Here is a 113,137-nt window from a genome sequence, read left to right on the forward strand (position 1 = left end):
CCCGCATCGATGCCCTGCACCGCCATGCGCCGCGCCAGCAGCGCGCGTAATGGTGGCGAGCCGCGCGGCGAGGCATAGCCGGCCAGCATGCCGTCGTCGCCGGCCCGCGCCGTCGCGCGCAGCGCCTTGCGAAGCGCATCGCCGGCCAGCCAGGCGTCGGGCAGCCAGCCACAGCCCGGCATCAGGTCATGCCGCCGCTCGCCAAGCGACTGGCGCAACATCCACAATGGATCGACCTCGCGTTCGGGCGGCGCCACCAGCCGGTCGAGCGTCAGCGGCGCAAGCGGCGCGGCGACATAGAAGCCCGATCCGGGCCGGGCGCGGATCACCCCCTCCGCTGCCAGCCGATCATACGCATCGACCACGGTCGAGCGCGCCACGCCGCTCGTCGACGCCATCGCGCGGATCGACGGCAGCCGCGCGCCCGGCGTCAGCGTACGCGCAACGATCCGGTCGCGGATCGTCCGAACCACCATGCCCGTGCGCGTCTTCTCGCCAGGATCGGTCATCGTATCGTTGTTCTCACCAGTACAGTTTGCTGCAATCGTACTGCACCGTATCTTTCGACGCCATCACCCTCGCGCTAGGTCGCGCCATCATCAGCAGGAGACGCCCGTGACCCGCCCTTTCCACCTCGTCGACGTGTTCGGCACCGATCCGCTGACCGGCAACCCGCTCGCCGTGATCGCCGACGCCGAAGGGCTGGATACCGCGGGGATGCAGGCGATCGCCGGGTGGCTCAACTTCTCGGAGACCACCTTTCTGCTGCCGCCGACCGATCCTGCCGCTGACTACCGGGTTCGCATCTTCACCATGGCGCACGAATTGCCGTTCGCCGGTCATCCGACGCTGGGGAGCGCGCATGCATGGCTCGAGGCGGGCGGCCGGCCGCGCCGGGACGGCGTCATCGTGCAGGAATGCGGCGTCGGCCGGGTGACGATCCGCCGTGACGCCGACCGGCTCGCTTTCGCCGCTCCGCCGCTGCTGCGCGGCGGCACGCCGAGCGAGGCGGAGATCGCCGCGGTTGCCGCAGTGCTACGGATCGAACGCGCGGCGATCATCGACGCGGCCTGGGCGGATAACGGCCCGGGCTGGATCGCGGTCATGCTGGAATCGGCGGAAGCGGTGCTTGCGGTCGAACCTGCGCGGCATCATCCCGGCCGGATCGATATCGGCATCGTCGGCGCGCACGCACCGGGCGGCTCGGTGGCGTTCGAGCTGCGCGCGCTCTTCACCGATGCGCATGGTGGATTGATCGAGGATCCGGTGACCGGCAGCCTCAACGCGTCGGTAGGACAATGGCTATTCGCGACCGGTCGGGCGAGCGGCAGCTATGTCGCCGCGCAGGGCACACGGCTGGGGCGCAGCGGCCGCATCCATATCAGGCAGGATGGCGATGGACAGACATGGGTCGGCGGCGCGACACGGACGCTGTTCACTGGCCGGACGGACGCGTGATGCAGATCGCGATCCTGACCTTCGACGGTTTCAACGAACTCGATTCGTTCGTCGCTGCGGCGATCCTCAACCGGCTACGTCCGCACGGCTGGCACGCGCATATCACCGCCCCGACCCATACCGTGACGTCACTGAACGGCGTCACCGTGCATCGCCAGCGCCCGCTATCGTTCGTGGCGGAGGCCGATGCGGTGCTGATCGGCAGCGGCGTCCGCACGCGTGAGATTGCCGCCGACACGGCGCTGCTCGCCCGCCTGCGGCTCGATCCGGCGCGCCAGTTGATCGCCGCGCAATGCTCGGGGACACTGCTGCTGGCAAAGCTCGGGCTGCTCGGCACCCTGCCCGCCTGCACCGACCTCACCAGCAAGCCGTGGGTGATCGAGGCGGGCGCGACCGTCATCGAGGCGCCGTTCGCCGCACATGGTAACGTCGCCACCGCCGGTGGCTGCCTCGCGGCGCCCTATCTCGCCGCCTGGCTGATCGCGCGCGGCGGCGGCATCGGACTGGCGCGCGAGGCACTGCATTATGTCGCACCCGTCGGCGAGAAGACGCGCTTCGTGGACCATGCGATGGCGATCGTCACCGCGGAACTGACGATCGCCTGAGCGACGGTGCCGCGCCGGTCGTGTAGCGCGGCATCGCCCTGCGTTCCGTCGATCAGAATTGCAGCCGCGCTTCGGCGTAGAGCACCCGGCCCCTGATGTCGTACCGCGACGCGTCGAACGGGCGGCTGTCGATCAGCGCGAACGGCGGCCGGGCGTTGAAGATGTTGCGTCCGCCGATGCTCGCCGAAAGGCTGCGCACCGGCTGCCAGCGGACGTTCAGGTCATAGGTGGCGAGGCTGTGGATCGGGAACGGCCGGTCCGGCACGCCGTCGAAGTCCGAGTCCTCCGCCTTCCCCTCGTCGTAGGAGACGCCATAGGTATTGTCATAGGCCGGTATGAACCGCCTCGCGAGACGCGCGGACAGCGTCGGGGTCATCACCGTCAGCCCGAGTTCGTAGCGATAACGATCGAGCCCCAGCGACGTGCCGAGCATATTGCTGATGACATGGCCCTGATAGTCGAATTGCTGACGCAGGTTGCGGCTATAGTTGACGAACGGCGTGACCGTTGCCGTCCCGAGCTGGAAAGCATAGCTGGCGGCGACATCGATCGACTCGCTCAGCACCGAGCCGACGTTGATCGGACGGATCTCCTTGCGGACGATGTAGCCGTCGGCATCGCGGATCCAGACGTTCTTCAGGCCCATATAATCTCGCCTGGGCATCAGAATGGCGAGGTCATCGGTCGAACCGATACGATCGTGGACGACGGTGTTGTAGTAATCCACCAGAACACTGAGGCCTTGAAATACATGATGCGGCTCGAACAAGGTGCCGAAATGGTAGCTGCTCGACGTCGATGGCCGCAGCCTGGGGTTGGCCAGATAGATGTATTGGTATTCCGTGCCCTGCAGCTCATTTCCGTCCGGTGCATAGGGGTCCCAGACCAAGATGTCGGTGAACGTCTGTCCGGCACGAACGTTGTAGAGATCGGTGAAGCTGGGCGGTGAGAAGGACGACGACCATGAGCCGCGGAACAGCAGCCCTGGCGTCGGCGACCAGGATGCGCCGACATCCGGGCTGATCCGCGAGAAGCTCGCTTTTCCGCGGACGATCTTGCCCCCGTCTTCGTAAGGCACGTTATCGACCGTGGCGACCGGGCCGCGCGTGACATAGCTGTTGAACCGGCCCTTCAGCGACAGGTCGAACGCGTTGATTAGCGGTACGTGCATCGCCGCGTTGACCAGCGGGACGCGTGCCTCGGCATAACCGGCCGCCGTGACTTCGTGAACGTCCTCCTCCGTCTTTTCGCGAATACGCTCACCGGTGGTGCCGAACGAGAAGCTCTCCGTTCCGATTGCCACCTTCACCTTGCCGGCCGGCAGCTTGAGCGGGGCGAACGTCAGCAGGATGTCCTTGCTGCGGTTGAAGGCCTTGTTCGACAGGTTCTGAATATGGACGAAGAAGATATCCGCCGGTGCCCCAACCCTGCTTGAGCCGTCGTTGAGCACGTTGAAGGCGACCGCCGGGTCGCTGCTGGTCAGGGCAGCGCATTGCCTCGCGACCACCTGTTCGAGGTTCCGCACCCCTTTCTTCGGCTTTTCTCCCACGCCGCACAGGCCGGTATGCCGGTCGATCTCGTAAACGGCCTGGAGACCTTCTTCGGTCGCAAGGGCCTGATTCTCGGAATAGGAGTAATTGGCACGCAGCTCCGCATCCGGACCGAACCGGTATTGCAGCCCCGTGGTCACGCTGGTCGACCAGATCGTCGAGTCCTGGAATCCCGGCTTCAGTCGCCCGTCCGCATACTCGCGGCGCGGATCGTAGTAGACGTCGAAGAACGGCTTGAGCGCGTTCGAGGGCAGATCGCTTGCCTTGAACGGGCTGTAGGCCTGCGTCAGCGGCACCTCCGAAAGCCGGATGATGTCGTGGGACTCGCGGAGATACATATGGTTGCGCGAACCGAAATAATCGATCGTCAGATGGAGGCGGTCAGTGATCTTCTGGTCCAAGCTCACTGACACGCCGAGGCTGCGCTGGTGTTCGCCCGCATCCGGGGGAATGCCCATTGACAGCGTATCCAGATTGACCGGCCCCAGATCGCCGATGCCCGGTTGGGCGACCGCGTTGCCGCCATGGTATTGATAAAAGAAGCGCTTTGGATCTTCCGGCCCATCCGGCCGCGTCGGCGGCAGCGCGTAACCAAGCACGAGCGCGGCCGGTTGCCCACCCGAGAGCGGTGATCGCTGATCGCGGTGGAATTTGGATCGGCCGGCGGCGATGATCTGCGCCGCGCTGATATACTCCCGGTAATCGTGCGTCACATAGCCGAGCCTGGCATTGGAGACCGGCTCGAGCATCGTATAGGACAGGGTCGCCGTCACCGACCCGCTTCGCCAGCCGGTGGCAGCGGTCATCGTCGACTGGCGGGTGTCGGCGCCCGTACTCGACAATTCCTGCCGCGCCGTGGCCGAGAAACCACGATAGTTCTTCTTGAGAACGAAGTTGATCACGCCGCCCAGCGCGTCCGCGCCATAGACCGCGCTGTTTCCGCTCAGGCTGATCTCGACCCGCTCCACCGCGGCGAGCGGAATGGTGTTGATGTTGGCAAACCCTTCCTCGACGCCCGCCGCCCCGGCGATGCGTCGGCCGTTGACCAGCACCAGCGTGTTCCTCGTCCCCAGCCCGCGCAGATTGACCCCGGCGACGCCCAGCCCGCCCAGCCCGCCGCCGTCGAACTTCACCTCGGTCTTTTGCCGGTTGTTGAGGCCATAGCCGACCGATGCCTGGTTGAGCGGCAGGCTGCGGATGAAGTCCTGCACGTTGGACACGCCGAGCGACTTGATGTCTTCGGCGGTATAGATCTTGAGGTCAGAGGTCGGATCGCTGCCACGGATCTGGGAGCCGGTGACGACGATATCACTGGCGGCCTCCTCGCGGGCCGGCTTTTTCGCCCCTGCCGCAACCGGCATGTGCTCGTCGTTCGCGATCCGCGCCGCGTCGCTCTCCGCCGGCGTCACCGGTTCATCGGCCACCACCTGAGTCGCATCGGCCCCGGCGGCAGGTGCGGGTGACGTATCCGCCGGCGTATCCTCGCCGGGCACCGGCTTTTGTTCCTGCTGCTCCTGCGTCGAAGTCTGCTGCTGCAGTTGCGCATGGGCCGGCTGGCTGGCGAAGCACGGAAACACTGCCACACTCGCAAGTAAAAGGAACCGATGCTGCCTGGATAACGACACTAAACCCCCCATTACCACGATATTCGCTCAACCAGATAGAAACACCACCCCTCGGTGTCTGGCAATCGAGCAAGACGACGTTATAGGACGAGCCAAGCAAGATACCGCAAGAGGACTACCCCAAACTTGTTTTTATGATCCCGATAGATCATCTTGTGACCTATAATGGTGATCCTGGACCCGGTACAGCTTGTTGCTTAGAATATCCGTCTTCTACAGATGCGGGACGACGCCTTGGGAATGACGTTCATCATGAAGTATCGTTTTCTGAAATCTTGCACTATTACAGCGTTTTGCTTGCTCGCCGGCGAGGCCCTTGGCGCCTCCCACCCGGCGCATCGTTCCACGACTGGCGGCGCTTCGGCCTCGCCGCGTTCGATCCCGACGGCCAGGAAAGGCGTCGGTGCGACGGACGAGGCGTCGGCGCTCGTCGAGAAGACGAAGCTGAACTTCGACAAGTTCACGCTGCCCAACGGACTGACGGTCATCGTCTATCCCGATCACTCGGTCCCGAAGGTGCTGGTCTCGCTGACCTACCGGGTCGGGTCGAAGGATGAACCCGAGGGTAAGTCGGGCTTCGCGCATCTCTTCGAACACATGATGTTTCAGGAGACCGAGAATCGTAAGGGCGAGTATTTCAAGCCGCTGATCGAAAACGGCGCGATCGACATCAACGGCAACACGACCACCGACCGCACGCGCTATTTCGAAACCGTCCCCACTCGCGAACTCGATCTCGCCTTGTGGATGGAGAGCGACCGGATGCAGTATCTGCCCGGTGCGATCGACGCCAAGGCGCTGGATAACCAGCGTGCGGTGGTGAAGAACGAGAAACGCCAGCGCTCGACGCCGGAGAGCGAGGCGCGTGACACGGCCTATACCGCGGCCTTCTACCCGAAAGGACACCCCTACGACCATCCCGTGATCGGCTCGATGCACGATCTCGACAATGCCAGCGTCGAGGATGTGCGCAGCTGGTTCGACAGCTATTATGGCGCGTCGAACGCGATCCTGCTGCTCGCCGGCGATGTCGATCCGGCCACGGCACGCGAGAAGGTCGCGCGCTACTTCAAGGACGTTCGTCCTGGCAGCCGCACGCAGCAGATCACCCGCTGGATCCCGACGATCGAGGAAACGAAGCGGCTGCGTCTGTTCAGCAAGAACTCGAACGTGACGATCAGCCGGTCATGGCCGGTGCCGACCGAGGAAGATCGCGACGGCGTCTTCCTGCAAAGCTTCGCCGCCGCGATCGCGGGAGACCCGCAATTGCCGCTGAACCAGGCGCTGGTCGAGAACAAGGGGCCGGCGCTCTGGGTCACCGCCGGCTATAGCGATGCGGCGGTCAACGGCGTCTTCAGTATCAATGCGGAAGTGCGCCCCGGCGTCGACCCGGCGGAGGTCGAGCGGCGGATCGACGCAGTGCTGGCCAGGCTGTTCGAGCAAGGCCCCGACGCGGCGGTGCTACGCCGTAACCTGCACGCGCGTGACAAGGGCTGGCTTTCGATGCTGGAGGATCCCGAGTCCGTCGGCGGGATGCTGGAATCCGGCCAATTGTCGGCGGGCGACCCCTATCTCTACAAGTTGATGCGGCGGTGGGAGCGAGAGGTCACGCCGGCATCGCTGGCGGCGGTTGCGCGTAAATGGCTGGGCCGGCCGTATGTGGATGTCCGCACCGATCCGGAGGCCAAGACCAGCCCGGCGGAAACCGGATCGGTCGATCGCAAGACCCCGCCCCCGGCGCCGCCGATCGCGGCCGACAGCGCGCCCAAATTTCCGCCGATCGAGCGCGCCACGCTTGCCAATGGCACCAAGCTGGTGGTCGTGCGCCGACCGCAATTCCCGCTGGTCTCGGTCGGGTTCGAGTTCGAGACCGGACGCTTCCTCCAGCGTCCCTATGCCGATTATCTCCCCGGCTTCACCTTCGGCAGCCTGTTCGACGGTAGCAAGCGCTACCCGAACGAGGTCATCAAAACGCGGATGAACGAGCTTGCGGTCTATCCGGGGGTCGGCTCCGATCATCGGCGCAGCACGGTCAGTTTCTCGTCGGACAGCGCCGGGCTGGCCGATGCCGTCGACTTCATCGCCGAGGTGCTGCGCGAACCGACCTTCCCGCAGAAGAAGATCGACGAATATATCGAGCAGGTCGACGCCAGCTTCGACAGCTACGAGAAGAACCCCGCCGGCTCGCAGGGCCAGTTGTTCAACGTCGCACTCTGGGGGAAGGATCATCCGTTCGCCCGGATCGAAACGCGCGCGCAGGCGAAACACAAGTCGCGCGACGAGATGCTGCAATTCTACAATAACGAGATCGCGCCGGCGAACATGACCGCCTATTTCGTCGGCGACATCACGCTGGACAAGGCGCGGGCGTTGGTCGAGCACAGTTTTGCTGCCTGGCACCAGGGGATCAGGCCGTCACCGACCGCCGACACGCCACCGGCCAGGCCGACGGGCGTGCGCGTGGTGCTGATCGACGTGCCCGGCGCGCGGCAATCGCGGATCCACGCCGGGCGGCTGATCGAGCCATGGGAGCAGCGGCGCGCGATGATCGAGCAGCTCGCCAACGGTGTGCTCGGGGGCAGCTTCACCAGCCGCATCAACCTCAATCTTCGCGAGGACAAGGGATGGAGCTATGGCGTTCATTCCAGCCTCGGCCCGTCGCTGCACTCGCCGCGCACCTTCTACGTCAGCGGCTCGGTCCAGACCGATCGTACCGCGGCGTCGATCCAGGAGATCATCAAGGAGTTGCAGGCATTCCGCTCGGCCCGCCCGATCACGCAGACCGAGCTGGACGAGCAGAAGACGACGACGCTCAATCGCCTCGAAAGCGCGCTGAATTCCAACACGGCCTATCTGACGTTCATGCTGGACGCCGACAATCGCGGCATCCCGCTGGACTATGCGACCGCCTTGCCGGCCATGGTGCGCAGCATCTCGCTCGATGAGACACGGCAGGTGGTGCAGCAGGCGTTCAGGCCCGACGACTTCGTCTGGTCGATCGCGGGCGATCTGCGCAAGATCGAGGCCGATGTCCGCGCACTGAACCTCGGGCCGGTCGAGGTGCAGGACGTCTACGGCAACCGAATCCGCTAGAAGCGAAGGGCTGCTCCGGTCGCCACGACCGAGCAGCCGTTCGTATCAGCCGATGATCGGTAGCCAGCGGCCACATCGGGCGAGATGATCGCCCGACCGGCGCTGACGGACGACCGGCCGACGACCGACGCGCGCGCTCAGATCACGCCGGCCTTCATCTGCTTGACCGCGTGATCGGCGGCCCGCGCGGTCATCGCCATGAAGGTAAGCGAGGGGTTCACACACGACACCGACGCCATCTGCGCACCGTCGGTGACGAACAGATTCGCCGCGTCATGCGCCTGATTCCAGCCGTTGAGGACCGAGGTGTTCGGGTCACGCCCCATCCGCGCCCCGCCCATCTCGTGGATCGCCTCGCCGGGCACGTGCTTCCCACGCGCACCCTTGACGTTGGTCAGCCCGGCGCGGCGCAGCATCAGCTGCCCCTGCTCCAGCGCGTCGTCCATCATCCTGATCTCGTTGTCGCGGAACGTCACGTCGAAGCGAAGCAGCGGCGTGCCGAAGCGATCGGTCTTGTTGAAGTTCAGCATGACGCGATTGTCGTCATAGGGCAGACATTCGCCGAACGCGCCCATCGAGAACCGCCACGGTCCGTATTCACGCATCCCGTGCTTCATGTCGGCGCCGAAGCCCTCGACCATCGCCGGCTGGCGGAACGCCTGCCCCTGATAGCCATAGCCGCGCCGGAACGGCAGTTCCTCGGACACGAGGTTGCGGAAGCGGGGCACATACACCCCGCCCGGCCGGCGCCCGTATTCGATCAGGTCGGTCATGCCGGGGATGTCGCCGGAGACGCCGACGCGGAAGATATGGTCCATCACCGCGCTGCCCAGCGCGCCGTTCGAGTGGAACCAGCTGCGTTCGCTGTTGGCCGGCCGCGAGTTGAGCAGCACGTGGAGCGAGCTCATCGCCGAGGCACACAGGAACACCATCCGCGCCTGCACCACCTCGGCCCGGCCGGTCTTGGCATCGACCATCCGCACGCCGGTAACGCGCTTCTTCGCCGGATCATATTCGAGGTTGGTCACCCAGGTGTCGGACCGCAGCGTCAGTCGCCCGGTCGCGCGCGCTGCCGGCAAGGTCACTGCCTGGGTCGAGAAATAGGCGCCGAAGCTACACCCATGGCTGCATTGCGAGCGCTTCTGGCAGCGGGTGCGATTCTGCTCCGGCTTGTCCTCGGTGATGTTGCTTAGCCGTGCGTTGATGAGCTTGCGGCCGGGAAACTCGCCTTCCAGCCGGCCCTTCAGCCACTTCTCGGCAACGTTCATCTCGAACGGCGGCATGAACTCGCTGTCGGGAAGATAGTCGAGCCCCTCCTTGCCCCCCGACACGCCGATGTACTTCTCGACATAGCTGTACCACGGCACGACGTCCTCATAGCGGATCGGCCAGTCGACCCCGACGCCCTCGCGCTTGTTCGCCTCATAGTCGGCCGGTGCCCATCGGAAGCTCCACCGTCCCCAGGTCAGCGACTTACCGCCGACCACCGAGGGACGCACCCAGTTGAACTTGTTGGGCGCGTCGTAATCATACGGGTTGAGCCGGTCGTTGATGAAGAACGGCTGCGTGCTGGGCGATACCCAGCCGTTAAGCGCGAAATAGTCGCGCTTGGCGAGCGCCGCCGGCATCTTGTCACGCGCCGGAATTTCGTAGGCGGGCTTGCCGTCGAACGGATAATCCTCGCCGTGTTCGACCATCCGGCCACGATCGACCATCAGGACACGCAGCCCCTTCTCGGTAAGCTCCTTCGCCGCCCAGCCGCCGCTGATGCCGGAGCCGATGACGATTGCGTCGAAACGATCTGTAGCTGCCATGATCTGATATGCCCGCCAGAAGGAGGTTCGGGAGAAAGTGCGGCCACCGATGGCGGCCGGGCCGGTCAGGCCGAGAAGATGCGCTTGACCTTCGCATAGGGGTAAGCGCCGTCGTAATTGCCGGGGACCGGCAGATACTCGCGTTCCTGCGTGATCCCGACCTCGGACGTGTAATAACCGGTGAGCACCAGCTGCTTGAACGCCGGGAAGAACGCAGTCGCGCCCGGCAGCTTGTCGTTCATCGCCAGCGTGAGCAGCGCATCCTGCTGCGCGGCGGTCGCCTTCACAGCGGCGACGCGGTAATCGGCAATGCTCCGCGCGTCGATCGCGGCGAGGCCGCCGAAAATCGTCGCGCGCTCGTCGTCGATCGCCCAGTCACCGAGCATATGCTCGATATACTCAGGCACGCCGGCGGTGATCGCGCCCGGCGTGTCGGTGGTCGGCATGACCCGTTCGCTGAGCGCGGCGACCAGCGCGCGCTGGGCGGCGGTGAACACCGGCGCGGGCGGCCCGGTGTTGATAACGGGGTTCGGCTGATAGGCGACCGCACGCGCGAGCGGCGCGAACGCGCTTGCGCCGAACGCCGCCACCATGGCGGCCAGCGTCTCGCGACGACCGATCATCGCGACGCCTCGCGTCCACGACCTGCGTGAGCCTGGCCCATATCTCTCCCCACCCGCAATTTTTGTTAGCGCAATCTTTCACGCCACGCCGACACAGTCAATGCAGCGAAGGTCTGAGCCAGATCAGGATCGCCCGCCGCCGTTAACCTTATCTCAGCAAGCATTTGTCATTGACCAGCTACACCCGGCGCGCCGAAGCTTGCTACATCACTCCATGCCGGTCGATCGCGACCGGATGGCACTCGATCCGGGAAGGAGGTTCTTGATGACGGCACGCGGCCTATCGGCATGGTTCGGACTGGGATCCAGCCTCCTGGCCATTCTCGTCTCGGTCGAGCGACCGCATTGGTTCGGGCTGGCGGCCAGCGCCCCTGCCAGGGACGCGACCACGGCGGCGGCGGCTCCCGATCCGCGCACCGCCCCGTGGCTCATCAAGCGCGACGTCGCCCGGGCGCGCTGACGCGGCCGGTCGTCACCCGGCTGCGCGCTGCTGGGCGGCGCGTTCGGTCAGTGTCTTGAGCGTTTCGTCAAAACGCCCCTCCCGCTCCGCCTGCCGCAGGAACTGGACCTCGTCGACGAGGATCTCGTGAGGGGTCGGCTGCTGCAGGAACTGCGCGGCGACGGCATCGGCGAAGGCCGCCAGCGGCATATAGCCCGGCCGGTGCGCCTGTCCCGGCGTCAGGTCGGTCTGCACCCCCGGCGGCGCCAGCTCGATGACCTCGACCTTGCCTTGCAGCTGCGTGCGCAGCGATACGGTATAGGAGTGGATCGCCGCCTTGCTCGCCGAATAGGTCGGCGCGACGACCAGCGGAACATAGGCGAGTCCCGAAGTGACGGTGACGACGACGGCGTCGGGCTGCGTCACCAGATGATCGATCAGCGCGTTGGTCAGCCGGATCGGTCCGAGGACGTTGATTTCCACCGTCGCCTCGGCATCGCCCAGGTCCCGCCGCCCGCTCAGATCCTCGTACTTCATGATCCCCGCGTTGTTGAACAGCACGTTCAGCGCCGGAAAATCGGCAACGATCGCCGCGGCGAACGCCGCCACGTCCGTCGCGTCCTCGACGTCGAGCGTGCGGATGTGGATGCGCTCGCGTCCGGCGGCGGCCTTTTCGAGCGCCTCACGCCGCCGACCGGCGATGATCACCGTGTCACCACGATCGTGGAAGCGATGCGCGAGCGCCTCGCCGATCCCGCTGCCGCCGCCCGTCATCAGGATCGTGTTGCCGCTCGTCTTCATCGCTGATCGCTCCGCCTGTGCCGGGGTGCGAAAAGCATCCGGGCCGCGCTGCACAACGTGATGAACCCGCGACGGGTTTCGGCGCGACATGCGACTGGTCGTGCCGGGCGCTCCGGTCGCCGGGCGCAGCGGAGCAGGACAATGGTTGTGCACCTTCCTTGATGGGGATCATCAAGCTAGGTGGCTCGTTATCCGCCCGTCTTTGCATCCGGGACTCATGACCGACCATCTCGCGACCACCGCCGATCATCTTCCGCCGGCGCTTGGCTTTCTGGCCGGCGGTGGTGCGGCGACGCAGCTGATCCTCGCCCGCCAGTGGCACGATCATCCGCTCGGCCCGCCGGAAGGCTGGCCACCCCCGTTCAAGACGGCGCTCAGCCTGATGCTCAACTCGCCCGAATCGATGATCCTGTGCTGGGATCCCGACGAGCTGTTCTTCTTCTTCAACGAAACCTATTTTCCGTTGCTCGGCCCGCGGCTCGACCGGGCGATGGGCACGCCGATGCGCGAGGTCTGGGCCGACGCCTGGGAGCAGGCGCGGCCGATCGTCGATGACGCGTTCGCGGGGCGCAGCCGGCGGTTCGTCGACCTGCCATGGAAGCTCGCCACCGATCGCGGCGCCGCGGAGACATGGTGGAGCTTCTCCTATTCGCGCGTGCTCGACGCCCACGGCGGCAAGGCAGGCCTGTTCATCTTCACCAACGAAACGACGCAGCGCGTGCTCGCCGACCGCGCTCTCACCGAAAGTCGCGCCGAGTTGGTGACGCTCAACGCCGATCTCGCGCGACAGGTGGCGCAGCGTACCGCCGAGCGCGACCGGATGTGGAACGCCTCGCCCGACCTGATGGTGGTGGTCGCGCCCGACGGCCGCTATCTGGCGGTCAACCCGGCGTGGACCGAGATCCTCGGTTACCGCGCCGACGAGCTGATCGGGATCGACGCGCTCGCGCTTGTTCACCCCGACGATCTGCCCGCGGCGGTCGAGGCGCTGGCGGCGGCGCAGACCGGGACGATGCCGACCTTCGAAACGCGCTTTCGGCACCAGGACGGAAGCTATCGGTGGCTGCAATGGGTCGCCGCCCCCGGCGAGACCGAGGTGTTCGCGGTCGGCCGCCACATCACCGACGCCAAGGAGGCCTCGGAACAGCTGAAGCGCACCAGCGAGCAGCTGAGCCAGGCGCAGAAGATGGAGGCGATCGGGCAGCTGACCGGCGGGGTCGCGCATGACTTCAACAACCTGCTCACGATCATCCGTGGCTCGGTCGAGCTGCTGCGCCGGCCCGACCTGCCGCCCGAAAAGCGCGACCGGTATGTCGAGGCGATCAGCGAGACCGCGACGCGTGCCGCCAGGCTGACCGGCCAGTTGCTCGCCTTCGCGCGCCGGCAGGCGCTGACCCCCGAGTTGATCGACATCGGCGTGGCGGTCGGCGAAATCGGCGAGATGGTGCAGACGCTGATCGGCACGCGTGTCGCGCTTCATGTCGACGCGCCGGCAACGCCGTGCTTCGCCGAGGTCGACCGCAGCCAGTTCGAAACCGCGCTGGTCAATCTGGCGATCAACGCCCGTGATGCGATGGACGGTCAGGGCACGCTGCGCATCGCGGTCGCGCCGGTTGCCGAGATCCCGTCGCTGCGCGGGCACCACGGGATCAATGGCGACTTCCTGTCGGTGGCAGTGACCGACGACGGCGCGGGGATCGCGGCCGAGGCGCTGCCGCATATCTTCGAGCCGTTTTTCACCACCAAGGAGGTCGGCAAGGGTACCGGGCTGGGGCTGAGCCAGGTGATCGGCTTCGCTAAGCAATCCGGCGGCGACATCAGCGTTACCAGCGAGGCGGGCCATGGCACCACCTTCACCCTGTACCTGCCGCGCGTCAGCCAGGGCCGCGCCGCCGAGGAGCCGATCGCCGACGATGGCCCCGCGGATGGCCAGGGCGCCTGCGTGCTGCTGGTCGAGGACAATGAGGAGGTCGGCCGCTTCGCCACCACCGCGCTCGACGAGCTCGGCTATCGCAGCGTGCTGGCGACCAACGCGCAGGATGCGCTGGCGATGCTCGAGACCGATGCCGCACGCTTCGACATCGTGTTTTCCGACGTGGTGATGCCCGGGATGAACGGCGTCGAATGCGCGACCCGCATCCGCCAGAACCATCCCGCGCTGCCGATCGTGCTGACCAGCGGCTATGCCCATGTGCTCGCGGAGAACTGGCAGCACGGGTTCGAGCTGCTTCACAAGCCGTATTCGATCGAGCAATTGTCACGCGTTCTTCGCCGCGCGGTGGTGCGCAGCGCGCGCTGGAACGGGCGGGGGCGGCGCGACTGAAGGAACCCTTGGCGTCACCTCGCGTCTCGCTCCTCAGCGAAGGAGACGGCGTGGGCGAAACGAAGACAAAGAGCTGGCGCGATAACATCGTGCTGTTCGGCGCACTGGCCGCCAACCTTGGGATCGCGGTCGCCAAGTTCATCGCAGCGGCGATTACCGGATCGTCGTCGATGCTGACCGAGGGCGTCCATTCGGTGGTCGACAGCGGCAATCAGGTGTTGCTGCTGTACGGCCAGCGCCGCGCGCGCCGCCCTGCCGATGCCGCGCATCCGTTCGGTTATGGCCGCGAGCTGTATTTCTGGGCGTTCGTGGTCGCGATCCTGATCTTCGCGATCGGCGCCGGTGTGTCGATCTACGAGGGATATCTCCACATCATCGAGCCCGAACCGCTCGCCGATCCGCTCGTCAACTACATCGTGCTCGGCATCGCTGCGCTGATGGAGGGAGCATCCTGGACGATCGCGATGCGCGAGTTCAACCAGACCCGCGGCGAGCTGGGCTGGTGGCAGGCGATTCACGAGTCGAAGGACCCGGCCGGGTTCATGGTGCTGTTCGAGGACAGCGCCGCGCTCATCGGACTCGTCGTGGCGGCGATCGGTGTGTGGTGCAGCCATTATTTCAATGATCCGCGGCTGGACGGCGTCGCCTCGGTCGTGATCGGCGTGCTGCTCGCCGCGGTGGCGGTGCTGCTGGCGCGCGAGGCGAAGGGGCTGCTGATCGGCGAGCGTGCCGATCCGGCGGTGATCGCCCGCGCGCGCGCGATCGTCGCGGCGCATCCGGAGATCGTCGCGGTCAACCATGTCCGCACGGTGCATACCGCGCCGGAGATGGTGTTCGCGGCGATCAGCGCCGACTTCGCCGACGATCTGTCGATGGGTGCTGCCGAGACGCTGATCGAGACGATCGAGACCGAACTGCGCACCGCGCTGCCGCAGCTGAAGTCGATCTACATCAGACCCGAGAAAAGCACGGACGCGATCACGTTCTGACCCCGGATCACGCGCCGTTCCGCGCCGCCGTGAACAGTCGCGCGAACGCCGGCGCGTCGATCGCGCCGACCGCGAGCAGCGATCCGGCGAGATAGCCCGGCGTGCCCGGCAATGCGATCGACGCCGCCTCCGCAGCGTGACGCCGGAGGCGCATATCGATCCGCCCGCCCTCTCGCGCCAGATCGGCCCGCAGGCGCGACCAGTCGCCCCCCGCCGCCGCGACCGCCGCGTGCAACTGCCGGTCATCGAGGAGCCCCGGCGCGGTCATCAGCCGGCGGTGCACCGCGGGATAGATGCCTTGCGAGACGCTGGCGAGCGCAACGCGCGCCGCCCGGATCGAGGATGCGCCGAAGATCGGCCAGTCCTTGAACAGCAGCCGCACGTCTCCGTCGTCAGCGACCGCCTCGGTCAGCGCCGGGAAGCCATGCCGGCACGCCGGACAGCGATAGTCGCTGAACACCGCGAGCCGCAGCGTGGCGGTCGCCGGGCCGATCGCGGGCGCGTCCGGATCGTCGAGGATCGTCGCCACCGCGCCCGACGCGCGCACGTCGCGCCCGACCGGTGCGGTGCGTGACAACACCCTGCCGACCGCCCAGCCAGCCGCTCCCGCCGCGCCGAGCGTCAGCAGCGCGCGGCGGTCGACACGACGGCGATCGGGGCGGGCACGCTCCATATGCGCAAGGGTCGCGCAAGCAGCGGCGACAGGCAAGTCCCGCGCTGTTCCTCGTCGGCCCGAACTTGATCCGGAGCTCCGCTTCCTCTTGTCGACCCCGACCATTGTGACGTGAGATCGGACATACCGCTCGTGATTGCGAGCGTAGCGAAGCAATCCAGAGCGTTCTGGTCCGGCTCTGGATTGCTTCGCTGTACTCGCAATGGCGGATCGAATTGATGTCATCACGCTCCAAATCCGCTCGGCATTCAAATTCCAATGGCAGATCGGCCTGTTTGTCGGTCGACCGCCACCCTGGTTTTTCGCCCTGGACATGATCCGGAGCACCGCTTTTCTTGTCAATTTAGAACGGATCGACATTCAAGAAGGGGTGGATAACGCGGAGGCGCGGAGGACACGGAGATGTATCGTGTGGGGCACACGGTCAGTCCAGATCGTGAAGAATGAGCGCCGGATGCGGCGAGCGCAACATCTCTGCGTCTCCCCGCCTCCGCGTGAAAAGCCCGTTCAGCCACGCCTTCCCACGAGGCTGCATCTCGATCGTTCATGGCAAGAAGAAGCGCGCTCCCGGATCAAGCACTTCCGGGAAGGTGGAAGCGGCGGGTGCTCGCTGAATGTCGATCGCGCCTAACCGTCGTAGCGCGCCGCCAGCGCACGGAGCTGCGGCATGGCTGGCACCCGCCCCGCCCCCTCATCCACCCAGCACACGAACGCGCCGATCCGCTTTCCCACCTTCTGCGCGTGATGCGCATGGATGTCGCTCAACAGATGGTCGAGATACGGATTGGCGAAGCGCTCGATCGTGGTGGCCGCATAACGTTTCGCTTCTTCCTCCAGCCCGCGCGTTGCGAAGCCGGGGATGACCTCCTGCGCCAGCACGTCGTCCAGCGCCGCCCCGGTGACCGGATCGGACAGCGCTTCTCGCACCGTCGCGCCCGCTCTTGCCCCCGCCGCCTCCCAGCGCTCCGCCAGCCAGCTGTGCCCGAGATTGAGGATGTGCAGCTTGAGCCGCTCGAACGGCGCCAGATCGTCGGTCAGCACGATCGCGGGATGCGTGAACGGCAGCGTCAGGCCTGGCTGCCGCTCGATCGCCCATAAGGCATAAGGCTCGGCCACCGCACCCGCGGGTTCGAGCGGCGCGCTGACGATCCGGTCGACCAGGGTGTTGGCCCAGCGACATTCCTCGCTAAGCCACGCCATGAACGCTGGCTCGTGCCCCTGCGCCGCCGCGATCACCGCGGTGCGCAGCGCATCCCCGTTGCGCGACACCAGCTCGCACGGCAGCAGCGTCAGCCCCGCCCCGCCCCGCCCGCCTGCCAGCGCGCATATAGTCCCGTCAGCAGGATCGTGACGAACGATCCGCCCTGAAAGCCGATATCGCCGGTGTTCGAGACGATATGCGTCGCGGGTCGGATCAGCAGCGCGCGCAGTGCGTCGGCATCGGCGTGCGCCTGCAAGCCCCCCGTGACGCTGCGCACCCGCACCTCTCGCTCGACCGCCACGCCATCCTCCAGCCCCCGCACGATCACCGGAAAGCCGGCCGGGTCGGCGAACGCCGCCAGCCGGCGCGCGCGGACCGGATCGTCGGTGGTCTGGACGATCGTGATCCCCGGGACGGGCTGTCCGGCGTCGCGCGCCTCGGAGGCGAACAGGTCGACATGCGCCTGCAGGAAACGGCTGGTACCGAACTGGACGATCATCGCGGGTCCACCCCGTAGAAGGCAAGCGCATGGCCGCCGAAGATGCCGTCGGCCGCCGCGGGGCAGTGGCGCGCAACATAGCTGGCGATGACGTCATGCACGGTGCCGTAATCGGCGGCGAGCAGGCACACCGGCCAGTCCGAGCCCCACATCAGCCGCTCCGGACCGAACGATGCGAAGACATGGTCGAGGTAGCGCTCCAGATCGTCCGCGGTCCAGCGCGCATGATCGGCCTCGGTGACCAGCCCCGACACCTTGCACATCACCCCCGGACACGCCGCCACCGCCGCCACGCGTTCCGCCCAAGGTTGCCATCCGCCCGCCGCGATCGCCGGCTTGGCGGCATGGTCGAGCACGAAGCGCCCTGCCCCGACCCGGTCGAGGAACGCCGGCACCGTCGCGAGCTGCCGATGATCGACCAGCAGATCGTAGCGCAGCCCCTGCGCGGCAACCGCCCGCACCCCGCGCACGAATGCGTCGCCGAGCAGGAAATCGGCGTCCGGCTCGTCCTGCACGACGTGGCGGTAGCCGACCAGCAACGGCGCAGCGTCCGCCAGCAGCCGCTCGACGATATCGGGGGCACGCAGATCGATCCAGCCAACCACGCCGCAAATCGCCGCACAACCCGCCCCCGCATCGAGCAGCATCCGCGTTTCGTCGGGCACCTGCCGCGCCTGCACCGCGATTGTGCCTGCTATTTTGCGCGTCGCCAGCGCACCGGCGAGCGCATCGATGTCATAATCGCGCGCAATCGCGCTCGCGGGATCGATCCAGCCGAACGCCGCCGGATCGTACCGCCACAGATGATGATGCGCGTCGATGCGCGGCGTCTGGGTCATCGCTTGTCCTTCAGGCCGCGGGATGATGCCCCAGCGTCAATGAGATGCGGGCCGCCGCCGCCTGGAGCAGCCCGTCGACCGCATCCAGCTTTACGCGCTGCGACCCGTCGATCAGTTCGAGGTACGGCACCGTCAGCGCCCCGACGATCTCGCCGCTAAACGCGAACACCGGATAGCTGACGTCGGTAACGCCTTGAGTCACAGGGCTTTGTCGCCGGTCGAAGCCTTGTTGGCGCACGATTTTCAGGCGTTCCTCCAGCCAGTCCATGTCGACCGGCTTGCCCTGCGCCGCGGCTGCCTGCGCGACGATCCGCTTCACGCGCTGCGCCGAGGAGAAGGCGAGCAGCACCTGCCCCGAACAACTGCGGATCATGTCGATCGCCGCGCCCAGCCGCAGCGAAAAACCCCGCATTCCAGGATTTTCCTCGCGTGCGATCACCAATCCAAAGGCACCGTTGGGCACGACGAAATGACAGGATTGCTCGGTCTCGGCGGCGAGCTGCTGCATCTCGGGCGTCGCTGCGCGGGTCAAATTCTGTGCCGGCGTGGCGCGATAGGCGAGATCGAGGATCTTGTACGACACGGTATAGCGGTCGTTGACGGGCGAGCGTTGCAGATAGCCGATCTGCTCCATCACCACGACGATCCGGAACAGCTCGCCCACCGAGCGGCCGAGCGCCGCCGCCATGTCGGTGACCAGCGCGCCCTGCGGATAGGCGGAGAGCAGGTCAAGGATTTCGAACGCCTTTTCCAGCGCCGGCGCGGCATAGGTGGTCTGTTTCGGCTTGGTCTCGCCATCCGGGTCCGCCTGCTTGCGTGTGCGCGCCATTGCCGTCACGCTCGCGCACGGAAGCGGACCGCATAGGTCAGCACCACAAGGAAGCAGGCCGCCGGCACCAGCATCGCCGCGGCGATCCCGGCGCGATCCGAGACGAAGCCGATCACCCCGGTCAGCACCGCGCCGCCGATAATCGCCATGATGATGAGCGACGAGCCGAGCCGCCGCAGTGGCCCGAGTGTCTCCACCCCGAGCGCGAAGATCGTCGGAAACTGGATCGACATGAAGAAACTGGTCGCCACCAAGGCATAGAGCCCTACCGTCCCGCCGACCAGCGCCGCCGTGCCCGCGAGCAGCGCGGACACGCCCGCGAAGATCGCCAGCAACCGCGCCGGCGCGATCCACGTCATCAGCGTCGTGCCGACGAACCGCCCGCCCGCGAACAGCAGCAGCGAGACGAACAGCATGTCAGCGCCCTGCCGCTCGTTCCAGCCGAGCGCGCCCTGCGCATAGCGGATCGTATAGCTCCACAGCCCAACCTGCGCCCCGACATAGAAGAATTGCGCGATCACTGCACCGATCAGCCGCGGATGGCGCAGCAGCTCGGCGAAGCGCTGCGTCTTCACCGCTTCCGGCACATTGCGCACTGCGGTGTTGCGCGGGAAGGCGGTCAGCGCGGCGGCGCAGGCGAACAGCAGCACGATCGCCGCGATCGCCAGATACGGGGTCGCGACCGCCTGCACCTCGTTGCGGTAAAAGGCAGCACGCGCGGCGGCGTTCATGCCGGCCAGCGTTGCCTCGTCATGCTCGATCCCCGACAGGATGAAGTTGCGCCCGATCAGGATGCCGGTGATCGCGCCGAACGGATTGGCTGCCTGCGCCCAGTTGAGCCGCCGCGTCGCGGTCGCGGGATCACCCAGCTCGGTCATCAGCGGATTGGCGGATGTCTCGAGGAACGCCAGCCCGGCGGCGATCACGAACAGGGCGAACAGGAAAAGCTGGTAGGCGCTGATCGCCGCCGCCGGATAGAAGAGCAGCGCGCCGAGACCATAGAGCAGCAGGCCGGTGATGATCGCCGCCTTGTACCCAAAACGTCGCAGCACGATCGACGCCGGGATCGCGAACACGAAATAACCGAGGTAGAACACCTGCTGCACGAAGCTGGTGCCGAAGTCCGACAGCGTGAAGGCCTTCTTGAACTGCGCGATCAGGATATCGTTGAGATTGTTCGCCATCCCCCACAGGAAGAACAGCGAGGTGGTGATGACGAGCGCCGGCACCCAACGCGCTGCCCCGCCCGGCGCCTGCGCGCTTTCCGCGCGGGGATGATCCTCCAGCGGAGGGGAGCCTTGCCACGCCATTGCCGTCATCCTCTTTTTCTTCGCCGAGCCGGGTCGTCGCGCCCGCGCTTCCTCAGAACGTCACGATTGCCTTCAGAACATGGTCCGCCTCGGCGATCAACCGCGGCATGCGCTCGGGCAAGTCGTCGGCGTCGACGCTGTGCGTGTGGAGCGCGTCGGTCGGAATGTCGCCGCTGCGGATCGCGGCGAGCACGCGCGCGAAGTCGCTCGACAGCGCGTTGCGGCTGGCGATCAACGTCGTTTCACGGCGGTGGAATTCGGGATCGGCGAAGATCAGATCGTCGGGTACGACGCTGACCAGCACATAGCTGCCGCCATTCGCGACATAGCTCAACCCGGCGCGCATCGCATGGATGTTGCCGGTCGCGTCGAACACACAGTCGAAGAAATCGCCGTCGGTGCGCACCGTCAGCGCGTCGCGGACCGTGTCGTCGACCGTCACAACCTCCTCGAACCCCAACCGGGTGCGCGCATAGTCGAGCCGCGATGCGCGCGTGTCGATGATCGTCACCTGGGCGCCGTCGAGCCGTGCGAACAGCGACACCGCGATCCCGATCGGCCCCGCGCCGGCGACCAGCACGCGATCGCCGGCCGACAGCCCCGCGCGCGCCACCGCATGCGCGCCGATCGCGAGAAACTCAACCATCGCCGCCTGTTCGAGCGTCAGGTCGTCGGCGGGGATCACCGCGCATTCGGGGACCGCAATCACGTCCTGCATGCCGCCGTCGGTATGGACGCCGAGCACCGCAATCCGCGCGCAGCAATTGGGCTTGCCCTTGCGGCACGCGACGCAGGTGCCGCACGCCAGATACGGGTTGATCGTAATCCGCTGCCCGACGCGCAGCGCCGATCCCTCCGGCACCGCCGCGATCTCGCCGGCCAGTTCGTGCCCCATCACGCGCGGATAGGAGAGAAACGGCTGATTACCCGCAAAGATGTGGTAATCGGTGCCGCACAGCCCGACGCGGCGCATCCGCACGAGGACCTCGCCTGATGCAGCGGTCGGCTCGGCACGCTCGACCCGTTCGAGCGCAAACGGCTCACGGCACAATATGGCGCGCATGGCTGGGATCCCCTCCTGTGTCTCGCTTTCATATATGAGACCTGATTGACCAGTGAGCAACCCACCGGCTGATGTAATCCACATTAGTGGCAGAGTAACTTTCATTAACGCATTGGATTTTCACTCTTCCATCACTGTGGAACTTGCGTCACTATCGCCGGCAGAGAACGAATTTCATATAAGCAAACGGAGATGGGGATGGCGGCCGATCTGACCCGACGCGGGGTGCTGGGTGCCGGCGCGGCCGCGCTCTCTGCCGGGGGTCTGGCTAGCCTGCCGCTCCGCGCGCAGCCGGTCGCGCCCGACGATGCGCATCGCCTCTGGTTCGACTCGCCCGCCACCCGCTGGGTCGAGGGATTGCCGATCGGCAACGGCCGGCTCGGCGCGATGGTACGCGGCGGCACCGAGCGCGAGATCGTCTCGCTCAACGAGGATACGCTCTGGTCGGGCTTCCCCGCCGCGAACGCGAACGCGGGGTCGGAGGCCGCGCTGCCGGGGGTGCGTGCGGCGGCGTTGGCCGGCGACTATCATGCCGCCGATGATCGCGCGAAGCGGATGCAGGGGCCGTATTCGAACAGCTACGCCCCGCTCGGCGATCTGACGATCGCGATGACTGGCGGCAATGCGGTCGCCGACTACCAGCGCGAGTTGGACCTCGATCAGGCACTCGTCGGTATTTCCTATCGTCGCGGCGCGACCCGGCACCGGCGCGAGATGTTCGTCTCGCATCCCGCGCAGTTGGTGGTGATCCATCTGATCGCCGAGGGCGGAACGATCGACGCCGAACTGTCGCTGTCGACCTTGTTGCGCGGCACCGTCACCGCCGCGGGTAACCGGCTGGTGCTCCACGGCAAGGCCCCCGCCTATGCCGCGCCCAATTACCAGAGGGTCGCCGACCCGATCCGCTATGACGATGCTGTCGGCAAGGGGATGATGTTTGCCGCGGTTGCCGAGATCGCGGTCGATGGCGGTAGTGCTACGCCGACCGGCGACAAGATCGTCGTTCGCGGCGCGCGCGGGGTCGAGATCCGCATCGCCGCCGCGACCGGTTTCCGCCGCTTCGATCAGGCCCCCGACCTGCCGATCGCCGCGATCAAGGCCAAGGCAGTCGCCGTGCTGACGGCCGAGCGCGGGCGCAGCTACGCCGCCTTGCGCGCTGCGCACATCGCCGACCATCAGTCGCTTTACCGCCGCGCCGAGTTGAAGCTGTCCGGCCCGACCGGCACCACCGCGCAGCGCCGCGCCGGCAACGAACGCGCCAGCGATCCCGGCCTCGCCGCGCTGCTCTTCCATTTTGGCCGCTACCTGCTGATCGCCAGCTCGCGCGCGGGGTCGCAGCCCGCCAACCTGCAAGGCATCTGGAACGCCGAGGTGCGCCCGCCGTGGAGCAGCAACCACACCACCAACATCAATACCGAAATGAACTACTGGCCGGCGGAAGTCGCCAACCTCGCCGATTGCCACACCGCCCTGTTCGACTGGCTCGACCGTGTCGCGGTGCGCGGGCGGGCGGTGGCCAGCGGCTATTACGGGATGCCCGGCTGGTGCCTGCACCATAACAGCGATGTCTGGGCAATGGCCAACCCGGTCGGCGAAGGCGAGGCCACCCCAGTGTGGGCGAATTGGCCGATGGGCGGGCCGTGGCTGATGCAGCATCTGTGGCAGCATTATACGTTCAGCGGCGACCTTGCCTTCCTGCGCACGCGCGCCTGGCCGCTGATGCGCGGCGCCGCCGAATTCTGCGCCGCGTGGCTGGTCGCCGATCCGGCGAGCAACCGGCTGACCACCGCGCCGTCGATCTCGCCCGAGAACGAATTCCTCGCGCCCGACGGCAAGAAGGCGTCGATCAGCGCCGGCTGCACGATGGACCTCGCGCTGATCCGCGAATTATTCACCAATTGCATCGCCGCCGCCGCGCTGCTGAAGACCGATGCTGCCTTCGCTGCGAAGCTGCGCGGGCTGATCGAGCAACTGGAGCCCTATCGCATCGGCAGCCACGGCGAGTTGCTCGAATGGTCGCGCGAGTTCGCGGAGAACGAGCCCGGCCACCGCCATATATCGCACCTTTATCCACTCTACCCCGGCGACGAATTCACCCCGCGTCGTACCCCGAAATGGGCGCAGGCGGTCGCGACATCGATGCAGCGCCGCGAGGATAATGGCGGCGCGCAGACCGGCTGGAGCCGCGCCTGGGCGACCTGCATCTGGGCGCGGATGGGCGACGCCGCGCGCTCCGGGCGTTCGATCGACGCATTCTTCAGATCGAGCACGCTCGACAATCTGTTCGACACGCATCCGTCCGAAAAGGGCCCGATCTTTCAGATCGACGGCAATTTCGGGATCACCGCCGCGATCGCCGAGATGCTGGTGCAGAGCCATGACGAGGCGATTGCCCTGCTCCCCGCGCTGCCCCCGGCATGGCGCGACGGCAGCGTCCGCGGGCTCCGTGCGCGCGGCGGGGTGACCGTCGACCAGCGCTGGAGCGGCGGCGGGCTTGATGCCGCCACGTTGCTCTTCTCACGCGACGGCGAGGTGCTGGTGCGGCTGCCTGCCGGGCGACGGGTACGCGCAGCGCGCAACGGGCAAACCGCAGTGTCACTGCGCAGCGAGGCGGCCGGACTGCGGCTGCGCGCACGCGCCGGGGACCGGATCATTCTGCAAATCGGCGCCGGCTGAGCGCGGCGATCATCACCGCCGACTGCGCACCACAGGCGCAGCGGCCGACAAGGGAGAGGAAGAAATGTCCAAGCGTCTTTTCGCGGGGGCAGCGTCGCTGCTCGCGCTCACAATCGCCACCGGCTCGGTGGCGCAGACCGCCGCCCCGGCCGCCTCCGATCAGCCGGTTGCGGCCGGCAGCGAGGGCGAGGATATCGTCGTCACCGGCATCCGCCGCAGCCTCGCCGACGCCACTGCGCTGAAGCGCAACAACATCGGCATCGTCGATGCGATCTCGTCCGAGGATATCGGGCGCTTCCCCGACCAGAACCTCGCCGAATCATTGCAACGCGTCACCGGCGTACAGATCACCCGCAACAAGGGCGAGGGCAGCCGCGTCGCGTTGCGCGGGCTCGGCCCGAACTTTACCCAGACGCAATATAACGGCCGCCAGATCGCGACGCCCGGCGGCGGGCGCAGCTTCTCGTTCACGTCGCTGTCGTCGGACTTCGTCAGCGCGGTCGAGGTCATCAAGTCGCCGAGCGCGGAGCAGGTCGAGGGCGGCCTCGCGGGGAGCGTCAACGTCCGGGTCGCACGTCCGCTCGACGCCGGGCGCGACGTGGTCGCGATCACCGCCGAGGGGATCTACGAAGAGAATCCGAACCGCGTGACCCCGCACGCCTCGCTGTTCGTCAACAAGGTCATCAACGATCGCTTCGGCGCCAGCTTCGGCTTCAATTACGAGAAGCGGCGGGTGCTGTCGGCGGGCTATCTCGGCTACGGTGCGGAGAATGGCGTCGAGGCGCGGCGCAACCCGCCACTTGACTATAATCTCGATGGCGACTTCGCCGACCAGTATCGCTTCATCCACACCACCAACCTCGTTGCGCAGGACGGCAAGTTCGAGCGTGCGACGATGATCGGCGGGTTGCAGTTCAAGCCGACCGACACGCTCAATTTATACGCCGACGGCTTCTTCTCGGACTTCAAGGATTATTCGATCTACAACGAACATCAGGTTCGTTTCACCAACATCCAGGGCGCGAACGCCGGGGTCGTCGGCAGCACAGTGGCGGGCGATTACCTCACCGCGCTCGACGCGAACGGCGTCGACCACCGCGCCGACACCCGCCCGATCGACACGCACGACCAATTGTTCAGCGGCGCGGTCGGCGGCATCTGGACGGTCGACCGGCTGAAGGTGTCGACCGAATTCACTTTCTCCAAGGCGCGCCGCACCTCGACCAATTACGGCTTCGCGATCAACTCGCGCGCGCGCGTCGGCTATGACACCGGCGGCAACCTCGGGCGTGAGCCGACCGTCACCTTCAACCGCGGCTACGATCCGCTCGATCCGTCGAGCTACAATCTGCTCGCGGTCGGCGGCACCTATCGTGCGCCGAGCATCGACCGCAATTACGACGGCCGCCTCGACATCGCGCGCGACCTCGACCTCGCGGACGCATCGCTGGTGCTCAAGGCCGGTGCGATGTTCGCCAATCGCAAGAGCGAGTTCAGCTCGCGCACCTTCAACCTGACCTCGCAGCAATTCGCCACCGCGCTGGGACAGGCCTATAACCAGACCATAGAGGGCGGCAGCACGTCGGCGGCGCCGATCCTGTCGCAGGTCGATTATTCGAAGTTCGTCCAGTCGTCGCTCGGCACCTATCTCGCGCCGAGCCTCGACGCCTTCTTCGATCGCCTGCCGCTCTCGGAGATGCTGGCGCTCGCCCCGCCGCAGGCGCAGCTCGCCAACGACTTTCAGGTCACCGAGCGTTCCTATGCCGCTTACGGGCAGGTCGACATCCGCGCGCTCGACGAACGGTTCAACGGCAACATCGGGCTGCGCTACGTCCGCACCGACCAGACTTCGGACGGCAATGCGGCGGACCTGTCGACGCTGCTCGTGCGGCGCGGCGGGATCATCACCGTCGTGCAGGGCACCACGCCGGTGTCGATCGACAACAGCTATGCCGAATGGCTGCCAAGCGCGAATCTGTCCTATGACCTCACCCCGCAGCTGAAGGTGCGCGGCGCGGTCGCGCGGACGCTGACGCGCCCCGACATCGGGCTGCTCTCCCCGACGCTCAGCGTCGATGCGAACACCAGCACGATCAGCGCGCGCAACCCGAACCTGCGGCCTTATGTGTCGAACCAGATCGACCTGTCGCTCGAATATTATTTCGCGGGCTCGGGGCTGCTGTCGGCGGCGGTGTTCTACAAGGACGTGAAGAATTTCATCGTCAACACCGCGACCTCGGTAACCCAGACCGTCCAGCTGGAGGAAGGCGGCAGCCGCGAGCAGGTGTTCCTGCTGCGTCAGCCTCGCAATGGCGCGAGCAGCAAGATCAAGGGCTTCGAGCTGGGAGCGCAGGTGCCGTTCACCTTCTTGCCCGGCGCGCTGGACGGGTTCGGAATGCTCGGCAACTTCACCTATCTCGATCTCGGCGACGTGGTGGTGACGCAGGGCGAGCCGGCGATCCCGATCTCGGGGGCGTCGACGCGCAGCTACAATATCGCGGGCTATTACGAGAAGGCAGGCTTCGGCATCCGCGCCTCGTACAATTACCGTAACGGCTTCGTGAACGATCCGATCAGCACTTTCGGCGACGGCGACTATCAGCGGTCCTATGGTCAACTCGACATTTCGGCGAGCTATGACATCAACCGCATGATCACGCTCAACGCGGATGTCACCAACGCGACCAACGCGAAGATCTACAACGACACCGCGGTCGGCCTGCTGCGCGGCGTGGTCGATAACGGCCGCCGCGTAACCGCAGGCGTACGCGTGCGGTTCTGACGCGCAACAGCCGAACTGGATTGCTCGTCATTGCGAGCGTAGCGAAGCAATCCAGGGCGTCCTGATCCGGCCCTGCATTGCTTCGCTACGCTCGCAATGACGAAACAGGTTGGTTTCGGGAAGGAGGATTACCCGATCCGCTCGCGCACCACCTGCTCGAGCACCGTCAGCGGCATCGCGCCGAGCGTCAGCACGCGGTGAAATTCCTTCGGGTCCCACTTCGCCCCCGCCTTGCGCCTCGCCTCGTCGCGCAACCGCGTCCAGACGGTGTGGCCGATCTTGTAGCTGCACGCCTGCCCCGGCCAGACGGTGTAGCGGTCGATCTCGCCCTGGCTGCGCCCGCGCGCGATCCCGGTGGTGGCGATCAGGTAATCGGTCGCCTTCTCGCGGCTCCAGCGCTTGGCGTGCATGCCTGCGTCGACCACCAGCCGCGTCGCGCGGAACAGCAAGGATTGCAGATAGCCCACCTGCCCGAGCGGATCGCCGTCGTACATCCCCATCTCGTCGGCGAGCTGCTCCGAATAAAGCGCCCAGCCCTCCGAATAGCCCGAATAGAAGCCGCGCCGCCTGATCAGCGGAATGTCCTGGCTCTCCAGCGCCGACATCACCTGCAGATGATGCCCCGGCACCCCCTCGTGATAGCTGAGCGTCGCCAGCCCGAACTTCGGCCGGTCGAACGTGTCGCGCAGATTGATGAAGTAGATCGCCGGCCGCGATCCGTCGAGCGACGCCGACTGGTAATAGCCTCCGGGCGCGCCGGCCTGAATGGCTTCGGGCACCCGGCGTACCTCGACGGGCGCGCGCGGCAGGATCGCGAATTGCTCGGGCAGCCGCTCGGTCATCGCCGCGACCTGCGCGCGGAGTTGTTCGAGCAGCGCCTCGCGCCCCGGATCGGTGTTGGGATAGAGCTGGTCGGGACGCTTGTTGAGCGCGACCAGCCGCTCGCCGACCGTCCCCTGCGTCATCCCCTGTTTCCGCAAAATGCCGTCGATCCGCGCACCGATCTCTGCGACCTGCGCGAGCCCGAGCCGGTGGATCTGGTCACCAGTCATGTCGGTGGTGGTCGCCGCGCTCGCCGCAGCGGCGTAATAGGCCTCGCCATCGGGAAGACGCCACACGCCGGCATCGTGCACCGCGCGGCCTCGCAACTCGGTCACCAAAGCCCGCTGGCTGTCGAGCGCCGGGAAGACGCGCTCTGTCATCAGCTTCACCACCGCCGCCGCGCGATCCGCGGGCAGGTTCGCGGCTTTCAGCTTGGCGGCGAAGTCGGTGGCCGGGCCGGTCGCATCGGCTGCCTTGTCGCGCACCGCCGCGAGTTGCTTGAGCGTGGTGTCGAGGATGTAGTCGGGGGCGAACACGCCCTTGCCCGCATCCGCGCGCTGACGTTCGGTCTCGGCATCGATCACGGGCCCCCAGGCGGCGACACGGGCGACATAGGCATCAGCGTCGGCGGCGTCGCGCACCCGGTGCTGGTTGGCGAGGAAATCCGGCACGTCGCGATACGCACCGGTCAATTGCGTCAGCACATAGGGTGCGTACCGTCCCGCGCTCGCGCCATAATCATAGCGTTCGCCCGCCAGCATCCGGTCAAGGCCATAGGCAACGATGTCATAGTCGAGCCGCGCCGCATCGCCGAGCGCCTCGCGCGGGATCGCCTGTAACGCCGCACGCTCGGCGCGGGCGCTGGCGAAGTCGCGCAATTCTCCGGCACGGCTGGCATCCGACAGTCGCGACTTGAGCGGCGCACGCGCGCCGGTGTCGAGCCCCAGCGAAGTCGCCTGCTCAGGGCTCTCGTCGAGCCGCGTATAAAAGAAGCGGTCGAGCAAGGCGCGCAGCTCGGTGTCGCGCGGGCCGGTCTTTGCGGCAGCAGCGGCGGCGCGCGGCAGAGCGGCCAGCGCGGCGGTGGCGCTGGCGGAGACAAGGAACTGGCGACGACGCATGCGAACTCCCGGTGTGGTTATGGCAGGCAGACTGACGTTCACCGACACCTTTGTCGAGCGCGGGCAATCACTTGGTCGGCAATCCGCATTTTTCGGGTCACGAAGGGCGACAAAGTCCGTCACGCCTGCGTACAGTCTCGGGTATGGCGATCGGACTGCACAACGAAGGCTTCTCGGACGCGTTGGTGGTGCTGGGCGCCGCCGGTCTGGTGATCCCGGCGTTCGCGCGCTTCCGGATCAGCCCGGTGATCGGGTTCATTCTCGTCGGTGCGCTGGTCGGTCCTGCCGGGCTCGGCGCGCTCGTGCCGCGCGCGCCGTGGCTGTATTATTTCACGATCTCCGACCCGGAATCGATCGAGCCATTCGCCGAGTTCGGGATCGTGCTGCTGCTGTTCTCGATCGGGCTGGAGCTGTCGTTCCGGCGCTTATGGGCGATGCGCCAACTGGTGTTCGGCACCGGGCCGGCGGCGTTGGTCGGCTGTGCCGCGTTCATCGGGATCGCCCTGCACCTGATTGGGCAGAGCTGGGGCGGATCGGCAGGACTCGGCCTCGCGCTCGCGCTGTCATCGACCGCGCTGGTGCTCCCGATGGTGGGCACGACCAGCCCGGTCGGGCGCGGCGCGTTCGCGATCCTGCTGTTCCAGGACCTCGCGCTTGTCCCGATCATCTTCGCATTGGGCGCGATGGCGCCGACCGCCAGCGACGATGGGTGGGTTGGGATCGCCGGGGTCGCGTTGCGCGGCGGGCTGACGGTGGTGGCGATGTATGTCGGCGGACGGCTGGTGCTGCCGCGCCTCTTCGCGCAGGCGGCGCGCACCAAGAGCCCTGAGCTGTTCCTTGCCGCCTCGCTGCTGGTCGTGATCGTCGCCAGCGTCGCGACCACCGCCGCCGGCCTGTCACCGATCGTCGGCGCGTTGCTCGCCGGGCTATTGATCGCCGAGACGGAGTATCACACCGAGGTTGAGGTAATGACCGCGCCGTTCAAGGGCCTCGCGCTCGGCGTGTTCCTCATCACGGTCGGCATGAGCCTCGATCTCGCCGCGATCGCGCGCAACTGGATGCCGCTGCTCACCGCGGTACTCGGCGTCGTCGCGGTCAAGGCGGTGGTGACGTATCTGCTGCTACGCGTTGCCAATGCGCGCCCCGGCATCGCCGCGGAGACCGGGATGCTGATGGGCAGCCCGTCGGAGACGACGCTGATCGTGCTCGCCACCGCCGCGCAGGCGCAACTCATCACCGCCGCCACTGCCAGCTTCTGGCAGACCGTCACCGCCATCGGACTGACGATCACCCCGCTGCTCGCGCTGCTCGGCCGCGTGATCGCGCGGCGGATCGAGAAGCGTGACGGTGCCCGACCCGACACGCTCGACCATGCCGAGGGACAGCGCGCGGTGGTGTTCGGCTTCGGACGCGTCGGGCGGCTGGTCGCGGACATGCTGGCGCGCCACGACCAGCCCTATGTCGCGGTCGAGGCCGACATCGACGCGGTGACGCAGGCGCGCGCGGGCGGCTATCCGATCATCTTCGGCGATGTCGCGCGCGCCGAACTGCTTGAGCGGCTCGATCTGACCAGCGCGCGCGCGCTGATCCTCACGATGGACGATCCGGTGCTGACGGTGCGGCTGACCAAGCGGCTGCGCGCCGCCTTCCCGGCGTTGCCGATCATCGCCCGTGCGCGCGACACCGCGCATGCGGCCGAACTCTACAAGGCGGGGGTGACCGACGCGGTACCGGAAACGCTGGAAAGCTCGCTGCAATTGTCCGAGGCGGTGCTGGTCGATCTCGGCGTCGCGATGGGGCCGGTGATCGCCTCGATCCACGACAAGCGCGAGGAATTGCGCGAGACGATCCGTCGCACCGCGATGCTCGATCGACAGCCGCGCATCCGGCGCATCCGGCGGACCGATGAAATCCGACCTGCTTGAGCCGGGACGGTCGCGATTTTGCCGCACATCGTGGCTAGCGGGCGGAGCATGAACCCGTCCGAGCTGCGCGTCGCCTTCTTCAGCGGCAACTACAATTATGTGCGCGACGGCGCCAATCAGGCGCAGAACCTGCTGGTCGGCTATCTTCTCGATCAGGGCGTGCAGGTGCGCGTCTATTCGCCGACCACGCCGACCCCGGCGTTCGAGGCGCGCGGCACGGTGGTCGACGTGCCGGCGATCCCGATGCCGGGCGGGCGCGGCGAATATAAGCTCGGGCGCGGGCTACCGGCGCAGCCGCGCCGCGACCTGGAGGCGTTCGACCCGCACCTCGTGCACGTCTCCGCGCCCGAATTCCTCGGCCATGCGGCGATCACCTGGGCGCGCCGCCGCGGCATACCGGTGGTCGCAACCGTCCACACCCGCTTCGAGACCTATTTCCAATATTACGGCCTGTCACTGGTTCAGCCGCTGATCGTCGCGATCCTGCGCCGCTTCTACAATCGCGCCGACCGCGTGCTGGTGCCGACTCCCTCGATGGCGAAAGTGATCCGCGATTTCGGGGTCACGACGCCGATCTCGCTATGGGGGCGCGGGGTGAACCATCGTCGCTTCCACCCCAATGCGCGCAGTCTGCAATGGCGGCGCTCGCTCGGAATCGCCGATGACGAGGTGACGATCGGCTTCCTCGGCCGGCTCGTGCTCGAAAAGGGGCTGGGCGTGTTCGCCGACGTGCTGGCGCGGCTCGATGCGCTGGGCGTCCGCCACCGCGTGCTGGTGGTCGGCAAGGGGCCGGCGCGCGACTGGTTTGCCGAGCGCGTACTCCAAGCGGCGTTCGCGGGCTTTCAGAGCGGTGACGATCTCGGCCGCGCGGTCGCATCAATGGATCTATTGTTCAACCCCAGCGTCACCGAGACGTGGGGACAGGTGACGTCGGAAGCGATGGCGGCGGGCGTCCCCGTCGTGGCGGCGCGCGCCACCGGTGCGGTCGACCTGCTGGAAGACGGGCGCACCGGCTTCCTCGTGCCGCCGGAGGATCTTGACGGCTACGCCGCGGCGATTGCGCGGCTCATCTCGGACCCGGCGCTGCGCGTGGCGATGGGACAGGCCGCGCACGAACGCGCGCAGGAGTTCCGCTGGGACAGCGCTAATGGCGCGGTATTGCAGGCGTACCGGGAAGTGCTCTCGTCACCGCGAACCTGACTCCTCTCGACCGTTCGTGCTGAGCTTGTCGAAGCACGTGCCCGGCAACACGCCCTTCGATAGGCTCAGGGCGAACGGTCGGGAGGCGCGCCTGACGTCACACCGTCCGCCAGTCGAAGGTCAGCGGCGCCTCGCGGAACGCGAAGCGGTCGAGGTGGCTCGCCACCACCTCCTCCATCCGCGCCACGTCGCCGTCCTCCGGCACCGCCAGCCGCACGTCGAGCGTCTCGCTGTCCGCCCGCAGCTCGACCTTGGCCCCGTTCGGAAACGCGATCATCGCCTCCTGCTCCGAAAAACTGACCTCCATCTTGTGGCTCCAGTGCTTGGCGAGCTGCTGGAGATAGCGGCTCGCCGAATGCGTCGGCACGCGCGCCACCCGCACCGTCACTTCAGCCGCTCCACCTTCTGCGCCACTTCATCGATCAACGCGGCAATCTCGTGGAGCAGCTCCGGCGAGGCATCGGCGCGCTTCACGCGATCCATGACCGCGTGGCGCAGGTTGTGCATCGCGCGGCGGACCGGCGCCCCCTCACCCTCACCCTGCGCGCGCTGCGCGGCCAGCGCCTCCAGCCGCGCCATCAGCGTCGCAACCGTCTCTGCCTGTTCGTCCAGATGCGCGCGCCCGGCGTCGGTCACCGCAAAGCGCTTGCGCGAGCCCTCGCTGGCCTGTTCCGCGATCAGCTCCATTTCGTCGAGCAAGGTGAGCGTGGGATAGACCACCCCCGGGCTCGGCGCATAGGCGCCGCCGGTCAGCGTCTCGATCGTCTTGATGAGTTCATAGCCGTGGCGTGGGGTGTCCGCGATCAGCTTGAGCAGCACCAGCCGCAGCTCCGATCCGTCGAACATCCGCCGGCTGCGTCCGCCACCGCCGCCGCCGCGACGATGCTCCCCGTCGTTGAGCCGCTCGATCCAGTGGAAGAACCGCTCGGGGTCGAACCCGCCACCCCCGCCGCGCTGCCCTGAATGATGATGATGGCCGCGGCCACCGTGTGAAAAACCGAACATCCGGTCGACTCCATTTCCTATCATGATGCAGCAGGATATATCTTGAATAGAATGGCGCAAGAGCTTTCAAGATATATTTTAGCTTCTCGCATGACGCGGCTCGCGTCTCGCCTTACATGAGAGCGCATGGCCGACCTGTTTGCCGGGTTCGATCCCGTCGATCCCCCCAGCCCTGCTCCTTCCGATGCTCAGGCCCCGCTCGCCGACCAGCTGCGCCCGCGCGCGCTCGCCGACGTGATCGGGCAGCGGCACCTGCTCGGCCCCGACGCGCCGCTGGCGATGATGATCCGCTCACGCCGGCTGTCGTCGTTCGTGCTGTGGGGTCCCCCCGGCGTCGGCAAGACGACGATCGCACGGCTGATCGCGGCCGAGGCGGGCTATGTCTTCGTTCAGCTCTCTGCGGTGTCAACCGGGATCGCCGACCTGCGGCGCACGCTTGCCACCGCGCGCGACCTGCGCGCTGCCGGCAAGCCAACCGCCTTGTTCATCGACGAGCTGCACCGCTTCTCGCGCCCGGTGCAGGATGCGTTGCTGCCCGCGGTCGAGGACGGCACGATCGTGCTGATCGGCGCGACTACCGAGAATCCGAGCTTCAGCCTTGTCGCCGCGTTGCTGTCGCGCGCCAAGGTGTTCACGCTCGACCGGCTGTCCGCCGCCGAACTCGACACCGTCCTCGCGCGCGCCGAGGCGCAGCAAGGGCGCACGCTGCCGCTCGACGCGGACGCGCGCGCCGCGCTGATCGCGATGGCCGATGGCGACGCGCGCTATCTGCTCGGGCTGTGCGAGACGCTGTTCCTGATCGAGTCCGACGCGCCGATCGACACCGCGGCGCTGGCGGCGATCGTCCAGAAGCGCGCGCCGCTCTACGATCGGGGGCAGGAAGAGCATTTCAACCTGCTCAGCTGCTTCCACAAGAGCCTGCGCGGCAGCGATGCCGATGCCGCACTCTACTGGGCGGCGCGGATGGTGCGCGGCGGCGAGGACGCCGCGGTGATCTTCCGCCGCCTGTGCTGCGCGGCGTCGGAGGATGTCGGCATGGCCGATCCGCAGGCGCTGGTGCAGGTGATGACCGCATGGCACGCGTTCGAACGCGTCGGGATGCCCGAGGGCCGGCTGTTCCTCGCGCAAGCAATCAATTATGTCGCCACCGCGCCCAAATCGAACGCGTCTTATGTCGCGTTCGACCGCGCGAGCGCATTGGCGCGCGACACCGGCTCGCTGCCGCCGCCCAGGCATATCCTCAATGCGCCGACGAAGCTGATGAAGGAACTCGGCTATCACGAGGGCTATCGCTACGATCACGATTACCCCGACGCGCATGCCGCGCAGGATTTCTTCCCCACCGAGATCGGCGACGATCATTTGTTCTATGAACCGAACGAACGCGGATATGAGCGCGAGATCCGCAAGCGGCTCGCCTTCTGGACCGCGGGACGCGAACGACGCGAGGGATAAGCGAGCCGGATTGCCTAATGTGGATAAGTAGATAAGCCGTCGCAAGTGAGTCGCCTACGCTTCGTCCCCGCTGCCCTGCCAACGCAGGGCCGAAATCCGCTCACACGCGTTCAGGACACGTAATGCGTGTCACTCCCCACATCGCGGCGATCGGCACCGCGGTTCCCGCCCATGACATTCACGTCGCGTTCGTCGACTGGGCGGAACGGCGGCTGCCCGAGCGTGAGGCACGCCTCTTTCACCGGATGGCGGGTCGCGCCGGGATAACCCATCGCTGGTCGGTGCTCCCTGCCGAGCATGGCTCGCCGGTCGGCGCGACGGGCTTCTACGCCGCCGAGCCGCATCCCGGCACCGCCGCGCGGATGGCGCTCTATGCGGACGCGGCACCGGCGCTCGCACTTGCGGCGATCGCCGACCTGCGCGCACAGGTCGAACTCGACGGCATCACCCACCTCGTCGTTGCGAGCTGCACCGGCTTCGTCGCGCCCGGCGTCGACCAGATCCTGGCGCGTGTGCTTGACCTGCCGGGCAGCGTCGAGCGCACGCTGATCGGCTTCATGGGCTGCTATGCTGCGGTCGCGGCGCTGCGTACCGCGCGACACATCGTCCGGTCCGAACCGGCGGCGCGCGTGCTGGTCGTCACCGTCGAACTCTCGACGCTTCACCTTCAACCCGCCACGTCGCTCGAGCCGCTGCTCGCGATGCTGCAATTCGGTGATGGCGCCGCAGCGGCGCTGGTTACCGCCGCGCCGCAGGGGCTGGCGATCGGCCAGCCGTTCAGCGCCACGCTGCCCGAAGCCGCCGCGCTGATCCGCTGGGACATCACCGATTACGGCTTCGCGATGCATCTTTCGGGCGAGGTGCCGGGGCGGATCAGCGCGGCGCTGCGCGATCCGGCGCTGGTCGCGACGCTGACCGGCGGACGCGCGGTCGATCGCTGGGCGGTCCACGCCGGCGGACGCTCGATCCTCGACGCCGTCGAACACGCGCTGGCGCTGCCCACCGACGCACTCGATGATTCGCGTGCGGTGCTCGCCGCCAACGGCAACATGTCGTCGGCGACGCTGATGTTCGTGCTGACGCGGGTGCTGGCAGGTCCACCGGTCGAGCATGGCATCGCGCTCGCCTTCGGCCCCGGACTGGCCGCCGAAGGGCTGGCGTTCGCGAGCGCGACGTGATGCTCGGGCAGCGCGCCACCGCCGATGAGCTGATGGACGCCGACGACCTGCCCGCGGACGTCTATGCCGCGGTGGTCGCGGATCTGGCGCGGGTCAATGTCGTGACGATGGCGGCGCGCCCGACGCTGGCGTTCCTCGCGCGCCTCACGAAGCCGGGGCAACGCTATCGTCTGTTCGACGTCGGCTATGGTGACGGCGACATGCTGCGGCGGATCGCGCATTGGGGCGAAAAGCGCGGCGTCGGTTTCGATCTGGTCGGTATCGATCTCAACCCACGCAGCGAAGCCGCGGCGCGTGCGCACACGTCCGCCGATCTCGCGATCGACTGGCGCACCGGCGACTATGCCGATCTGACCGGCGAAGGCTGGGACTTCGTGATCTCCAGCCTCGTCGCACACCACATGACGCAGCCACAGCTAATCGCCTTCCTGCGCTTCATGGCGCGCGAGGCGCGGGTCGGCTGGCTGGTCAACGACCTGCATCGGCACGGTTTCGCCTATTACGGCTGGCCGCTGCTCGCCGGGCTGTTCCGGTGGCACCATATCGTGCGGCATGACGGGCGACTGTCGATCGCGCGCAGCTACCGCCCCGGTGAGTGGTCGCCGTTGCTCGGCGAGGCCGGGGTCAGCGACGCACGCGTATTCCGCGCCTTCCCGTTCCGGCTATGCGTCGCGAGCCGCTGATCCTCGGCGGCGGTCCCGCGGGCAGCGCCGCGGCGATCACCTTGGCAAGGGGTGGCGCGCGACCGTTGGTGATCGAGCGTACGCGCGAGACCGGCGACGCGCTGTGCGGCGGGTTCCTGAGCTGGCGGACGCTGGAGACGCTTGCGTCGCTCGGCATTGCGGCCGATGCGCTCAACCCGGCGCGGGTGGTGCGCGTCCGCATCTTCGCGCGCGGTCGAAGGGTCGAAGCCGCGCTTCCCGCCCCGGCGATCGGCGTCTCGCGAACCCGGCTTGATACGTTGCTGCTCGATCGAGCGGTCCAGAACGGCGCGGCGGTCGAGCGCGGGGTCGTCGCGCGTGCGATCGAGGACGGTGCGATTCGCACCGGCGACGGCGCGCTGCTGGCGAGCGATGCGCTGTTCCTCGCCAGCGGCAAGCATGACGTGCGCGGTGCGGCCCGCCCGTCGGCGGCGCGCGGCGTCGACCCGACCCTCGGCCTGCGCACCCGCCGCCGCGGTGTCGATCTGGCGCGCCGCGTCGGCGACGCGATCGAGCTCCATCTGTTCGACCGCGGCTATGCCGGCGTCGTGTTGCAGGAGGACGGCAGCGCCAACGTATGCCTGGCGATCCGCCGCTCGCGCCTTACCGAGGCGGGCAGCCCTGACGCCTTGCTCGCCGCGCTGGCCGACGAACTACCGGTCTTCGCCGATCGGCTCGTGGGGGACGCGACGCCGGTCGAGGCGATCGCCAATGTGCCCTACGGCTGGCGCGCACGCCACGGGACGGACGGCTGCTACCGGCTGGGCGATCAGGCGGCAGTCATTCCGTCGCTTGCGGGCGAAGGCATGGGGATCGCACTGGCGAGCGGGGTGTCGGCGGCAAAGGCGTGGCTGGCGGGTGAGCCGTCTGCGACATGGCAATCGCGCTTCGCCCGCCAGACCGCCCGCCCAGTTCTGCTCGCCAGCACAATCCGCGCGATGGCCGAACGCCCACCAATGATAGCGCCGCTGCTCCCGATCGCGGCGCGTCTCGGCCTGATCGACGCCGTCGCCGCCGCAACGCGGATCACACCGGGCTAGATCGGATCGACCAGCACCAGCCGTCATCCCCGACCTGATCCGGGATTTCCCTTTCTGCTTCTGCCGCCAGGAAGGGCGCTGCGGATCAAATCCCGGTCGGCAATGGCAGAGCACGCCGCGGCCCAAACGAAAAGAGGCGCGGCGGTCGCCCGCCACGCCTCCTCGCAAAGCCCCGACGGGGCCGCGCCGATTACTCGGCCGCGGCGGCCGGGCGCGTGTCGCGACGCTCGGCGATACGCGCCGACTTGCCGGTGCGGCCACGCAGGTAATACAGCTTGGCACGACGCACCGCGCCCTTGCGCACCACCTCGATCGAATCGACGTTGGGCGAGTACAGCGGGAAGACGCGCTCCACGCCCTCGCCGAAGCTCATCTTGCGGACGGTGAACGACGAGCCCATGCCCTTGTTCGAGCGCGCGATGCACACGCCCTCGTAGTTCTGGACGCGGGTGCGCTCACCCTCGACCACCTTCACGCCGACCTTCAGCGTATCGCCGGGGCGGAATTCCGGGATCTTCTTGGTTTCGTTGAACTTGGCGATCTGCTCGGCTTCGAGCGTCTGGATCAGGTTCATTGTTCGTCCTCAGTCCGTTGCCGCGCGCCAGAGGGCGGGCCGACCCGAGCGCCCTCATGACGCTCCCAAAGGTCTGGCCGCCGTAGCCGTGTGTCGATCTCCGCCTGCCGTTGCCGCCAGGCCGCGATCTTCGCATGATCCCCCGATCGCAGCACTTCGGGGATCGTGCGCCCCTCCCATTCGACCGGTCGGGTGTAGTGCGGATATTCGAGGAGGCCGCTTTCGAAGCTTTCCTCGACTCCGCTTGAAGCCGCGCCCATTACGCCGGGAAGGAGCCGAACGCAAGCATCGAGCAGCACCAGCGTCGCCATCTCGCCCCCCGACAGGATGTAGTCACCGATCGAGATTTGCTCGACCCCGCGGGCCTCCAGCAGCCGCTCGTCGAACCCCTCGAACCGCCCGCACAGGATCACCGCCCCCGGTCCCGCGGCCAGCTTGCGCACGCGTGCCTGCCGGAGCGGCGCACCACGCGGCGTCATCGCAAGCAGCGGCCGGCCATCAGCCTGCGCATCGACCGCGCGCGCGAGAATATCGGCGCGCAGCACCATCCCCGCGCCGCCGCCCGCGGGCGTATCGTCGACGGTCCGATGCCGGTCGGTGGTGAAGTCGCGGATGTTGACCGCGTCGAGCGACCATTTCCCCTCCGCCAGCGCTCGCCCGGCGAGCGAGGTGCCGAGCGGACCGGGAAACATCTCCGGATAGAGGGTCAGGATCGTGGCGCGGAAAATCATTGTCGTCCCAATGAATAGACGATGCCGGCCGCCGCCGCCGCACCGAGGAGAAAGGCGCCGGCGGCATAGGCCAGCCCGGACGTCGCGAACATCATCGCCATCCCGCAAGCGTCGACCCCGCATCGCTCCGCGGGCGTCAGCACTGCACGGGCGAACACGGCCACGCACACCAGCGCGCCGAGCGACGGCAGCGGCATCGATGCGGTGAGGATGAGGCGACGCCGCGACCATCGCCGGCCACGCACAGCCACCGACACGACGGACAGCACGGCGGCGAAGATCGCCGGAAAGCCGACCAGCCACAGCAGGTCGCTCGCGGTCGTCACGCCCGTGTCCAATTCTCGATCTTGAGATCGGGAATATCGGCAAAGTCACGTTCGTTGTTCGTGACGAGCGTCAGCCCGCCGACGATCGCCTGTGCCGCGATCAGACGGTCGTAGCTTCCTCGCCGCATTCCGATGGCGCGGACCATGCGCGCATAAGCGGAGGCCGCCTCACCATCGAACGCCAGCACCGCGAGCGCCGCCAGAAAGGTGTCGATCCGCTTGGCGTCCTTCTCGGGCTCGCGCGACGTACGATGGCCGACCCGAAGTTCGCCTGCGGTAATTGCCGAAACATGCAATTGCCCGAACGCCTCGCCCATCCGGCGTGCAAGCGGATCGCTCCGCCCGAGCAGGAAATCGATACAGGCATTGGTATCGAGCAGGTAGCCCTTCATGCCGCCGCCGCACCGGGCCGGGGGCTCCAGTCGCGCACGTCGGCACGCGTGTCCCCGCGTCCGTCCGCCATGAAGCCTTCCGAGACGCTGCCGTACAGGCTCATCAACACCTGCGCGCCGTCACTTTCGCGCCACAGGCTGAACGAGCCGTCGTCGTGCGGAGCGATCACCACATCGTCGCCCTCGCCAAACCCCAGACCCTTCGGCAGCCGCAACGCTACCGAATTGCCGGACTTGAACACCTTGGCGCGATATTCGTTACCCATCGCCGGCCTCCTGTATGTACAGCATGTATATACAGGCAGCAGGGCTCGCAAGGCGGAGGGTTCGTGGACGATTGCATCATCATCGGCGCCGGGCCGGCCGGGCTGACCGCCGCCATCTATCTGGCACGCTACCATCTCGACATCCGCCTGTTCGACAGCGGATCGAGCCGCGCGGCGATGATCCCGTGCACGCACAATCATGCCGGTTACCCGGACGGGATCGCCGGCAAGGACCTGCTCGCGCTGATGCAGGCACAAGCCGAGAAATATGGCGCGCTGCGCGAGCAGGTCAAAGTCACCGGCCTCGCCCGCGATGGCGCCGACTTCATCGTCCGCACGGATCATGGCACGCACCGCGCCCGCACCGTGCTGCTCGCCACGGGAGTCGTAAACCATCGGCCGGCGCACCTGCTGCCCGAGGTGCATGATCCGGCGCTGGCGCGCGGGCTGTTTCGCTATTGTCCGGTGTGCGACGGATACGAAGTCACCGACCGGCGCGTCGCCGTCATCGGCACCGGCGATCACGGCATGCGCGAGGCGTTATTCCTGCGCGGCTTCACCCGCGACGTGACCCTCGTCTCACCCGAGGCCGAACATGCGCTCGACCCCGCGTGTGCGCAGGCGCTCGATGACGCCGGGATCGTCCGGGTCGAGGGGCCATGCGGCGGCTATGCGATCGAGGGCAATCATCTCGCGTTCGACACGGCACGCGGGCGGCTGGCGTTCGACAGCGTCTATCCCGCACTCGGCTCGCGCATCCGTTCCCGGCTGGCGGTCGAGGCCGGCGCGCGCGCCAGTGACGAAGGCTGCCTTGAGGTCGACGACCATCAGCGCACCAGCGTGCCCGGCCTGTTCGCGGCCGGTGATGTCGTGAAGGGGCTGGACCAGATCAGCCATGCGATGGGCGAAGCCGGCGTGGCGGCGACGGCGATCCGCAACCTGCTGGCGGAGCGACGTCCGCTGCGGCGGTAAGTTCCCGCCATTGCGAGCGTAGCGAAGCAATCCAGGGCGGCTAGCGTCTGGCTCTGGATTGCTTCGCTACGCTCGCAGTGACGATGTCTATGGCTCTACGAAATCGGCCTCGATCACCAGCCGTTCGCTATTCCATTCCGGCACCGCCGAAATCGGCACCATGAAGGTCTTGCCGCTCATGCGTCGGACTTCGACCACGTCGCCGGCACCGAAATTCTCGACCGCCGCGACCACGCCCAGTTTCTCGCCGGTCGTGGAAATCGCAGCAAGCCCGAGGAGATCGGCTCGATAATATTCGCCATCGTCCAGCGGCGGCAGAGCGTCGCGCGGCACGGTCAGCACCGTCCCGCGCAACGCCTCCGCCGCGGTGCGATCCGCGACCTCGGCGAAGCGCGCGATCGTGCCGTCACGCAGCTTCACCAGATTCAGCGCCCCGTCGTTGAACGAGCGGTGCGCCGCCAGATCATCGGCGAAGACCTTGAGCCGCACCTCGCCTGCGACACCATGCGCGCCCGTTACCGCGGCCAGCACGATCGCGCCGGGCGGCACCTCACTCGCTGTCGGGCGAGTCGCCGTCGCCATCGGGGGCGTCGTCGCGCCCTTCGGCGGGGTCGTTGGCGGAGACGCCTTGGTTGGTCGCGTCTTCATGGTCCTCGGGTGCGGTGCGCGGATCGGGATCGGCGGTCATCATGCGCTCTCCTGTTCGAGTGAACGGGAGCAACGCACGACGGCCGCGATCGGATGCTTATTCGGCGGTCGCTTCGGCCTCGGCCGCAGGCGCTTCTGCCTCAGCCGCAGGTGCGTTCGCCTTCTCGGCGGCGGCTTCCTCGGCTGCCTTCTGCTTCTCGGCACGCTCCTCGGCGCGCTCCTTGGCCTTCTCGCCCGGCTCGGCCTTCTTCGGGTTGCTGCGCACGGTGCGCTCCTTCACGCCGGCCGCATCGAGGAAGCGGGCCACGCGGTCGGTCGGCTGTGCGCCCATCGCCAGCCAGTGCTTGGCGCGCTCACCGTCGAGCACGATGCGCTTCTCGTCGTCCTTGGCGAGCAGCGGATTGTAGTTGCCGAGCTTCTCGATGAACTTGCCGTCACGCGGGCTGCGTGCGTCGGCAACGACGATGCGGTAATACGGACGCTTCTTCGAGCCGCCACGCGACAGGCGAATGCTGAGTGCCATCTGGTAACTTCCTTGCTTCTTCGTTTCGTCGGCCCTGCGGAGGCAGGGACCTGTTTCGGTTTCAACGACCGGCGCCCCTCGTCAGGGAGAGACCTCAAGCCCCTGCCTCCGCAAGGGCGACGATCGCTATCTCTTGAACTTGAACCCGCCGGGGCCACCCGGAATGTTGCCGGGCAGACCGGGAAGCCCCGGACCACCGCCCGGCCCGCCCAGCTTGCCCATCATGTCGCCCATGTCGGCGCCACCGATGGCATTGCCGAGCCCGCCGAGCCCGCCCTTGCCGAGCATCGCCATCATGCCCTTCAGGCCGCCCATCTTCTTGATCTTCTTCATGGCGGTCGACATCTCCTGATGCATTTTAAGGAGCTTGTTGACCTCCTGCACCGTGGTGCCGGAACCCTTGGCGATGCGGATCTTGCGCTTGGCGTTGATCAGCTCGGGCTTGGCGCGCTCCTTGACGGTCATCGAACCGATCATCGCATCGAGATGCACCAGCATCTTGTCGCTGCCCGGCGTCGCATCCATCGCGGCCTGCGCCTTCTTCATCCCCGGCAGCATCCCCGCCAGCGCACCAAGCCCGCCCATGCGCTTCATCTGCGCGAGCTGGCTGCGCAGGTCGTTCATGTCGAACTGGCCCTTGGCGAGCCGGTTCGCCATCCGCTCGGCGTCTTCCTGCTGGATCGACTCCGCGGCGCGCTCGACCAGCGAGACCACGTCGCCCATCCCCAGGATGCGCCCGGCGACGCGGCTCGGGTGGAACGCCTCCAGCGCGTCGAGCTTCTCGCCGACGCCCGCGAACTTGATCGGCTTGCCGGTGACGGCGCGCATCGACAGCGCCGCGCCGCCACGCGCATCGCCGTCCATGCGGGTCAGCACGACGCCGGTCAGCGGCACCTGCTCGGAGAAGTTGGTCGCGACGTTGACCGCGTCCTGACCGGTCAGCGAGTCGACGACCAGCAGGATTTCCTGCGGTTGCGCCACGTCGGCTACCGCCTTCATCTCGTCCATCAGCGCCTGATCGACGTGCAGGCGACCCGCCGTGTCGAGCATCAGCACGTCGAAGCCCTGCAGCTTCGCGGCCTGCACCGCGCGGCGTGCGATCTCGACCGGTTGCTGCCCGGCGATGATCGGCAGCGTCGCGACCTCGACCTGCGTGCCGAGCGTCGCCAATTGCTCCTGCGCCGCCGGGCGATTGACGTCGAGCGACGCCATCAGCACCTTCTTGGCAGTGCGCCCGGTCATCGATCCGGTCGACAGCCGTTTGGCGATCTTGGCGGTGGTGGTGGTCTTGCCCGAGCCTTGCAGCCCGACCATCATCACGATCGCGGGCGGCGTGACGTTCAGGTTCAGCTCGGCGCCCTCGGGATCATCGCCGCCCAGCATCCGCACGAGCGCGTCGTTGACGATCTTGACGACCTGCTGCCCCGGCGTGACCGAGCGGAGCACGTTCTGCCCGATCGCTTCCTCGGTGACCTCGTCGACGAACTGCCGCGCGACGGGCAGCGCCACGTCCGCCTCGAGCAGCGCGACGCGCACCTCGCGCATCGCCTGACGCACGTCGGCTTCGGTGAGCGCACCACGCCCCCGCAGCCGGTCGAAGACGCCGCCAAGACGATCGCTAAGGCTATCGAACATCGAAACTCCTTCCACCCGCCGAAAACGCAAAATACGCCGGCGGGCGAAACCTCGCCGGCCAGCGTGCGCCACAGGAGCGCTTGATCCTTGCGTTCCTCAACGGAACTTGGATGGGCAGTTAGCCGAAAGCGATGGGCGAGGCAAGTTTGTTCGGGTCTTGCTCCCCGCCCCTTCCCGTCATCCCCGCGAAGGCGGGGATCCAGAACCTCTGACGTTTGTGACTCTTGCAAAGACCTGCGCGTCTGGATTCCCGCCTGCGCGGGAATGACGGATAGTTATCTACCAACCCCCACCCGCCGCCAGATACGCCCGTTCCGCCTCGGTCGTCTCGCGCCCCAGCGCCGCATTGCGCGACGGAAACCGCCCGAACCGCGCAAACACCTCCGCATGGTCGCGCGCGAACTTCGCATTCTCCTCGATGCCCAGCGCCTCGAACGCCGCGACGCTCGTCGCCTGCCCTTCCGCATCCTCCGCATGCATCAGCGGCATGTAGAGGAACACCCGCTCCTCCTTAGACAATTCCGCATCCCACCCGCGCGCAATCGCCAGCTCCGTCAGCTCACGCGCCAGCGGATCGGCTGCGAACGCCTCCGCCTTCCCCCGAAACAGGTTGCGCGAAAACTGGTCGAGCACGATGACGATCGCCAGCAGCGTCTGCGGATCATCGCGCCACCCCGCGGCATCACTCGCCAGCACCCGTTCACGCAGAGCCCCAAACCGCTCCCGGATCGCCGCATCCAGCGCATCGTCCTTCGCGAACTGCTGCTGGGAGGTCAGCCCGAACCAGAAGTCGCGCACATCCTGCGCGCCGGAGTCGACTTCATCCCTCGTCATAACTAGATCGCCCGCCATGTCCTTCTCCCCCCAGCCAGAGGTCGTGACGCTCGGCTGCCGCCTCAACATCGCCGAAAGCGCGGCGATCCGCCAGATGGCGGGTCGCGGGCAGGTGGTGGTGAACGGCTGCGGGGTCACGCATCAAGCGGTCAAGGACACGCGCGCCGCGATCCGCCGGCTGCGCCGCGCCCGCCCCGACGCGGAACTGATCGTCACCGGCTGCGCCTCCGAGATGGACCGCGACGGCTTCGCGGCGATGCCCGAGGTCGACCGCGTGATCGGCAATGCCTCGAAGCTGCTCCCCGCCACCTGGGGCGCGCGCCCGAACGCGCCGCGCCCGATCCCGCAGACCCGCGCCTTCGTCGGGGTGCAGAACGGCTGCGATCATCACTGCACCTTCTGCGCGATCCCGCAGGGCCGCGGCCGCAACCGCGCCGAGCCGATCGCGGCGGTAATCCCGCAGATCGCCGCGCTGGTCGAGGGTGGGCAGCGCGAGGTGGTGCTGAGCGGGGTCGATCTCGCCAGCTACGACGATCGCGGCGCGCGGCTGGGTGCCCTGGTCGAGCGCCTGCTCGCCGAGGTGCCGACGCTCGAACGCCTGCGCCTCTCCTCGCTAGACCCCGCCGCGATCGACGACCATCTGCTCGCGCTGCTCACGCAGGAGCCGCGCGTGATGCCGCACGTTCACCTCTCCGTGCAGGCCGGCGATGACATGATCCTCAAGCGGATGCGCCGCCGCCATACGCGCGGCGACGTGCTGCGGCTGGTCGAGCGGCTCAGGGCGGCGCGCGACGTCGCGATCGGCGCCGACCTGATCGCCGGCTTCCCGACCGAGGATGACGCGATGTTCGCCAACACGCTCGCGCTGATCGACGAAGCCGATATTACCCACGCGCACGTCTTCCCCTATTCGCCCCGCAGCGGCACCCCGGCGGCACGGATGCCGCAGGTCGCGCCCGCCGTCGCGCGCGACCGTGCCGCGCGGCTGCGCGCCGCCGCTGCCGCCCGGCTCGCCCGCCGCCTCGCCGCGCAGGTCGGCACCGTCCAGCCGGTGCTGGTCGAAAAGCCCGGCGATCGCGGCCACGCGCCCGATTTCACCGCGGTGCGCCTGCCCACCCCTTCTCCCATCGGCGGCATCGTCGCGGTGACGATCACCGCCGCCGCCCCCGACCATCTGACCGGAAGCATCGCATGAGCACGAGCTGGCACGACAAGCTGCTGGGCGGTTTCCGCCGCACCTCCGACCGGCTGGTCGGCAACCTCGCCGGGCTGGGCGGCGCGCGGCTCGACGAGGAAACGCTCGACACCGTCGAGGAAGCGTTGATCGCCTCCGACCTCGGCCCCGCCACCGCCGCGAAGGTCCGCGACCGGCTGGCCGAGGGCACGTTCGAGCGCAACATGGAGGAACTCGGCATCCGGCTCGTCGTCGCCGAGGAGGTCGAGAAGGTGCTGCGCGACGTCGCCAAGCCGATCGGCATTGATGCCTTCCCGCGCCCGCAGGTGATCCTCGTCATCGGCGTCAACGGCTCGGGCAAGACCACCACGATCGCCAAGCTGGCGCATCTGTTCCTCGAACAGGATTATGCGGTGATGCTGGCGGCGGGCGACACGTTCCGCGCCGCCGCGATCGGCCAGCTCAAGACCTGGGCGGAGCGGATCGGGGTGCCGATCGTCACCGGGCCGGAGGGCGGCGACGCCGCCGGGATCGTCTGGGACGCGGTCAAGCAAGCGACCGCGATCGGCACCGACGTGCTGATCGTCGACACCGCCGGCCGCCTCCAGAACAAGCGCGAATTGATGGACGAGCTGGCGAAAATCCGCCGCGTGCTCGGCCGCCTCAACCCCGCCGCGCCGCATGACGTGCTGCTGGTGCTCGACGCCACTACCGGGCAGAATGCGCTGAGCCAGATCGAGGTCTTCAAGGAAGTCGCGGGCGTCACCGGGCTGGTAATGACCAAGCTCGACGGCACCGCGCGCGGAGGCGTGCTGGTTGCCGCAGCCGAGCGCTACGGCCTGCCAATACACGCGATCGGGGTCGGCGAGCAGATGGACGACCTGCGGCCGTTTGACGCACGTGAGGTCAGCCGGATCATCGCCGGGATCGACGGGGGCAAGCAACGATGAGCACGCAGCAGAACGAAGGCCATGGCGGCGTCCGCGCCCTGGTCGATTACGGCCCGCTCGCGCTGTTCTTCGCCGCCAACTTCCTCGTCCCCGCTGAGACGGCGCGCGCAATCGTCGCGCATTTCACCCCGATGCTCTCGACGCTCAAGCAGGTCGAGGCGCTGCTGCTCGCACGCGTGATCCTCGCCACCGCGGTGTTCGTGCTCGCCAGCGTCGTCGCGCTGGTGATCGCGAAGGCGAAGCTCGGGCGCGTGCCGCCGATGCTGCTGATCTCGGCCGGGCTGGTGATCGTGTTCGGCGGACTGACGATGTATTTCCGCGACCCGCGCTTCATCCAGATGAAGCCGACGATCGTCTACGCGCTGCTTGCGGCAGTTCTCGGCTTCGGGGTCGTGACCGGACGCCCGTTGCTTCAGCAAATGATGGGCAGCAGCTATCCTGGTCTCCGCGAGAGCGGCTGGCGGCGGCTGACGCTCAACTGGGTGTGGTTCTTCGTCGTGATGGCGTTTCTCAACGAAGCGGTGTGGCGCGGCGCGGCGGTCGCGGTCGGTCCGCAGCGCGGCTGGGACCTGTGGGCGATCTACAAGGTCTGGATCGTCATTCCCGCGACGATGCTGTTCGCGATCGCCAACGTCCCGATGCTGATGCGCCACGGCCTGACGCTCGGCGACGACACCCCGCCGGTACCGCCGGAGGGTTAACGTCATTGCGAGCGTAGCGACGCAATCCAGGGCGTTTTGATGCGGCACTGGATCGCGTCGCTGCGCTCGCAATGACGGATTACCCGCGCGGTCGGACACGCCCCACCGCCGCCGTCGACACCGCCGGCGTCACCCGCCAGACCGTATTCGACAGATCATCGGCGATGAACAACGCCCGGCGCGGCGCATCGTAGAGCACCCCGACCGGCCGCCCGCGCGCCTTCCCGTCGGCGCCGATGAACCCGGTAACCAGATCGCGTGGCTCACCCGCCGGGCGTCCACCCGCGAACGGCACCCATACCACCTTGTAGCCCGCCAGATCCTGCCGGTTCCAGCTACCATGTTCGCCGACGAACGCACCCTCGCTGAACGCCCCGCCCCAGCCGCCGCCGGATGCGAAGGACACACCCAGCGCCGCGACGTGCGAGCCGAGCGCATAGTCCGGCGCCACCGCGGTCGCGACCAGATCCGGGCGCTGTGGATGCGCGCGCGGATCGACGTTGCGTCCATAATAACTGTACGGCCAGCCGTAGAACGCGCCGTCGCGCACCTGCGTCAGATAATCGGGTACCAGCCGTGGCCCGAGTTCGTCGCGCTCGTTGACGACGCTCCACAGCGCATTGGTGGTTGGGTCGATCGCCAGCGCGGTCGGGTTGCGGATGCCCGTCGCAATCGCACGATGCGCGCCGGTCTGGCGATCGATCTCCCATACGACGGCTCGGTCCTGCTCGACCTCCATCCCGCGCTCGCCAATATTGCTGTTCGACCCGATCCCGACATACAGCTTCGACCCGTCGGCGCTCGCCGCCAGCGACTTGGTCCAGTGATGGTTGATCCGCGACGGCAGCTTGGTCACTTCCCATGCCGGGGTGGTGATACTCGTGGCACCCGGCACATAGGCGAAGCGCTTGAGCGCGCCCTGCTCCGCGACGAACAACTCGTTGCCGACCAGTGCCATGCCGTATGGTGCATCAAGCTTGTCGATAAAGGTCGTGCGCAGCTCCGGCCGCCCGTCGCCATCGGCGTCGCGCAGCAGCGTGATCCGGTCACCACCTTTGACGCTCGTCGTACCAAGGCTCTTGATATAGCCGGCGATCACGTCCTTCGGCCGCAGCTTGGGCGCGTGCCCGCCCTTGCCTTCGGCCACCAGCAGGTCGCCGTTAGGCAGCACCAGCATCTGCCGCGGCACCTTCAGATCAGTCGCGATCGCGGTGATCGCAAAGCCTTTCGGCACCGTCGGGCGCGTCTCGCCCCAACCGGTCGGCCTGGCGATCTTCATCGCCGGGATCAGTGACGGTTGCTGGTCGGGCAGTTGCGGGTTGGGTCCGGTCTGGCGCACGTCGCTCGGCTGGCTCCCGCACGCGCCCAGCAGCGTCAGCGTAGCGACGGTGGCAGCAACGCGGATCATCGCACCGCCTCCCGCACCACGACACTCCGCGCGCCGAGTGCCAGCCAGCCCGCCGCCAGCGCCGCACCGGTCGACACCAGCGACAGCAACAGCCCGCCGACCCCGACCGAAGCCCAGGCGTCCTGACTATGCTGAAACGCGTTGACCAGCCCCGCGACCCACGCCAGCGCGAGCAGCAACGGATACGCCCATGTCGCGCGCCGCCGCAGCGCCGCCCAAACGCTCCACACCAGCGCCGGGGCACCGAACACCAGCGCGCCGGTGATCGCCCACGCCGCCATGTTCGACCATTGCATCTCGGCGCTGCCCAGATAGGTCAGGTCCGCCGCCAGCGCCGCCGGGAACAACGCTACCGGGAAGGCGAGCAACAATCCGTGGAGCGGATGGATGCGCCATGGCGCGGCGGTGGGTGCGAGCATGATGACCTCCGCGCGCCCGACACGGACGCTCGTTACCTCAATGATTTGAGGGCCGCATAGTTGCCCGGGAAACAGGTCGTCCGGATGACGCGGCTTGTTACCGCCCGACCTTCATCCGCCACTTTCGTCATCCCTGACCTGATCCGGAATCCCGCTTGTCTCTCCGATCGCCACGACGCAGGACTCCGGATGAAGTTCGGAGCGACGAGCGAACGAAGTGTCCAGGTCGATCTGGCCGGGGCTTCAACTTCAATGAACTACCCGCTCAGAGCCGCGCACGCACCCCGATCGTCGCAGTGCGCGGCGCGCCCGGCTGCACCCACACTGGCGCATAGCTGTTGGCATACCACTGCGCGTCGAACAGGTTCGTCACCGAACCGAACAAGGTCGTCTCCGGGGTGAGATCGACCTCGCCGAACACCCGTGCCAGCGTATGCGCGGGCAAGGTGAAGCGAGTGCCGGTCTCGCCGCTGCGCTCACTGACATATTGCACCCCCGCGCCCAGCAGCGCCTCGCGCATGCCGAAGGTCATATGCCTGGCGAGCTGCACATTGGCATTGTGGTCGGGAATGTTGATCAGCGGATCGCCGGGCTGGATCTGGAACGAGAAATTGGGATCGCGCACCCGCGACCGTGCCTCGGCGTCGGTGTAGGCGTAGCTCAGCAGCACGTCGACGCGCCCCGGCAATTGCCCGGTCACGTCCAGCTCGACCCCGCGGCTGCGCGCCTTGCCGATCGCCACCGAAAATCCCGGATTGATGGTGTCGGTGGCCAGGACGTTCGCCTTGTCGAGTTCGTAGACCGCCAGCGTTCCGTTGAGCCGCCCGCCGAACGCCGTTAGCTTGACGCCCGCCTCCATCGATTGGCTCGTCTCGGGTTCGAAAACATTGCCACGCGCATCGGTGCCGATGTTGGCACGATAGCCCTCGCCATAAGCCGCATAGAGCGACAGCGGGGTCGCGAGCTGGTAAACGACACCCGCTTGCGGGCTGAACCGCGCGCGGCTGCGGCGCCCCTCGGTGTTCAGCAAGCGATTGTCGACGCGGAGCAGGAAACTGTCGACGCGTCCGCCGATGCGTAGCTCGAGCCGGTCGGTCAGGCTGATCTGGTCCTGCACATACCCGCCCAGCGTCCGCTGCACGTCGAGCCGGTTGGTGGTCGGCACCCCGGTCGGCACCGGCCAGCGGCCATAGACCGGGTTCTGGATGTCGATGGCATAACTCTGGCGGTCAGTCGCCGCCGCGGTGACGACCGGGCCACGGAAACGCGTGAAGTACTGATCGGTATCGAAATAGTCGATGTCGCCCCCGATCAGCACGCGATGCTTCAGCCCGCCGGTCATGAACTCGCCCGCCAGCTCGGCGCGGAATACGCTGTGCGCGGAAGCGTAGCTGCGCGTCCGCCGCTGCCGCGACAGGGTGCGGCCATCGACGAACAACTTCTGCCGCGCGGCCGCGGTCTCGGCGTCGGAGGAAGCGCCGGTCAGCTTCGTGTCGCGATGGCTGGCGCCGAGCAACAGGCTCCACCCGCTTCCGAAATCATGCTGGAGCCGCAGCTGGTGGCCGAAGGCGCGCGCGATTGTGTCGCCGTCGCCCGGCTCACCCAGGAAACGCGATCGCGGCACGGTGCGAAAATCACCGTTGTGGACGACGATCCCGCGATCGAACGGCACCGCGGTGCGCGTCCATTCCATGTCGTAGATCAGCCGCGTGCTGTCGCCGAGCGCCAGCGCCACCGACGGCAGGAACCCCCAGCGCCGCTGGCTGATCGTATCACGGAACGTGTCTCCGGATTCGGCATAGCCGATCAGCCGCGCGGTGAGATTGCCGGTGAGCGCGACGTTAGCGTCCCCCTCGGCGCGCACCGTGTCGAAGCTTCGATACTGCAGCGACGCACTGCCGAAACTGCGCCCGATCTCGGCCTGCTTCGTCACCAAGTTGATTGATCCGCCTGGCTCGCCTCGCCCCAGCACCGCCGCCGCCGGTCCTTTGAGAACCTCGACGCGCTCGATCCCTGCGACGTCACGCTGTCCGCTGAACCCGCGGCCGGCATTGAAGCCGTTGACCAGATAGCCGCTCGGCAGATTTTCGTCCCCTGCGAACCCGCGCACCGCGAAACTGTCCCACAGTCCGCCCAGCGTGTTCTGCCGCACCACCGACGCGTTCAGATCCAGCGCATCAGTCAGGCGCAGAATATTGTTCTCCTGCAATGTGCCCGCATCAATCGTGGTGATCGCCTGCGGGATTTCGCGCAGGGTGAAATTGCCACGATACGATTGCCGCACGCCCTCGACGGTGACCTCGTCATGATCCGCGGACGGATCGTCCTCGGCCGCGACCGGCGTCGGCGCGATCGACAGCGCGAGTGCGATCGGCAAGCCTGCGAGCAAAGCGGCGGGGCGCTTGGAACGACGCACGATCTTCTTCCCCTTCTGACGACGGCAATGCATGTCAGTCCTGTGCATGCAACAATGTATCACGGCAAATGATATGGTGTCACACGTGCGACTCTAATCGTGTTGGCGTCAAAAGATCGTTAACGCCGCATCCACCATGATCCCGCCGATGCCGAGCCATGAAAAAGGCCCGGGGAATCGCCCCGGGCCTCGTTCGTCTTCGCTATGCGGAGGTTCAGCCGACTGCGGCGTCGTAACGGCGCCCGGCCTCGTCCCAGTTCACCACATCCCACCACGCCTTCAGATATCCGGGACGGTCATTCATGTACGTCAGGTAATAAGCGTGTTCCCATACGTCGTTGCCGAGGATCGGCGTGCCCTTTTCCTTGGCGTCGTCCATCAGCGGATTGTCCTGGTTGGGGGTCGAGGTGACCTTCAGCGCGCCCGACGAATCCGCGATCACCCACGCCCAGCCCGAACCGAATTGCCCCGCGCCCTTTCCGTTGAAATCTTCCTTGAGCTTGTCGAGCCCGCCATAGGCGTCGATCGCCTCGGCCAGCTTGCCCGACGGCTGGGTCGAACCCTTCGGCCCCATGATCTTCCAGAAGAAATCGTGGTTCCAATAACCGCCGCCGTTGTTGCGGATCAGCGGCGGCAGCGACGAGACGCGTGCCAGAATGTCCTCGATTGACAGCCCCTCAAGCGACGGATCGGCAGCCACGCCCTCGTTCAGCTTGTTGGTGTACGCCGCATGGTGCTTGTCGTGGTGGAAGGTCATCGTCTCTTTGGAAATGACCGGCTCCAGCGCGTCATAGGCGTAGGGCAGCGGCGGCAGTTCGAAAGCCATAAATCCTCCTCAAGGTTCGCGTCGGCAACGCGATGGCCTCCAAATGGCTCCCTCGCACTCGTTACGCAACCGCTCCGATCAGATCGTGGCGACGCAACGCGTGGCGCAACTGGTCGTAGCTGAGCCCCAAAGCCTCGGCGGTCGCACGCTGGTTGAAGCGATGCTCGGCAAGCGATTTGGTCAGCAGCTCGCGCTCGAACAGCGCCACGCGGCTCTTGAAGTCGGACGGCCCGACCTCGCACGCCGCGACTTCCTCGTCGTCCTGCGCGCCCGGGGGCGGTGCGGCAGGCGCGGGCGTCAAGGCCGGCGTGGTGCGCTTCCCGTTGGCGCCGGCGGGTCGATACGGCGAGTCGAACGGATCGAACTCGATCGCCCCGACCGGCCCCGCGCGCTCCCAGCGATAGACCGCGCGCTCGACCACGTTGCGCAACTCGCGGACGTTGCCCGGCCAGCGATAGTCGCGCATCGCCTCTTCGATCTCCGCCGAGAAGCCCGCCCATTCGTCGCGTCCCAGCTCCGACGACATCCGCCGTCCGAAGAAGTCGGCCAGCACCGGGATATCGCTCTTGCGCGCGCGCAGCGGCGGCAGCGTCACGACCTCGAAGCACAGCCGGTCGAGCAGATCGGCACGAAACGTATGGTCCTCGACGCGATCCGGGAGATGCTCGTTCGTCGCCGCGACGATCCGCACGTCGACGCGCAACGGGCGCGACGCCCCGATCCGCGTCACCTCGCCATATTCGACCGCGCGCAGCAACCGCTCCTGCGCACCCATCGACAGCGTGCCGAGCTCGTCAAGGAACAGCGTCCCGCCATCGGCTTCCTCAAACCGGCCGACGCGCGCCTTGGACGCGCCGGTGAACGCCCCCGCCTCGTGCCCAAACAACTCCGCCTCGATCAGCGTTTCGGGAAGCGCGGCACAATTCATCGTCACCAGCGGCTGGTCCCAGCGCGGGCTGAGATGGTGGAGCCGTTCGGCGACCAGCTCCTTGCCGGTGCCGCGCTCGCCGATCACCAACACCGGACGGTCGAGCGCAGCGGCGCGGCTCGCGCGCTCCAGCGCGTCGAGGAAGACGCCTGATTGTCCGATGACCTGCGTGCTACGCTTCATGCACCAACGATTGGCGCAAATTACCAGACGATAGCAACCGTCAGTTTTTGCAATTTGCTCCTAGGTACAAGAAAACCCAGCATTTCCGCCACAAAGGCGAGTTGGCACGCCTCCTGCAATGCTTCTGGCAACTACGCATTCAGGGAGTTTTCACCATGACCGCCACCTTCACCAGCAAGCTCGCCGCCCTCGCCCTCACCGTTCTCGTCAGCGCCACGATGGTGCTCGGCGCGGTCGGCCCGGCGACGGCGCTGGCGAACACCCCCACCAGTTCCGCCCGCGCGACGGCGTGAGCGGAGGGCGGGGTGCGGGAACAGACCCTCCCCGTACCCCGTCCAATCCGCTAAGAAGGCGCGAATACCCAAGGAGTCCGTATCGAATGGGCATTTTCTCCCGCACTCGCGACATCGTCGCCGCCAACATGGCCGAGTTGCTCGACCGTGCGGACGATCCCGCCAAGATGGTCCGCATCATCATCGCGGAGATGGAAGACACGCTGGTCGAGGTTCGCGCCTCCGCCGCCCGCACCATCGCCGACCAGAAGGAGATGCGCCGCCATATCGCCAAGCTGGCGGAACTGGAGGCGAGCTGGACCGAAAAGGCCGAGCTGGCGCTCTCCAAGAGCCGTGAGGATCTCGCCAAGGCGGCGCTGATCGAACGCCGCAAGGCCGCCGACATGGGCGCGCAACTCCGCGAGGAAGTGACCGGCCTCGACGAGGCGCTGCGCTCCTCGGAAGAGGATATCGCCAAGCTTCAGAACAAATTACGCGAGGCACGCGCCAAGCAGAATGCGATCGCGACGCGGCTGGAAAGCGCCAACACCAAGGCGCGGCTGCGCGAGATGTGGAACGGCCCCAAGACGCACGAGGCATTCAGCCGCTTCGAGATCCTGGAGCGCCGCGCCGACGAGGCGGAGGGACGCGCCGAGGCGATGGGCCTCACGCCCCGTTCGCTGGAGGATGAATTCAACGAGTTGCGATCGAACGACAAGATCGACGCCGAGCTCGAAGCGCTCAAGAAGCGCCTGAACAAGGAGGATTGAGATGGATTTGACCGGCGTCATCGCCATTCTGGCATTCATGATCGGGCTTCCGTGGCTGATCCTGCACTATGTGACCAAATGGAAGACCGCCCCCAAGATGACCGGCGAGGACGAGCAATTGCTCGACGAGATGTACAATCTCGCCCGCCGGCTCGAGGACCGCGTCAACACGGTCGAACGGATCGTCGCCGCCGACAATCCCGATTTCCGCCCCGGCGTCGCCGACTATCGCTCGGCACCCGACTATCGTCTCGATCACCCCACGTCGCAGCGGAGGAACTGATGTCCGACAGCCGCACCCAATTCTACCTCGATCCGCAGAACGGCAAGTGGAAGGGCGTCTGCTCGGGGATCTCCGATTACGTGGGGATCGACGTCCTCTGGGTTCGTCTCGGCATCGCCGGGCTGACGATCGTCGCCCAGCAATGGTGGATCCTGCTCGCTTACATGGTCGTCGCCTGGATCGTCGATCCCAAGCCGACCGGGCTCTATCAGGACCATGACGACCAGAAATTCTGGCAGGGCGTCCGCGCCAATCCGAAACGGTCGACCGCCGAGGTCCGCGCCAAGTTCCGCGACATCGACCGCCGGCTCGCCGATATCGAGCTGCATTACACCAGCCGCAATTCGTCGCTGGCCAAGGAAATCGACAGCCTGCGCTGAGCGCGGCGTCAGCAAAGGGGTTTGGTCATGCACATCAGTCCGCTTCTCATCCCGATCTTCGCGCTGCTGATCCCGATCATCGCGATCATCGCCTCGACGGTTGTCCGGCCGTGGCTGGAAATCCAGCGCCGACGCCTCGAAATCGATGCCGAGCGTACCGCCGAAAAGGCCGCGCAATATGCCGCGCAGACCGAGCGGCTCGAAGCCCGCGTCCGCGTCCTCGAACGGATCGCCACCGACAAGGGCGTCGCGCTGGCCGACGAAATAGACGCGCTCCGCACCATCCCCGATCAGCGCCCGCTGAACTGAACATCCTAGAGAGACGGAGAAAATATAGTGCCGTGGTCCGTAGCGATAATGGTGGTCCTGATCGTGATGATCGTCACCATCGGGCGCATCAGCCGGGAAAAGTATCGCACCGAGCGTGTGCAGTCGCGGCTGCCCGAAACGGGTGCCGACCCGCGCGCCTATGATGAAATCCGCCAGCTCAAGGAACGCATCGCGGTTCTGGAGCGCGTCATCACCGATCAACACGGCCGCAGCGATCTGGAACGCCAGATCGAAGAGCTGCGCGACCGCTGACCGCAACACCAGCACAGGAGAAGGCAGCCATGTCCGATCCCCAGATCACCCTCACCCTCACGCTTGCCGTCGCATCGCTCGCCGGGCTGGCGATGCTGATCCTCGCTGCGCTGAACGGCTGGCGCGGCTGGCTCCAGCTCAAGAGCCAGCAGATGCGACTCGCCAGCGCGCCGGTTGCCACGCCCAATACCGGCGCGCGGATCGAGATTGCCGACCTGAAGGAACGCATCCGCAAGCTGGAGGCGATCGCGGCGGGTGTCGACCTCTGAACGGTTGCGGGCAGCGCGCCGGGGCGGTAGCGCGCCCGGCATGACCGAAGCCGCTGCCACGCTCGACGACGTCCGCGACGAATATGCCTTTCTCGAAGGCGACGACCGCTACCGCCTCCTCGTCGATCTCGGCCGCGCGCTGGAGCCGATGCCGGAGGCGCTAAAGACCGATGCGACATTGGTGCGCGGCTGCTCCGCCTCGGTCTGGGTCTATCCCGCGGTCCGCGACGATGGCCGGCTTCACTTCCTCGCCGACAGCAACGCGCACATTACCAAGGGCATCATCGCACTGGTCCTGCTGACGGTGCAGGACCGCACCCCTGCGGAAATCCTCTCGGCCGACATCGAGGGTGAGCTGGCCTCGTTCGACCTCAAGGCGCAACTCAGCTCGAACCGCACGCAGGGCATCCCGAACATGATCGCCCTGATCCGCGAAACTGCGGCGCGCTACGCCGGCTGATCTCGTCATTCCCGCGACTGCGGGAATCCAGAGGCGCAGGTCCGTCGATAGAAGCGTAAGGCCAGAGGTTTCGGACTCCCCCTTCGCTGGATGACGTTGGTGCATGCGCCTTCCAAAGACCGTAGTCCCGGCGAAGGCCGGGACCCAGTTGGGAAGGCGCTCGTGAAAAGAACGCTTCCCGCCGTCACGATCGCTGCGTAGCTGAACCGCCGCCTCCTCCGGGCTGACGGGAATGACGAAGCGGACGCCCCCTCACGCAGCCATCGGCAGCCTTAACCGCACCAGCAACCCGCCGAGGTCCTCGCTCTCCTCCAGCGCCACCGTCCCGTCGTAGATTTCCGCGACATCGCGCACGATAGCCAGCCCCAGCCCGGTGCCGGGCTTGCCGGTATCCAGCCGCACCCCGCGATCGAAAATACGGACGCGGTCCGCCTCCGGGATCCCCATCCCGTCGTCCTCGACCAGTATCTCCACGAACCCCGCTTGCGCGCCGACGGTCACGAACACGCTGCCGCCGCCGTATTTGGCGGCATTCTCGACCAGATTGCCCATAATCTCGTCCAGGTCCTGCCGCTCGATATGCGCGACCAGATCCTTCGGCCCGCTCATGTCGATCCGCACATGCGGGTAGAGCCGCTGCACCGCGCGCTCGACCGACTCGACGCTCGGCCATACCTGCGCGCGGCTATGCGCCGAACCGCGCCGCCCGACCGCGCGCGCGCGCGCCAGATGGTGGTCGACCTGCCGCCGCATCGTCCGTGCCTCGCGGATCACCGTATCGGCCAGATCGTCGGACTGCGCGGTCGCGGCGTTCATGATGACGGTCAGCGGCGTCTTGAGCGCGTGCGCGAGATTGCCTGCGTGGCGACGCGCTTCCTCGGCCTGCGTCTCGTTGTGCGCGACCAGCGCGTTCAGCTCCTCAACCATCGGCAGCAGTTCGAGCGGCATCGCCCCGTCAATCCGGTTCGAGCGTCCCGCGCGCATCTTTGCGATCTCCAGCCGCAGCCGGCGCAGCGGCAGCAACCCGTAGAAGGTCTGCAGCGTCGCCAGCACCGCCAGCCCGACCCCGAGCAGCACGAAGCTGCGCACCAAAGTCCGGCGCAACACCGCGATCTGCGCTTCCAGCGCGTCGCCGCGGCTCGCGACCTGGAACCGCCAGCGGACGTTCGATCCGGGCAGCGTCACGTCGCGCTCGATCACGCGCAATTTCTCGTCGGGGAACTGGTTGCTGTCGTATTTGCGCACCTCCGAACCGCTGTGCGGCTTCCCGTACGCCAGCTCGCGATCCCACAGCGACCGCGACGGAAAGGTCTCGTGGCCCGGCGCCGACACCTGCCAATATTGCCCCGAATAGGGTTCGAGGAAACTCTGATCGGCGGGCTGGCGGTTGAAGCGCACCTCGCCGATCGGGTCGATCTCGGCCGACGCCAGCAACGAGCGCAGCACATATTGCAGCTGATCGTCAGCGTTGGCGGTCACCGCGCCGACCAGCACGCGGTCGAGCGCAAACCCGCCGCCGACCAGCAGCGCCGAAATCCACGCAAACGCGATCAGGATCATCCGCCGCGAGAGCGACCCGCTCGCCCGCGGCTTGCCGGGTTCGCCCTCGGTCACGGCGTCAGGCGTCCGGGTCTTCCAGACTGTAGCCGAGCCCGCGGATCGTCGTGATCACGTCCTGGCCCAGCTTCTTGCGGATCCGCGTCACGAACACCTCGATCGTATTCGAATCGCGGTCGAAATCCTGATCGTAGATATGTTCGATCAACTCGGTGCGGCTGACCACCTTGCCCTTGTGGTGGAGCAGATAGCTGAGCAGCTTGTATTCCTGCGCGGTCAGCTTCACCGGCTCGCCGGCCCGCGTGACCTTGCCCGAGCGCGTATCCAGCCGCACGTCGCCCGCGATCAGCTCCGACGAGGCATTGCCCGAGGCGCGCCGGATCAGCGCGCGCAGCCGGGCAATCAGCTCCTCGGTCTGGAACGGCTTGGCGACATAATCGTCCGCGCCCGCGTCGAGCCCGGCGACCTTGTCGGACCAGCTGTCGCGCGCGGTTAACACCAGCACCGGCGTGACCTTGCCTTCCTTGCGCCAGCGATCGAGCACGGTCAGCCCGTCGATCTCCGGCAGCCCGAGGTCGAGCACGATCGCATCGTAGTTTTCAGTCGAGCCAAGGAAATGCCCTTCCTCGCCATCGGTTGCCAGATCGATGGCGTAACCCGCGCCTTCGAGCGTTGATTTCAGCTGCTGCCCCAGATTGGGCTCATCCTCGACGATCAGCACGCGCATCTTTGGTGGGGCTCCCTTGGAAAACGAAGTATCTAGCGGTGGCGCTAGCACGAAAGCCGCGCGCTATGGAATTGCGGCTTTCCGCGCGCTGAACACGCTCAGCGGCCGGTGCGTCCCAAAATTTGCCCGGTGCGCCCGTCGACATCGACCCAGATCACCGCGCCCTTCTTCAGGAACTTGAGCGTGTAGATGCCGCTCGGCATCTCGAGATCGAAGCCGATATATTGCGCGTCGCGCATCGTCGGCACCACGCGCCGCTCGATCTCCGGCAACGGCAGCAGCCGCCCCTGCCGGCGGGCCTGCAACGCCACCGACCCGTCGCGCACCTGATCCGGCGGCGCTGGCGGTGGCTGGGCGATCGCCGGGGCGGCCAGCCCGCACAGAAAGAGCGAAGGAAGCATTCTCACCGGTGCTGGCATAGGCAAAGCGGCTTGAACAGCCTGTGAATGAGGAAAGCGGCGCATGTGTCCTCCGCGCAACTTGCTCCTTGGCCTGGGGTTCCCTAGGTCGCTGCACATGGCCGCACCAATATTGTCGTACGAAGACCTCGGGCTCGTTCAGGGGGCGGGATGGCTGTTCCGTCATCTGAACCTCTACGTCGGCGAACGCGACCGGCTGGCGCTGATCGGGCGCAACGGCGCAGGCAAGTCGACGCTGCTCAGGCTGATCGCGGGCGTCATCGACGCCGACGAGGGCCGTCGGACGATCGTGCCGGGCACCAGGGTGGTGATGCTGGAGCAGGATCCGGACGTCAGCGGCTTCGCGACCCTGCGCGATTATGCGCTGGCCGGCAACGACGCGCCCGAACATTATCAGGCCGATGCGATCGCCGACCAGCTCGGCATCGACCTGTCGCGCGAAGCCTCGTCCGCCTCGGGTGGTGAGCGCCGCCGCGCCGCGATCGTCCGCGCGCTCGCGATGGAGCCCGACGTGCTGCTGCTCGACGAGCCCACCAACCATCTCGACATTGCCGCGATCGAATGGCTCGAGGACTGGCTCAAGCGCTTTACCGGCGCGTTCGTCGTTATCAGCCATGACCGGACCTTCCTGACGCGGCTGACCCGGCAGACCTTGTGGCTGGACCGCGGCGAGCTGCGCCGCGCGGAGGTCGGGTTCGGCGGCTTCGACGCCTGGACCGAACAGGTCTATGCCGAGGAAGAGCGCAACGCGCAGCGCCTCGACGCCAAGCTGAAGATCGAGGAGCATTGGCTGCAACGCGGCGTCACCGGTCGCCGCCGCCGCAACCAGGGGCGGCTGTCGAAGCTCAAGGAGATGCGTGCCGAGCGCGCCGCGATGATGGGGCCGCAGGGCGCCGCGGCGCTTCAGATGGCGAGCGACGACAACAAGACCAAGGTCGTGATCGACGTCGATCATGCCTCGAAGAGCTTCGGAGACCGCCCGATCATTCGCGACCTCAACCTGCGCATCGCGCGCGGCGACCGGATCGGCGTTGTCGGGCGCAATGGCGCGGGCAAGACGACCCTGCTCAAGCTGCTGACCGGCGAACTGGAACCCGACACCGGCACCGTCAAGCGCGCCAAGACGCTCGACGGCATCTTCATCGACCAGCAGCGCAGCCTGATGGCGCCGCAGAAGACGGTGCGCGAGGTGTTGGCCGATGGCGGCGAGTGGATCGACGTGCTGGGATCACGCAAGCACATCCACGGCTATCTCAAGGAATTCCTGTTCGATCCCTCGCTGACCGAGGCGAAGGTCGGCACGCTGTCGGGCGGCGAGCGCTCGCGCCTGCTGCTCGCGCGCGAATTTGCGCGCGAGTCGAACCTGTTGATCCTTGACGAGCCGACCAACGATCTCGATCTGGAAACGCTCGATCTGTTGCAGGAGGTGATCGCCGATTATGGCGGCACCGTGCTGATCGTCAGCCACGACCGTGATTTTCTCGACCGGACCGTCACGATCACGCTCGGGCTCGACGGAAGCGGCCATGTCGATGTCGTCGCGGGCGGCTATGAGGACTGGGAGCGGCAACGACGCCCGCGCGTCGAGCCGACGAAAAAGGCCGCGACAACGCCCGCCGTCGCGCCCCCGCCTGCCCCGACGCGGGTCAAGCTGACCTACAGGGACCAGCGCGACTATGACCTGCTGCCCAAGCGGATCGAGGAACTCGACGCACGGATCGCGGCCGACGAGGCGGCGATGGCCGATCAGGGGCTCTACGCACGCGATCCCGCTGCCTTCGACCGGCTGAGCCGCAACATCGCTGGCTTGCGCGGAGAAAAGGATGCGGCTGAAATGCGTTGGCTGGAATTAGCCGAGATCATCGAGAATGCTTCCTGATCCAGCCCGCTAACTTACGCGGCCTTAACCGTTTCCGCTTATTGCTGCCTTTACGGAGGATGTGCTGTGAGCGGATCGGAACCTATCGACTTCGAGCAACGGCTGGCCGCGTTCGGCTATAACGAACGCAGCTACGCGACGTTTCCCATGGTGCGCCGCGCGATCGAGCGCCACGCCCCGACCGCGCTGGTGTCGCTGTACAAGCACATCGCCAGCACGCCGGCGATCAGCCGGATGTTCGCGTCGCAGGCGCGAATGGACCATGCCCGCGACAAGCAGCTGGAGCATTGGCGCAAGCTCTTCTCGGGGCCGATCGACCGCAATTACGCCGCGGCCGCCTCGCACATCGGCCAGATCCACGCGCGCATCGGGCTGGCGCCGACCTGGTACATCAGCGGCTATGCGCGGATGCTGGAGCATGTGCTCCCCAAGGTCATGCTCGGCCGGCTGCTCTGGCCGTTCAGCGCCCGCCGCCGGGCACGCGCCGCGACCGCGCTGGTCAAGGCGTCGCTGATCGACATGGACATCGCGCTCGCCGCCTATTTCGAGGCCGAGCAGGCCGGGCGCCGCGCCGTGATCGAGCGCTGCGGGCAGGTGTTCGAGCGGATGGCACAGGGCGACCTGACCGAGACGCTTGATGGCCTCCCGTCCGAATATCAGGCGCTTGCCGACAGTTTCGAGGCGATGCGCACGCAGATGTCGACCACACTCGGCGTCGTCACCCGCTCCAGCCAGCAAATCCGCACCGGCTCGGGCGACATCCGGCAGGCGTCCGACGACCTGTCGCAGCGCACCGAGCAGCAGGCGGCCTCGCTCGAGGAAACCGCCGCGGCGATGGATGAGATCACCGCGACGGTCCGCCAGACCGCCGACGGCGCCACGCAGGCCAACCGCATCGTCGGCGAGGCGCGCGGCGAGGCGGAGGAATCGGGTCAGATCGTCCGCCGCGCGGTCGAGGCGATGGGCGGCATCGAACGCTCGTCGGCAGAGATCAGCGAGATCATCACCGTCATCGACGGCATCTCCTTCCAGACCAACCTGCTGGCGCTGAACGCCGGCGTCGAGGCGGCGCGCGCCGGCGAAGCGGGCAAGGGCTTCGCGGTCGTCGCCTCCGAGGTCCGCGCGCTGGCGCAGCGTTCGGCCGACGCGGCGAAGGACGTCAAGACGCGCATTCTGGCCTCTTCCGAGCAGGTCGGCGTCGGCGTCGATCTCGTCAACGAGGCGGGTCAGGCCTTGCAGCGCATCATCGGCCGCATCGGCGAGATCAGCGATCTCGTTTCGCGGATTGCCACTTCGGCCAGCCAGCAGTCGGTCGGCCTCGGGCAGGTGAATACGGCGGTGTCGGAGATGGACAACGTCACGCAGCGCAACGCCGCGATGGTCGAACAGGCCACCGCCGCCGCGCGCACGCTCGCCGCCGAAGCCGAGGTCCTGTCGCGCGAAGTGGCACGCTTCCGGCTCGGCGAGGCCGATGGCAACCCGGTGCACCGGATGCAGCAGCGACTGGCAGCGGCTTGATCCGGCACCCTGAAGTGAACGTACATTCGCCGGCCGCCCCTCAGGGGCGCCACCATGGCTTACTGACGTTTCGATCCGGATCACTCCCTGGCTCGTCGCCCCGGACCTGATCCGGGATCGCGCTTCTTGCGACAGTAGTAAGGAGCGGGACCCTCGATCAAGTCGGGATGACGAAAGAAAAAGGGGCGCGATGGCGGTCGATCTGCTCTGCGACAGGCAAGGCACGCGGCGTTCTGTCGTCGGAAAGCATCGCCGAACTGACGAATATATTTACAATGACTCGATGCTTTCTCGACTCGTCTTCTGAAAGATCGTAATCTCCCGGTCTCGGGGGACCGATCATGAAGAGACGGCGATGGCTGGTCGTTGCTGGCGTAGTGGTGGCCGGCGCCGTGCTCTGGTTCGCCGGCCCGATCGCCTACATGTTGTGGATGGTATATTGGCACGGCCCACCGGCACTTGAACGGCTGCCGGTCAGCAAGCCCGTTGCGACGCTCCATTACGGACCCGCCCCGCAACAAGTCGAGGAATTGCGCTTGCCGACGGGTGCCGGTCCCTTCCCGGTTGCGGTCGTCGTGCACGGCGGCTGCTGGGACGCGTCGATCGGCGGCACAGCGCGCGGCATCGCCGCGCTGGCGGACGCGCTGACGCACCACGGCGTCGCGTCGCTGAATGTCGAATATCGGCAGCTTGGTCAGCCCGGCGGCGGCTGGCCCGGCACCTTCCGCGACGCGGGTGCGGCGATCGATACGCTTCGTCCACTCGCCACGCGCTACCCGCTGGACCTGTCGCGCGTAATTGTGGTCGGCCACTCGGCGGGCGCGCTGCTGGCGACATGGAGTGCGGTGCGTCCGCGTCTCGCTCCGACGAGCGACATCTACGCACGCGCGCCGATCAAGCCCGCCGCGGTGGTAGCGATCGACGGGCCGAGCAGCCTCGCTGAGTTCATCGGCAAGGATAAAGAAATTTGCGACAAGCCGGTCATCGTGCCGCTGATGGGCGGAACGCCGGCGCAGGTGCCGCAGCGCTATCGTGACGCCTCGGCGCAGGACCACCTCCCGCTCGGCGTGCCGCAGGCGATTGCCGTCGGCGCATTCGGCGACCTGATGACGCCCTATATCGCCCGCGTCCGCGGTGCCGGCGATCCGCTTCACGTCTACCGGACAAAGCGTCCTTCGCACTTCCGCATCATCAACCCGACCGAGGCGGAAGGCGCGGGGACGGTCGCATTGATCGTCCGCACGGCCGCGGCAATGAAGCGCTGAGCGTCAGCGGTCACTCCAGCCGCTTCCCCGCACGCCCGGCAAGCTCGACCACATATTGCCACGCCACGCGTCCCGAGCGGCTCCCGCGCCGCGTCGCCCATTGCACCGCGTCCGCCGCATCGAACGGCAGCGCGTATCGCTCGGCATAGCCGCGCACGATCGCCAAGTAACCGTCCTGATCGACGACATGGAAGCCGAGGCTCAGCCCGAAGCGGTCCGCCAGCGCCATCTGATCGTCGACCGAATCGCGCGGGTTGATCGCGCTTTCCTGTTCCTTGATGTCGCGCGTCACGATATGGCGGCGGTTGGAGGTGACGATCAGCCGCGCGTTCGCCGGTCGCGCCTCCGCCCCGCCTTCGAGCAGCGAGCGCAGCACCCGCGCCTCCGCCGCGACATCGAAACCGAGATCGTCGAGAAAGATCGCGAACGCGCGCTGTTGCCCCGCGACCACGTCGAACAGCCGCGGCAGCGTCTCCAGCCGGTCCGCCGCGACCTCGACCAGCGCGAGCGCGCCCCCGGCCGCTTGCACCGCGCCGGCCGTCGCCTTGACCAGCGCCGACTTGCCGGTGCCGCGCGCGCCCCACAGCAGCGCGTCCTGCGCCGGCAGCCCGTCGGCCAGTCGCGTAAAATTGGCTAACAACGCCGCTTTCTGCGTCTCAGCACCCTGCAGCAATGTCAGCGGCAACGGTGCGAAGGCACGTGCCGCCACCAGCGCACCGTCGCGCCAGACATAGGCAGGATGGGCCAGCGGATCGGCGCTGGCGGGCGGCGAAGGCGCAAGCCGCTCCAGCGCGGCGGCGATCCGTTCGAGAGCGTCGGTCATGCGCGTTGCGCTAATCCGGTCGTCACGTTGCCGCAACGGAAGATCGTGCATAAGGAAACCTTGCACGATCAAGCGTGTTGAAGCGTCCGGGGCGTAGTTGCGCTCTACGGGGGAACAGGAGCAGCAATTGACCGAAATCGTGCCGGTGATCCTTTCAGGCGGATCAGGTACTCGCTTGTGGCCGATGTCGCGGCCGGAAAAGCCCAAACAGATGCTTGCGTTGACGGCAAGCGAGACGATGTTGCAGCTCACGGCGGCGCGCGCGCACGGCGATGCCTTCGCGGCGCCGATCGTGGTCGCCAACGCCGCACACGCCGATGCGGTCGAGGAGCAGCTCGGCGCGATCGGCACCGCGCCGAGCGCGCTGATCCTCGAACCGGCAGGGCGCAACACCGCGCCCGCGATCGCGCTCGCTGCGCTGAGCGCCGCGGCCGACCAGGCGCTGCTGGTGATGCCGTCCGATCACGTCATCGCCGACCGCGAGGCGTTTCACGCCGCGATCCACGCCGCGCTGCCGCTGGTCGAGCAGGGCTGGCTCGTCACCTTCGGGATCACGCCCGACGCGCCCGAGACCGGCTACGGCTATATCAAGGTCGGTGAGGAGATCGCCGCGGGGGTCCACCGCGTGGCGCGCTTCGTGGAAAAGCCGAAGCGCGACGTGGCCGAAGCGATGATCGCCTCCGGCGACCATGCGTGGAACGGCGGAATTTTCCTGTTCCGCGCCGACGCCTATCTGGCCGCGCTGGAGCAATTCGCACCCGAGATCGTCGGCTCGGTGCGTAAGGCCTGCGTCGGCGCACGGCGGGAGGGCGTGCGCGTCTATCCCGATGCCGACGCCTTTGCCGCCTCGCCATCGGACTCGATCGATTATGCGGTGATGGAGAAAGCCGATCGTGTCGCCGTGGTGCCCGTGGCGATGGGGTGGAGCGACGTTGGCAGCTGGGACGCGCTGCACGCGATCAGCGAAGGCGACGCTCGCGGCAACGTCGTCACCGGCGCGGTCATCATGCTCGACAGCAGCAACTGCCTGGCGCGCAGTGACGGCGTGCGCGTCGCGATGGTCGGGATCGAGGACCTGATCGTCGTCGCCAGCGGCAACGACGTGCTGATCCTGCCGCGCGGGCGCAGTCAGGACGTCAAGCTGTTGCTCGAGGCGATGAAGGGCTGAATAGGTGCGTCACCCCGGACGTGATCCGGGGTGACAGGATTGCCCTACCCTAACATCACCCACGCCCAGCATGCCGCCAGCCCCGCGCACCCCAGTAACAGCTGCGGCGGGCGGAGCCGGGCGAAGTGCGCCGGCGCATTCCCGGCGAGCGCCGCGCGCCGGTCGAGCAGCGCCGCCAGCGCATAGCCCGCCGCCAGCAACGCCAGCGAGGTGCTGACGAACGGCACCACCAACGCCAGCCCCGCGATGGTGACATACCCGACCGCCGCAACGATCTCGACCGGTGTCGAGGCGGTCGGCGTCGCGAACCCGAACCCGCGCCGCACGCCCCCGATGAACGACAGGATCAGCGCGCCCCAGACGATCGCCAGCCGCACCGCGATCGATCCCCATCCGGGGGCGAGCACCCATGCGCCGACCGCGGCGGCGACGAGCGGGAGCATCGGGCCATAGCCAAACACGATGCTGTCATTAGGAATGCGGCCACGCTGGTTCATGAGCGCCGAACGCACGGCCGGCGCATCAGTCGCGTGCAAAGACTTCTTCGTGCGGGATGGTGAGATTCAGCGTGGGGAGGACAACGTCGTGCGGTTGCGCGAACAGGTCGTCGCGCCACGACTCCGGACCAAGCCGCTGCACGACCCGGGTCAGCTCGTTGTCGGGGTCGACGAGCACGATCGTACTGACGGATGGCAGGTTGCGATAGGCCGCCAGCTTGCTGCCTGCGTCGATCTTGGCGGTCGATGCCGACAGCACCTCGAAGATCACGACGGGATCGCTGTAGACACGCTGCTCCTCACGCTCGCGCGTCGCCGGATTGCCGCAGAAGACGCTCACATCCGGGTATCTGACCATATCGTCAGCCAACCGAATGCCCATGTCGGAATTATACGCCCGGCATCCGGTGCCGCGCAGCCGCGGTCCAAGATAGCTCAGGATGTTCGTCGCCACACGCGAATGCGCAGGGGTGCCGCCGGTCATCATGTGGATGACCCCATCGACCAATTCGAACTTGCGGTCGCTCCCGAAATCGATGGCGAGGAACTGCTCCACCGTGATCGGCTCATAGAAGGGGTCGTGCCGCATGCCAGCAATATAGCGTTTTGCCCGAGGCAAACAAAGGGCCGGCGGATCGCTCCGCCGGCCCTTCGCCGTACGCTAGGAGGACAGCGGCAAAGCCGCTGCCTGGACGTCAGACCGGATCGGCGCTGCCGACCGGCTGTCCGCGCCGTGGCGAGTCCTGCGCCAGCCACGCTGGCGCAGGCCGCCTTCGGCTTAGAAGTCCATGCCGCCCATGCCGCCCATGCCGCCGCCGGCCGGCATCGCCGGGCCCTTGTCGTCGGGCAGCTCGGACACGGTCGCTTCCGTGGTGATCAGCAGACCCGCCACCGAGGCCGCGTTCTGAAGCGCGGTGCGCACGACCTTGGTCGGGTCGATCACGCCGGCCGCCACCAGGTTCTCGTAGGTGTCGGTCGCGGCGTTGAAGCCGAGCGAGGTGTCGTTGCCGTCGAGCAGCTTGCCCGAGACCACCGCACCGTCGTGACCGGCGTTCTGCGCGATCTGGCGGACCAGCGAGGTCAGCGACTTGCGGACGATGTCGACGCCGCGCGTCTGGTCGTCGTTCTCGCCGGTCAGGCCGTCGAGCGCCTTCGACGCGTACAGCAGCGCCGTGCCGCCGCCCGGGACGATACCCTCTTCGACGGCGGCGCGGGTCGCATGCAGCGCGTCATCGACGCGATCCTTGCGCTCCTTCACCTCGACCTCGGTCGAGCCGCCGACCTTGATGACCGCAACGCCGCCCGCAAGCTTCGCCAGACGCTCCTGGAGCTTCTCGCGGTCGTAGTCGGAGGTGGTCACCTCGATCTGCTGGCGGATCGCCTCGGTGCGGCCCTTGATCGAGTCAGCGTCACCGGCACCATCGACGATGATGGTGTTGTCCTTGTCGATCGTCACGCGCTTGGCGGTGCCGAGCATGCCGAGCGTGACGCTCTCGAGCTTGATGCCGAGATCCTCGCTGACGACTTCGCCCTTGGTGAGGATCGCGATGTCTTCCAGCATCGCCTTGCGACGATCGCCGAAGCCCGGCGCCTTGACCGCTGCGACCTTCAGGCCACCGCGCAGCTTGTTGACCACCAAAGTGGCGAGCGCCTCGCCCTCGATGTCCTCGGCGATGATCAGCAGCGGACGACCCGACTGCACCACGGCCTCGAGGATCGGCAGCATCGCCTGCAGCGACGACAGCTTCTTCTCGTGGATCAGGATGTAGGGGTCGTTGAGCTCGACCTGCATCTTCTCGGGGTTGGTGATGAAGTACGGCGACAGATAGCCGCGATCGAACTGCATACCCTCGACGACGTCCAGCTCGAACTCGAGACCCTTGGCCTCCTCGACGGTGATGACGCCTTCCTTGCCGACCTTCTCCATCGCTTCCGCGATCTTCTCGCCGACTTCACGGTCGCCGTTGGCCGAGATGATGCCGACCTGTGCGACTTCCTGCGAGCCCGAGACGGGCTTGGAGCGCGCCTGGATGTCGGCGACGACCTTGATCACCGCGAGGTCGATGCCGCGCTTCAGGTCCATCGGGTTCATGCCGGCCGCGACCGACTTCATGCCTTCGCGGACGATCGCCTGCGCCAGCACGGTGGCGGTGGTGGTGCCGTCACCCGCGATATCGTTGGTCTTCGAGGCCACTTCGCGCACCATCTGCGCACCCATATTCTCGAACTTGTCCTTGAGCTCGATTTCCTTGGCGACCGACACACCGTCCTTGGTGATGCGGGGCGCGCCGAAGCTCTTGTCGATCACGACGTTGCGGCCCTTCGGCCCCAAAGTGACCTTCACCGCGTCGGCGAGGATGTCGACGCCGCGCAGGATGCGCTCGCGCGCGTCGCGGCCGAATTTCACGTCCTTGGCTGCCATGTGGCTACCCTTTCAGATGACGAATGTTGAGAAAGTTGAGGCGGTCGAACGCTCAGGCGATGATGCCGAGGATGTCCGATTCCTTCATGATGAGCAGGTCTTCACCGTCGACCTTGACCTCGGTGCCCGACCACTTGCCGAACAGGATGCGATCACCGGCCTTGACGTCGAGCGGGGCGACCTCGCCCTTGTCGTTCTTGGCGCCGGCCCCGGCGGCGACGACTTCGCCTTCCTGCGGCTTTTCCTTGGCGGTGTCGGGGATGATGATCCCGCCGGCCGTCTTCTCTTCCGCCTCGACGCGGCGGACGAGAACACGGTCGTGCAACGGACGAAAGTTCATTGCTCTTTACCCTTCTAAGGTATGTGACACTTATTTGGCACTCAATCGGGTCGAGTGCCAGCGGTTCGCATATGTGGGTGCCCCCGGCCGGGGTCAACGCCCCGCCGCAAATTTTTGGGAACCGTCCGGCGGGACGTGCGTGCGATCAGGCGACGTGCGGCGACAGGTGCAGCCGCTCGCGCGCGCTCCACCGCCAGATCAGCAGCGCGGAGACGACGCCGAGCCCCACCGCCAGCCCCCACCAGATTCCCGCNAGCGTCGGTGAACCACCCGATCCCATCCCGAACTCGGACGTGAAACCCCTCTGCGCCAATGGTACTATCGCTCAAGCGATGGAAGAGTAGGTCGCCGCCAGGCATTGCAGCCCGCACATCAGAACCCATTCACAACCCCAACACCTCGGCGCGGGGTGGAGCAGCCCGGTAGCTCGTCAGGCTCATAACCTGAAGGTCACAGGTTCAAATCCTGTCCCCGCAACCAACACAGACATCCACACGACGGCCCCGGTCTTTCACAAAGACCGGGGCCGTCGTGCGTTCCGCTGGCAACGCTCCGCCTAGTCCTGACGATAACGCCCCATCGTCACCTTCAGCACCTGCGGACGGTCGAGCAGATTGATCCCATAGTCGTCTGGTCTCCGTTCCACACACGCGCCGTCACCTAACGACCCCCGGCAAAACCACCCTCCTCCACGCGCAACACCAGCGCGGCACCCAACTCTATCGCCCCCGGCGCCGAGACGGTTTTGCGACGGAATTTTAGATCCCGCGGTTCGAGGCTTGGTTAGCCTGCCGACGTTCTCGGCCGCACGCGTCGTGCAGCCATTCGTCCGCGGCGTTTATGCGACCAACACCAGTCCGTCTCCAGCGCCGCGTGCCTGCCAGTCAGACCGCCGGAGCCCGCATCCGCGCCAGAGTTGGCGTTACCGGAAGGCATAGCGGACCGTCGCGAACACCGTGCGCGGGGTGCCGTAAAAATTACCGCGCCCGGTGCTCGAAATCCGCGCATAATAATTCTTGTCGAGTAGATTGTTGACGTTGACCGACAGCGCCAGCTGTTCGCTCAGCTGATAGCCGGCGCGCAGGTCGACGAGTGCATAGGCATCCTGCCGCACGATGGTCGAGCGCGTGCGCAACGTACCATTCGGATTGAACAGCGCCGGATTGCCCCCGTAAGTCGAGGAGAACCACGTCAGCCCGCCGCCGATGCTCGCACCCGCCAGCCGATCGCCGACCGGAGCATAGTTGGTGAAGAGCTTGACCATATGGTCGGGAATGATCGGCATCAGCGTGATGCCCTCGAACTGCGGCTCGGTGTCCTCCAGATATTCGCTGTGCGTGTAGGTATAGCCGCCGTTGATCCGCCAACCCGGCGCGATCTGCCCGGTTGCCTCGGCCTCAATGCCACGCGCGCGGACGCGTCCGGCCTGCAGAACGACGGTCGGCAGCTCGGCGGGGCTGACCAGCCGGTTGTCCTGCGTGATCTGATAGCCGGCGAGCGATAGCAGCAGCCGCTTGTCGAGCAGTGACAGCTTGGTGCCCGCCTCAAATTGATTGCCGATCAATGGATCGAGCGCTCGTCCATCAGGGCGGGCGCGACCGGCGGGCGCCGCCTGCGGGGTAAAGCTGTCAGCGTAGCTGATGTAGAGATTGAGGTTTGGCGTCACATCGTAGAGCATTGCGCCATAAGGCGTGAAGCGGCCGTCATAGCCGTAATGCGCGCGCCCGGTGACCGCACCGGACAAGCGGTTGAGCGTGTCGAGATCGTTCGACCACCAGGTGGCGCGGCCGCCACCGACCATGGTCAGATGCTCGACGGGCGACAGCCGCATTTGCCCATACAGGCCATATTGTTCGACATAGGTACGCGTCGCTCCCGAGGCGTGTTCGACGCATCGGGCCGAGACGGCGGTACATGAGGCGACGGTCGTGCCCTGTACCGGATAGAGCGGCAGCTCGGCGCGCGGGTCGAGGAGCGGTTCCGTCGGATAGACCGGATCGAACACGTTGATCCGCGCATAATTGCTCAGGCGCGAATAATAGGACGTATAATCGAGCGCCTGATAATCCATCCCGAGGATCAGCGTTTGCTCGCGACCGAACGCCCGGAAGCTGCCAGTGCCATTAATGTCGAACGAGCGGGTGCGCTGGCGATTATCACCAAGGAAGGCAATGTGGTTGGTGACGCCGCCATTCTCTGCGGTGATCGCGGCGTTGCCGATATAGCTGTATTTGTCGACGCGATCGACATTGGCGATCATTCCGGTCGCGCGCAGTGTCCAGCGATCGCTGATCCGGTGCGCCAGTTCGACGAACCCGGTCCAGCTCTCCGAATTGAAGCGGTTCCAATCGGCGCCGAGATAGGTGGAGCGGCGTACGTCGAGCAACCGCCCGTCGCTGCCATCGGCGCCGCCGACGTGGCCGGGAAGCCCGGTCTGCACCGCCGGCTGGAAACGGTCGTAGTAGACGCCCCCGGTCAACGTGGTCCGCGAGCCGATGGCGACGTCGCCGACCGCAAAGGCGCCCCAGCGGCGGCGGTGCGCAGTGTCGAAAAACTGGTCCTGATCCTGTGCCATCGCTCCGGCGCGTACCCCGATCGCGTCGGTCAGCCGGGTCGAGCCATCCAGCTCCAGCCGGACATTGTCGTAGCTGCCATAGCCCGCCGATGCCTGAACCCGCGTCGCCTCCAGCGGACGTTTGCGGATCAGGTTGATGCTGCCGGCCGGATTGCCTGCGCCGCTGAACAGTCCTGCGGGACCGCGCAAGACTTCAAGCCGGTCGTAGAAGAACAGATCGGGGACCACACCCGGGAAGCCGAACGACTGCGTCGGCACGCCATCGACCAGATAGTTGTTGATCGCGAAACCGCGGGCGTTGAACGACGGGTCCTCGCTGCCGATGCCGGTGACGGTGATGCCGTTGGTGGCGGTGAGCGCATCCTCAAGCGTGAAGAGGTTCTGCGCCTCGATCTGGTCGCGCTCGATCACGCTAATCGTGTTCGGCGTGTCTTTCAGCGGCGTGACAGTCTTGCCGACGGCCCGGCCATAGCTCTTGCCGATCACCACGACGTCGCCTTCGCGCTGTTCCCCGGGTGCGTCGGCAACCGTGATGTCGGGGGATGCAGCCTGAGCACCGGTAGGAAGAAGTCCAAGCACACTGCCCGACAGCAGGAGAAGCCACGATCTCATACAAAAAGTCCCCGATTTCATGAACGACCTAGAGGGATCGCTGATGATAGTCACTAGCAATTGCATAAAACGTTACAATTGCCGACGTAGGGATGACAGGTTGCGGCGCGCCTGATCCGGTGCGATACAGATCGTGGGTGTCCGCCGTTGGTGGCGGGCAGGTGATGATGCCGGTCGGGCCGCTGGCAGCCGTACTGCGAGACGCCCCGATGACCCGAGTTTCCCATGCACTTACTCGACCCCTGCGAGCACGGTCGGCGCTCCGCGCTTTCCTGAACGGGGAGGCAGTGAGCGGGATCGTGCTGATGCTGGCGGCGGCAGCGGCGATGATCGTCGCGAACAGTCCGCTGGCAAACGATTATTTCGCACTGCTTCAGTGGCATGTCGGACCGCTGTCGGTGCTGCACTGGATCGACGATGCGTTGATGGCGCTGTTTTTCCTGCTGGTCGGGCTGGAGATCAAGTGCGAGCTGGTCGACGGGCATCTGTCAAGCTGGTCCGATCGTGCGCTGCCGACGATCGCGGCGGCCAGCGGGATGGCGGTGCCGGCGCTGATCTACCTGTTCGTCGTGGCGGGCTCGCCGGGGCTGGCGCGCGGCTGGGCGATCCCCTCAGCCACCGACATCGCCTTTGCAATCGGGGTCATGGCGCTGCTCGGGCCGCGGGTGCCCGCGTCGCTCAAGCTGTTCCTGACCACCGTCGCGATCGTCGACGACATGGGCGCGGTCGTGGTGATCGCCCTGGCCTATACCGCATCGATCGGGGGGGTGGCGCTGCTGGCCGCGGCGGCGATCATGGGGGTGATGGCGGTGCTCGGGCGCAGGGGCGTGACGCGGCTGTGGCCGTATCTGCTACTGTCGGTGGCGCTGTGGGGCGCGGTGTGGATGTCGGGAGTGCATGCGACGATCGCTGGCGTGCTGGCGGCGCTCATGATTCCGATCCGTTGCTCACCGGGCGCGCCCGATGATGCGCGCTCGCCGCTTCACCGGCTGGAACATGGATTGCAGCCGTGGGTCGCGTTTCTGGTGGTCCCGGTGTTCGGCTTCGCCAACGCCGGCGTTTCGCTGGCGGGCGTCGGGGTGGCGACGCTGCTCCAGCCGCTGCCGTTGGGGGTCGCGGCAGGGCTGGCGATCGGCAAGCAACTGGGGGTGTTCGGCGCGGTTGCCGCGGCGGTGCGGTTCGGCTGGGCGCAGCGGCCGCGCGACGCCTCATGGGTGCAGATCTACGGCGCGGCGCTGTTGTGCGGGATCGGCTTCACGATGAGCCTGTTCATCGGCGGGCTGGCCTTCGCCGACGCGGCGCACGTCGATGCGGTAAAGATCGGCGTGCTGGCGGGATCGCTGCTGTCGGCAGCGGCGGGCTTCGCCGTGCTGCGCCTCGCGTCCTTTCGGCGTGTGCCGCGTTGAGCCGGGATGCTTCTGTCCCTCGCGCTCGCCGCCAGTGTCGCCACCTTCGATCCGCTGCGCTTCTTCGCCGGGGAGACGCGCGGTACGGCTGCGCTGAAGGTCATCCTGCGTAAGGCCCGACCGGTAAGCGTACGCGGCACCGGGCGGATCGACCGCGACGGCATTCTGACGCTCGACCAGATCGTGAGCGAGGGCGACAAGCCGCCACGCCCGCGCCACTGGCGGCTGCGCCAGATCGCGCCGGGGCGCTATACGGGCACGCTCACCGATGCGCGCGGGCCGGTAACCGGCGTGGTCGACGGCGCGACGCTGCGGCTGGCGTTTACCAGCACCGGCGGCTTCCGGGTGCGCCAGACGCTGACGCTGCAACCCGACGGGCGCACGCTCGCCAACCGGCTGGAGGCGCGGCGGTTCGGGATCAGGGTGGCGGTGCTGACCGAACGGATCGTCAAGCTGTCGTAAGGGAACGCGGTCGCGGTGCCGGCGGTTGGCGAGGGCGAACAATCCGGAGCGAGCGATGACCGATACCGTGGTGCAGACCCGTCAACGCGAGATCGCGACCGAGCATCTGCTGTTCAAGCTGATCGAATATGTCGAGGCCAAGCATCCAGGGCTGCTCGATCATCTGGAAGACAGCCTCGACCACCTCGGCGATCCGGCCAATGACGCGACCAAGGATGACGACGGCGTGCGCAAGATCGCGCGGCGGATGATTACGGGCGCACGGCGGGACAGTTAGTCTCCGCCGCCCCACCTCCTAGACTGCGCTCAACGAAAGGCGGGAGCCCGGATCAACTCCGGGATGACGGTGGAGGGAAGGCGTCGCCAGAACGTCCTGTCATTGCGAGCGAATCCAGAACCGGATCAGGACGCCTTGGCCTGCCTTGCTACGCTCGCAACGACGAACCTACCGCGTCAACCGCGTGACATGCCCCATCTTGCGCCCTTCGCGCGTCTCGCGCTTGCCGTAGAGGTGCAGATAGGTATCGCGCGCGGCCACGAAGTCCGGCCAGCGCTCCCAGTCTGCGCCGATCAGATTCTCCATTTCCGCGCCCTTGGCGACCAGCGCCGTGTCGCCCAGCGGCAGGCCACAGATCGCGCGGACGTGGTTGGCGAATTGCGAGGTCGCCGCGCCCTCGATCGTCCAATGGCCCGAATTGTGGACGCGCGGCGCCATCTCGTTGAACACCGGGCCCTCGGCGCTGGCGAAATATTCGCAGGTCAGCACGCCGACATGATCGAGCGCATCGGCGATCCGCCCGGTAAGCGCCGCCGCCTCGGTCCATTGCGCGGCGATCTCGGCGGGAGCGGGCAAGGTCGAGCGGTGCAGGATGCCGTCGCGATGCTCGTTCCACGGCGGCGGGTAGCTGGTGATCGTGCCATCGCGCCCGCGCACCAGGACGATCGAGAATTCATGCGTGAACTCGACGAACGCCTCAAGGATCGCCGGCCCGCCGATCGCTTCCCACGCCGCGTCGGCGTCGGCGGGCGAGTGGAGGCGGGTCTGCCCTTTGCCGTCATACCCGAAGCGCGTCGTCTTGAGCACCGCCGGGCAGCCGATCGTCGCGATCGCTGCATCCAGCTCTTCACGCGATGCGACCGCCTGCCAGCGGGCGGGGCGCCCACCGACCTGTTCGACGAACTGCTTCTCGCGCACGCGGTCCTGTGCGACGGCGAGGCTGCGCGGGCCGGGATAGACCGGGACGCGCTCGGCAAGCCACTCGACCGGCCCGACCGCGACATTCTCGAACTCGTAGGTAACCACGTCGCATTGTGCGGCGAAGTCGGCGAGCACGACCTTGTTGTGGTAATCGGCGCGCGTCAGCGACGAGGCGGTCTGCGCCGCGACGCTCTCGCGATCGGGGGCGAGGACGTGGGTGCGATAACCGAGATCGGCCGCTGCGCTGGCGATCATGCGGCCAAGCTGCCCGCCGCCAAGGATGCCGATCGTGCTGCCGGGGGCGATCACCGTCATGCCGGATCGACCGCGACGCCGTCGGTCTGCTTCGCGCGCCACGCCTGCAACCGCTGCGACAGCGCCTCGTCCGACAAGGCAAGGATTGAGGCGGCGAGCAAGGCGGCGTTGATCGCGCCGGCCTTGCCGATCGCCAGCGTGCCGACGGGGATGCCACCCGGCATCTGCACGATCGACAGCAGGCTATCCATGCCCTTCAACGCCTTGGACTCGACCGGCACGCCCAGCACCGGCAAATGCGTCATCGACGCCGCCATGCCGGGCAGATGCGCCGCGCCGCCAGCACCGGCGATGATGACCTTCAGCCCGCGATCGGCGGCACCGGTCGCGTACTCGTACAGTCGTTGCGGGGTGCGATGCGCGGAAACGACCTTCGTCTCGTGCGCGACGCCGAGCGCATCGAGCGTCTCGCTCGCATGACGCATCGTTTCCCAATCCGAGGTGGAGCCCATGATGATGCCAACGTGCGCCATCGCGTGCGGTTAGCGGCGTCGGGCGGGGAGGGCAACCGCCTTTCCGCCGCCGTCACCCTGCGCCATTGGAGCATCCGGCAACGTTCATATGCCGTCGCCCCTGCGCAGGCAGGGGCCCATGTCTGTGTCGTCCGGGCGAGTGGCTGACACAGGAACGTCATCCCCGTGTCAGACCGGCGCGACCGACTTCACAGTCTTGGGCCCCTGCCTGCGCGGAGCGACGGGTGCGCTACGCCGCCAGCGGCAGTTCCTGCATCGCCTCCGCCGCCAGCGCGATCGAGTGGCGGCGCGCCTGATGGTCGTAGATCGCGCTGGTCAGCATCAGCTCGTCGACGCCGGTCCGCGCGACGAACGCCGCGATCCCGCGGGCCACCTCGTCGCGCGTGCCGATCGCGCTCGCCGACAGCGCATGGTCGAGGATGGCGGCATGCTGCGCCGGCAGCGACGCGCGATAGCCCGGCACTGGCGGCTTCATCCGCCCCGGATTGCCGGTGCGCAGCGCGACGAACTGCTGCTGCTGCGAACTGGCGAGAAGCTCGGCTTCCTCATGCGTGTCAGCGGCGAAGACGTTGAAGCCGGCCATTGCATAGGGTTTGGCGAGCGTCGCCGACGGGCGGAAATCGCGCCGGTAGATGTCGAGCGCCTGATCCAGCGCATCGGGGGCGAAGTGCGACGCAAACGCATAGGGCAGCCCGAGCATCGCGGCGAGCTGCGCGCCGAACAGGCTGGAGCCGAGGATCCACATCTCCGGCTTCGCGCCCGCCCCCGGCGTCGCGGTGATACCGGTGCGCCCGTCGTCGGCGAAATAGCTCTGCAGCTCGACGACATCGCGCGGAAATTCATTGGCGTCGCTGGAAAGATTGCGACGCAGCGCGTGCGCGACCCGCTGGTCGGAGCCGGGTGCCCGCCCGAGCCCGAGGTCGATGCGGCCGGGGAACAAAGCGTCGAGCGTACCGAACTGCTCGGCGATCTGCAGCGGCGCGGAGTTGGGCAGCATGATTCCGCCGGAGCCGATGCGGATGCGGCTGGTCGCCTGCCCGACATGCGCGATTACTACGGCGGTCGCCGCCGAGGCGATCCCGGTCATGCCATGATGCTCGGCCACCCAATAGCGGTTGAAGCCGAGCTGTTCGGCATGCGCCGCCAGGTCGGCTGCGTTGGCGAGCGATTGCGCGACCGAGCCGCCCTCGGTTACGGGGACGAGATCGAGAAGGGAATAACGGGTCATGGCAATAAGGTGGGGAGCCAAGCGGAGGACTGCCAGCGGAGTTACGGTTGGCGGCAGGATAGCAGGAGTTTGCGTGCGGGGTGACTGCCTTCGCCAAACCCACTAAAGCGCCGCGCCATGCACCCGGCCTTCCCGCACGTCGATACGTGGATCTTCGACCTCGACAACACGCTCTACCCGGCGAGCGCCGACCTGTTCGCGCACATCGACCGCCGGATGACCGCGTTCATCGCCGACTTCCTGAACGTCGATCCCATCGAGGCGCGCCGCATCCAGAAGGAATATTTCCTCGGCCACGGCACCACGCTCGCCGGGTTGATGGCGGACCACGACGTCGATCCGCATGCCTTCCTCGCCTATGTCCACGACATCGAGATGGATGCGCTGGAAGAGAATGCCCCGCTCGCCGCCGCGATCGCACGACTGCCGGGGCGCAAGCTGGTCTTCACCAACGGCGACCGCCCCTATGCGCTCAAGGTGCTGGAGCGGCTCGGCCTCGGGCAGAGTTTCGAGGCGGTCCACGACATCGTCGCGATGGACCTGGTGCCGAAGCCTGCGGTGGCGGCCTATGCCGGGCTGTGCGCCGCGTTCGATATCGAACCGACCCGCGCGCTGTTCGTCGAGGACATGGCGCGCAACCTCAAGCCCGCCAAGGCGATCGGGATGACCACCGTCTGGGTGGACAACGGGTCCGAGCAGGACCACGACGCCGACCGATCCTATGTCGACCACCGCGTGACCGACGTCACCGCGTGGGTCCAGTCTGTTTTGGAGGACCAATGACCGCCGAGCTTTCCGCCACGATCGATGCCGCGTGGGAGAACCGCGCCGAGCTGGGGCTGACCACCGGGGGCGAGGTGCGCGTCGCGGTCGACCGGGCGCTGGCGCTGCTCGATGCCGGGCAGGCGCGGGTCGCCGAGCCCGACGGCAATGGCGGCTGGCGCGTCAACCAATGGCTCAAGAAGGCGGTGCTGCTCAGCTTCCGCCTCAACGACAATGCCTTGATCGATAACGGCCCCGGCGCCGGCCACTGGTTCGACAAGGTGCCGAGCAAATTCTCGGGCTGGAGCGAGGCCGAGTTCCGCAGCGCCGGCTTCCGCGCGGTGCCGGGCAGCATCGTGCGGCGCGGCGCGTTCGTCGGCAAGGGCGCGATCCTGATGCCGAGCTTCGTCAACATCGGCGCCTATGTCGGTGAAGGCACGATGGTCGACACCTGGGCGACGGTCGGCAGCTGCGCGCAGATCGGCAAGAACGTCCACCTCTCGGGCGGTGCCGGCATCGGCGGCGTGCTCGAGCCGTTGCAGGCCGATCCGGTCATCATCGGCGATGGCGCGTTCATCGGCGCGCGCGCCGAGGTCGCGGAGGGCGTGCGCGTCGGCGAGGGCGCGGTGCTGTCGATGGGCGTCTATCTCGGCGCCTCGACCAAGATCATCGACCGCGCGACCGGCGAGACGTTCCGCGGCGAGGTGCCGCCCTATGCGGTGGTCGTGCCCGGTTCGATCGGTGGCGGCGACGGCAAGCCGGCGCTCTATTGCGCGGTGATCGTCAAACGCGTCGATGCGCAGACCCGCAGCAAGACCAGCATCAACGACCTGCTGCGCGACTGATCCGGCGGGTTCCGTCATTGCGAGCGTAGCGAAGCAATCCAGGGACGGATCAGAACGACCCGGATTGCTTCGCTACGCTCGCAATGACCCGAGCCGAAAACCCTCCGAACCTTTCCCGCGCTTCTTCGTTGCCGCGACGTAACGACAATCAAGAAGGTCGCGAGGGTAGATGAGGAAGGGGCTTTTCGCCGCCGCCGCGTTGCTGGTGGCGGGTACGGCACAGGCGCAGCAGGTCGATATAGGCGCATCGCCGCCCGACGACCCCAATGCGCCCAAGCCGGGCGCGAGCGCGACGACCCGTTCCGGCGATACGCAGCGCCAGCCGCGTACCCCGGCCGCGCGCCGCCCGCACGACACCTCGCCCTCGTCGTTGGTCGGCGACACGCAGAGTTCGCCGCCGCCGGGGCTGATCGGCGACTGGCAGGAGATCCGCACGCGGCTCGGCCGGCGCGGGATCGGGCTGACCGCGCGTTATGCCTCGGAGAGCGGGTATAATTTTGCCGGCGGCGACCGGAAGCTGTTCCGCGAGACCGGTCAGTTCGACGTCGGCGCGCTGCTCGATATGGAGAAGCTGGCCGGGATCACCGGCGGCGCGGTGCAGGCCACGGTGACGTGGCGGCGCGGTTATGACCTGACCACCGATGCGGGCCTCGACACGCTGCAACAGGTGCAGGAAATTTACGGCCGCGGGCAGACGGTGCGCCTTACGCAATGGTGGTGGGAGCAGAAGATCGGGACGAAGACCGAGGTGAAGCTGGGGCGCACCAACCCCGGCGAGGATTTCGCGGCCTTCTCCTGCCACTTCATGAACCTCAGCTTCTGCGGTGCGCAGCCCGGCAATCTGGCGGGCGATTACTGGTACAATTGGCCGGTCAGCCAGTGGGGCGCGCGGGTGCGCGTCGCGCTCGACGGCGATCGCTACGTGCAGGGCGCGGTGTATGAGATCAACCCGCGCAATCTGGAGAAGGACTTCTTCGTCGGTCACTTCCACGGCGCGACCGGCGTGCTGATCCCGGTCGAGACCGGCGTCAGCCGCGGCGGCGACGATGGCAAGGTCGGGTCGTACAAGGTCGGCGGCTGGATCGCGACCGCCGATGGCGACGACGTGCTGCTCGACCGCGACCGCCGCCCGATCGTCCTGACCGGCGTCGCGCCGCTACGGCGCTCGGGCCGCTACGGCGTCTATTTCACGATGCAGCAGCAACTCACTGGCACGTCCAAGGGCGGCAAGTCGCTGACCGGGCTGGGCGTCTTCCTCAACGTGACGCAGACCGACCGCAAGACCAGCGTCACCGACAATCAGGTTTCGCTCGGGCTGTTCTACAAGGGGCTGGTGCCGGCACTTCCCGGTGACGTGCTGGGCGTCGCGGTCGCACGCACCAACGTCAGCGGCCGCGCCGCGCGCGCTGACGAACTGATGCCGGGCACGCCCGTGCGCGATGCCGAATATGCCGCCGAGGTCTATTACAGCCTGCACCCGATCGACTGGCTCGAGCTGCGCCCGAACGTGCAATGGGTCCACCAGCCCGGCGGCGTGCGCGGCGCACCCGATGTCGGCGTCGTCGGACTGAAGGCCGCGCTGACGCTCTGACGGCGATCTTGTATAACATGTAAAACAAAATGCCTCGACACCGTCATGTGGCGCGCCTATCCCGAAGCGATCAGAGAAGAAGGACTTCCCATGCCGACTGCCAGCAAGGTTCTCGACCGTGTGCTCGTGCTGGAGATGGTGCGCGTCACCGAAGCCGCGGCGATCGCCGCCTCGACGCTGACCGGGCGCGGTGACGAAAAGGCCGCCGACGCTGCCGCGGTCGAGGCGATGCGCGCCGCGCTCAACGAACTCGACATCGATGGCACGGTGGTGATCGGCGAGGGCGAGCGCGACGAGGCGCCGATGCTGTTCATCGGCGAGAAGGTCGGCAGCGGGCAGGGACCGGCGATCGACATCGCGCTCGATCCGCTGGAGGGCACGACGATCTGCGCCAAGTCGGGGCCGAACAGCCTGGCGGTGCTGGCGATCGCCGAGAAGGGCGGCCTGCTCAACGCGCCCGACGTCTATATGGACAAGCTCGCGGTCGGCCCCGGGCTGCCGGCGGGCGTGATCGACCTCGATCGCACGCCGACCGAAAATGTCCAGGCGATCGCGGCGGCCAAGGGCGTCGCACCCAAGGACATCATCGCCTGCGTCCTCGACCGTCCGCGCCACGAAGCGTTGATCGCCGAGTTGCGCAGCATTGGCTGCGGCGTGGTGCTGATCGGCGACGGCGACGTCGCGGGCGTGATCGCGACCAGCGACCCCGACACGACGATCGACGTGTATATGGGCTCGGGCGGCGCGCCGGAGGGTGTGCTGGCGTGCGCGGCGCTGCGCTGCGTCGGCGGGCAATTCAAGGGCCGCCTCTTGTTCCGCAACGACGACGAGCGCGGTCGCGCGCGCAAATGGGGGATCGAGGATCTCGACCGCCAATATGATCTCAAGGATCTGGCGAAGGGCGACTGCATCTTCGCGGCGACCGGCGTCACCGACGGCTCGCTGCTCGAAGGCGTGCGCCGCGTCGGCGGCAAGATGACCACCGAGAGCGTCGTGATGCGCGCCTCCTCGGGCACGGTGCGCTGGGTGAAGGGCGAGCACCGCCTGAACCCGTGATCGTGGCCGGCGCGGCGCTGGCGTTGGCGCTGGCGCTGGCGAGCCTTGCGCTGCTGCTGCACGGTGCTCGCGTCGGCTATTGGCCGCGCCCGCCTGCGGTCGTGCCGGGCGCGGTGCGGCATCGCTGGTTCGCGCGGCTGGCGCTGCGCCCGCTGGTGCATTTCGGCGCGGTCTCCGTGCTGTTGCTCGTCGCGCTGGGCCGGATCGACTCGGTCCAGCATTTCCCGTCTGAATTGCGCTCGGCGCGGATGCTGGCGGTCGCGTGGATCGGGCAGCCGGGGTGGGCGCCGTTGGCGATCGGTGCGGCCGCCGGGGTCGTGATCGCCGCCGTCCTCGAACGGCGCGGTCGGAGCGTGACGCTGGGCGATGTGCGCGCGGTCACGCCGATGCGCCGCGCCGAACTCGGCTGGGGCGTACTGCTCGCGATCGTGGCGGGCGTGGCCGAGGAGATGTTCTTCCGGCTGCTGCTGCCGTTGCTGATCGCGATCGTTACGGGGTCGGCGCTGCTCGGCTTCGTGGGGGCGACGGCGGCGTTTGGCTATGCGCATCGCTATCAGGGCGCGCGCGGGGTGATGGGAACCGTGATCGCGGGCGTGTTGCTGACGGTGGTGTATCTGGTGTCAGGGCGACTGTGGGCGGCGATGCTCGTCCATGCCGCAATCGACCTCAATGGTTTGGTGTTGCGACCGGTGTTGGCGGGGAAGTTGGCTAGGCCGTCATTGCGAGCGTAGCGAAGCGGTTCAGGGCGTCCTGATCCGACTCTGGATTGCTTCGCTACGCTCGCAATGACGAGTGGGGAGGAAATTCCGGCGACGAAAAGTTAGATTTGCCCCAACGCCGCCAACACCGGCGCGACATGCTCGTGCCGGCAGATCAGCAGGTCCGGCATGTACGTGTCCGCGCAATTATAGATCAGCGGTGACCCATCGATGCGGCTGACGTGCAGCCCATGCGCGCGCGCTACCGCGGCGGGGGCGCAACTGTCCCACTCATATTGCCCGCCCGAATGAAGGTAGATGTCGGACTGGCCGAGGATGATGCTCATCGCCTTCGCGCCCGCGCTCCCCATCGGTACCAGCTCCGCGCCCAGCGCCTCGGCGACCGCCACCGCTTCGCGCGCGGGGCGCGAGCGGCTGACCACCATCCGCAGCTTTTCGGGCGCGGGCGGGACTGCGCGCGGCGCGTCGCTGCGCAGCACGAGCCCCGCCGCGGGCAAGGCGACCGCGCCGGTCGTCGGCACGCCGTCGATCGCCAGCCCGACATGCACCGCCCAATCGGCGCGCCGCTCGGCATATTCGCGCGTGCCGTCGACCGGATCGACGATCCACACCCGCGAGCGATCGAGACGGACCGGGCAGTCCTTTTCCTCCTCGGACAGCAACCCGTCCGCGCCACGCTGCGCACGCAACGCCTCGACCAAGAAGCGGTTGGCGATGGCATCCCCCGCTTTCGCCAGCGCCTGCTCGGTCAGCGCCGCGCTGTCGCGCACCGTCAGCAGCAGCGCGCCCGCCACCTCGGCGAGATGCGCTGCCAGTGCCGCGTCGCTCGTCTCCACGGTCATGCGCGGCGCAGCAGCAGGTCGACGATCTGCTCGGCGGCCTGCTCGGGGGTGGTGACGGTGGTGTCGATCCGCACCTCGGGCGCGGCGGGGCGCTCATAGGGGCTGTCGATGCCGGTGAAGTTCTTGAGCAATCCGGCGCGCGCCTTCTTGTAGAGGCCCTTCACGTCGCGGCGCTCGGCTTCCTCGAACGGCGTGTCGACGAACACCTCGACGAACTCGCCCGCGGGGAGCATCGCGCGCACCATCTCGCGCTCGGCGCGGAACGGGCTGATGAACGCGGTCAGCACGATCAGCCCGGCGTCGGTCATCAGCTTCGCGACCTCGCCGACACGGCGGATGTTCTCGATCCGGTCGGCCTCGGTGAAGCCGAGATCCTTGTTGAGCCCGTGGCGGACATTGTCGCCGTCGAGCAGGAAGGTATGCCGCCCGAGCGTGTGGAGCCGCTTTTCGACCAGATTGGCGATCGTCGACTTGCCCGACCCCGACAGGCCGGTGAACCACAAGACCGCCGGCTTCTGGTCCTTGAGCGCGGCATGGGCGTCGCGGCCGACGTCGACCGCCTGCCAATGGACGTTCTGCGCGCGGCGCAGGCTGAAATGCAGCATCCCCGCCGCGACCGTCGCGTTGGTGAGTTTGTCGATCAGGATGAACCCGCCGAGCGTGCGATTGTCGGCATAGGGCTCGAACACGATCGCACGGTCGGTGGTCAGCTCGGCGACGCCGATCGCGTTGAGGTCGAGCGTCTTGGCGGCGAGCTGTTCGAGCGTGTTGACGTTGACGACGTATTTCGGCTGCTGGACGGTCGCCGAGACGGTCTGCGTCCCCAGCTTGAGCCAATAGCCGCGCCCGACGCGCAGCGCCGCATCGTCGAGCCACACCAAGGTCGCCTCGAACTGGTCGGCGGCCTCGGGCGGTTGTTCGGCGGCGGCGATCACATCGCCGCGCGAACAGTCGATCTCGTCGGCGAAGCAGAGCGTCACCGACTGCCCGGCGACCGCCTGCTCCAGATCGCCGTCGAGCGTGACGATCCGCGTCACCGCCGAGGTCTTGCCCGACGGCAGCACGCGCACCTTGTCCCCCACCGCGACGCGCCCGGTCGCGATCAACCCCGAGAAGCCGCGGAAGTCTAGGTGCGGGCGGTTGACCCATTGCACCGGCATCCGGAACGGCTTGTCGGCATCGACCGACGCGAGCACCTCGACCGTCTCCAGATGCTCGACCAAAGTCGGCCCGTGATACCAGGGGGTGTTCGCCGACCGGGCGGTGATGTTGTCGCCCCTGAAGCCGGAGATCGGCAGCGCGGTGAACCCTTCGATCCCGATCGAGCGCGCGAAGGCGGTGTAATCCGCGACAATCGCGTCGAACGTCGCCTGATCGTAGCCGACCAGATCCATCTTGTTGACCGCCAGCACGATGTTGCGGATCCCGATCAGGTGGCAGAGGTAGCTGTGCCGCCGCGTCTGCGTCAGCACGCCCTTGCGCGCGTCGATCAGGATCACCGCGAGGTCGGCGGTCGATGCGCCCGTCACCATGTTGCGGGTATATTGTTCGTGGCCGGGGCAGTCGGCGACGATGAACTTGCGCTTCTCGGTATTGAAGAATCGATAGGCGACGTCGATCGTGATCCCCTGCTCGCGCTCGGCGGCGAGCCCGTCGACCAAGAGCGCGAAGTCGATCTCCTGCCCTTGCGTGCCCTGTTTGCGCGAATCGCTTTCCAGCGCGGCGAGCTGATCCTCGAAGATCATCTTCGAATCGTAGAGCAGCCGCCCGATCAGCGTCGACTTGCCGTCATCGACCGAGCCGCAGGTGATGAAGCGCAGCATCGTCTTGTGCTGATGACTGTCGAGATACGCATCGATGTCGCGCGCGACCAGATCGTCCACAACGTAAGCAGGTGCAGTGCTCATCAGAAATACCCCTGCTGCTTCTTCACTTCCATCCCCGCGCCGCCGGCATCCTTGTCGATCGCGCGCCCCTGCCGCTCGCTGGTGGTGGTGAGCAATGTCTCCTGGATCACCTGCGGCAGCGTCGTCGCATGGCTCTCGACCGCGCCGGTCAGCGGATAGCAGCCGAGCGTGCGGAAGCGGATCGAGCGCAGCACCGGCGCCTCGCCGGGCAGCAACCGGAAGCGATCGTCATCGACCATCAGCAGCATCCCGTCGCGCTCGACGGTCGGGCGCTCGGCGGCGAAATAGAGCGGGACGATCGGCACGTCGTTCAGATGGATATATTGCCAGATATCCAGCTCGGTCCAGTTCGAGATCGGGAAGACGCGGATGCTCTCGCCCTTGTTCTTGCGGGCGTTGTAGAGGTTCCACAGCTCGGGCCGCTGGTTCTTCGGGTCCCAGCCGTGCGTGGCGGTGCGGAAGCTGAAGATCCGCTCCTTGGCGCGGCTCTTCTCCTCGTCGCGGCGCGCGCCGCCGAACGCAGCGTCGAATCCGTAATGGTCGAGCGCCTGCTTCAGCCCCTCGGTCTTCCACATGTCGGTGTGGAGCGCGCCATGGTCGAACGGATTGATCCCGCGCTCGATCGCCTCGGGATTCTGGTGGACGAGCAGGGTCATCCCGCTCTCCGCCGCCATCCGGTCGCGCAAAGCGTACATCTCGCGGAACTTCCACGTCGTGTCGACATGCAGCAGCGGGAAGGGCGGGGGGCTGGGGAAGAACGCCTTGCGCGCGAGATGCAGCATCACCGCGCTGTCCTTGCCGACCGAATAGAGCATCACGGGATTGTTCGCCTCGGCCACCACCTCGCGCATGATGTGGATCGCCTCGGCCTCGAGCCGTTGCAAATGGGTGAGCCGGTGATGATCGAGCAACCGTGACATTCGCTTCCCTTTACGCCGGACACGCGTGTCCGGTCGTTATGCATCTGTCATCCCTTGCGCGGAAACACGTGGCAGCGGGGCGTGGAATTGGTTGCGGCGGGGCAATGGCAGCTTTTGCACGAGGGCCGTCATTGCGAGCGTAGCGAAGCAATCCGGGACGTCCGGGGCCGACACTGGATTGCTTCGCTGCGCTCGCAATGACGGTTGCTTGTGGATAGTGGAGCGCATCAAAAGAAAGGGTTGCAGATGAAGCGTTTGATGATGGTGGCAGTCGCGGCGGCGGCGCTGGTGACCGCGAGCGGCGCGGCCGCGCAGGACGTGCGCGTGATGACCTTCAACGTCCGTTTCGCCTGCGATTGCGACGGCCCCAACGTGTGGCCCGCCCGGCGCGACCTGTTCATGCAGACGGTGCGCGAGGCGAACCCGGACGTGATCGGCACGCAGGAACTGCTCAAGACGCAGGGCGACGACATCGTCCGCGCGCTGCCGCGCTATCGCTGGTTCGGGCGCGATCGCGACGGCGGGCACAAGGGCGAGCATATGGGCGTCTTCTACCGCACCGACCGGCTGAAGCTGATCCGCAGCGGCGATTTCTGGCTATCCGAGACCCCCGAGATGCCGGGCAAGATCAGCTGGGGCGCGAACCTGCCGCGCATGGTGACGTGGGGCGTGTTCGAGACGACCGGCAGGACGAAGCGCCGCTTCCTGATGGCCGACACGCACTTCGCGCACCGCGGCGCGGAGGACGAGGACGCGCGCAACCGCTCCGCCGCGCTGATCGCTGCGCGGCTGCCGGCGATCGCCAGGGGGTTGCCGATCGTGCTGACCGGCGATCTGAACACCACGCCGGACAGCGCCGCGGTCCGCCGGCTGACCGCGTTCCTCACCGACGCCTCGCGCCTCGCGCGCACCCCCGACGCGCCGAGTGGTACGTTCCACGACTTCACCGGCACGCCCGAGGCGGGGAAATGGATCGACTATATCCTCGTCAAGAGCTTCCGCCCGGTGGCGGCGAAGGTGCTGACCACGCACGAGGGTATGCGCTACCCGTCCGACCATTTCCCGATCGTCGCCGATCTGAAGGGGGAGTAATCCTCCATCATCCCGGACTTGATCCGGGATCCCGCTTCCTGCGCCTTACGGAAAAAGGAGCGGGGCCCCGGATCAAGTCCGGGGCGACGAAATATCGGCGTCGCGTCCTACAACGGCATCCCCGCCTGCAATCGCTCCAGCTCGACCGGATCGTGGGTACAGGTGACGGTCACCGAGTCGCGCCGCTCGATCGACAGCCGGCGCAGTCGCTGCTGATTGTCGAGCCGCGCGGTGGCGTCGACCTCCATCAGTCGCTGATAGGCGCGCAATCCCGGCGTACAGCGCCGCCGCGCCGCGCGCATCTCGCCGCGATAGAAATACGCGTCGCCGGCGTGGAGCAGCCAGCGCCCGTCGTCCTGCCGCACCGCCACGCCGGCATGGCCCCAGGTATGGCCGGGTAGCGGCACCATCAGGATCTCGGGCGGCAATCCTTCCAGATCGCGCACGGCGTCGAACCCGAACCACCGCTCGCCGCGCGCGCCATAGCGTTCCCAGCGCTGCACGTCGTCGAGCTGCGCCGGGCGCCAGCGGTTGCGCGCGACGGCCCCCGCGCGCGGACCGGTGGCGTCGTCATATTCGCGCTGCATGACGTGAACGGTGGCGTTCGGAAAATCCTCCAGCCCGCCGGCATGATCGAAGTCGAGATGCGTCGCGACAATGTGGCGAACGTCGTCGGCGCGATAGCCCAGCGCCTCGATCTGGCGGATCGCGGTGTCGCGCTCGTGAAGTCGGATGTTGAGCATCATCCGCCACGGCACGCTGATCCGCGGGTCGGGCCGCCGGTGCGGATGCGCGACGTCGCGCAGGCCATAGCCGGTGTCGACCAGTACCAGACCATGGCCGTCGGTCTCAATCAACAGACAATGGCAGACGATCCGGCCAAGGGGGCCAAGACTGCGCCCGTCAAACAACGCGCCCCCGACCGGACAATCAGTTCCGCAATTCAGATGGAAAATTCTCATCGGGCACCTCCGCCCCGACCGTAAGATATTAGCCAAGTTGCTGACATTACGTCGATCAGCCTGATTCTCTAACCGACCTCATTGTTCGGCGGGTTAATGGTCATTTTACTCCTGCACGATAGCACGGCGGTTGTAGGGGAGGACCCCGGCTCAGGCGCCGATCTCGGTTTTCGGCGCGCGGGACGGCGCGATCCACAGCGTAACAGGCGCCCGGCGCCACGGCTTGTCACGGTGGGTCCGACGTCGGGTCAAGGAGCACCAAGTTCATGTCGATCACCCCCGTGGTCGCGGCCGGCGACCTGTGCCTGCCGTCGATCGGACTGCTCGCCGACGATCTGTTGCAGGCGTTCGCCGCCGGCGACGTCGTCCGGCTCGATCTGTCGGCGGTCGCCGCACCCGATCTGAGCGTGGTGCAACTGGTCGAGTCGGCGCGGCGCAGCGCGCGCGACGACGGCCGCGATTTCGCGCTGACCGCCCCGGTCGGCGCGCCGTTCCGCGCGCTGCTGGCGCGCGCCGGCTTTACTCCCGCGTCCGACGACGACGCGGCCTTCTGGTTTCACGGAGACTCCGCGCAATGACCGCCTCGATCCTTACCGTTGACGACAGCGCCAGCCTGCGGATGGCGATCCGCATCGCGCTCACCGGCGCCGGCTATGCCGTGACCGAGGCGGTCGACGGCGCCGACGGGCTCGCCAAGGCGACCGGCACGCGCTTCGACATGATCGTCACCGATCTCAACATGCCCAACATGGACGGGCTGTCGATGATCCGCGCGCTGCGCCAGCAGCCGGCGCAGGCGGGCGTGCCGATCATCTTTCTCTCGACCGAATCGGACGCCGACATGAAGGCGCAGGCAAAGGCGGCGGGCGCGACCGGCTGGCTGGTCAAGCCGTTCCAGCCCGAACAGCTGATCCGCGTCGCGCAGAAAGTGCTCGGCAAGTGACCGAGGACCCGACAGCCACCTTCCGGGTGGAGGCGGGCGAACTGCTCGACCAGGTCGAACAGGGGCTGCTCGACCTCGGTCACCGGCTGGGCGACATGGCGCTCGTGAACGCGGTATTCCGCGGGCTGCACACGCTCAAGGGCTCGGGCGCGATGTTCGGCTTCGATGCGCTGGCGGCATTCACACACCATTGCGAGAGCGCGTTCGACCGCGTCCGCAAGGGCGAGGTGCCCGCCACGGCCGAGCTGGTGTCGGTGATCCTGTCGGCGCGCGATCATATGGCGGGGCTGGTCGACGGCGAGGCGCCACAGGCCGAGGGTGACGCGATCCTCGCGCGGCTCGCCGCGGCGGTGGAGGCGGCACGCGGTGGCGGCGGCATGCCGGCCGACGCGCCGGCGGACGCGCAGGGCTGGCGGCTTTTCTTCCGCTTGCCCGTTGATGCGATGGCGAACGGCACCAATCCGCTGATGCTGCTCGACGAACTTCGCGATCTGGGCGAGGCGGAGGTGCGCGTGCGCACCGATTCGCTGCCGCCGCTGGGCGAGCTGGTGCCCGATGAATGCCATCTCGGCTGGGACGTCGTCCTGCGCGGCGACATCTCTCGCGAGGCGATCGAGGACGTGTTCATCTTCGTCATGGACGACATGACGCTGGAGATCGCGCCGCTGGGCGACGAGGCACCAGCCGAGCCGGTCGCCTCGGAAGACACGCCCGCCACTGCCACGCCCGTCGACGCGGTCGCGCCGACGGCCGGCGCCGGCGGCCCGCCTGCCGCGACCCAGCCCGCCGTCGAGAACGTCCGCGTCCCCGCCGACCGGCTCGACGCGCTGATGGACCGCGTCGGCGAACTCGTGATCGCGCAGAGCCGGCTGTCGCAGCTCGCGAACAACCGCCACGACCTGCTGCTGCGCTCGGTCACCGAGGATATCGAGCGGCTGTCCGGCGAGTTGCGCGACACGATGATGGTGTTGCGCATGGTGCCGGTGTCGTCGCTGTTCGGCCGTTTCCGCCGCCTGATCCACGATCTGGCGCGCGAGACCGGCAAGTCGATCGAGCTGCAGACGTCGGGCGAGACCACCGAGGTCGACAAGACCGTAATTGAGCGGTTGTTCGATCCGTTGGTCCATATCATCCGCAATTCGTGCGACCACGGCCTCGAAGCTCCGGCCGACCGCATCGCGGCGGGCAAGTCGGAAACCGGGCTGGTGCGGCTGAGCGCGCATCAGGCCGGTGGCGAGGTGCTCATCACGATCGTTGACGACGGGCGCGGGATCGACCGCGAGCGGGTCCGCGCCAAGGGCGAGGCCAACGGGTTGATCGAGCCGGGGCAGCAACTCGCCGACGAAGACCTGTTCGGGCTGATCTTCCACCCCGGCTTCTCGACCGCCGCGCAGGTCACCAACCTGTCCGGCCGCGGCGTCGGCATGGACGTCGTCAAGCGTACGATCGAGAGCCTGCGCGGCTCGATCAGCGTGGTGAGCGAGACCGGCAGGGGCTCGACGATCACGCTGCGCATCCCGTTGACGCTCGCGATCATCGAGGGGTTGTTGGTACGCGTTGGCGAGAGCCGCTACGTCATCCCGCTGTCGGCAGTCGAGGAATGTCTCGAACTGTCGCTCGAGGACGACCTGCGCTCGCGCGGACGCAGCCTCATCACGCTGCGTGACCGGCTGGTACCGTTCGTGCGGTTGCGCGACCTGTTCAGCACCGGCACGCGCCCCGATCCGCACCAGAAGATCGTGGTGGTCGCCACCGGGCGCGAGCGCGTCGGGCTGGTCGTCGACCAGATCATCGGCAACCACCAGACCGTCATCAAATCGCTGTCGGCCTTCCATCGCGGCGTCGGCAGCTTCTCCGGCGCGACGATCCTCGGCGACGGCAATGTCGCGCTGATCCTCGACGTCGCGCAACTGGTCGCGATGGCGCAACCCCGTGAGGAGACGCTCCGTGCCGCAAGCTAAGCAACGCGCCGCCGCCGCCATGGCCGCGACGGACACCGCCTGGAACGAGCGCGGCGAGCTGGAGGTCCTGACCTTCGACGTCGGCGGCGAGACGCTCGCGCTGGAAGCGACGATGGTCCGCGAGATCCTCGACCTGCTGCCCGAGACGTTGGTGCCCGGTGCGCCCGCGCTGGTGCGCCACGTCGTCAACTTCCGCGGGCGGATCGTGCCGGTCGCCGACCTGCGCCTCGCCTTCGCGATGGAGGCGGCGGAGACCACGCCCGACAGCCGGATCGTAGTGATCGAGCTGCCGTTCGACGGTGAGGCGACGCTGATCGGGCTGCGCACCGACCACGTCCGCGAGGTCGCGACGCTGACCGCCGACGCCAGCGAGGAAGCGCCGGTCGTCGGGATGCGCTGGCATCGCGATTACGTCCGCCGGCTGGTCCGCTGGCGCGACGATCTCATCATCCTGCCCGATCTCACCGCCATCTTCGCGGCGGTGCTTTCGCCGCGCGCCTGACGCCTGTCGCACCAGCGTTTCCGAGGTTCTGCCATGTCGCTATTCTCCGCTTTCAAGAAGACCGCCCGATCCGAGTACGCGCTGGCGCAGGTACGCCAGCTTACGCGCGCGCTGGGCGACGGCGATCTGTCGCGCCGGGCGCCGACCGACGAGGCGAGCGGCGCGGCGCGCGAGCTGCTGGAAGCGGTCAACGACCTGCTCGACGAGGCGCTGACCCCGTCGCTGCGGCTGCGCGAGGCGATCGACCGGATGGCCGCCGAGCATGACGCCGGCGACATCGATGCGGTCATCCCCGTGACGGCTTTCCGTGGCGACCTCGCGCAGGCGGCGGGCGGGATCAACGCGCTCGTCGGGACGCACATTGCGGTCAAGAAGCAGGCGCTGGCGTGCGTCAAGGCGCTCGGCGAGGGCCGGTTCGACACGCCGCTGGAGACGTTCCCGGGCAAGAAGGCGTTCATCAACGAGACCGTCGAGGGTCTGCGCGCCAGCCTGACCGGGCTGATCGAGGAAATGAACACCATGTCCGCGGAGCACGACCGCGGCGACATCGACGTCTTCGTGCCCGTCGCGCGCTTCCGCGGCGACTGCGCGGTCATGGCGCAGGGCATCAACGCGATGGTCAGCGGCCATATCGCGGTCAAGAAACAGGCGATGGCGTGCATCAAGCAATTCGGGGCGGGCAATTTCGACGCCCCGCTCGAACGCTTTCCGGGCAAGAAGGCGTTCATCAACGACACGATCGAGGAATTGCGCGGCAATCTGCGCGAGATCATCGGCGAGATCCGTCGTCTGATCGACGCCTCGACCGCCGGTCGGCTGAGCGAGCGCGGCGACGTCGCGCGCTTCCCCGGTGACTTCGGCAAATTGGTCGGCGGCATCAACGGGATGCTCGACGCGATCCTGCTGCCGATCGGCGAGGGCAATCGCGTGCTGTCGCTGGTCAGCGGCGGCGACCTGACGCAGCGCGTCGCCATCGCCTGCGAAGGCGATCACGAGCGGATGAAGGCCGCGATCAATACATTGGTCGACAATCTGTCGAAGTTCGCCGGCGAGGTCAGCGCCGCCTCGGCACAGGTCGCCGCCGGCAGCCAGCAATTGTCGAGCACCGCCGAGCAGGTCAGCGAAGGCGCGACCGAGCAGGCGGCGGCGGCCGAGGAAGCGTCGGCGTCGATGGAGCAGATGGCCGCCAACATCAAACAGAATGCCGACAATGCCGCGCAGACCGAGAAGATCGCGCGCCAGTCGTCGCAGGATGCCGAGCAGAGCGGGCGGGCGGTACAGAAGGCAGTCACCGCGATGCGCACGATCGCCGAGAAGATCGGGATCGTGCAGGAGATCGCCCGCCAGACCGATCTGCTCGCGCTCAATGCAGCGGTCGAGGCGGCACGCGCCGGTGAGCATGGCCGCGGCTTTGCGGTGGTCGCCGCCGAGGTCCGCAAGCTTGCCGAACGCAGCCAGACCGCTGCCGGCGAGATCAGCGGCATGTCGTCGGAGACGGTGACCGCGGCGGCGCAGGCCGGCGAGATGCTGACGAAGCTGGTGCCCGACATCCGCCGCACCGCCGAACTGGTCGCCGAGATCAGCGCCGCGTGCCGCGAGCAGGACATCGGCGCCAGCCAGATCAACGAGGCGATCCAGCAGCTCGACAAGGTGACGCAGCTCAACGCCTCGGCCTCGTCGCAGATTTCCTCGACCTCGGAAGAACTCGCCAGCCAGGCCGAGGAGCTGGAGCAGAACATCGCCTTCTTCCGCACCGCGGAGCCACAAGCGACGGTCAGCGTCCGCAAGCCGGTCCGCAGTCCGGCGCGGCCGGCACGCAAGGGCAAGGCAGCGCTGCGCAGCGCCGCGACAGTCGCCGATCAGCAGGCCCGCGCGCGCGGTTTCGCGCTCGACCTGGGTACCGGCGGCCCCGACGACGAAGACGAGGATTTCGGCCGGGCGGCCTGAACCATCCGCGCAGAGGGCGGCGAGGTGCTCACCGGCCGGCGCAATCTTGATTATTGATCAAAAGGAAAACCGGCAGTGCGTGCAACGTTGAAAGCAAAGTTGGCGAGCACCTTCGCGGTCCTCACCGTCATGTTGTTGGTCGTCGTCGTGATGGGCATTTCCAAATCCAACACGCTCAACAACGCGATCACCGACATTGTCGCCGGGCCGGCCAGGCAACTTGATTCGGCAGGCCAGATCGATTCCGATCTCGGCTATATGCTGGCCAACCAGAAGGCGCTGGCGCTGAACACCGACGCGCAGATCATGGCCGGCTACAATGCCGACACGCAGCGCCGCCAGCGTGAGTTCGAAGGGTTGCTGGCCGATGGCGACGCGAAGGCGAGCGATGCGGACAAGCCGTTGTGGCGGAAGGCCAAGGAAGACTGGCAGGCGCTGAAGCCCGTCTATGAGCGGATCAGCGTGCTCGGCACGACCAACGAGAACGCCAAGGCGTCCGAACTCACCGAAACCGAGCAGAAGAAGCTGGTCGAGGCGGTCGTCCACGACGTCGCAACGATCGTCGACCGCCAGCGCGCCGCGATGCACGAAGCGGATGAGGCGACCAACGTCCTCTATGCCGATGCACGCAACATGCTGATCGGCGTTGGCGCCGCGGCGGTGCTGCTGTCGGTGGCCTGCGCGGTGTGGATCTCGCTCGCCGTCTCACGCGGGCTGAAGCGGATCGGCGTCGCGGTCGAGGCGGTGTCGATCGGTGACCTCGACCAGGAAGTCGTCGTCACCAGCAATGACGAGATCAAGGATCTGGTCGACTCCGTCAATCGCATGACGGTCAACCTGCGCAAGAGCGCGGCGCTCGCTGACGCGATCGCCGGCGGTGACCTGACGATCGATCACCAGCCACTGTCGGACAAGGACAAGCTTGGCCACGCGCTGGTCATGATGGTCAACCGCCTGCGGCTGGTGGTCGGCGACTCGACGCTGGCGGCGCAGAATGTCGCGGCGGGCAGCCAGCAGCTGTCGTCGTCGTCGGAGCAGGTGAGCCAGGGCGCGACAGAGCAGGCCGCCGCCGCCGAGGAGGCCTCGGCATCGATGGAGCAGATGGCGGCGAACATCAAACAGAATGCCGACAATGCGACGCAGACCGAGAAGATCGCGCGCCAGTCGTCGAAGGATGCCGAACTGAGCGGGCACGCGGTCCAAAAGGCGGTCAGCGCGATGCGCACGATCGCCGAGAAGATCGGGATCGTGCAGGAGATCGCCCGTCAGACCGATCTGCTGGCGCTGAATGCAGCGGTCGAGGCGGCACGCGCCGGTGAGCATGGCCGCGGCTTCGCGGTGGTCGCCGCCGAGGTCCGCAAGCTCGCCGAACGCAGCCAGACCGCAGCGGGCGAGATCAGTGGCATGTCGTCGGAGACGGTGACCGCGGCGGCGCAGGCCGGCGAGATGCTGACCAAATTGGTGCCGGACATCCGCCGCACCGCCGAGCTGGTGGCCGAGATCAGCGCCGCGTGCCGCGAACAGGACATCGGCGCCAGCCAGATCAACGAGGCGATCCAGCAGCTCGACAAGGTCACGCAGCAGAACGCCTCCGCTTCGTCGCAGATTTCCTCGACCTCCGAGGAGCTCGCCAGCCAGGCCGAGGAGCTGCAGGAAAGCATCGCCTTCTTCCGTGTCGACGACGGTCGCCAGCCGGCGCGCGCCCCCGCCCGCACCAGGACGCCGGCCGCGGCGCCCGCCAAAAAGGCCCGTCCCGCCGCGCGGAGTGCGTCGGTCGCCGACCAGCAGGCACGCGTCCGCGGCTTCGCGCTCGATCTGAACAACGGCGGTCCCGACAGCGAGGACGCGGACTTCGGCCGCGCGGCCTGAGCGCAGGGTCCGTCCGTCCACCCCGACCTGCTACGCCCGCGAAAGGTGCCACGGCCATGAACTACTTCAACAACCTGACGATTTCGCGGAAGCTGATGATCTGCCTCGGCATCATCATCGCCATCACGGTCGCGGTGGACGGCATCATCATGTCCAATGCCGGCGCGGTGCGCCAGACCACGGAGATCAACGAGCACACCTATAAGGTCGTCGCCACCGCCAACGACATCGTGACCAGCATGGTCAATCAGGAAACCGGCTATCGCGGCTATCTGGTGTCGGGCAACGAGCAGTTCCTTGCCCCCTATCGTCAGGGCTGGACGCAATTCGCCGAGAAGTGGTCGCAGGCCAGGACGCTGACCAGCGACAATCCCGTCCAGCAGGGCCGGCTCGACGACGTCAAGCGGCTGGCGCAAAGCTGGCATGACGATGTCGCCGAACGCGCGATCCGGATGATGTCGCATCCCGAGCAGCGCGAACAGGCGCGCGAGATCGAGGGCAGCGGCGCCGGCAAGGCGGCGATGGACCAGCTACGCGTCAAGGTCGGCGAGATCGTCGCCACCGAAAACGCGCTGATGACCCAGCGGCAGGCGGCGCAGGCGGCGTCGTTCGCGACCATCACGCTGGCGATCTGGAGCGGCATGGCCGCCAGCGTCGTCGTCGCGGTCCTGATTGGGCTGGTGATGACGCGCGGAATCAGCCGTCCGATCGGGACGGTGACGCAGGCACTCGCGCGGCTCGCCGCACCGCTCGCCAACGAGCGCAAGGACGAGATCGGGCGGATGCAGGGCAGCGTCGCGGCGGTCGAGGCCGCGTTCGGCGACATCTCGACCGTGCTCGCCGCGTTGTCGCGCGGCGACACGTCGGTGGCGACCGCGCAGCGCTATGGCGGCCTCAGCGATCAGCTGAACGCCCATCTCGACGGGTTGCGCGTCAATCTCGAGGGCGTGGCCGGCACCGCCGAACAGATCGCCGGTGGCGATCTGACGGTCGATCACCGCCCGCTGTCGGACAAGGACAAGCTTGGTCTCGCGCTGGCGACGATGGTCGACCGGCTGCGCGGGGTCGTGGGAGACGCGACCACGGCGGCGCAGAATGTCGCGGCGGGCAGCCAGCAGCTGTCGTCGTCGTCGGAGCAGGTCAGCCAGGGCGCGACCGAACAGGCCGCCGCCGCCGAGGAGGCCTCGGCGTCGATGGAACAGATGGCCGCGAACATCAAACAGAACGCCGACAATGCGACGCAGACCGAGAAGATCGCGCGCCAGTCGTCGCATGATGCCGAGCAGAGCGGGCAGGCGGTCGACAAGGCGGTGAGCGCGATGCGCACGATCGCCGAGCGGATCGGGATCGTGCAGGAGATCGCGCGCCAGACCGACCTGCTGGCGCTCAACGCCGCCGTCGAGGCGGCGCGGGCCGGCGAGCATGGCCGCGGCTTTGCGGTGGTCGCCGCCGAGGTCCGCAAGCTCGCCGAGCGCAGCCAGACCGCGGCAGGCGAGATCAGCGGCATGTCGTCGGAAACGGTGACCGCGGCGGCGCAGGCTGGAGAGATGCTGGTCAAGCTCGTCCCCGACATCCGCCGCACCGCCGAATTGGTCGCCGAGATCAGCGCCGCGTGCCGCGAACAGGACATCGGTGCGACGCAGATCAACGAGGCGATCCAGCAGCTCGACAAGGTCACGCAGCAGAACGCCTCGGCGTCCGAGCAGATCTCGTCGACCTCCGGCGAACTCGCCGGTCAGGCCGAGGAATTGCAGGAGAGCATCGCCTTCTTCCGCGTCGACGACGGCAGGAAGCCGGTGCGCGCGGCGCGCAGCACCGTCGCGGCACCGGCGAGGAAGGCGAAGCCGGTCGCCCGCGCCGCATCGGTTGCCGAGCAGCAGGCGCGCGTCCGCGGCTTCGCGCTCGATCTGGGCAACGGTGGCCCGGACGGTGAAGACGCCGACTTCGGTCGCGCGGCCTGACGGGGGCGGCGGGGGGCGCTCGCGCGCCACCCCGCCCTGCGCCGCGGCCCGCGCCTGAACCATTCCTTCATCCCTGTTCGGTTAACCAGGGAAGGTAAATCGCGACGCTGGTCGCGCAGGGCGCACCTTGGTGCGCGGGGAAAGGGATTTGCGGATGCGCGCCACGATCAAGCTCAAACTTGCCGCGACCTTCACGGTCGTGATCCTGCTGCTGTGCCTCGTCGTCGGGGTCGGCGTGTCGAAGGTGGGCGTGTTGAACGACATGATCACCGAGATCGTTGAGGGGCCGTCGCGGCGCATCCAGCTTTCGCTGACTGCCGATGGCGATATCGGGCGTGCGATCCGCAACGAAAAGAACATGATCATTACCGACGATGTCGCGCTGAAGCGCGATTACGACGGCAAGTTCGTGGAATATGACCGCAAGGTCCGTGACAGCCTCGAAGGCGGGATGAAGATCGCCACCGAGCAGGGCCGCCCGGTGTGGCGCAAGAGCCTCGAGGAATGGAACGGCTATCGTGCGGTCAGCGAACGCGTCCGCCAGCTGGCGATGAACGGCCACAACGATCAGGCCGCGACGCTGTCGATGACCGAAGGGCGCACGATCGCGACCAAGCTGGGTGAGACGCTGGCGCAGCTGACCGCGCTGACCCAGTCCCAGTTGACCAGGGCCGATGACGAGTCGGACACGCTCTATGCGAACGCCCGCGCCACGTTGCTGGTGACCGCGATCGCCGCGCTGCTGATCGCGATCGGCGGCGCGCTGTGGATCGCGCGGTTGGTGTCGCAGGGGCTGCGGACCGTGAGCAGCGCGGTTTCGGCGGTGGCGGATGGCGACCTGTCGGTCGAGGTCGCGGTGCGGAGCGACGACGAGATCAAGGATCTGGTCGACACCGTTAATCGCATGACGCTGCGCCTGCGCGAGACGATCGGCCAGACCACGCTGGCGGCGCAGAACGTCGCGGCGGGCAGCCAGCAGCTGTCGTCGTCGTCGGAGCAGGTGAGCCAGGGCGCGACCGAGCAGGCCGCCGCCGCCGAGGAGGCCTCGGCATCGATGGAGCAGATGGCGGCGAACATCAAACAGAACGCCGACAACGCCACCCAGACCGAGAAGATCGCGCGCCAATCGTCGCAGGACGCCGAGCTGAGCGGGCAGGCGGTCGAAAAGGCGGTCATCGCAATGCGCACGATTGCGGAGAAGATCGGGATCGTGCAGGAAATCGCGCGCCAGACCGACCTGCTGGCGCTGAATGCAGCGGTCGAGGCGGCACGCGCCGGGGAGCATGGCCGCGGCTTCGCGGTGGTCGCCGCCGAGGTCCGCAAGCTGGCGGAGCGCAGCCAGACCGCAGCGGGCGAGATCAGTGGCATGTCGTCGGAAACGGTCACCGCGGCGGCGCAGGCCGGCGAGATGCTGACCAAATTGGTGCCGGACATCCGCCGCACCGCCGAGCTGGTCGCCGAGATCAGCGCCGCGTGCCGCGAACAGGATATCGGCGCCAGCCAGATCAACGAGGCGATCCAGCAGCTCGACAAGGTCACGCAGCAGAACGCCTCGGCATCCGAACAGATTTCGTCGACGTCCGAGGAACTCGCGGGACAGGCCGAGGAGCTGCAGGAGAGCATCGCCTTCTTCCGCGTCGATGGCGGCAGGAAGCCCGCGCGTCACGCCCCGCGCGCCGTCGCGCGCAGCGCCGCGCCCGCCACGAAGGCGAAGGCCGCACGCGGCGCATCGATCGCCGAGCAGCAGGCGCGCGTCCGCGGCTTCGCGCTCGATCTTACCAATGGTGGCCCCGACGGCGAGGACGCCGAATTTGGACGTGCAGCATGAGCATCGCAGGACAGGAACTTCAGGTCGTCGTCTTCGGGCTCGGGGCGGAACGCTTCGCGCTTCCGGTCACCGAGGTGCGCGAGATTCTCGATCATCGTCCGGCGTTCCGGATGCCCGACGCCCCCGCCTGGCTGCTCGGCCTGACCGACGTGCGCGGCACCTCGGTGCCGATGATCGACCTGCGTGTGCGGCTGGGGATCGCGACGGCCGAGACGACGCTGGCGACCCGTGTGCTGGTGGTGGAGGTGCCGGTCGCTGATGGCGCGCCGCTGGTGCTGGGGCTGGTGGTCGATCGCGTCCTCGACGTCAGTCGCTTCGGTGCCGACGCGGTGGAGCCGTCACCTGATCTGGGCGGGCGCTGGCGCTCCGGGCACGTCGAGGCGATCCTGCGGCGCGAGGACGGGTTCGTCGCGTTGCTAGACCTGCCGCGCATCTTCGCTGGCGACGATGCGGACCTGCTCGGGGGCGCAGCGACGCCCGGCACGCTCGCGGCATGATGCGCGTCGGGGGCGCGGCATGAGCGCGCCGGCATGGGCGGCGACCGAGGACTCGTTGTCGCGCCGCGACTTCGACCGGATCGCGCGCTATATCTATGCGCAGGCGGGCATCCGTCTGCCCCCGGCCAAGCTGACGATGGTCGAGGGGCGGCTGCGGCGGCGGGTGCGCGCCACCGGGCGCGATTCGCTGGGGGACTATTGCACCTGGCTGTTCGAGGACGATCATCTCGACGGCGAGCGGCAGCACCTGCTGAATGCGGTCACCACGAACAAGACCGACTTCTTCCGCGAACCCAAGCATTTCGACTATCTGCAGAACGTCGCCCTGCCGCAGATGCAGGCCGAGGGCGTGCGGCGGCTGCGGCTATGGAGCGCAGCCTGCTCGACGGGGGCGGAGCCCTATACGCTCGCGATGGTGCTCGACGCCTTCGCGCGTGACCGGCGGGGCCCGGATTATGGCATTCTCGCCACCGACCTCGATACCGAGGTGCTCGCCGCCGCGCGGCGGGGCATCTATGCGGCGGCGATGGTCGAGCCGGTACCTCCCGCGCTGCGCCACCGCTACGTGCTGCGTCCGCGCGACCGGACGCGCGAGGAGGTGCGGATCGTCCCCGAGCTGCGCAGCGCGATTGGCTTCGCACAGCTCAACCTGATCGACGATACCTATCCGGTCGGCGAGCCGATGGACATGATCTTCTGTCGCAACGTCCTGATCTATTTCGACAAGGTCACCCAGGAGCAGGTCGTGCGGCGGCTGGCGGCGTGCCTGCGCCCGGGCGGGCTGCTGTTCCTCGGCCATTCGGAATCGGTCGCGGGCTTCACGCTTCCGCTCACCGCGGTCGCCAACACCGTCTTCAAGAAGATCTGAGCGGCCATGAAGAAGACCCGTGTTCTGGTGATCGACGACAGCGCCAGCGTGCGCCAGGCGATGACCGCGATCCTCTCCGCCGATCCGCAGATCGAGGTGATCGCCGCCGCGGCGGACCCGTTCGCCGCCGCGCGCCACATGCAGGCCGAGGTGCCCGACGTCATCACGCTCGACGTCGAAATGCCGCGCATGGACGGCATCACCTTCCTGCGCCGGCTGATGGCGCAATGCCCGGTGCCGGTGGTGATGTGCTCGTCGCTGGTCGAGGAAGGCTCGGAGACGTTGCTCCAGGCGCTGGAGGCCGGCGCGGTCGACGTGATCCTCAAGCCGCGCGTCGGGATCGCGGACCATCTCGCCGAAGCGCATCTGATGATCCGGGAGACCGTCAAGGGCGCCGCGCGTGCGCGGGTGACCGGCCGGCGCCCGGCGGCGGACCGCGGGCCGCAGCAAAAGCTCTCCGCCGACGCGGTGCTGCCACCGCCGACCGGGCGCGCGATGAGCAAGACCACCGAGATGGTGGTGTGTATCGGCGCGTCGACCGGCGGCACCGAGGCGTTGCGCGAGGTGCTGGAGGCGCTGCCCGCCAACTCGCCCGGGATCGTGATCGTCCAGCACATGCCGGAAAGCTTCACCCGTGCCTTCGCCCGGCGGCTCGACGGCCTGTGCCAGATCGACGTCAAGGAGGCCGAGGATGGCGACACGGTGATGCGTGGCCGCGCGTTGATCGCGCCCGGCGGGCTGCGCCACACGATGCTGGAGCGGCAGGGCGCGCGCTATGTCGTATCGGTCAAGGAAGGCCCGCTGGTTTCGCGGCACCGTCCGTCGGTCGACGTGCTGTTCCGGTCGGCGGCGCGCAATGCCGGGTCGAATGCGGTCGGGATCATCATGACCGGGATGGGCGACGATGGCGCGCGCGGGCTGCTGGAGATGAAGACCGCCGGGGCGCGCACCTTCGCACAGGACGAGGAAACGTCGATCGTGTTCGGCATGCCGAAGGAAGCGATCGCGCGCGGTGCCGCGGACAAGGTCGTGCCGCTCGGCCGCATTGCGCGCGAGCTGCTGACTGCCACCGCGCGCTGAGAGGGAAGGAACAGGGATGCTGCTGAGCACAATCGATCCGGCGACCGCGACGGCGCTGCCACTGGGCGGACTGGCCGACGATCTCGACCTGCTGATCGGCGATCTCGAGTCGCGGTTCCGCGCGGTCGGCGAGACGCTCGCCTCGACGATCGATACCGTCGATCGGATGGCGACCGGGCTCGACGAGGTCCAGCGCGCGCTGTCGCCCGAGGTGGCCGGCGCGGCGGTCGACAAGTTGCGGCAGGCGGCGCACCGGCTCGGCACCTTGCCCGAGCAGCGTCGCCAGCGCGCCGGGCAGATCGGCGCGCTGACGCTGCGCACGCGCGAACTGCGCGACCTGCTGTCCGACGTCGCCGAGCTGCTCCGCACGCTCAGCATCTATGGCATGAACATCAAGATCGCCTCGTCCGGCGAAATGTCGTTCGTGCAATTCGCGACCGGCATGGAGGGCAAGCTCGACAGCGGACGCCGCGAGCTGAAACAGTTCGAGCAGGAACTCGCCAGCTTCGGCACCGTGGTGCGCGACGTCAAGGAAGCGGACGACCTGCTCGCCGACGAATGCCGCAAGGTGCCGGCGACGGTACCCGCCGAATTGTCGGGCGACGCCGACGTGCTGGAACGCCATCTCGAGGCGACCGCGCGAATGGCGCGCGACGTCCGCGCGATCATGCAGCAGGTACAGGCCGAGGTCGCGCGCATCCTCGGCGCGATCCAGGTCGGCGACAGCGTGCGCCAGCGCGTCGAACATTGCGTGGCGATCCTGCGCGCGGCCCATGCGGAGCGTGACGCGCCGGGGGCCAGCGCGCATCTCTCGCGACTGGTGGCGGCGCAGATGGCGGGCATCGCGGAGGATTTCCGCCGCGAGATGGGCGCCCTGGTTGGCTCGCTCGCGCAACTCGGCCCGCTGGCCGGGGGATTGATGAAGATCATCGCCGCGCAGGCGCAGGGCGAGGAGAGCGAGGCGCTCAACAAGCTGCAAAGCGGCATCGCCCGGCTCGGTCATGTCACCGGGCGGCTCAGCGACGCCGATCGGCAGCTGGAAGGATTGACCGCCTTCGTCGCCAACACGATCGCCGATCTCACGCGCGGGCTGGGGCGGATTCAGCGGATCGCCATGGACGTGCAGGACATTTCCACCAACACCCGTTTGCTGTGTCGCCGCCACGGCATCATCGGGCGCGCGGTGGCGGTGATCGCGACCGAGGTGAACCCGTGCGCGACGCGGCTGACGCGACTGAGCAGCGACATCGAGCGGGTGGTGCAATCGCTCGGCCTGCTCGACCTGCATCCCGGCGGCAGCGACGGCGCGGGCGGCTCGACCGGCGCGCTCGACGATGCGCTGGCGGTGGTGCGCAGCGCGTGCGAGACCTCCGATCACGCAATGGCGAACGGCGGTGACGAGGCACGGCGGATCATCGCCACGCTGCAGGAAGACGTCGGCGCGTTGCAGCACGAACAGGTCTTCGCCGACCGGCTCGACGTCGGCGCGGTGGTGCTCAACCGGCAGGCGATCGCCACCGCGCTGACCCCCGCCGACGAGGACGCGCTGCACCGGCTGCTGCCGTGGGCGGCCGCGCTCTACACAATGGCCTCGGAACGCGCGATCCACGCGCAGTTCCTGCTGCCCGGCATGGAGCCCCCGGTGCTGGCGGCGACGGCGTTCGACGAGGATGACGACGGGTTGTTCTGACCGCTGCACTGCGAGCCGTCATTGCGACCCCGGCGAAGGCCGGGGGAAGCAATCCAGAGCATCGTCATCCGACCCTGGATTGCTTCGCCACGCTCGCAATGACGATTGTTAACGAGACAACGCGCTGTTTCACGTCGTCCCGGACGTGATCCGGGCTCCCGCTTTCTGTCGGTGGTCGCAGAAGAAGCGCGGCCCCGGATCACGTCCGGGGCGACGCGGAGACGTCACCCGCAGCTGAACTTCACGACCTTGCCCGCAGCGTCGCGCTCGACGTTCAGCCGGTCGGGGCGGAAGTCCATCGTCATCATGTCGCCGCTGCGATAGCTGCGCACCGAGCGCGCGCCGCTGCGCTGTTGCGCCTCGGCGGTCACATCGGCCGCCATCCGCCCGACCAGCGCCTGCACCGCATTGGCATCGCACTGCACGCCCGGCGCTTCGTTCGTCGCCACCGGTGTCGCCGGTTTCGCACACGCGCCGAGCGCCAGCAGGGTCATTAGCCCGATCACCCGTGTCATGCCGCCGTCTCCGTCCGCGTCATCTTCAGCCGCCCGTCCTGCACCGCGAACCCGAGCCGGCCCTCGACCAGATCGAGCGCATCCTGCCCGAACTGGTCGAACCGCCAGCCTTGCAGGATCTGCAACCCCTGCCGCTGCCCGGCGGCGAGCAATTCCAGCTCGTCGCCGCGCGCCAGCAGCCGCGGCGCAACGTCGATATCGCGCGCGCGGATCTTGAGCAGCAGCTTGAGCAGGTCGGCGACCAGCGCGCCCTCCTTGCCGAGCCCCGGCTTGCGATCCTCGCGCGGCGGCAGCTCGTCGTCGGGCAGCGGCTGCGCGCCCTCGATCGCCGCCATCAACCGCGCGCCGATGTCGTTGCCTGCCCAGGTCTGCGAAAGGCCACGCACCTTGGCGAGATCGGCCTGTTTGCGTGGGGCGTGGCCGGCGAGGTCGGCGATCGTCTCGTCCTTGACGATCCGGCCGCGCGGCAGGTCCTTGGCCTGCGCTTCCAGCTCGCGCCACCGGGCGATCGCCTTCAGTCGTCCGAGCACCTCGGGCTTGCGGCTCGACACGCGGACGCGCTTCCACGCGACATCCGGGTCGTTGGCGTAATTGGCCGGGTCGGCGAGCCGCTCCATCTCCTGATCCAGCCACGCGCCGCGCCCGGTCTTGCGCAGCCGCTCCAGCATCTTGGGGAAGATGTTCGACAGATGCGTCACGTCGCCGATCGCGTATTCGATCTGCCGCGCGTCGAGCGGGCGGCGCGCCCAGTCGGTGAAGCGCGCGCCCTTGTCGATCTGCACGCCCAGCCAGCTGTCGACCAGGTTCGAGTAACCGATCTGCTCGCCCTGCCCCAGCGCCATCGCCGCGATCTGCGTGTCGAACAGCGGATGCGGCGTCCGCCCGGTCAGGTTGTAGATGATCTCGATATCCTGCCCGCCGGCGTGGAAGACCTTGAGCACCTCCTCATTGTCGACCAGCAGGTCGAGCAATGGTCCGAGATCGATCCCCGGCGCCATCGGATCGATCGCCGCGGCCTCCTCGGTATCGGCGATCTGGATCAGGCAGAGCTCCGGGTAATAGGTGCTCTCGCGCATGAACTCGGTGTCGACGGTGACGAACGGGGCATCGGCAAGGCGGGCACAGAGATTGGCGAGCGTTGCGCTGTCGGTGATGAGCGGATGAACATGCATAGGCGCCCGTCCATAGCCGGGTGCACGCGCCTTGACAAAGAGGGGATGAAAAGGGGAGGGCGCGCTATCCTCCTTGCCCTCAAGAACCCCGGCTGCGCCGGGCCGACGGATGAAAGACATCATGCACGCCTATCGCACCCACCATTGCGCCGCGCTGTCCGCCGATCAGGCCGGTGACACCGTCCGCCTCTCCGGCTGGGTGCATCGCAAGCGCGATCACGGCGGCGTGCTGTTCGTCGACCTGCGCGACCATTATGGCATCACGCAGATCGTCGCCGATAGCGACTCGCCCGCGCTGGCGGTCCTCGACGCGGTGCGCGTCGAGTCGGTGGTGACGATCGACGGCAATGTGAAGCGCCGCTCGGAGGGTACCGTGAACCCGAACCTCGCGACCGGCGAGATCGAGGTCTATGCGCGTGGCGCGACCGTGCTGTCGGCGGCCGAGGAGCTGCCGATGCCGGTGGCCGGCGAGCAGGAGTATCCCGAGGACATCCGCCTCCGCTATCGCTTCCTCGACCTGCGCCGCGAGACGCTGCACGCCAATATCGTCCGCCGCACCAAGGTGATCTCCGACATGCGCCGCCGCATGGAGGATGCCGGCTTCACCGAATATTCGACCCCGATCCTCACCGCCTCGTCACCGGAGGGCGCGCGCGACTTCCTGGTGCCGAGCCGTATCCATCCGGGCAAGTTCTATGCGCTCCCGCAGGCGCCGCAGCAATACAAGCAGTTGCTGATGGTCGCCGGCTTCGACCGCTATTTCCAGATCGCGCCGTGCTTCCGCGACGAGGACCCGCGCGCCGACCGTCTGCCCGGCGAATTCTACCAGCTCGACCTCGAGATGAGCTTCGTCACGCAGGAAGAGGTGTGGGAGACGATGGAGCCGGTGATCGGCGGCATCTTCGAGAAGTTCGCCGATGGCCGCACCGTCACGCCGGTCGGCGAGTTTCCGCGCATCCCCTACGACGAGTCGATGCTGAAGTACGGCAGCGACAAGCCCGACCTGCGCAACCCGCTGCTCATCACCGACGTGTCGGGGCATTTCACGACCTCGGGCTTCGGGCTGTTCGAGAAGATCGTCGGCTCGGGCGGCGTCGTTCGCGCGATCCCCGCGCCGAAGACCGCCGAGAAGAGCCGCAAGTTCTTCGACGAGATGAACGACTGGGCGCGCGGCGAAGGTCATGCCGGGCTCGGCTACGTCACCCGCAAGAACGGCGAGTTCGGTGGTCCCATCGCCAAGAATCACGGCACCGGGGGGATGGAGGCGCTCTATTCCGCGCTCGGTCTTGGTCCCGACGACGGATTGTTCTTCGCCGCGGGCAAGCCGGAGCAGGCTGCCAAGCTCGCCGGGCTGGCGCGCACCCGCGTCGCCGACCAGCTCGGCCTGATCGAGCAGGGCGCGTTCCGGCTGTGCTGGATCGTCGACTTCCCGTTCTACGAATATGACGAGGACGAGAAGAAGGTCGAGTTCGCGCACAACCCGTTCTCGATGCCGCAGGGTGGGATGGACGCGCTGACCGGGCAGGACCCGCTGACAATCAAGGCATATCAGTACGATCTGGTCTGCAACGGTTATGAGATCGCGTCGGGCTCGATCCGCAATCAGTCGCCCGAGCTGATGGTCAAGGCGTTCGAGCTGGTCGGGCTGTCGAAGGCGGACGTCGAGGAGCGGTTCGGCGGCCTCTACCGCGCGTTCCAGTACGGCGCGCCGCCGCACGGCGGGATGGCGGCGGGTGTCGACCGCATCGTGATGCTGGTGTGCGACGCGCAGAATCTGCGCGAAGTGTCGCTGTTCCCGATGAACCAGCGCGCCGAGGATTTGCTGATGGGCGCGCCGTCGCCGGCATCGGTGAAGCAGCTCCGCGAGTTGAGCGTGCGCGTCACCGCGGACGCGCCGAAGAAGGACGCCACCGCGACGGTCAGCCCGCACGCGGGGTGAGGTGAGGGGGCTTCTTGCCCCCCGTCATTTCCGCAAAGGCGGGAATCCAGAACCGCTGACGTTGCTGCCTTCTCAAAAAAGCTGCGCGTCTGGACTCCCGACTGCGCGGGCATGACGCAGTTTGGCGGAGGCTCAACACAAGCCGTCGCCCCTGCGCAGGCAGGGGCCCATGTCTGTCGCGTTTCGCGAACTGCTCGGACACACGGCCGGCACGCGTGTCCGCTCGCGCACACTCCCAATCCACAGCCATAGGCCCCTGCCTACGCAGGGGCGACGATGCTTGGGGTGGGGTCACACGCCACAAAAAACGCAAACGGCCGCCCCGCGCCCCGAAAGGAACGAAGCGGCCGCCTTGCATCACGAGCGCTTACGCGGCTTCGTAATGCCCGTCGTCCTGCAGGACGTTCAGCTTGCCGTCCTTGATCGCGAAGACCGCGCCGTGCAGCGTCAGCGAGCCGTCCTCCAGCCGCTGCTGCACGAACGGGAACGTCTTCAGGTTCGCGATCGAGACCTTGACGCCCTCCTGCTCCAGCGCCTTCTGGCCCTCCGGCCCGTCGCCATGCTCGGCGATCACCTTCTCGCGCGCGTCGTCGAGCAGCTTGATCCACTCGGCGACGAACCCGCCTTCACCCGGCTTGGCGTCGCGCAGCGCACCAGACAGCGACGCCTTGACGCCGCCGCACTGGCCGTGGCCCAGCACGAGGATCTCGTCGACCTTCAGCACCGTCACCGCGAACTCGACCGCCGCCGAGACGCCATGCAGACCACCCGACGGATCGAACGGCGGCACCAGATTGGCGACGTTGCGCACCACGAACACCTCGCCCGGTACGGTGCCGAAGATCGTCGCGGGATCGACGCGGCTGTCCGAACAGGCGATCACCATCACCTTGGGCGCCTGGCCCTCGGCCAGCTTGCTCCAGTTCTCGCGCTCCTCGATCCATTCGTTGCCGCGAAAGCGGTAATAGCCCTCGATGAGGTCGTGGAACTTTCTCATGCTGTAAAAGCCCTTCGTTGTTTCAGGTGGAAGTAAACGCTATCTGGACGCCCATGAACGATATGACCCCGCTCCCGGCTCCCCAGCGGCAACGCAAGCCCGACTGGATTCGGGTAAAGGCCCCGACCAGCGAGGGCTTCGCCGCGACTCGCGCGCTGATGCGCTCGAAGAGCTTGACGACGGTGTGCGAAGAGGCCGCCTGCCCGAACATCGGGGAGTGCTGGACCAAGAAGCACGCCACCGTCATGATCCTGGGCGATACGTGCACGCGCGCCTGCGCCTTCTGCAACGTGAAGACGGGGATGCCGCGCGCGGTCGATCCGATGGAGCCGGAGAACGTCGCCGATGCGGCGGCGCAGATGGGGTTGGCGCATATCGTCGTGACCTCGGTGGATCGCGACGATCTGCCCGATGGTGGTGCGAAGCAGTTCGTGAGGGTCATCGAGGCCATCCGTCGCACCAATCCAAATACCACGATTGAAATTCTGACCCCCGATTTCCGCAACAAGCATGAGGCGGCGGTTGAGGCAATCGTTGCCGCGCGTCCGGACGTATATAATCACAATCTGGAAACCGTGCCGCGGCTGTATCCAACCATCCGGCCCGGCGCGCGTTACTATGCCTCGCTCCGGTTGCTTGAAAGCGTCAAGAAACTTGACCCATCGATCTTCACCAAGTCCGGCATCATGCTCGGTCTGGGCGAGGAACGGCTGGAAGTTCATCAGGTCATGGATGACATGCGTTCTGCCGACATCGATTTCCTGACGATGGGCCAGTACCTACAGCCGACGCCCCGCCACGCGAAGGTCGCCGATTTCGTTACCCCGGCGGCGTTCGACGCCTATGCCGCGATCGGGCGCGCGAAGGGCTTCCTGCTGGTCGCTTCGTCGCCGCTGACGCGGTCGAGCTATCACGCGGGCGACGATTTCGCGAAGATGAAGGCGGCGCGCGACGCGAAGCTGGCCGCACGTCTCCCCGCCTGATCCCGAATGCCAAAGCATAGCGAGACGCGGCGGCTGCCCTATACGCCGGAGCAGATGTTCGATCTGGTCGCGGATGTGCGGCGCTACCCGGAATTCCTGCCGTGGGTCAGCGCGATGCGCGTCCGCAAGGATACGATCGAGGAGACGCTCGCCGACATGATCGTCGGCTTCAAGGGGCTGCGCGAGACCTTCACGTCGAAAGTGACCAAACACCACCCCGAGACGATCCGCGTCGAATATATCGAGGGGCCGCTCAAATATCTCAACAACGACTGGCGCTTCCGGCCGGACGGCGAGGGCGGGTGTCTCGTCGACTTCTCGGTCGATTTCGCGTTCAAGAACCGGATGTTCGAGATGCTGGCCGGGCAGGTGTTCGGCGTCGCGCTGCGCCGGATGATCGGCGCGTTCGAGGAACGCGCCGCCAAGCTCTACGGTGCGGCCGGTAGCAACAGCTCCAGCGCACACAGCGCGGCCTGAAGGCGTACCCCGCCGCGGCCGAGGTCGCCGAAGAAGCGCTTGTCGGCGATGACGTCCGCGGGGTCGCCGCCGCGCTCGGCGCGCGCGAACACGACGGTGCCGACCGGCTTCTTCTCGCTGCCGCCGCCCGGCCCGGCGACCCCGGTGATCGCGACCGCGACATCGGCGTCGGACTTGGCGAGCGCGCCCTGCGCCATGCTCCACGCCACCGCGATCGACACCGCGCCGAACGTGTCGAGCACATCACCGCTGACGTTGAGCAGCTTCTGCTTGGCGGAGTTGGAATAGGTCACGAACCCGGCCTCGACGACCTCGGACGAGCCGGGGATCTCGGTCAGCGCCGCCGCGACCAGCCCGCCGGTGCAGCTTTCGGCGATCGCGACGCGGCGTCCCGCGGCACGGTTCGCCTCCACCACGCGGCGCGCAGCGTCGACCAGTTCCTGCGGCAAGGTAAAGTCGTTCATCGTGTGGCCCCCGCCGGGCAGACCGGCAGATCGGGGATGTCGGTTCGCTTCCCCTTGTTCTTCTCCGACTTCAGATACTGCAGCGTCGCGACGACGATCCCGGCGGTGTTGCGCGCCGGCAGCGGCTCGAGCAGCGTCACCAGCCGGTCGAGCGTCGGGCAATCGCCGGCCTGGATGCGCCCGGTGATCTGCGGCGCGAGAAGCGATGTCAGCATCGGGCGCGCATAGTCGCTGAGCAGCAGCAGTTCCACCGCCGGATCGCTGAGCTTCGCGATCGCGGTGCGCGCCGCCGGCCACGCGCGATCGGCCTCGCGGTCGTATTTGGCAAGGAAGTCGCCGCCCTGCCGCCGCAACAGGCTGGTCGCGGGCAGCGCCGCGCAGACGCGTCCGGCATTGCGGATGATCTCGGGCATCGCAACCAGCGCGATCGACTCGGCGTCTGTAGCGCTCAGGCATGCCGATTGCGCCGCCGCGGCCGGTGCCGCCAGCATCGCGGCGAGCGCAAGCAACCCTGCGGCGCGCTTCATGCCCGCACCGCGCGCGGCAGCTCGATGGTCGCGACCGCCTGCGCCGCGATGCCCTCGCCACGGCCCGTGAACCCCAGTCGCTCGGTGGTGGTCGCCTTCACGCTGACCCGATCGGTCGAGAGCCCGAGAAGTTCCGCGATCCGCGCCTGCATCGCTGCCCGATGCGGCCCGATCTTGGGCGCCTCGCACATCAGCGTCAGGTCGACGAAGGTGATGCGTCCGCCGCGCGCCTCGACCAGCGTGCGGGCGTGCGCGAGGAACTGCCCCGATTCGGCGCCGCGCCATTGCGGGTCGCTCGGCGGGAAGTGCGTGCCGATATCGCCGGCCGCGATCGTCCCGAGCACCGCATCGGTGATCGCATGGAGCGCGACATCGGCGTCGCTATGCCCCGACAGGCCCTGATGATGCGGGATCAGCACGCCGCCCAGCCACAATTCCTCGCCATTCTCCAGCCGGTGGACGTCGAAGCCGCTGGCCGAGCGCGTTTCGGTGCCGACGCGCGCCTCGGCGGCGGCAAAGTCGGCGGGGTAGGTGATCTTGTCGAGCATCGTGTCGCCTTCGACCATCGCGACGTCTTTGCCCAGCGCGCGCACCATCTGCGCATCGTCGGTGGCGACCGGTCCGTCCCACGCGGCGTGCGCGGCGGTGAGTGCGTCGCCGTGAAACGCCTGCGGGGTCTGCACCCGCCGCAGCGCGTCGCGTGCGACGGTCGCGCCGTCGGTCGCAACTAAGGTGTCGGCGACCGGCAGCACCGGGATCGCGCCATCGGCCTGGTCGAGCGCGGCGAGCAGCCGGTCGATCACTGCCGCGGGGACGAACGGCCGCGCGGCGTCATGCACCAGCACGCGCGTCGCGTCGCCGAGCGCGGCGAGCCCCGCCGCGACGCTGTCGCGCCGTTCCGCGCCGCCGGTAACCCATTCGGCGTCGGGCAGCGCGGCGCGCAGCAGCGGCTCCTGCCCGGGCGCGATGACGACCAGCACACGCTCGATCGCGGGATGCGCGGCGAGCGCATCGTAACTCCACGCCAGCATCGCGCGTCCGGCGACGGGCGCGAATTGCTTTGGAAGCGTGCTGCCGCTGCGGGAGCCGGTGCCGGCGGCGACGATAAGGGCGACCGTGGTCATGCCGCGGCCCTAAAGGAGGATCGAGCGCGAGGGAATGGCTTCTCCCGCCCGCCGTTCGTCCTGAGCTTGTCGAAGGGCGTGTCCCGCACGCAGGTGCTTCGACAGGCTGAGCGTAAACGGAAACCTATCCGTCATTGCAAGCGTAGCGAAGCGATTTAGAGCGTCGTGGTCCGGCACTGGATTGCTTCGCTACGCTCGCAATGACGAAGCCTCAGTCGGATCGGCGGGGCGCCGTCGTATTTCGATCCGAACAGCCCCTCATCCGTCGCCCCGGACTTGATCCGGGGCCCCGCTTCTTCCTGGCGGGCCGGGTAAGTCGCGGGATCCCGGATCAAGTCCGGGATGACAAAGGGAGGGGAGGAATGCGTGCCGATTGCCCCCAACCTTGCCCGAATCACCCAAGTCGCCTATCTGCCCATTTTTCAGGCAGTATCCGAAACCCTTATGCTCCGACCCATCCAGATCGGCGACGTCCGCATCGACGAGCCCGTCGTTCTCGCGCCGATGACGGGCGTGACCGACCAGCCGTTCCGCACGCTCGTCCGCCGCTATGGCTCGGGGCTCAACGTCACCGAGATGATCGCCAGCCAGGCCGCGATCCGCGAGACGCGCCAGTCGATCCAGAAGGCGGCGTGGAACCTCTCCGAGGAGCCGGTGTCGATGCAGCTTGTCGGCTGCACCCCCTATGAAATGGCCGAGGCCGCGAAGCTGGCGCGTGACAAGGGCGCCGCGATCATCGACATCAACATGGGGTGCCCGGTCCGCAAGGTGACGAACGGCGACGCCGGCTCGGCGCTGATGCGCGACCTCAAGCTCGCGACGCAGTTGATCGAGGCGATCGTCGCTGCGGTCGACGCGCCGGTGACGCTAAAGATGCGGATGGGCTGGTGCCACGACAGCCTCAACGCCCCCGAACTCGCGCGGATCGCCGAGGACCTCGGCGTGAAGATGGTGACCGTCCACGGCCGCACCCGCAACCAGATGTACAAGGGCAGCGCCGACTGGCGCTTCATCCGCTCGGTCAAGGACGCGGTGGCGATCCCGGTAATTGCCAATGGCGACATCTGCTCGGTCGAGGATGCCGAGGCGGCGCTGGAGCAATCGGGCGCGGACGGAATCATGATCGGGCGCGGCGCCTATGGCCGCCCGTGGCTGCTCGCGCAGGTCATGCACTGGCTGCGCACCGGCGAGCGGCTGCCCGACCCGTCGCTCGACGAGCAATATCGCGTGATCGCCGAACATTATGACGCGATGCTGGAGCATTACGGCACCTTCACCGGCGTCAACATGGCGCGCAAGCATATCGGCTGGTACACCAAGGGACTGAACGGCTCGGCGGAATTCCGCAACCGCGTCAATCAGGAGCCTGACGCGGACCGCGTCAAGGCGATGCTCGCCGACTTCTACGCCCCCTACCGGCTGAGCGAAGCGGCGTGATGCTCACCACGCGCGGCCCGGAGGCGGCGGAGCTGCTCGCCGCGCTGCCGGTCGCGGTGCTGGTGGTCGATGCCGCGGACCGGATCGCGCGCGTCAATGCTGAGTGCGAGACGCTGCTCAACCTGTCCGAGCGCGCGATGCTCGGCCAGCCGCTCGGCGCGATCCTGTCGTTCCCCGATGCCGACGCGCGGCGCGACGCGCACGCCTTCGCGATCTTC

The 113,137-nt window shown here is 67.3% G+C and carries 108 protein-coding genes, 1 tRNA gene, 1 rRNA gene and 1 pseudogene (2 of these 111 only partly in view); 58 read left to right on the plus strand and 53 right to left on the minus strand.

What is annotated here, in order from left to right; all coding sequences use genetic code 11:
• Positions 1-509, minus strand: the 5' portion of a protein-coding gene (locus BACI71_RS13830) for an aminotransferase-like domain-containing protein (RefSeq protein WP_159759550.1). Its footprint begins 883 nt before the window's first position; 509 of the gene's 1,392 nt are visible here — the first part of the coding sequence; its start codon is at positions 507-509; its stop codon lies beyond the left edge, outside the window.
• A gap of 106 nt (positions 510-615) precedes the next feature.
• Here BACI71_RS13830 and BACI71_RS13835 point away from each other — a divergent pair, with 106 nt between their 5' ends.
• Together BACI71_RS13835 and BACI71_RS13840 are read left to right on the plus strand one after the other, a co-directional pair.
• On the plus strand, positions 616-1,458 hold the full coding sequence (locus BACI71_RS13835) for a PhzF family phenazine biosynthesis protein (protein WP_159759552.1): 843 nt from the start codon (positions 616-618) through the stop codon (positions 1,456-1,458).
• Positions 1,458-2,063 (plus strand): DJ-1/PfpI family protein, encoded by a 606-nt coding sequence (locus BACI71_RS13840; RefSeq protein ID WP_159759554.1) that lies wholly within the window; start codon positions 1,458-1,460, stop codon positions 2,061-2,063. Before BACI71_RS13835 ends, BACI71_RS13840 begins: the two co-directional genes overlap by 1 nt.
• A 52-nt stretch (positions 2,064-2,115) precedes the next feature.
• On the opposite strand, the gene BACI71_RS13845 is transcribed toward BACI71_RS13840, so the two are convergent.
• The gene (locus tag BACI71_RS13845) at positions 2,116-5,190 is read right to left on the minus strand and encodes a TonB-dependent receptor domain-containing protein (RefSeq protein WP_159759556.1); all 3,075 of its coding nucleotides are present in this window, start codon (positions 5,188-5,190) and stop codon (positions 2,116-2,118) included.
• Positions 5,191-5,535: 345 nt separating this feature from the next.
• Here BACI71_RS13845 and BACI71_RS13850 point away from each other — a divergent pair, with 345 nt between their 5' ends.
• The gene (locus BACI71_RS13850; RefSeq protein ID WP_159759558.1) at positions 5,536-8,331 is read left to right on the plus strand and encodes a M16 family metallopeptidase; all 2,796 of its coding nucleotides are present in this window, start codon (positions 5,536-5,538) and stop codon (positions 8,329-8,331) included.
• Between the two features lie 137 nt (positions 8,332-8,468).
• Here BACI71_RS13850 and BACI71_RS13855 read toward each other — a convergent pair whose 3' ends face one another.
• The gene (locus BACI71_RS13855) at positions 8,469-10,145 is read right to left on the minus strand and encodes a GMC oxidoreductase (protein ID WP_159759560.1); all 1,677 of its coding nucleotides are present in this window, start codon (positions 10,143-10,145) and stop codon (positions 8,469-8,471) included.
• A 65-nt stretch (positions 10,146-10,210) separates the two neighbouring features.
• Entirely contained in the window at positions 10,211-10,768 is a 558-nt protein-coding gene (locus BACI71_RS13860) for a gluconate 2-dehydrogenase subunit 3 family protein (RefSeq protein WP_159759562.1), read from the minus strand.
• 265 nt (positions 10,769-11,033) lie between these two features.
• On the opposite strand from BACI71_RS13860, the gene BACI71_RS13865 reads away from it, so the two are divergent.
• Entirely contained in the window at positions 11,034-11,228 is a 195-nt protein-coding gene (locus tag BACI71_RS13865) for a hypothetical protein (protein WP_159759564.1), read from the plus strand.
• Between the two features lie 12 nt (positions 11,229-11,240).
• On the opposite strand, the gene BACI71_RS13870 is transcribed toward BACI71_RS13865, so the two are convergent.
• Entirely contained in the window at positions 11,241-12,008 is a 768-nt protein-coding gene (locus BACI71_RS13870; protein ID WP_159759566.1) for an SDR family oxidoreductase, read from the minus strand.
• 217 nt (positions 12,009-12,225) lie between these two features.
• On the opposite strand from BACI71_RS13870, the gene BACI71_RS13875 reads away from it, so the two are divergent.
• Both BACI71_RS13875 and BACI71_RS13880 read left to right on the plus strand, forming a co-directional pair.
• On the plus strand, positions 12,226-14,331 hold the full coding sequence (locus BACI71_RS13875; RefSeq protein ID WP_159759568.1) for a hybrid sensor histidine kinase/response regulator: 2,106 nt from the start codon (positions 12,226-12,228) through the stop codon (positions 14,329-14,331).
• 50 nt (positions 14,332-14,381) lie between these two features.
• Positions 14,382-15,320, plus strand: coding sequence for a cation diffusion facilitator family transporter (locus tag BACI71_RS13880; RefSeq protein WP_159759570.1), 939 nt, complete (start codon positions 14,382-14,384; stop codon positions 15,318-15,320).
• Positions 15,321-15,327: 7 nt separating this feature from the next.
• On the opposite strand, the gene BACI71_RS13885 is transcribed toward BACI71_RS13880, so the two are convergent.
• The 7 genes from BACI71_RS13885 to BACI71_RS13915 form a co-directional block, all read right to left on the minus strand.
• The gene (locus BACI71_RS13885) at positions 15,328-15,993 is read right to left on the minus strand and encodes a DsbA family protein (RefSeq protein WP_159759572.1); all 666 of its coding nucleotides are present in this window, start codon (positions 15,991-15,993) and stop codon (positions 15,328-15,330) included.
• Between the two features lie 627 nt (positions 15,994-16,620).
• Positions 16,621-17,262 (minus strand): hypothetical protein, encoded by a 642-nt coding sequence (locus tag BACI71_RS13890; protein WP_201297379.1) that lies wholly within the window; start codon positions 17,260-17,262, stop codon positions 16,621-16,623.
• 20 nt (positions 17,263-17,282) lie between these two features.
• Positions 17,283-17,693: a hypothetical protein gene (locus tag BACI71_RS13895; RefSeq protein ID WP_201297380.1), complete on the minus strand. Its 411-nt coding sequence runs from the start codon at positions 17,691-17,693 to the stop codon at positions 17,283-17,285.
• Entirely contained in the window at positions 17,690-18,532 is an 843-nt protein-coding gene (locus BACI71_RS13900) for an amidohydrolase family protein (protein ID WP_159759574.1), read from the minus strand. Before BACI71_RS13900 ends, BACI71_RS13895 begins: the two co-directional genes overlap by 4 nt.
• 10 nt (positions 18,533-18,542) lie before the next feature.
• Positions 18,543-19,361 (minus strand): IclR family transcriptional regulator, encoded by an 819-nt coding sequence (locus BACI71_RS13905; RefSeq protein ID WP_159759576.1) that lies wholly within the window; start codon positions 19,359-19,361, stop codon positions 18,543-18,545.
• Positions 19,362-19,366: 5 nt separating this feature from the next.
• Positions 19,367-20,680: an L-fucose:H+ symporter permease gene (gene fucP / locus BACI71_RS13910; RefSeq protein WP_236552988.1), complete on the minus strand. Its 1,314-nt coding sequence runs from the start codon at positions 20,678-20,680 to the stop codon at positions 19,367-19,369.
• 43 nt (positions 20,681-20,723) lie between these two features.
• Positions 20,724-21,734, minus strand: a complete 1,011-nt coding sequence (locus BACI71_RS13915) for a zinc-binding alcohol dehydrogenase family protein (RefSeq protein ID WP_159759578.1) — start codon at positions 21,732-21,734, stop codon at positions 20,724-20,726.
• A 198-nt stretch (positions 21,735-21,932) separates the two neighbouring features.
• Here BACI71_RS13915 and BACI71_RS13920 point away from each other — a divergent pair, with 198 nt between their 5' ends.
• Positions 21,933-24,410, plus strand: coding sequence for a glycoside hydrolase family 95 protein (locus BACI71_RS13920; protein WP_159759580.1), 2,478 nt, complete (start codon positions 21,933-21,935; stop codon positions 24,408-24,410).
• Positions 24,411-24,474: 64 nt separating this feature from the next.
• Positions 24,475-27,192 (plus strand): TonB-dependent receptor, encoded by a 2,718-nt coding sequence (locus tag BACI71_RS13925; RefSeq protein WP_159759582.1) that lies wholly within the window; start codon positions 24,475-24,477, stop codon positions 27,190-27,192.
• A 128-nt stretch (positions 27,193-27,320) separates the two neighbouring features.
• Here BACI71_RS13925 and BACI71_RS13930 read toward each other — a convergent pair whose 3' ends face one another.
• Positions 27,321-29,132, minus strand: coding sequence for a DUF885 domain-containing protein (locus BACI71_RS13930; RefSeq protein WP_159759584.1), 1,812 nt, complete (start codon positions 29,130-29,132; stop codon positions 27,321-27,323).
• Between the two features lie 143 nt (positions 29,133-29,275).
• Here BACI71_RS13930 and BACI71_RS13935 point away from each other — a divergent pair, with 143 nt between their 5' ends.
• Both BACI71_RS13935 and BACI71_RS13940 read left to right on the plus strand, forming a co-directional pair.
• Positions 29,276-31,057 carry a cation:proton antiporter domain-containing protein gene (locus BACI71_RS13935; RefSeq protein ID WP_159759586.1) on the plus strand — a complete coding sequence of 594 codons (1,782 nt, stop codon included), beginning with the start codon at positions 29,276-29,278 and terminating at the stop codon, positions 31,055-31,057.
• Positions 31,058-31,105: 48 nt separating this feature from the next.
• Complete coding sequence (locus tag BACI71_RS13940) at positions 31,106-32,257, plus strand: glycosyltransferase family 4 protein (RefSeq protein WP_159759588.1); 1,152 nt, start codon at positions 31,106-31,108, stop codon at positions 32,255-32,257.
• Between the two features lie 97 nt (positions 32,258-32,354).
• Here the strand turns inward: BACI71_RS13940 and BACI71_RS13945 are convergent, their stop codons facing one another.
• Entirely contained in the window at positions 32,355-32,645 is a 291-nt protein-coding gene (locus tag BACI71_RS13945; protein ID WP_159759590.1) for a DUF2218 domain-containing protein, read from the minus strand.
• Positions 32,642-33,262: a PadR family transcriptional regulator gene (locus BACI71_RS13950; protein WP_159759592.1), complete on the minus strand. Its 621-nt coding sequence runs from the start codon at positions 33,260-33,262 to the stop codon at positions 32,642-32,644. Before BACI71_RS13950 ends, BACI71_RS13945 begins: the two co-directional genes overlap by 4 nt.
• A 126-nt stretch (positions 33,263-33,388) precedes the next feature.
• On the opposite strand from BACI71_RS13950, the gene BACI71_RS13955 reads away from it, so the two are divergent.
• From BACI71_RS13955 to BACI71_RS13970, 4 genes are all read left to right on the plus strand, one after another.
• Complete coding sequence (locus tag BACI71_RS13955) at positions 33,389-34,717, plus strand: replication-associated recombination protein A (RefSeq protein WP_159759594.1); 1,329 nt, start codon at positions 33,389-33,391, stop codon at positions 34,715-34,717.
• 122 nt (positions 34,718-34,839) lie between these two features.
• Entirely contained in the window at positions 34,840-35,895 is a 1,056-nt protein-coding gene (locus BACI71_RS13960; RefSeq protein ID WP_159759596.1) for a type III polyketide synthase, read from the plus strand.
• Positions 35,892-36,578, plus strand: a complete 687-nt coding sequence (locus BACI71_RS13965) for a methyltransferase domain-containing protein (RefSeq protein ID WP_159759598.1) — start codon at positions 35,892-35,894, stop codon at positions 36,576-36,578. Before BACI71_RS13960 ends, BACI71_RS13965 begins: the two co-directional genes overlap by 4 nt.
• A complete protein-coding gene (locus tag BACI71_RS13970; protein WP_159759600.1) occupies positions 36,560-37,636 on the plus strand; it encodes an NAD(P)/FAD-dependent oxidoreductase in 1,077 nt (358 codons plus the stop codon). Before BACI71_RS13965 ends, BACI71_RS13970 begins: the two co-directional genes overlap by 19 nt.
• A 190-nt stretch (positions 37,637-37,826) precedes the next feature.
• Here the strand turns inward: BACI71_RS13970 and rplS are convergent, their stop codons facing one another.
• The 5 genes from rplS to BACI71_RS13995 are packed head-to-tail and all read right to left on the minus strand — an operon-like array spanning position 37,827 to position 39,925.
• Positions 37,827-38,210 (minus strand): 50S ribosomal protein L19, encoded by a 384-nt coding sequence (gene rplS / locus BACI71_RS13975; RefSeq protein ID WP_159759602.1) that lies wholly within the window; start codon positions 38,208-38,210, stop codon positions 37,827-37,829.
• Entirely contained in the window at positions 38,207-38,941 is a 735-nt protein-coding gene (gene trmD, locus BACI71_RS13980; protein WP_159759604.1) for a tRNA (guanosine(37)-N1)-methyltransferase TrmD, read from the minus strand. The genes rplS and trmD overlap by 4 nt, the downstream gene beginning before the upstream one ends.
• Complete coding sequence (locus BACI71_RS13985; RefSeq protein ID WP_159759606.1) at positions 38,938-39,267, minus strand: hypothetical protein; 330 nt, start codon at positions 39,265-39,267, stop codon at positions 38,938-38,940. Before BACI71_RS13985 ends, trmD begins: the two co-directional genes overlap by 4 nt.
• Entirely contained in the window at positions 39,264-39,659 is a 396-nt protein-coding gene (locus BACI71_RS13990; RefSeq protein ID WP_159759608.1) for a type II toxin-antitoxin system VapC family toxin, read from the minus strand. The genes BACI71_RS13985 and BACI71_RS13990 overlap by 4 nt, the downstream gene beginning before the upstream one ends.
• A complete protein-coding gene (locus BACI71_RS13995; protein WP_159759610.1) occupies positions 39,656-39,925 on the minus strand; it encodes an antitoxin in 270 nt (89 codons plus the stop codon). Before BACI71_RS13995 ends, BACI71_RS13990 begins: the two co-directional genes overlap by 4 nt.
• Positions 39,926-39,988: 63 nt before the next feature.
• Between BACI71_RS13995 and BACI71_RS14000 the strand changes: the two genes are divergently transcribed.
• The gene (locus tag BACI71_RS14000) at positions 39,989-40,897 is read left to right on the plus strand and encodes an NAD(P)/FAD-dependent oxidoreductase (protein ID WP_159759612.1); all 909 of its coding nucleotides are present in this window, start codon (positions 39,989-39,991) and stop codon (positions 40,895-40,897) included.
• 87 nt (positions 40,898-40,984) lie between these two features.
• Here BACI71_RS14000 and rimM read toward each other — a convergent pair whose 3' ends face one another.
• The 5 genes from rimM to BACI71_RS14025 form a co-directional block, all read right to left on the minus strand.
• Entirely contained in the window at positions 40,985-41,479 is a 495-nt protein-coding gene (rimM, locus tag BACI71_RS14005) for a ribosome maturation factor RimM (RefSeq protein ID WP_159759614.1), read from the minus strand.
• On the minus strand, positions 41,448-41,585 hold the full coding sequence (locus BACI71_RS14010; RefSeq protein ID WP_201297382.1) for a hypothetical protein: 138 nt from the start codon (positions 41,583-41,585) through the stop codon (positions 41,448-41,450). Before BACI71_RS14010 ends, rimM begins: the two co-directional genes overlap by 32 nt.
• Positions 41,586-41,642: 57 nt before the next feature.
• Positions 41,643-42,068 (minus strand): 30S ribosomal protein S16, encoded by a 426-nt coding sequence (rpsP, locus tag BACI71_RS14015; RefSeq protein ID WP_159759616.1) that lies wholly within the window; start codon positions 42,066-42,068, stop codon positions 41,643-41,645.
• Positions 42,069-42,194: 126 nt separating this feature from the next.
• Positions 42,195-43,703 (minus strand): signal recognition particle protein, encoded by a 1,509-nt coding sequence (ffh, locus tag BACI71_RS14020; protein ID WP_159759618.1) that lies wholly within the window; start codon positions 43,701-43,703, stop codon positions 42,195-42,197.
• 279 nt (positions 43,704-43,982) lie between these two features.
• Entirely contained in the window at positions 43,983-44,537 is a 555-nt protein-coding gene (locus BACI71_RS14025) for a DUF924 family protein (RefSeq protein ID WP_236552989.1), read from the minus strand.
• A gap of 16 nt (positions 44,538-44,553) precedes the next feature.
• Between BACI71_RS14025 and BACI71_RS14030 the strand changes: the two genes are divergently transcribed.
• Genes BACI71_RS14030 through BACI71_RS14040 form a run of 3 tightly spaced genes read left to right on the plus strand, consistent with a single transcriptional unit; the run spans position 44,554 to position 47,362 of the window.
• Positions 44,554-45,732 carry a MiaB/RimO family radical SAM methylthiotransferase gene (locus BACI71_RS14030; RefSeq protein WP_159759622.1) on the plus strand — a complete coding sequence of 393 codons (1,179 nt, stop codon included), beginning with the start codon at positions 44,554-44,556 and terminating at the stop codon, positions 45,730-45,732.
• Positions 45,729-46,661: a signal recognition particle-docking protein FtsY gene (ftsY, locus tag BACI71_RS14035; protein WP_028966018.1), complete on the plus strand. Its 933-nt coding sequence runs from the start codon at positions 45,729-45,731 to the stop codon at positions 46,659-46,661. The genes BACI71_RS14030 and ftsY overlap by 4 nt, the downstream gene beginning before the upstream one ends.
• Positions 46,658-47,362 (plus strand): inner membrane-spanning protein YciB, encoded by a 705-nt coding sequence (locus BACI71_RS14040; RefSeq protein WP_159759624.1) that lies wholly within the window; start codon positions 46,658-46,660, stop codon positions 47,360-47,362. The genes ftsY and BACI71_RS14040 overlap by 4 nt, the downstream gene beginning before the upstream one ends.
• Before the next feature lie 79 nt (positions 47,363-47,441).
• Here BACI71_RS14040 and BACI71_RS14045 read toward each other — a convergent pair whose 3' ends face one another.
• The 5 genes from BACI71_RS14045 to pspF form a co-directional block, all read right to left on the minus strand.
• Positions 47,442-48,770: a PQQ-dependent sugar dehydrogenase gene (locus BACI71_RS14045; protein WP_159759626.1), complete on the minus strand. Its 1,329-nt coding sequence runs from the start codon at positions 48,768-48,770 to the stop codon at positions 47,442-47,444.
• Positions 48,767-49,189 (minus strand): DUF2231 domain-containing protein, encoded by a 423-nt coding sequence (locus BACI71_RS14050; RefSeq protein ID WP_159759628.1) that lies wholly within the window; start codon positions 49,187-49,189, stop codon positions 48,767-48,769. The genes BACI71_RS14045 and BACI71_RS14050 overlap by 4 nt, the downstream gene beginning before the upstream one ends.
• Before the next feature lie 265 nt (positions 49,190-49,454).
• The gene (locus BACI71_RS14055; protein WP_443018510.1) at positions 49,455-51,542 is read right to left on the minus strand and encodes a TonB-dependent siderophore receptor; all 2,088 of its coding nucleotides are present in this window, start codon (positions 51,540-51,542) and stop codon (positions 49,455-49,457) included.
• Between the two features lie 277 nt (positions 51,543-51,819).
• Positions 51,820-52,431 (minus strand): superoxide dismutase, encoded by a 612-nt coding sequence (locus BACI71_RS14060; RefSeq protein ID WP_159759632.1) that lies wholly within the window; start codon positions 52,429-52,431, stop codon positions 51,820-51,822.
• 61 nt (positions 52,432-52,492) lie between these two features.
• On the minus strand, positions 52,493-53,542 hold the full coding sequence (gene pspF, locus BACI71_RS14065; RefSeq protein ID WP_159759634.1) for a phage shock protein operon transcriptional activator: 1,050 nt from the start codon (positions 53,540-53,542) through the stop codon (positions 52,493-52,495).
• Between the two features lie 155 nt (positions 53,543-53,697).
• On the opposite strand from pspF, the gene BACI71_RS14070 reads away from it, so the two are divergent.
• The 8 genes from BACI71_RS14070 to BACI71_RS14105 all read left to right on the plus strand — a co-directional run bounded on the left by BACI71_RS14070 (position 53,698) and on the right by BACI71_RS14105 (position 56,558).
• Positions 53,698-53,835, plus strand: coding sequence for a hypothetical protein (locus BACI71_RS14070; RefSeq protein WP_201297383.1), 138 nt, complete (start codon positions 53,698-53,700; stop codon positions 53,833-53,835).
• 86 nt (positions 53,836-53,921) lie between these two features.
• Positions 53,922-54,584 (plus strand): phage shock protein PspA, encoded by a 663-nt coding sequence (pspA, locus tag BACI71_RS14075; protein WP_159759636.1) that lies wholly within the window; start codon positions 53,922-53,924, stop codon positions 54,582-54,584.
• Position 54,585: 1 nt separating this feature from the next.
• Entirely contained in the window at positions 54,586-54,867 is a 282-nt protein-coding gene (pspB, locus tag BACI71_RS14080; protein ID WP_159759638.1) for an envelope stress response membrane protein PspB, read from the plus strand.
• Complete coding sequence (gene pspC / locus BACI71_RS14085) at positions 54,867-55,247, plus strand: envelope stress response membrane protein PspC (RefSeq protein ID WP_159759640.1); 381 nt, start codon at positions 54,867-54,869, stop codon at positions 55,245-55,247. Before pspB ends, pspC begins: the two co-directional genes overlap by 1 nt.
• Before the next feature lie 27 nt (positions 55,248-55,274).
• Entirely contained in the window at positions 55,275-55,556 is a 282-nt protein-coding gene (locus BACI71_RS14090) for a hypothetical protein (protein ID WP_159759642.1), read from the plus strand.
• Between the two features lie 48 nt (positions 55,557-55,604).
• On the plus strand, positions 55,605-55,829 hold the full coding sequence (locus BACI71_RS14095; protein ID WP_159759644.1) for a hypothetical protein: 225 nt from the start codon (positions 55,605-55,607) through the stop codon (positions 55,827-55,829).
• Between the two features lie 29 nt (positions 55,830-55,858).
• Positions 55,859-56,098 carry a hypothetical protein gene (locus BACI71_RS14100; protein WP_159759646.1) on the plus strand — a complete coding sequence of 80 codons (240 nt, stop codon included), beginning with the start codon at positions 55,859-55,861 and terminating at the stop codon, positions 56,096-56,098.
• Between the two features lie 40 nt (positions 56,099-56,138).
• On the plus strand, positions 56,139-56,558 hold the full coding sequence (locus BACI71_RS14105; RefSeq protein WP_159759648.1) for a SufE family protein: 420 nt from the start codon (positions 56,139-56,141) through the stop codon (positions 56,556-56,558).
• A gap of 252 nt (positions 56,559-56,810) precedes the next feature.
• Here BACI71_RS14105 and BACI71_RS14110 read toward each other — a convergent pair whose 3' ends face one another.
• The 3 genes from BACI71_RS14110 to BACI71_RS14120 all read right to left on the minus strand — a co-directional run bounded on the left by BACI71_RS14110 (position 56,811) and on the right by BACI71_RS14120 (position 59,243).
• Complete coding sequence (locus BACI71_RS14110; protein ID WP_159761223.1) at positions 56,811-58,118, minus strand: sensor histidine kinase; 1,308 nt, start codon at positions 58,116-58,118, stop codon at positions 56,811-56,813.
• Between the two features lie 58 nt (positions 58,119-58,176).
• Positions 58,177-58,842 (minus strand): response regulator transcription factor, encoded by a 666-nt coding sequence (locus BACI71_RS14115; protein ID WP_022686661.1) that lies wholly within the window; start codon positions 58,840-58,842, stop codon positions 58,177-58,179.
• Between the two features lie 98 nt (positions 58,843-58,940).
• Positions 58,941-59,243: a hypothetical protein gene (locus tag BACI71_RS14120; protein WP_236552990.1), complete on the minus strand. Its 303-nt coding sequence runs from the start codon at positions 59,241-59,243 to the stop codon at positions 58,941-58,943.
• A gap of 115 nt (positions 59,244-59,358) precedes the next feature.
• Here BACI71_RS14120 and BACI71_RS14125 point away from each other — a divergent pair, with 115 nt between their 5' ends.
• From BACI71_RS14125 to BACI71_RS14135, 3 genes are all read left to right on the plus strand, one after another.
• Entirely contained in the window at positions 59,359-61,140 is a 1,782-nt protein-coding gene (locus BACI71_RS14125; RefSeq protein ID WP_159759652.1) for an ABC-F family ATP-binding cassette domain-containing protein, read from the plus strand.
• Positions 61,141-61,206: 66 nt separating this feature from the next.
• Entirely contained in the window at positions 61,207-62,658 is a 1,452-nt protein-coding gene (locus tag BACI71_RS14130; protein WP_159759654.1) for a globin-coupled sensor protein, read from the plus strand.
• 341 nt (positions 62,659-62,999) lie between these two features.
• Complete coding sequence (locus tag BACI71_RS14135) at positions 63,000-63,923, plus strand: alpha/beta hydrolase family protein (RefSeq protein ID WP_159759656.1); 924 nt, start codon at positions 63,000-63,002, stop codon at positions 63,921-63,923.
• Between the two features lie 10 nt (positions 63,924-63,933).
• On the opposite strand, the gene BACI71_RS14140 is transcribed toward BACI71_RS14135, so the two are convergent.
• Positions 63,934-64,746 carry an ATP-binding protein gene (locus BACI71_RS14140; protein WP_159759658.1) on the minus strand — a complete coding sequence of 271 codons (813 nt, stop codon included), beginning with the start codon at positions 64,744-64,746 and terminating at the stop codon, positions 63,934-63,936.
• 139 nt (positions 64,747-64,885) lie between these two features.
• Here BACI71_RS14140 and BACI71_RS14145 point away from each other — a divergent pair, with 139 nt between their 5' ends.
• Positions 64,886-65,914 (plus strand): mannose-1-phosphate guanylyltransferase/mannose-6-phosphate isomerase, encoded by a 1,029-nt coding sequence (locus BACI71_RS14145; RefSeq protein ID WP_159761224.1) that lies wholly within the window; start codon positions 64,886-64,888, stop codon positions 65,912-65,914.
• 44 nt (positions 65,915-65,958) lie between these two features.
• Here BACI71_RS14145 and BACI71_RS14150 read toward each other — a convergent pair whose 3' ends face one another.
• The 4 genes from BACI71_RS14150 to groES form a co-directional block, all read right to left on the minus strand.
• Positions 65,959-66,426, minus strand: a complete 468-nt coding sequence (locus tag BACI71_RS14150; RefSeq protein WP_236552992.1) for a DUF3429 domain-containing protein — start codon at positions 66,424-66,426, stop codon at positions 65,959-65,961.
• A 10-nt stretch (positions 66,427-66,436) separates the two neighbouring features.
• Positions 66,437-66,967: a Uma2 family endonuclease gene (locus BACI71_RS14155; protein ID WP_236552993.1), complete on the minus strand. Its 531-nt coding sequence runs from the start codon at positions 66,965-66,967 to the stop codon at positions 66,437-66,439.
• Positions 66,968-67,189: 222 nt separating this feature from the next.
• On the minus strand, positions 67,190-68,833 hold the full coding sequence (groL, locus tag BACI71_RS14160) for a chaperonin GroEL (RefSeq protein ID WP_159759662.1): 1,644 nt from the start codon (positions 68,831-68,833) through the stop codon (positions 67,190-67,192).
• A 52-nt stretch (positions 68,834-68,885) separates the two neighbouring features.
• Complete coding sequence (groES, locus tag BACI71_RS14165; RefSeq protein WP_028966046.1) at positions 68,886-69,173, minus strand: co-chaperone GroES; 288 nt, start codon at positions 69,171-69,173, stop codon at positions 68,886-68,888.
• Between the two features lie 251 nt (positions 69,174-69,424).
• Here groES and rrf point away from each other — a divergent pair.
• Positions 69,425-69,523: ribosomal RNA gene (gene rrf, locus BACI71_RS14170) — 5S ribosomal RNA — on the plus strand.
• A 53-nt stretch (positions 69,524-69,576) separates the two neighbouring features.
• Positions 69,577-69,653 (plus strand) — tRNA-Met (locus tag BACI71_RS14175).
• Positions 69,654-69,729: 76 nt separating this feature from the next.
• Here BACI71_RS14175 and BACI71_RS14180 read toward each other — a convergent pair.
• Positions 69,730-69,878 (minus strand): annotated as a pseudogene (locus tag BACI71_RS14180) (DUF5597 domain-containing protein); the annotation flags it as partial.
• 217 nt (positions 69,879-70,095) lie between these two features.
• Positions 70,096-72,360, minus strand: a complete 2,265-nt coding sequence (locus BACI71_RS14185) for a TonB-dependent siderophore receptor (RefSeq protein WP_159759664.1) — start codon at positions 72,358-72,360, stop codon at positions 70,096-70,098.
• Positions 72,361-72,569: 209 nt separating this feature from the next.
• Between BACI71_RS14185 and nhaA the strand changes: the two genes are divergently transcribed.
• The 3 genes from nhaA to BACI71_RS14200 are packed head-to-tail and all read left to right on the plus strand — an operon-like array spanning position 72,570 to position 74,505.
• A complete protein-coding gene (nhaA, locus tag BACI71_RS14190; RefSeq protein ID WP_159759666.1) occupies positions 72,570-73,766 on the plus strand; it encodes a Na+/H+ antiporter NhaA in 1,197 nt (398 codons plus the stop codon).
• 6 nt (positions 73,767-73,772) lie between these two features.
• Positions 73,773-74,228 (plus strand): DUF3833 family protein, encoded by a 456-nt coding sequence (locus BACI71_RS14195; protein WP_159759668.1) that lies wholly within the window; start codon positions 73,773-73,775, stop codon positions 74,226-74,228.
• A 55-nt stretch (positions 74,229-74,283) separates the two neighbouring features.
• Positions 74,284-74,505: a hypothetical protein gene (locus BACI71_RS14200; RefSeq protein ID WP_159759670.1), complete on the plus strand. Its 222-nt coding sequence runs from the start codon at positions 74,284-74,286 to the stop codon at positions 74,503-74,505.
• 168 nt (positions 74,506-74,673) lie between these two features.
• On the opposite strand, the gene BACI71_RS14205 is transcribed toward BACI71_RS14200, so the two are convergent.
• The 3 genes from BACI71_RS14205 to BACI71_RS14215 form a co-directional block, all read right to left on the minus strand.
• Entirely contained in the window at positions 74,674-75,741 is a 1,068-nt protein-coding gene (locus BACI71_RS14205; protein WP_159759672.1) for a 5-(carboxyamino)imidazole ribonucleotide synthase, read from the minus strand.
• On the minus strand, positions 75,738-76,214 hold the full coding sequence (gene purE / locus BACI71_RS14210; protein ID WP_236552994.1) for a 5-(carboxyamino)imidazole ribonucleotide mutase: 477 nt from the start codon (positions 76,212-76,214) through the stop codon (positions 75,738-75,740). Before purE ends, BACI71_RS14205 begins: the two co-directional genes overlap by 4 nt.
• A gap of 229 nt (positions 76,215-76,443) precedes the next feature.
• A complete protein-coding gene (locus tag BACI71_RS14215; protein WP_159759676.1) occupies positions 76,444-77,442 on the minus strand; it encodes an LLM class flavin-dependent oxidoreductase in 999 nt (332 codons plus the stop codon).
• Positions 77,443-77,559: 117 nt separating this feature from the next.
• Between BACI71_RS14215 and BACI71_RS14220 the strand changes: the two genes are divergently transcribed.
• From BACI71_RS14220 to BACI71_RS14240, 5 genes are all read left to right on the plus strand, one after another.
• Complete coding sequence (locus BACI71_RS14220; RefSeq protein WP_159759678.1) at positions 77,560-78,225, plus strand: pyrimidine 5'-nucleotidase; 666 nt, start codon at positions 77,560-77,562, stop codon at positions 78,223-78,225.
• Positions 78,222-79,049 carry a 2,3,4,5-tetrahydropyridine-2,6-dicarboxylate N-succinyltransferase gene (gene dapD, locus BACI71_RS14225; RefSeq protein WP_159759680.1) on the plus strand — a complete coding sequence of 276 codons (828 nt, stop codon included), beginning with the start codon at positions 78,222-78,224 and terminating at the stop codon, positions 79,047-79,049. Before BACI71_RS14220 ends, dapD begins: the two co-directional genes overlap by 4 nt.
• Before the next feature lie 169 nt (positions 79,050-79,218).
• Positions 79,219-80,640: a carbohydrate porin gene (locus tag BACI71_RS14230; RefSeq protein ID WP_159759682.1), complete on the plus strand. Its 1,422-nt coding sequence runs from the start codon at positions 79,219-79,221 to the stop codon at positions 80,638-80,640.
• Positions 80,641-80,730: 90 nt separating this feature from the next.
• The gene (glpX, locus tag BACI71_RS14235) at positions 80,731-81,696 is read left to right on the plus strand and encodes a class II fructose-bisphosphatase (RefSeq protein ID WP_159759684.1); all 966 of its coding nucleotides are present in this window, start codon (positions 80,731-80,733) and stop codon (positions 81,694-81,696) included.
• Positions 81,693-82,427, plus strand: a complete 735-nt coding sequence (locus BACI71_RS14240; RefSeq protein ID WP_159759686.1) for a CPBP family intramembrane glutamic endopeptidase — start codon at positions 81,693-81,695, stop codon at positions 82,425-82,427. The genes glpX and BACI71_RS14240 overlap by 4 nt, the downstream gene beginning before the upstream one ends.
• 89 nt (positions 82,428-82,516) lie before the next feature.
• Here the strand turns inward: BACI71_RS14240 and BACI71_RS14245 are convergent, their stop codons facing one another.
• From BACI71_RS14245 to cysD, 3 genes are read right to left on the minus strand one after another with little or no spacing between them, the layout of a single operon-like run.
• Positions 82,517-83,257, minus strand: coding sequence for a 3'(2'),5'-bisphosphate nucleotidase CysQ (locus BACI71_RS14245; protein WP_159759688.1), 741 nt, complete (start codon positions 83,255-83,257; stop codon positions 82,517-82,519).
• Positions 83,254-85,164 carry a sulfate adenylyltransferase subunit CysN gene (cysN, locus tag BACI71_RS14250; protein WP_159759690.1) on the minus strand — a complete coding sequence of 637 codons (1,911 nt, stop codon included), beginning with the start codon at positions 85,162-85,164 and terminating at the stop codon, positions 83,254-83,256. The genes BACI71_RS14245 and cysN overlap by 4 nt, the downstream gene beginning before the upstream one ends.
• The gene (gene cysD, locus BACI71_RS14255; RefSeq protein ID WP_159759692.1) at positions 85,164-86,084 is read right to left on the minus strand and encodes a sulfate adenylyltransferase subunit CysD; all 921 of its coding nucleotides are present in this window, start codon (positions 86,082-86,084) and stop codon (positions 85,164-85,166) included. The genes cysN and cysD overlap by 1 nt, the downstream gene beginning before the upstream one ends.
• A 246-nt stretch (positions 86,085-86,330) precedes the next feature.
• Between cysD and BACI71_RS14260 the strand changes: the two genes are divergently transcribed.
• Positions 86,331-87,176, plus strand: coding sequence for an endonuclease/exonuclease/phosphatase family protein (locus BACI71_RS14260; protein ID WP_159759694.1), 846 nt, complete (start codon positions 86,331-86,333; stop codon positions 87,174-87,176).
• Between the two features lie 107 nt (positions 87,177-87,283).
• Here BACI71_RS14260 and BACI71_RS14265 read toward each other — a convergent pair whose 3' ends face one another.
• Positions 87,284-88,138, minus strand: a complete 855-nt coding sequence (locus BACI71_RS14265) for an MBL fold metallo-hydrolase (protein ID WP_159759696.1) — start codon at positions 88,136-88,138, stop codon at positions 87,284-87,286.
• A gap of 266 nt (positions 88,139-88,404) precedes the next feature.
• Between BACI71_RS14265 and BACI71_RS14270 the strand changes: the two genes are divergently transcribed.
• The 12 genes from BACI71_RS14270 to BACI71_RS14325 all read left to right on the plus strand — a co-directional run bounded on the left by BACI71_RS14270 (position 88,405) and on the right by BACI71_RS14325 (position 103,284).
• Complete coding sequence (locus BACI71_RS14270; RefSeq protein WP_159759698.1) at positions 88,405-88,716, plus strand: STAS domain-containing protein; 312 nt, start codon at positions 88,405-88,407, stop codon at positions 88,714-88,716.
• Positions 88,713-89,081, plus strand: coding sequence for a response regulator (locus tag BACI71_RS14275; RefSeq protein WP_159759700.1), 369 nt, complete (start codon positions 88,713-88,715; stop codon positions 89,079-89,081). The genes BACI71_RS14270 and BACI71_RS14275 overlap by 4 nt, the downstream gene beginning before the upstream one ends.
• Positions 89,078-91,042, plus strand: a complete 1,965-nt coding sequence (locus tag BACI71_RS14280; protein WP_159759702.1) for a chemotaxis protein CheA — start codon at positions 89,078-89,080, stop codon at positions 91,040-91,042. Before BACI71_RS14275 ends, BACI71_RS14280 begins: the two co-directional genes overlap by 4 nt.
• 19 nt (positions 91,043-91,061) lie before the next feature.
• Positions 91,062-91,544, plus strand: a complete 483-nt coding sequence (locus BACI71_RS14285) for a chemotaxis protein CheW (RefSeq protein WP_159761226.1) — start codon at positions 91,062-91,064, stop codon at positions 91,542-91,544.
• Positions 91,545-91,577: 33 nt separating this feature from the next.
• The gene (locus BACI71_RS14290; protein WP_236552996.1) at positions 91,578-93,491 is read left to right on the plus strand and encodes a methyl-accepting chemotaxis protein; all 1,914 of its coding nucleotides are present in this window, start codon (positions 91,578-91,580) and stop codon (positions 93,489-93,491) included.
• A 75-nt stretch (positions 93,492-93,566) separates the two neighbouring features.
• Complete coding sequence (locus tag BACI71_RS14295) at positions 93,567-95,360, plus strand: methyl-accepting chemotaxis protein (protein WP_159759704.1); 1,794 nt, start codon at positions 93,567-93,569, stop codon at positions 95,358-95,360.
• A gap of 56 nt (positions 95,361-95,416) precedes the next feature.
• Complete coding sequence (locus tag BACI71_RS14300) at positions 95,417-97,321, plus strand: methyl-accepting chemotaxis protein (protein ID WP_159759706.1); 1,905 nt, start codon at positions 95,417-95,419, stop codon at positions 97,319-97,321.
• Positions 97,322-97,475: 154 nt separating this feature from the next.
• Entirely contained in the window at positions 97,476-99,149 is a 1,674-nt protein-coding gene (locus BACI71_RS14305; protein ID WP_159759708.1) for a methyl-accepting chemotaxis protein, read from the plus strand.
• On the plus strand, positions 99,146-99,646 hold the full coding sequence (locus tag BACI71_RS14310; RefSeq protein WP_159759710.1) for a chemotaxis protein CheW: 501 nt from the start codon (positions 99,146-99,148) through the stop codon (positions 99,644-99,646). Before BACI71_RS14305 ends, BACI71_RS14310 begins: the two co-directional genes overlap by 4 nt.
• 19 nt (positions 99,647-99,665) lie before the next feature.
• Positions 99,666-100,514, plus strand: coding sequence for a CheR family methyltransferase (locus BACI71_RS14315; protein ID WP_159759712.1), 849 nt, complete (start codon positions 99,666-99,668; stop codon positions 100,512-100,514).
• 6 nt (positions 100,515-100,520) lie between these two features.
• Positions 100,521-101,594 (plus strand): protein-glutamate methylesterase/protein-glutamine glutaminase, encoded by a 1,074-nt coding sequence (locus BACI71_RS14320; protein WP_159759714.1) that lies wholly within the window; start codon positions 100,521-100,523, stop codon positions 101,592-101,594.
• 16 nt (positions 101,595-101,610) lie between these two features.
• Positions 101,611-103,284 carry a hypothetical protein gene (locus BACI71_RS14325; protein WP_159759716.1) on the plus strand — a complete coding sequence of 558 codons (1,674 nt, stop codon included), beginning with the start codon at positions 101,611-101,613 and terminating at the stop codon, positions 103,282-103,284.
• Between the two features lie 224 nt (positions 103,285-103,508).
• On the opposite strand, the gene BACI71_RS14330 is transcribed toward BACI71_RS14325, so the two are convergent.
• Both BACI71_RS14330 and rnd read right to left on the minus strand, forming a co-directional pair.
• A complete protein-coding gene (locus BACI71_RS14330; RefSeq protein WP_159759718.1) occupies positions 103,509-103,799 on the minus strand; it encodes an I78 family peptidase inhibitor in 291 nt (96 codons plus the stop codon).
• Entirely contained in the window at positions 103,796-104,971 is a 1,176-nt protein-coding gene (gene rnd / locus BACI71_RS14335) for a ribonuclease D (RefSeq protein ID WP_159759720.1), read from the minus strand. The genes BACI71_RS14330 and rnd overlap by 4 nt, the downstream gene beginning before the upstream one ends.
• Before the next feature lie 121 nt (positions 104,972-105,092).
• Between rnd and aspS the strand changes: the two genes are divergently transcribed.
• Positions 105,093-106,910 carry an aspartate--tRNA ligase gene (gene aspS / locus BACI71_RS14340; protein ID WP_159761228.1) on the plus strand — a complete coding sequence of 606 codons (1,818 nt, stop codon included), beginning with the start codon at positions 105,093-105,095 and terminating at the stop codon, positions 106,908-106,910.
• A 367-nt stretch (positions 106,911-107,277) separates the two neighbouring features.
• Here aspS and BACI71_RS14345 read toward each other — a convergent pair whose 3' ends face one another.
• Positions 107,278-107,907: a carbonic anhydrase gene (locus BACI71_RS14345; RefSeq protein ID WP_159759722.1), complete on the minus strand. Its 630-nt coding sequence runs from the start codon at positions 107,905-107,907 to the stop codon at positions 107,278-107,280.
• A 41-nt stretch (positions 107,908-107,948) separates the two neighbouring features.
• Between BACI71_RS14345 and lipA the strand changes: the two genes are divergently transcribed.
• Together lipA and BACI71_RS14355 are read left to right on the plus strand one after the other, a co-directional pair.
• Positions 107,949-108,890, plus strand: a complete 942-nt coding sequence (gene lipA / locus BACI71_RS14350; RefSeq protein WP_328804092.1) for a lipoyl synthase — start codon at positions 107,949-107,951, stop codon at positions 108,888-108,890.
• A gap of 6 nt (positions 108,891-108,896) precedes the next feature.
• Positions 108,897-109,367 (plus strand): type II toxin-antitoxin system RatA family toxin, encoded by a 471-nt coding sequence (locus tag BACI71_RS14355; RefSeq protein WP_159759726.1) that lies wholly within the window; start codon positions 108,897-108,899, stop codon positions 109,365-109,367.
• On the opposite strand, the gene BACI71_RS14360 is transcribed toward BACI71_RS14355, so the two are convergent.
• The 3 genes from BACI71_RS14360 to BACI71_RS14370 are packed head-to-tail and all read right to left on the minus strand — an operon-like array spanning position 109,319 to position 111,482.
• Positions 109,319-109,831, minus strand: coding sequence for a CinA family protein (locus BACI71_RS14360; protein ID WP_159759728.1), 513 nt, complete (start codon positions 109,829-109,831; stop codon positions 109,319-109,321). The two genes, BACI71_RS14355 and BACI71_RS14360, sit on opposite strands and share 49 nt — an antisense overlap.
• Positions 109,828-110,358, minus strand: coding sequence for a hypothetical protein (locus BACI71_RS14365; RefSeq protein ID WP_159759730.1), 531 nt, complete (start codon positions 110,356-110,358; stop codon positions 109,828-109,830). Before BACI71_RS14365 ends, BACI71_RS14360 begins: the two co-directional genes overlap by 4 nt.
• Positions 110,355-111,482, minus strand: a complete 1,128-nt coding sequence (locus BACI71_RS14370) for a bifunctional 2-C-methyl-D-erythritol 4-phosphate cytidylyltransferase/2-C-methyl-D-erythritol 2,4-cyclodiphosphate synthase (RefSeq protein WP_159759732.1) — start codon at positions 111,480-111,482, stop codon at positions 110,355-110,357. The genes BACI71_RS14365 and BACI71_RS14370 overlap by 4 nt, the downstream gene beginning before the upstream one ends.
• Positions 111,483-111,926: 444 nt before the next feature.
• On the opposite strand from BACI71_RS14370, the gene dusB reads away from it, so the two are divergent.
• Together dusB and BACI71_RS14380 are read left to right on the plus strand one after the other, a co-directional pair.
• The gene (gene dusB, locus BACI71_RS14375; RefSeq protein ID WP_159759734.1) at positions 111,927-112,919 is read left to right on the plus strand and encodes a tRNA dihydrouridine synthase DusB; all 993 of its coding nucleotides are present in this window, start codon (positions 111,927-111,929) and stop codon (positions 112,917-112,919) included.
• Positions 112,919-113,137, plus strand: the 5' portion of a protein-coding gene (locus tag BACI71_RS14380) for a two-component system sensor histidine kinase NtrB (protein WP_159759736.1). Its footprint extends 843 nt past the window's final position; only the first 219 of its 1,062 coding nucleotides appear in the window; it begins with the start codon at positions 112,919-112,921; the stop codon falls past the right edge of the window. Before dusB ends, BACI71_RS14380 begins: the two co-directional genes overlap by 1 nt.

The organism is Sphingomonas sp. 8AM (genome assembly GCF_902506455.1).
Classification (GTDB): domain Bacteria; phylum Pseudomonadota; class Alphaproteobacteria; order Sphingomonadales; family Sphingomonadaceae; genus Sphingomonas.

Excerpts from the sequence above, each read along its gene's own strand:
- BACI71_RS13840 (WP_159759554.1), top strand. The coding sequence starts at position 1,458 with ATGCAGATCGCGATCCTGACCTTCGACGGTTTCAACGAACTCGATTCG.
- BACI71_RS13855 (WP_159759560.1), bottom strand. The coding sequence starts at position 10,145 with ATGGCAGCTACAGATCGTTTCGACGCAATCGTCATCGGCTCCGGCATC.
- BACI71_RS13860 (WP_159759562.1), bottom strand. The coding sequence starts at position 10,768 with ATGATCGGTCGTCGCGAGACGCTGGCCGCCATGGTGGCGGCGTTCGGC.
- BACI71_RS13865 (WP_159759564.1), top strand. The coding sequence starts at position 11,034 with ATGACGGCACGCGGCCTATCGGCATGGTTCGGACTGGGATCCAGCCTC.
- BACI71_RS13870 (WP_159759566.1), bottom strand. The coding sequence starts at position 12,008 with ATGAAGACGAGCGGCAACACGATCCTGATGACGGGCGGCGGCAGCGGG.
- BACI71_RS13875 (WP_159759568.1), top strand. The coding sequence starts at position 12,226 with ATGACCGACCATCTCGCGACCACCGCCGATCATCTTCCGCCGGCGCTT.
- BACI71_RS13885 (WP_159759572.1), bottom strand. The coding sequence starts at position 15,993 with ATGGAGCGTGCCCGCCCCGATCGCCGTCGTGTCGACCGCCGCGCGCTG.
- BACI71_RS13895 (WP_201297380.1), bottom strand. The coding sequence starts at position 17,693 with ATGATCGTCCAGTTCGGTACCAGCCGTTTCCTGCAGGCGCATGTCGAC.
- BACI71_RS13900 (WP_159759574.1), bottom strand. The coding sequence starts at position 18,532 with ATGACCCAGACGCCGCGCATCGACGCGCATCATCATCTGTGGCGGTAC.
- BACI71_RS13905 (WP_159759576.1), bottom strand. The coding sequence starts at position 19,361 with ATGGCGCGCACACGCAAGCAGGCGGACCCGGATGGCGAGACCAAGCCG.
- fucP (WP_236552988.1), bottom strand. The coding sequence starts at position 20,680 with ATGACGGCAATGGCGTGGCAAGGCTCCCCTCCGCTGGAGGATCATCCC.
- BACI71_RS13915 (WP_159759578.1), bottom strand. The coding sequence starts at position 21,734 with ATGCGCGCCATATTGTGCCGTGAGCCGTTTGCGCTCGAACGGGTCGAG.
- BACI71_RS13920 (WP_159759580.1), top strand. The coding sequence starts at position 21,933 with ATGGCGGCCGATCTGACCCGACGCGGGGTGCTGGGTGCCGGCGCGGCC.
- BACI71_RS13925 (WP_159759582.1), top strand. The coding sequence starts at position 24,475 with ATGTCCAAGCGTCTTTTCGCGGGGGCAGCGTCGCTGCTCGCGCTCACA.
- BACI71_RS13930 (WP_159759584.1), bottom strand. The coding sequence starts at position 29,132 with ATGCGTCGTCGCCAGTTCCTTGTCTCCGCCAGCGCCACCGCCGCGCTG.
- BACI71_RS13935 (WP_159759586.1), top strand. The coding sequence starts at position 29,276 with ATGGCGATCGGACTGCACAACGAAGGCTTCTCGGACGCGTTGGTGGTG.
- BACI71_RS13940 (WP_159759588.1), top strand. The coding sequence starts at position 31,106 with ATGAACCCGTCCGAGCTGCGCGTCGCCTTCTTCAGCGGCAACTACAAT.
- BACI71_RS13950 (WP_159759592.1), bottom strand. The coding sequence starts at position 33,262 with ATGTTCGGTTTTTCACACGGTGGCCGCGGCCATCATCATCATTCAGGG.
- BACI71_RS13955 (WP_159759594.1), top strand. The coding sequence starts at position 33,389 with ATGGCCGACCTGTTTGCCGGGTTCGATCCCGTCGATCCCCCCAGCCCT.
- BACI71_RS13960 (WP_159759596.1), top strand. The coding sequence starts at position 34,840 with ATGCGTGTCACTCCCCACATCGCGGCGATCGGCACCGCGGTTCCCGCC.
- BACI71_RS13970 (WP_159759600.1), top strand. The coding sequence starts at position 36,560 with ATGCGTCGCGAGCCGCTGATCCTCGGCGGCGGTCCCGCGGGCAGCGCC.
- rplS (WP_159759602.1), bottom strand. The coding sequence starts at position 38,210 with ATGAACCTGATCCAGACGCTCGAAGCCGAGCAGATCGCCAAGTTCAAC.
- trmD (WP_159759604.1), bottom strand. The coding sequence starts at position 38,941 with ATGATTTTCCGCGCCACGATCCTGACCCTCTATCCGGAGATGTTTCCC.
- BACI71_RS13990 (WP_159759608.1), bottom strand. The coding sequence starts at position 39,659 with ATGAAGGGCTACCTGCTCGATACCAATGCCTGTATCGATTTCCTGCTC.
- BACI71_RS13995 (WP_159759610.1), bottom strand. The coding sequence starts at position 39,925 with ATGGGTAACGAATATCGCGCCAAGGTGTTCAAGTCCGGCAATTCGGTA.
- rimM (WP_159759614.1), bottom strand. The coding sequence starts at position 41,479 with ATGGCGACGGCGACTCGCCCGACAGCGAGTGAGGTGCCGCCCGGCGCG.
- BACI71_RS14010 (WP_201297382.1), bottom strand. The coding sequence starts at position 41,585 with ATGACCGCCGATCCCGATCCGCGCACCGCACCCGAGGACCATGAAGAC.
- rpsP (WP_159759616.1), bottom strand. The coding sequence starts at position 42,068 with ATGGCACTCAGCATTCGCCTGTCGCGTGGCGGCTCGAAGAAGCGTCCG.
- ffh (WP_159759618.1), bottom strand. The coding sequence starts at position 43,703 with ATGTTCGATAGCCTTAGCGATCGTCTTGGCGGCGTCTTCGACCGGCTG.
- BACI71_RS14025 (WP_236552989.1), bottom strand. The coding sequence starts at position 44,537 with ATGACGAGGGATGAAGTCGACTCCGGCGCGCAGGATGTGCGCGACTTC.
- BACI71_RS14030 (WP_159759622.1), top strand. The coding sequence starts at position 44,554 with ATGTCCTTCTCCCCCCAGCCAGAGGTCGTGACGCTCGGCTGCCGCCTC.
- ftsY (WP_028966018.1), top strand. The coding sequence starts at position 45,729 with ATGAGCACGAGCTGGCACGACAAGCTGCTGGGCGGTTTCCGCCGCACC.
- BACI71_RS14040 (WP_159759624.1), top strand. The coding sequence starts at position 46,658 with ATGAGCACGCAGCAGAACGAAGGCCATGGCGGCGTCCGCGCCCTGGTC.
- BACI71_RS14045 (WP_159759626.1), bottom strand. The coding sequence starts at position 48,770 with ATGATCCGCGTTGCTGCCACCGTCGCTACGCTGACGCTGCTGGGCGCG.
- BACI71_RS14050 (WP_159759628.1), bottom strand. The coding sequence starts at position 49,189 with ATGCTCGCACCCACCGCCGCGCCATGGCGCATCCATCCGCTCCACGGA.
- BACI71_RS14060 (WP_159759632.1), bottom strand. The coding sequence starts at position 52,431 with ATGGCTTTCGAACTGCCGCCGCTGCCCTACGCCTATGACGCGCTGGAG.
- pspF (WP_159759634.1), bottom strand. The coding sequence starts at position 53,542 with ATGAAGCGTAGCACGCAGGTCATCGGACAATCAGGCGTCTTCCTCGAC.
- BACI71_RS14070 (WP_201297383.1), top strand. The coding sequence starts at position 53,698 with ATGACCGCCACCTTCACCAGCAAGCTCGCCGCCCTCGCCCTCACCGTT.
- pspA (WP_159759636.1), top strand. The coding sequence starts at position 53,922 with ATGGGCATTTTCTCCCGCACTCGCGACATCGTCGCCGCCAACATGGCC.
- pspB (WP_159759638.1), top strand. The coding sequence starts at position 54,586 with ATGGATTTGACCGGCGTCATCGCCATTCTGGCATTCATGATCGGGCTT.
- pspC (WP_159759640.1), top strand. The coding sequence starts at position 54,867 with ATGTCCGACAGCCGCACCCAATTCTACCTCGATCCGCAGAACGGCAAG.
- BACI71_RS14090 (WP_159759642.1), top strand. The coding sequence starts at position 55,275 with ATGCACATCAGTCCGCTTCTCATCCCGATCTTCGCGCTGCTGATCCCG.
- BACI71_RS14095 (WP_159759644.1), top strand. The coding sequence starts at position 55,605 with ATGGTGGTCCTGATCGTGATGATCGTCACCATCGGGCGCATCAGCCGG.
- BACI71_RS14100 (WP_159759646.1), top strand. The coding sequence starts at position 55,859 with ATGTCCGATCCCCAGATCACCCTCACCCTCACGCTTGCCGTCGCATCG.
- BACI71_RS14105 (WP_159759648.1), top strand. The coding sequence starts at position 56,139 with ATGACCGAAGCCGCTGCCACGCTCGACGACGTCCGCGACGAATATGCC.
- BACI71_RS14110 (WP_159761223.1), bottom strand. The coding sequence starts at position 58,118 with ATGATCCTGATCGCGTTTGCGTGGATTTCGGCGCTGCTGGTCGGCGGC.
- BACI71_RS14115 (WP_022686661.1), bottom strand. The coding sequence starts at position 58,842 with ATGCGCGTGCTGATCGTCGAGGATGAGCCCAATCTGGGGCAGCAGCTG.
- BACI71_RS14120 (WP_236552990.1), bottom strand. The coding sequence starts at position 59,243 with ATGCTTCCTTCGCTCTTTCTGTGCGGGCTGGCCGCCCCGGCGATCGCC.
- BACI71_RS14125 (WP_159759652.1), top strand. The coding sequence starts at position 59,359 with ATGGCCGCACCAATATTGTCGTACGAAGACCTCGGGCTCGTTCAGGGG.
- BACI71_RS14135 (WP_159759656.1), top strand. The coding sequence starts at position 63,000 with ATGAAGAGACGGCGATGGCTGGTCGTTGCTGGCGTAGTGGTGGCCGGC.
- BACI71_RS14140 (WP_159759658.1), bottom strand. The coding sequence starts at position 64,746 with ATGACCGACGCTCTCGAACGGATCGCCGCCGCGCTGGAGCGGCTTGCG.
- groL (WP_159759662.1), bottom strand. The coding sequence starts at position 68,833 with ATGGCAGCCAAGGACGTGAAATTCGGCCGCGACGCGCGCGAGCGCATC.
- groES (WP_028966046.1), bottom strand. The coding sequence starts at position 69,173 with ATGAACTTTCGTCCGTTGCACGACCGTGTTCTCGTCCGCCGCGTCGAG.
- BACI71_RS14185 (WP_159759664.1), bottom strand. The coding sequence starts at position 72,360 with ATGAGATCGTGGCTTCTCCTGCTGTCGGGCAGTGTGCTTGGACTTCTT.
- nhaA (WP_159759666.1), top strand. The coding sequence starts at position 72,570 with ATGACCCGAGTTTCCCATGCACTTACTCGACCCCTGCGAGCACGGTCG.
- BACI71_RS14195 (WP_159759668.1), top strand. The coding sequence starts at position 73,773 with ATGCTTCTGTCCCTCGCGCTCGCCGCCAGTGTCGCCACCTTCGATCCG.
- BACI71_RS14200 (WP_159759670.1), top strand. The coding sequence starts at position 74,284 with ATGACCGATACCGTGGTGCAGACCCGTCAACGCGAGATCGCGACCGAG.
- BACI71_RS14205 (WP_159759672.1), bottom strand. The coding sequence starts at position 75,741 with ATGACGGTGATCGCCCCCGGCAGCACGATCGGCATCCTTGGCGGCGGG.
- purE (WP_236552994.1), bottom strand. The coding sequence starts at position 76,214 with ATGGCGCACGTTGGCATCATCATGGGCTCCACCTCGGATTGGGAAACG.
- BACI71_RS14215 (WP_159759676.1), bottom strand. The coding sequence starts at position 77,442 with ATGACCCGTTATTCCCTTCTCGATCTCGTCCCCGTAACCGAGGGCGGC.
- BACI71_RS14220 (WP_159759678.1), top strand. The coding sequence starts at position 77,560 with ATGCACCCGGCCTTCCCGCACGTCGATACGTGGATCTTCGACCTCGAC.
- dapD (WP_159759680.1), top strand. The coding sequence starts at position 78,222 with ATGACCGCCGAGCTTTCCGCCACGATCGATGCCGCGTGGGAGAACCGC.
- BACI71_RS14230 (WP_159759682.1), top strand. The coding sequence starts at position 79,219 with ATGAGGAAGGGGCTTTTCGCCGCCGCCGCGTTGCTGGTGGCGGGTACG.
- glpX (WP_159759684.1), top strand. The coding sequence starts at position 80,731 with ATGCCGACTGCCAGCAAGGTTCTCGACCGTGTGCTCGTGCTGGAGATG.
- BACI71_RS14245 (WP_159759688.1), bottom strand. The coding sequence starts at position 83,257 with ATGACCGTGGAGACGAGCGACGCGGCACTGGCAGCGCATCTCGCCGAG.
- cysN (WP_159759690.1), bottom strand. The coding sequence starts at position 85,164 with ATGAGCACTGCACCTGCTTACGTTGTGGACGATCTGGTCGCGCGCGAC.
- cysD (WP_159759692.1), bottom strand. The coding sequence starts at position 86,084 with ATGTCACGGTTGCTCGATCATCACCGGCTCACCCATTTGCAACGGCTC.
- BACI71_RS14260 (WP_159759694.1), top strand. The coding sequence starts at position 86,331 with ATGAAGCGTTTGATGATGGTGGCAGTCGCGGCGGCGGCGCTGGTGACC.
- BACI71_RS14265 (WP_159759696.1), bottom strand. The coding sequence starts at position 88,138 with ATGAGAATTTTCCATCTGAATTGCGGAACTGATTGTCCGGTCGGGGGC.
- BACI71_RS14270 (WP_159759698.1), top strand. The coding sequence starts at position 88,405 with ATGTCGATCACCCCCGTGGTCGCGGCCGGCGACCTGTGCCTGCCGTCG.
- BACI71_RS14275 (WP_159759700.1), top strand. The coding sequence starts at position 88,713 with ATGACCGCCTCGATCCTTACCGTTGACGACAGCGCCAGCCTGCGGATG.
- BACI71_RS14285 (WP_159761226.1), top strand. The coding sequence starts at position 91,062 with ATGGCCGCGACGGACACCGCCTGGAACGAGCGCGGCGAGCTGGAGGTC.
- BACI71_RS14290 (WP_236552996.1), top strand. The coding sequence starts at position 91,578 with ATGTCGCTATTCTCCGCTTTCAAGAAGACCGCCCGATCCGAGTACGCG.
- BACI71_RS14300 (WP_159759706.1), top strand. The coding sequence starts at position 95,417 with ATGAACTACTTCAACAACCTGACGATTTCGCGGAAGCTGATGATCTGC.
- BACI71_RS14305 (WP_159759708.1), top strand. The coding sequence starts at position 97,476 with ATGCGCGCCACGATCAAGCTCAAACTTGCCGCGACCTTCACGGTCGTG.
- BACI71_RS14310 (WP_159759710.1), top strand. The coding sequence starts at position 99,146 with ATGAGCATCGCAGGACAGGAACTTCAGGTCGTCGTCTTCGGGCTCGGG.
- BACI71_RS14315 (WP_159759712.1), top strand. The coding sequence starts at position 99,666 with ATGAGCGCGCCGGCATGGGCGGCGACCGAGGACTCGTTGTCGCGCCGC.
- BACI71_RS14320 (WP_159759714.1), top strand. The coding sequence starts at position 100,521 with ATGAAGAAGACCCGTGTTCTGGTGATCGACGACAGCGCCAGCGTGCGC.
- BACI71_RS14325 (WP_159759716.1), top strand. The coding sequence starts at position 101,611 with ATGCTGCTGAGCACAATCGATCCGGCGACCGCGACGGCGCTGCCACTG.
- BACI71_RS14330 (WP_159759718.1), bottom strand. The coding sequence starts at position 103,799 with ATGACACGGGTGATCGGGCTAATGACCCTGCTGGCGCTCGGCGCGTGT.
- rnd (WP_159759720.1), bottom strand. The coding sequence starts at position 104,971 with ATGCATGTTCATCCGCTCATCACCGACAGCGCAACGCTCGCCAATCTC.
- aspS (WP_159761228.1), top strand. The coding sequence starts at position 105,093 with ATGCACGCCTATCGCACCCACCATTGCGCCGCGCTGTCCGCCGATCAG.
- BACI71_RS14345 (WP_159759722.1), bottom strand. The coding sequence starts at position 107,907 with ATGAGAAAGTTCCACGACCTCATCGAGGGCTATTACCGCTTTCGCGGC.
- BACI71_RS14355 (WP_159759726.1), top strand. The coding sequence starts at position 108,897 with ATGCCAAAGCATAGCGAGACGCGGCGGCTGCCCTATACGCCGGAGCAG.
- BACI71_RS14360 (WP_159759728.1), bottom strand. The coding sequence starts at position 109,831 with ATGAACGACTTTACCTTGCCGCAGGAACTGGTCGACGCTGCGCGCCGC.
- BACI71_RS14365 (WP_159759730.1), bottom strand. The coding sequence starts at position 110,358 with ATGAAGCGCGCCGCAGGGTTGCTTGCGCTCGCCGCGATGCTGGCGGCA.
- BACI71_RS14370 (WP_159759732.1), bottom strand. The coding sequence starts at position 111,482 with ATGACCACGGTCGCCCTTATCGTCGCCGCCGGCACCGGCTCCCGCAGC.
- dusB (WP_159759734.1), top strand. The coding sequence starts at position 111,927 with ATGCTCCGACCCATCCAGATCGGCGACGTCCGCATCGACGAGCCCGTC.